Raw genomic sequence first — 115,343 nt, 5'->3', positions numbered from 1 at the left:
GCGCTGTTGTCGCGACAAAGCGAGCTGGTCGCGCGAAAAGCGGCCTACCAAGCTTCACTGGATCGCTTCAAGAGCACACTCGGATTGCCGCCGTATATCTGTGCCCGCATCGAAGACCCGATGTTGGAACGATTCGAGCTGATCGATCGCGATTTGCGTTCTCGCCGAGAGCAGCTGACGCAACTGCGCAGCATCGTCGGCGATCTGAACTTGGCCTTGCTGGGCGAAACCGAAGCCGGCACCGATCCCGACACCGGGCTGCCGATTTCAAGCCTGTCGTGGACCCCGGCCGTTCAGGAAACCGTCGCCCGATTGCAGGCCGAACTGCAACCGCTCGATGCGTTCCTGAACGAATTGCTGGTCGAGGACGCGCCGATGGTCGAAACGGACATCGCCAAGCTGGCCGAAACCATTCCCCAGCGGATCCAACAGAACGATCAACTGCTGGAACTCTACAAGACCGAACGAGAGAGTATCTGCACGTTGTTGCAAGTCGACAGCATCGACGAATCTGTCTTCGATGTCAGCGAACTGTCGACGCTGCAATCGACTTTGGGCGAATCGTTTGAAAGTCTGATCGAACGCCTGCAGTCCTACCGATCGCAATTCGCAACCATCAACGCGTCGCTGAATCAGTTCGTCAGCGATGGCCCCCAAGACGCCACACCGATCGAATTGTCCAAACAGATTCGCGAAGAATTGATTCTGGCGACCCAGGACCTGCTGGCCGAGTTGGGTGATGACGTGTTGACGATGCAGCTGATCCAGGCTCGCGCACGGACCGAAAGTGCGTTGCTGCCGGAGGTCAACATCCAGCCCGCCGAAGCATTCGAGATCGCTCGCCGCAACCGACGCGACTGGGCCAACGCTCGTGCGGCGTTGGTCGACAGCTGGCGGGCGATCGAATTCATCGCCGACGACCTGGAAAGCTCGCTGGACATCCGCGTCAGCGGCGGCGTCGGGACACTCGGCGGAGAAAACAATCCCTTCGCACTGCGTGGCAAATCGAGCACCTTGAGTGTCGGACTGGAATGGGACGCCCCGATCACGCGGCTGCAAGAACGCAACACGTACCGGCAATCGCTGATCGAATTCGAACAAGCCAAACGCGGCTATTACGAGTACGAAGACAGCATTTGGCAATTGCTGCGAGCCCAAATCCGGCAGCTGCAAGTCAACCGCGTGACGTTCGAATACGGTCGCCAATCGGTTCGGATCGCGGCGGCGCAGATCGAGTTGAACACCGACCTTCGTGAACTCCGTGACGCCCGCGGGCTGAGCAGTGGTCCGACCGCCGCTCGCGATACGATTTCTGCTCTCGAAGACCTGCTCAATGCTCAGAACTCCTTGCTGAACATCTTCGTCAACTATGAAGTCATCCGGCGTGGGTTGGACCTGGACCTGGGGACGATGGAGCTGACGCCGGAAGGGCTGTGGATCGATCCCGGCCCGATCGATCCGGAATACCTGCTGACCCTGCCCGGGACGACCGTCGAAGCGGTCCCCGGTGGTGATTGCAGCCGCTGTGGCATTCGGATTAAGAACCAGCCCCAACCGCCGGATTTTCGAGGCGTCTATATCCAAGACCCCGAGTTGCTGGAGATCAACCAGGTCGGGTTTGAAGAAGCACCGTAAGGTGGACAGCGGCGCAACGACGTAGCTACGCTCGCCAGAGCGTGGTAAACGCCAGGGGTCCATCCACCTTCTGGTGAAGGTAGCTACGTCGGGCTGGCATTGGCGTCTCAGCCGTCAAACGCTTCGGCGATCAATCCGGCGGCACGCTCGACTTGCTCGTTGCTGGTCGTCCAGCCAAGGGAGACACGAAGGGTGCGACCGATCTGCGAATCGCTGCGTCCGATCGCGCGCAAGGAACGCGTGAATTCGTCCGGCGGCGAATTCGCTTGAGCGGTGGCCAGGGCCAGCTCCCGAGCCGACTCGTGAACGCGGCGTGCGTCGCCGGGCAGTTCAATGGCGACGGTGTTGGGCAATCGCGGCGAGGCTTCGCACAAGACCACCGGCGGAGAAGAGAGTTGCGCCGCGAGATGCCGGACGAATTGGTCGCGAAGCTCGGCCAGCTGGTCATTGGCCTGGACGCAGTAGCGTTCGGCCAGGCTGGCCGCGGCGCCCAAGCCGATGCAGCCGGGGATGTTCTCCGCCCCCGGACGCAATCCCATCTCGCGGGGTTCGCCAAACGTGATCGGGTCGAGTTGCAATCCGCGGCGGATATAGATCGCACCGGAGCCTTTGGGGCCGTAGAACTTGTGACCGCTGATCGCCACCGTGTCGGCACGCAGGTGTTTGACGTCGACGGGGACCTTGCCGAACATCTGAGTCGCGTCGCAGTGCAGGCAGACGCCGCGGTTGTGGCATCGATCGGCGACCTCGCGGACCGGTTGGATCGTGCCGACGATGGCGTTGGCACCTTGCAGGCACACCAGCCGCGTGTCTTTGCGGAGCATCGCTTCGACTTTCAACGGATCGACAATACCCGACGGCTCGCAGGGAATCGTTTCGATCGTCCAACGTGGATCGCGTGCGGGTAACCCGGAAAGCGGGCCGAGGACGGACTCGTGTTCCATTTGGCTGACCAGGACGTGTCCGGGCTGGGCCGCACCGAGCAGCCCCAGGATCGCCAGATTGTTGGCCTCGGTCCCACCGCTGGTGAACACGATTTCGAACGACTCGCATCCCGCCAACGCCGCGATGTTTTCACGGGCCCCTTCCAGTGCCTCGCCGACCGCGTGGGCGTGGGCGTGCTCCTGGCCCGGCAGCATGTAGTGCGTCGCCCAGTAGGGCTGCATCGCTTCGAGCACCGAAGGGGCCAGCGGGGTGGTACGGTTAAAGTCGAGATAAATCACGGAAACGCGGCAGCAGCGACGCCGATTCGGATCGGCGAAAAACAAGAAAGACGAGAAGCAAGACGCAACACCATAGTCAGCATCGCAGAGTTTTGCAGGTTCGGGCCGGCGTTCCTAGCGGTGCTCCCCCCCGCCGGTGCGCGACGCCGGCCGTGCCATGCCAGCGGGAAGCGTCAGCAAGCGGCCTACGATTGCTGCGCGCAGGCCCCTTGCTCACGCGACGGGCTGGCATTCGCGAGCCTGGCAATTTGCACCCTGTCAGTGGACAAAACTGCCGTCCTTTTGACCAAACCACCCTGAATGGGTAGCGATTTTTCTAGCAATTCAACGGCCGTTGCGTTTGCACTCGCTCCCAAATACGGCGATAATAGGATTCAGTAAATCGTGCGGGAACCGATTACAAACCCATGCCGGCCAGTTCGGAAACATTAAAGGTCTGATTGAATCGGATCGCTGGTCTCTTCTTCTCTTCGTTCGGAACGCGAGCAAATGAAACGTCAAACAAAGGGTTTCACCCTGGTCGAGTTGCTGGTGGTGATCGCCATCATCGGGATTTTGGTCGGTTTGCTGCTGCCCGCGATCGGTGCCGTGCGCGAGCGGATGCGAAACGTGCAGTGCTTGAACAACCTGAAGCAGCTGGGTTTGGCGACGCAGAACTTTCATTCGCAAAAGGGCCGGCTGCCGTATTACACAAATGCCTATGGGGCATTTGCCGGCGGGACCAATGACCCGGCCGTTCCCGGCGGACCGCCGATTGCTGCCCACCTGAAAATTGGCGGCTATGGCGTCGCCTTGTTGCCGTTTCTGGACAACCAGCCGCTATACGAACGCTGGTCGCAGAACAAGTTCCCGGTGATTTCCGAGGATGACGGCAGTGGAGTCGCGGCGTGGAATGAACGATCCGGGGCGACGGTGGACGTGTTCCGATGCCCCAGCAGCACCGTTTCGCGTGGCCGGTTCGGCTACAACAGTTACATCACCAACAACGGCTCGGTCGACTCCGGACCCAACAATGCAAGTCCGCCGGCCTTCGTGTCAAACGTCATCGATAACCCGAGCGTGACCGGAGCGGCGTTCGTCTTCAATCAGTCCGAGAACAGTAAGAACGGACTTTTCCGCAGCGGATACATGGGCGACCCGATTGCACCGGGGTTCTTCGCGGTCTCGAACGGCAAGATGACGCTGGAGGACATCAAAGACGGGCAGAGCAATACGGCGATGTTCAGCGAAAACCTGCAAGCACTCGGATGGTACCAGCCCGGATTCACCGCCGGTGACGACCTGAAACAGGTCAGCGGCACCGGCCAACTGGACTGGGCACAACCGTCGGCAACGAGTGATTCGTCGATTGGACCGCCCACGATCATGCAAGTCTACCTGCGCGCGAAGTTCGCCACCGGCATGGTCTGGCATTTCGAAGACGACGACCCAGCCGTTCCCGCCTATCCCGGTGGCCCGAACAATCCGGTCCAAGCCGTTCACCGCATCAACGGAACCGCCGGCACCTCGGGCGCCCTGCGGAACGATATCTTGGAAATGAATCTTAGCAATTGCCGGGATCTCGCGCGGCCGACGTCCAACCACCCCGACCAAGCCAACATGGTGTTTGCCGATGGATCGACCAAGTCGGTCGCCAACACGATCGGCTATCGGGTGTACCAGGCGATCTTGACGCCCAACGGGGCCAAGAGCGAAGTGCCCCACAAGGATTTCTTGCTGACCGACGAATTGGCGCAGTAAGTCGTTTCCCCATGCCAGCGGGACGCGTCACGGCCTGTTGATCTAATCAGCCGCACGGCACTAGCCGCGGTTCTCGCCGCCGCAAAACCGGGGCTAGCGCCCATCGGCTAATCGTTAGCTGTTTCATCTCGACTAAATCAACAGGCCGGTCAGCGAGCGGCCCCGCGATTGGCGACGCGGAGCCCCTTGCTCACGCAGCGAGCCTGGCAATTGCGGCGGGCTTCTCACTCCGCCCGCAGCACCGTCGACTCGGCGTTGCACGTGATCGAGCACTCCGGCATCGCCGCGGGCAACAACACCGACTGGCCGCGCGACAATTCCATCGACTCGTCGGGCGTGCGGAGCGTCGCCGTGCCGTGCGGGACGGTCAAAATGTGAAACCGTTCGTCTCCGCCGACGGTCCCACTGCCGTTTTCCAGCGACGACAATTCGAACTTGTCACAGGCCACCAATCGCTGCCAACCCTCGACCGCGGGATCACTCTGACGGGCCGCGACGGGGCCGGATTCATAGTCCGAGACCTCCAGCGACTGCTCGACGTGCAGCGGTCGCGGATTCCCGTCGGCGCCGACACGGTTCCAATCGAACAACCGGAACGTGGTATCGCTGGATTGTTGGATTTCGGCGATCACCAACCCGGCGCCCAGGGCGTGGACGGTCCCCGCGGGGATGAACACACAGTCGCCCGGGCTGGGGGAGAAGGAGTGCAGCACGCGGTTGGTCTCGCCGGCCGCCATCGCTTCGGCCAGGGCCGCGCGATCGACGCCGCGTTTGAGCCCCGCATAGATCAAACTGCCCGGCTGGGCATCGACGACGTACCAGGCTTCCGTCTTGCCGCGGTCGGGGACCTCCATCGTCTGGCCGTAGGCGTCATCGGGGTGGACTTGGACCGAGAGGACGCGGTTGCAGTCCAGGTATTTCAGCAGCAGGGGAAACATCGCATCGGTCGTCGAATTGCCGAGCGTCCACGAGGCGTCCGTTCGAATCAGCCCGGCGAGCGATTCGCCGGCCAGGGGGCCGTTCTCGACCACGCTTTGGTCCTGGCCGTGATCGACGATTTCCCAGCTTTCGGCATAATTATTCTCGTCGCCGATCGATTTTCCCAGCAACTGCCCCAGTTTCGAACCACCCCAGAGGGTTTGCTTGATCAGGGGGCGAAATTTCAGCGGATAGGGAGATTCTTTGATCGTCATGGTGGATTGGGCGGTGACAAAAGGCGGCACAATTGGTTCAATTAGATGGATAATGAATCCGCGGTCACGAAGATCTGCCTGAAAGCGCCAAATGTAGCGGACAAGGACAGTCCGACTTTCCGGACGCTTTTGCTAAACTGTTCGGCTATGGACATCGGCCGAACCCCAGGATTCCCCTCTGACGGAATTCTTTCTGGTGGCCCGATCGCCGTCGTCCGTTGATGTCGACTGCGTCGGTCTTTCGCGCTCATTCAACTTTCCCGGAACAGTTAATCAATCGTGGACGCTACGGCTAAACGCAATCCCTCGGCCCACCCGCCTCACATCACGCGGCCGAAAGACGACCTCTTCGAAAACTCGACGATGACCTTCGGCGAGCACCTTGAAGAGCTACGGCATTCTCTCGTCCGAGCCATCATCTGCCTAGGCATCGGATTGGCCTTCGGACTGACCGTCGCCAACCAAGTGGTTCGCTACGTCGCCGAACCGCTGAAAGCCGCGATCGTCGACTTCAACGCCAAGCGTAGCCTAGCCATGCTGGGCTACGAAGACATGGAGGATCCAGATGTTCAGGCGTTGCTGCCGTTGATCACCGAACGGTCGCTGAAGTGGCAGGTGATCTACGAGATCCCCGACGAACTGCAAAACCTGACCCCGGAATCGATCGAGCTGATTCCGGCGACCGGATCATCCGGCGAGGCGAAACAGGCCGCGGAAAAGGGCGAGACAAAACCAGACGCTGCAAAACCAGACGCAACAGAAACCGGCGCCGAGCAACCTGCCGAGGCGGCGATCCAGACCGCCGGGCCGGCTGTCGTGCCGCCGCTGGCGACGGCGACGCCGGGGACGCGTGTCAAACCGCGCGAGATCGCAGACATCTTGCGTGCCCTGCCGGCCGCCTCGGATCTGCGTCCGAAAGTCCAATTCATTCGCGACACCAAAGGCCTGAGCACGTTCAAAGTCGAAGAGTCGTTCATGATCTGGGTCAAGGCGGGATTGATCGTCGGGGCCGTGTTGTCCTCGCCCGGTGTGTTCTATTTTCTGTGGCAGTTCGTCGCCGCGGGGCTGCATCGCCACGAACGCAAGTACGTCTACATCTATTTGCCGGTCAGCGTGACGTTGTTCGTTTCCGGCGTGGTGCTGGCGTTCTTTCTGGTCTTGCACTACGTGTTGAACTTCTTGCTCGCGTTCAACGGCAGCATGGACGTCGAAGTGGAACCGCGGCTGACGTACTACATTAATTTCGTGCTGCTGCTGCCGTTGGGATTCGGCCTGGCGTTTCAGTTGCCCTTGGTGATGTTGTTCCTGCAACGGATCGGGTTGATCGAAACCGAGATGTATGTCGGCAGCTGGCGTGTAGCGATTCTGGTGATCTTTATCTTGTCGATGATTCTGACCCCGGCCGATGTCACCAGCATGGTCGCGTTGGCGGTTCCCTTGATGGTGCTCTATTTCTTAGGCATCGCGATGTGTCACTTCATCCCACGTGGTCCGGGCCTGGGAAGCGGCGCGTATGATCCGGCCTAGGAGGCATCCTTGCCCCAGCCGAATTTTGTCGGAGCGCATCAAACGCTCGTGAAGGAATTGATTCAGGCCAAACGATCGGCCAGCAGTTGCGTCAGCAGGTCTTCGGCCAACGGGGAATCGCCACCGAACACGATGTCATCACCGCTTTCGCCGAAGATCCAATCGTTGCCGGTGCCACCGAAGATGACGTCGTTGTCGGTTTCAACTTCGGCGATGTCAGAGGAATCATCGGTGTTCTCGGCAACCGGGTCGACCGTCTCGTCGTCGCTGTCATCAGAGCCCTCCGCGACAGGCTGCGGGTCGATAATGTCCGACTGAGACTCGGGGGCATCTTCTCCGGTCACTTCGCCGTCGACTTCTCCGGTCACTTCACCGTCGACTTCTCCGGTCACTTCACCGTCGACTTCTCCGGTTACTTCACCGCCGGCTTCTCCGGTCACTTCACCGCCGGCTTCTCCGGTCACTTCACCGTCGACTTCTCCGGTCACTTCACCGTCGACTTCTCCGGTCACTTCACCGTCGGCTTCTCCGGTCACTTCACCGTCGACCTCTCCGGTCACTTCACCGTCGGCTTCTCCGGTCACTTCACCGTCGACTTCTCCGGTCACTTCACCGTCGGCTTCTCCGGTCACTTCACCGTCGGCTTCTCCGGTCACTTCACCGTCGGCTTCTCCGGTCACTTCTCCGGTCACTTCACCGTCGGCTTCTCCGGTCACTTCACCGTCGACTTCTCCGGTCACTTCACCGTCGGCTTCTCCGGTCACTTCACCGTCGGCTTCTCCGGTCACTTCACCGCCGGCTTCTCCGGTCACTTCACCGTCGGCTTCTCCGGTCACTTCACCGTCGGTTTCATCGACCGGGTCGGTGGTCACTTCCCCGGTCGGTTCGACGGCATCGTCAACGGCGTCCCCATCAGCAACATCAACCGGATCGGGTTCGCCGAGAATTCCGACGGTGTCTTCGGAGGTTGTCTCCGCCGTCGCATCGGCGTCATCCTCCGCGACGGGCTCCAGATCGCAGTCTTGTGAATCGGCATCACCGTTGGTCAGCAGATCGCCCAACGGAGTATCGTCGATATCCTGGTCGGCGCCGTCTTCTGCCGAAGGTGCGTCATCAGTGGCTTCATCAACGACCGTGTCTCCTCCCGATTCGGAATCGGTGGACGTATCGCCGGTCGAATCATCGGCGGCTTCATCGGCCGAGTCGATGATCACGTTGTCGCCGGGACCACCCAAGATCACATCGTCGCCGCCGCCACCGAGCACGACGTCGGCACCGGGGCCGGCGACCAGAATGTCTCGGCCGGCGCCGCCCATCAGGACATCGTTTCCGCCTCCGGCTCGCATGATGGAATCCAAAGAGGTTTCGTTGACCAGCAAGTCATCGCCGCCCAAAGCTTCGAAAATGATGCCATCAATTTGTTCGGCGTCAAATGTCTGCTCCATCGACGCGACCTGTCCGTCGGCGCCTTCGGTTTGCAGCTTGACGACGACGGAGTTTTCAACGGTGTAGACTTCTGCAATGTCGTTGCCGCCGGTGCCTTCGATGTGCAGCGTTGAATCCACAACGCCGATATCGGCCGCCAACAGCTTACGGCTTTCCAGAGCCTGTACACTCAAACGTTTCATACCTTTTTATCCTTCGATCAAGGTGTGATGCGTTGAAACACGGCCTGCCCATGCAGTGCGATCGCGTTCCAAACGTGACGCTCGCCGGGAACGGTGTTACGTTCAATAGCCGGCGAGCGTTGAAACGTCGGAAGAAGCATCGACCGGACCAATTGCCGGACCGAAAAAACGTGAAGCCCAAGAATCTGCCGCGATTTGCGGCGTGAAAAACCGATCGCGGTGTTCAAACGATGACCAACAGAACGTCATCACGCGAAGAATGTTTTTCAAACCCGCAGGTAATAATTTCAGGATTGCGGGCGGATTGATTCAAGCATCGCGTGTTTCACGCTTGAGGCCTGGATGGTTGTTGATTGAATCAAAGATCCGAGGTTGATGTAATCATGCCTGTGGCCCGACGCGTTAGCGAGGGGCTAGCATGGGAAGCGTAGGTCTGCATAAACCAACAAGCCGTGAGCCCCCGCCCGCTCACGACAACAGCGCCGTCAACGCTTGCGCCTTGACCAACTCGCGGGGCTGGTTGAGGTGGTTGTAGACGATCGTTTCGGGATGGATTCCGAAGCTGTGGTAGATCGTCGCCAATAACTCGGCGGGGTGCACCGGGTTTTCCAACGGTGCCGAAGCGGTCTTGTCGCTCTTGCCGTGCACGTAGCCGCGTTTGGTTCCCGCACCGGCCATGACGGCGGTGTAGCAATACGGCCAGTGATCGCGTCCGTCGTCGGAATTGTTGTTGCCGCTGGTGCTGACGCCGCGTTGGGGGCTGCGGCCGAATTCGCCCACGGCCACGACCAGCGTGTCTTCCAACATGCCGCGCTCGTCCAAGTCTTCGATCAGCGTCGACAAACCGGCGTCCAACATCGGTGCCGATTGGTCCTTCATCCGCTTGCTCAATCCGCTGTGGTGGTCCCACGAGTGATTGTCACTGTTGGCGACCTTGGGCCAAATGACTTCGACGACGCGCGTGCCCGCATCGACCAGACGTCGCGCGAGCAAACAGCTTTGGCCGAACGTGTTGCGACCGTACTTGTCGCGCAAGTCATCCGGCTCACTGGCCAAATCGAACGCCTCGCGGGCTCGGCCCGAAACGATCAGCGACAGTGCGCGGTCGTAGTACTCGTCCAGTTCGAAGCTTTCGACGGCTTTATTGATTTCCGGCATTTGTGCATTCAGCAAATCCCGCAGTTGGGCGCGTCGCTTCAGCCGAACGCTAAAAACTTCCGGCCGCAGTTTCAGATCATCGATCTTGATGCGGTTCATTTTGTCCATGTCCAAATCATCGCCGTCGGGGTACAGCGTGTAGGGATCATAGGATTTCCCCAAGAACCCGGCCGTTCCGCCTTTGCCGACCACGTTGGATTCTTGCAACGGGCGTGGCAGCATGACGAAGGGCAGCATCGGTTCATCGACCGGCTGCATTTTGACGATGTTGCTGCCGAAGTTGGGAAAGTCTTTCGGCGAGGGCGGTTCCAACTGTCCCGACGGGCTGACTTTGTCGGTCGTGTAACCGGTCATCATCTGATAGATCGCCGCGGTGTGATTGAACAAACCGTTGGGCGTGTACGACATCGACCGAATCATCGTGAACCGGTCGTTCAGTTGACTCAGCTGAGGCAGATTCTCGGTGAACTTGATGCCGGGAATCTTGGTGCTGATCGGGTTGAATTGACTTTTGACGTTATCGGGAACGTTTTCCTTGGGATCCCAAAGATCCAGATGGCTCGGTCCGCCTTGCAGATACACCATGATAATGCTCTTGGCTTTCCCCCAGCCCGGGCCGCCGCCGAGCACTTCGCCGGCGACCGCCGATTCGAGCTGCATCAACGAGGGCAAGGACAACCCTAACATGCCGCACCCGCCGACACGCAAGAAAGTGCGACGCGTCGGAGCCAGATGGGGATCACAAAGATCTTTTGCGGCAAAGCCTTTGAACGAAAGCATGATCGGGGTCTCCGAAAGGGACGGGGTTGGTCGACGGTTTTGATGGAATGTGTGGTGGGGAGCCACCTTCTGGCGAAGGTAGCTACGTTTGACAGGCTGGAAGCCTATCCCACGTTGCGTTTGACAGGCTGGAAGCCTATCCACGTTGCGTTTGACAGGCTGGAAGCCTATCCCACGTTAGTGGTTGAACAAAAACGCGGGGCTGTTGATCAGGGCCCACGTCAGGTCTTCGGCCGCGGTCAATCGCAACCGCTGGACTTGCTGTTTACTTTGCGCGACATCGTTGCGGAGTCGGATGATTCGGGCGTTGTCGGGGGTCGGAACCATCAACGCGTCGCGGCGTTTTTCCAAGCGGACCGTTTCGGCATCGCGTGGAACCGCCTTCCTGGCCTCGGCCAACGCGGCTTCCGCCTTAGTGCGATCTGCGTCCGTTTTGCCGACGTAATCGACCAGTGTCTTCTCTGCCGCTTCGTCGCGATCTTCATCCGGTGTCGCGACGATGCTGCGTAAGGTTTCGGGCAGGTCCAAGGGAATGTCACCTCCGTCGGTCGTCGCACTGATGCGGAACCTGCCCAGCTGGTGATCGGCCGCGTTGTGGAATTGGTGAATCTGGAATTGCAGCACGCAGCCGTCGGCGTTTTCAATCGGCTTCTTCAGCTTGAACGTGGCCCAATGGTCGACACCGGTCGCCCCGGCCACCGCCCATCCGCCTTGGCCTCGTTTGTTGCCGTCAAAGGTGGCTTCGATCGTGAAGCCTTGCTGCAAGTAGTCGGCTTTGCCGCTCGCGATCGTCACATCGGAAAAGGTTTTGGGGTCGGCCTTGGATGCGACTTTGATTTCCAGTTCGGTGATCACAAAGTTTCCGTTGGGTGGCAACCCGGGACCGTTGCTCGGCAGCGCCGGATGGGACAGGGCTTCCAAGCGGAATCCGGTGATGTTCTTCAGCGATGTCGGGAAATGGATCGTGTAAACCGCCTTGCCGGCTTTGCCGCTGGCGGTGATCGATCGATCGGCCGCGGCGACCAATTTGGCCTTGTTGGTCGACGATGCTTTGGAGGGTCTTAGTGGATGCCATTCGACCGCGGCGGCGTGATCGGTTTCCCATTGCTTGACCTTTTCGGCCAGCTTTTGGTTGACCGCTTCGAGTGCCTTGGTAGCTTTCTCGATCCTGGCTTGGCGTTCATTGGCCAGCCGTTCTTGTTCCGGCTTGGCCGCTTCGATTCGTGCAGCCAGCTGTGCTTTGGTCTCGGCGAGTTTGGTTTCGCGGATCTGTTCGAGTTCTTGCTTCTGCTCGGCCCACTCGGACTCCTTGGCCGCCAACTCTTTTTCCAGCAGTTCGTGGTCGATCTTGATCTGCTGTTTGATTTGATCGAACGCGGCCAGTTCGATTTCGGTCGGCGGCCGACCGATCGATCGCAGGAAGATCTCCGTCGCCAACTCGCGGTCATCCGGATTTTCTTGGACGATGCGTTCGAGTTCGTTTTTAGGATCGGCAATCGCCGTTGCCACCGTCGGTCCACCGATCAGGGCCATGATCGGCCCGAGTTGCAGCTCGCTGGAACGTTCACATTCACAAGCACTCTCACGGACCGGGCGTCCCAGGTTTTGCAAGAATCCGTCGTTGAGTTTGACACCGGAGTCGGTGACGGCGGCCGCTCGGGTTCCCTTGGGCATTCCGGGAATATTGCTTTCGGCGCCCGTCAGTGCGTGCACGGCGTCATAGATGACTTCGGCGGGCAATCGCCGCGGAATCGCACGCGCGTAATTCAACGTGTCGTCTTCGTTCAGCGGGTTGGTTGCGACGCTCAACTGATAGGTTCGGCTGTTGCAGATCTGCCGCAACATGCCGCGGACATCAAACCCGGATTCGACGAAGTGTTGCGTCAAATGATCCAGCAATTCGGGATTGGTCGGCGGATTGCCGGCGCGGATGTCGTCGATCGGCTCGATCAATCCGACCCCCAGCAAATAGCCCCACAAGCGGTTGACGAAACTGCGTGCGAAATACGGGTTGTCGGCATCGGTCATCCAGGCGGCCAACTTTTCGCGACGCGTCCCTTGTTCCGGCACGTCACAAGGCACCTCGTAGGGGAAACTCGGCGGTGCGACCTCACCGGTGCGGGCATGGATGACTTCGCCTTCTTGCTTGTCGACCACCTTTTCATACAGCGGTTTGGCACCTTCGACGGCCGTGCCGCCGATCTTTTTGCCGCCCGAAGCGGGGTCGTTTTGCAGATCCACTTGCCCGAAGAACGCTGCCATTTCGTAATATTGGTCTTGGGTCCATCGCTCGAACGGATGGTCATGGCACTTGTTGCAATTGAATCGAATCCCCAAGAACAAGTGGGTCGTGTTCTCCATCGTGTTCTCGGGATCACGCAGCACTTTGAAATAGCTGGCCGCCGGGTTGTCTTTGTTGGATCCCGTCGCGGTCAGAATCTGACGTGCGAACTGGTCGTACGGTCGGTTTTCGACGACGGCGGTTCGAATCCAATCGCGGAACGCCTTGCTGCCTTCGACGCCTAGGAACTTTCGGTTCACTTGCAGCAGGTCGGCCCACTTGTTGGTCCAGTAGTCGACGTAACCTTCGCTGCCGAGCAGTTGGTCGATCACTTGGGCACGTTTCTGTTGCGTCGGCGTGTCGTCGGCCATGAAGTCGCGGACCTGCTCGCTGGTCGGCGGCAATCCGGTCAGGTCCAACGTCACGCGTCGCAGGAATGCGGCGTCGTCGCACAAATCACTGGGTTGAACTTTGACGCGTCGCCATTTCGCGGCGACCAACTCGTCGATCTTTCCCCAGGTTTCGTAGTCTTGTTCCTGGTAGTCCTCGCGATTGCCCATCACAGTCAGCGTGGTGGCGACATAGTTGCCTTCGTACCGTGCCAGGATGGCCGCTTCGCCGCGTCGGACGGACTTCAGCAATCCGCCCTGGCCCGCCGTGGCGACTTCGGTGTTGCCGCTATCGATGAACGCTTCCCGCGTCACGTCACGGACGTGGCCGTCGGCGTAGTGGGCGACCAAGCGAACCTGTTGCTCGGTTCCGATCGCCTGGATCACGGGGTTCTGTGGATAGACCTCCAATTTGGTCACCCGCGGGGTGGTCAAATCCAATTGACTGCCGTCGGCGATCCAGCGCCGCAAGATCGCGTGGTAAGGATCTCCCTGGGTCATCAACACACCGCCTTGGTGCGGAGTTTGACCCAGCGGTTTGCGAAGCATCAGGGATTGCTCGGGCGCGGCCGCGTTGATGCGTCGCGCCGCCAGGTCGTCGGTCAATGCCCGCAGGTCGAAGATCGGATCGTAACCGCGCAGGGAGAGTTTGAATCCGTTCTTGCCTTTTTGGGCCCCGTGGCACGTCCCTTGGTTGCATCCCAATCGGCTGAGGACCGGATTGACGTCGCGGATGAAATCGACGGCGCCGATCGAATCTTGCGGCCCCTGGGAAATCTGTTTCGCGACGACCTTCACGGTGTCACGATGCTTTCCGAGCGAGACGACGACTTCGCCATCGCCGTCATGGGTCCCGCACAGCAATCCGGCGGTGTTCGCGGTAATAAATTCCGGCGTTTCAATGCTGCAGGCCCGCGTGACGTCGATCGTCTCGCCGTCGGTGGTCGTGGCGGTGATGACCAGTTGGACGTAGGCGTAGGGCGATTGGAAATCGGCCGACTGGGGCGACACCTGGATCGATTGAATCGACGGTGGATCGACCTCGTCTTTCGAAGCGACGTCCAACGTGGCCATCCAAGCTTTGGCATCGAAATGACTGGCAATGGCTTGCTCGTCGCCCGTCTCAGCCTGCTCGCTGGCCTGGTACCAATCGATCGTGTCGGCCACAGTTCCATCCTCGGCCAGTCGTTGCAGCGTCCCGTTGCTGGCGGCGATCACCAGCGAGTTGTCCGGAGCGAACGCAATTGAATAGGCCGCGGCATCATCGATGCGGTAGGAGGCGAGTTGTTTGGTTTCGGTTTTGCGATACGCGTCCGCCTTTTTCTTTTCGTCGGCCGACCGATCGTTGATGCGTTTGGCCAGAATCTTTTTCAGCTCGTCGGTCAACGTGCCGGTAAAGTCATAGGCCCAGACACGGACTTCGGATTTTCCATCCAGGGTCGCGACCGCCGCGATCCGTGTCGCATCGTCATTGATCGCGACGTTAAAGATCCGCCCTTTCATCGCCGGCAGCGTGCGGATCAAGTTGGCATCGTCGCCGATCTTGCGAGCGGTTTCGCGGAAGATGCGGTACACCTTGGCCACCCCGTCGGCGCCACCGATCAAGATTTCGTTGCGTGTCGGGTGCATCGCGATGCTGCTCAAACCGCCCGACAGTGCCCCGGGCGTGATCGAGGTGATGTTGTCGATAAAGCGTTCGGTTTCCACTTCGGTCAACTTGCACGACATGTCGCGCGCGACCGAAACCAAGTGTGTCCCATCGGGTGTGAATGCCACGTCGCGAATCCAGTCCTCGTGGGCCCCCTGGAACAGGACCTGCGTTCCGGTGCCGGCGTCGATCGCGCGGACCACGTTGTCGGATGCTCCGAATGCGAGTTTGCTGCCATCGGGTGACCAACCCGCGCCGGACAACGCGTCGTAGGTGAACGGCACGGACAATTCCAATTCGCCGCCGGCGGGGTTCCAGATCTGGACTTCGCCACGCACGCCCGGTGTGCCACCGATCGCCGCCAATCGGCTTCCGTCGGGGCTGTAGCGGACCGAATTGATTCGCGGGCTGATCCCGATCAAGCGGCGATCGATCGCACCGCTGTCGGCATCGATCAGCAGGACTTCGTGAAATCCCGCGATGGCAATTTGGGATCCATCGGGCGAGACATCGATCGATGTGACCGCGGGGGCTTCGTTGTAGCGGGGAGGATTGTCCGCGCTGTAAGGCGTTGTCGGCCCGTCGGTTGAATCGTTCTGCGCCCCTTCGGCGATCCAACGTCGCACCAATTCCACTTCGACGTCGCTGAGTGGTTTGGCGGGCGGTTTCGGCATCTCCGCTGCACCATCGACCGGCGTGATTTGGTCGATCAAATAGCTTTGTTCGGGATGCCCGGGAACGATCGCGGGCTCTCCGGTCTCGCCGCCTTGGACCAGCGACGTGAAATCGGTCATGACGTAGGCGCCCAGTTGCTTGGCGCCCTGGTGGCACCCGTAGCAGTTCTGGCGAAAGATCGGCTCGATTTGTTTCGAGAAACTGACCGGTGTTTCCGCGACCGCTTGCGTTTCCGCCGAACTGGGGGCGTCATCCGCCGACAGCGAACCGACGCAAGTGTGCGAGAGACCAACCGCCACCAACAGCAACGCGGCGGCCCGACCGAAGAAGAAGTGAGTTTTCACAGTGGATACCTGGGGATTGATCCCGTCGGATCCGCAGTGACCGCGCCGGTGACCCGTCGCATGATCGATTCGAAGGACGATGACCATTCGACGCGTCGGAAACGGAAAGTCCTGCGGAACATTTCATTTCTGACGAAGGCCAGTCCGACACGCGCCGGTTCTGATTCGGTTCAGAAAGCTTCGTGTAGGTAGCCCAGGAAGGGGCAGGCGGGGGGCGGAGACCCACGATTATGGTGAGCATCCACTCCTTACAACTCTACTGACCGTCGCCAGGATCGTCAACTTCTTGTTGCCGAGTTTCTGCGCCCCTCGCACCGTCCCGCGATCCGCCGGGGAACGCGAGGGGGGGAATTGGGCAAGAAGATTTCGGAGGTAAGAACATGATGCGATGGCTGCTCCACTCGATTTCGCCAATTTTCCTGCCTCTCCCCCCGGGCAATGTGCCGGCGTGGCATCCAAACGTAGCTACCTTCGCCAGAAGGTGGAGTTGCGGTGTTTTCCACGCTCTGGCGAGCGTAGCTACTTGAAACTCGAGACTCTCGGCGCGTTGCGTTACATCATCGGTCGACGCATCGCACCGTGGGGGGCCTATTCCGGTCGCGGCTGGTTGCTCCAATGGCCGCTGGGGTCGGTGCCTCGCACGTGCACGCCTTTTTCATTCCAACCCAATGCCGCATGCACGTCGGCGCTGCAATACCGCAGTGTCAATCCGCAGCGTCGCCGGTTGGAGTCGTTGGCATCGCTGCCGTGCAGCAACAGGTCGGCGTGAATCGATGCTTGGCCTGCCGTCAACGGGTCATAGACCAAATCGCCGTATTGTTCGGGGTCATCGATCGTCTGGTTCAACACGTTGTGCTCGGCCGAATCGCTGGGGCGGTACGTCATGTGGCCTTTGGTGTGTGACCCGGCGATGAACTTCATGCACGCGTTTTCTTGATCGGCATCATCGATGGCCAACCAGACGGTGACCGCTTTGCTAGGCGACAACGGCCAATAGCTGGCATCTTGGTGCCAGGCCACCGCCTTTCCATCGCCGGGCATCTTGCAAAAGAAGTGCGATCCCCATCCGATCACGTTTTCACCAAACAGATCGGCGACCGGGTCGACAATCCGTGGATCTTTCAGGATGTCATACACGGGCCCGTATTTTAGGTGGGCCGAACTGATCGAATAACTGTCGCCGCCGCTGGCCGTGACCTTGCTCAGCAGATCGTCAAAGTAGTCACGAATCTCCGCGATCTCATCGCCGGAAAAGATGTCCAGCGGGGCGATGTACCCCCGCTCGTTGAAGTGGTCGATCTGTTGGCGGGAAAGGGTCTTGGGGTCCGCGACACCGGCCGGGTGGAACCGCAGGTCACGTTCCAGGGTTTCCAATTCATCGTCGGTCGGAATGATTTTAAAATCTTTCATGGTCGTGCGTTGGTGGGAGGGAGAGGATTGGTTGTCGGCGCTCATTCAAACAGCGGCGTCGCGATGCCTGTCGAATCGACTTGCCAGGGCGTCCACAGGATAAACACGTCCTGTGTTTTTAGATCGCTCTTGCGGGGCGGAATCTCGGTAGTGTCCAATTCAATCTTGTCGATGTCACACGCTTTGGCAAGCTCTTCGATTTCCTGTTCCAGCTCGTCTTCCAGATCTTTGATGTCGCCATGCAGGTCCTTGAGTGCCTGTTCGGCGCGACGCACGTCATCGGCCTGCTGCGACGCACGGCCCACGCCTCGGGCGGCGGTCATCACGCCGCCACGACGTCCGCCCATGAACGCGCCTAGGATCGAATTGCCGACCGACAAGATCGACGACCATTTCGCCTGGCCATACTGCGACTCTTCGCGGGCGACGCGGTCTTCGGCGGTGCGAATTTTTTTCTCGACCGATCGAATCTTGGAAGCGTATTTCTCGCGGAGCTTTTCGGTTTCCAGATCCCGCTGTTCACGCAACCGTTGTTGGAAATAGCGTCTGGCTTGTTCCTTGGTGTTGACGCCCGGTGCGTAGCCGCTGATTCCCGGACATTTATATAACGTGGTGCTCTCGCTGCGGTACAAAAAGTCTTTCAGCTTTGACTTGAATGATCGGTACGGCGATTTTCCGCGCAACGCGTCGGGCAAATCACAGAACTGAAACCCTTCCTCCGGTTCGCTTCGAAACTCGGTTTCCGGTGACAAGGTTTCGCTGCTCTCCCACAGGTCCTCCGGGACACCACCGCCGCAGCGGATCATCCGCACGGTGTCGACCCAATGATCCAAGTCGGCGCTGGCGCGGATGTAATGCAGCGAGGCCTTGCCGCCCAGCGCCGGGCGATACACCATCTTGCAACCTCGCGGGATCGGTTGACAGCGTTCCAGGAATCGTTCTTCGATTCCGGCGGGGACGACCGGGCGCTGGGGCGTTTGCGGTTCCTGGGCGATCGATTCGCTGTGCTGCTGACGACGCGACTCGGCGGCCGCCTTGCGTTCGGCCATCAGCGCCGTGATCTGCCGTCTAGCGAGCGGGCCGGCCAAAAACGACATCGCCCAGCGGGTTTGAAACGTCACCGGGGCGTCTTCGTGGACGTTGTTCATCAAAAAGACTCGGTTGCCCAGCCCGGCGAGAATCTGTTCCATCCGGTTGCGATCAAACGCTTGGCCGGACTGCCCGGCGGCGCCTTCCAGGCCTTCCAAAACGCGCGCCTTGTCACGCTCGGTTTGAAGTCGCCCCAAGAACCAAGTGCCGATGTTGGACAGGCCTTTGTAATCCAGATCGACGGGATTCTGTGTCGCCAACGTGACGCCCAAGCCGAAGGCCCGCGCTTGCTTCAACAAGGTCAACATCGGCGGCTTGCTGGGCGGCTTGGCGACCGGCGGAAAATAGCCGGCAACTTCATCCATGTAAAAGATCGCGCGCAGTGCGCTGGTCCCGGTCTGTCGTCGCATCCAGGCGACCAACTCATTCAACACGATGGTGACGAAGAACATCCGTTCGTTGTCACTCAAATGCGCGATCGAGAGGATCGACAACCGCGGTTTACCATCGTCGGTGTAAAGCAACTTGTCGATCGACAGCCCCTCGCCTTCCAACCAAGACGCAAAGGCCGGCGACGCCAGCAGGTTGTTCAATCGCATCGCCAGTTTCGTTCGCGCCTCGGCGGGCATGAACGAGTCCAGATCCAACACCCCGATCCGCGTGATCGGCGGTGATTGAATCAGGCGGATCAAATCGGGCAGCGGGACGTTGCGTCCCTCGCGCCACTGATCTGTCAGAATCGACGACAACAGGATGTGATCGGGCGACGTCAACGGATCGGCATCAAGGCCCATCAGGGTCAACAGGCCCGAGACCGCACCGGTGACCTTTTCGCCGATCGCCTCGGTGTCGTCCATGGCGTCGGCCGCCGGCGCGTCGAAACTTTTCAGTACCGTCAAGGGAAGCCCGATGTTGCTGCCCGGCGTGTAGACCGCCACATCGACGGCGTCCTTGTATTTCTGAATCCGCTGGGGAGATTGCCCCCAGGATGCCAGCCCCTCGCGCCACATCTGGGCCGTCTTCTCAGCCAGTTCATCCAGCGACATCCCCTTGCGCGTCGCATCGCTTTGTTCCAACCAGGGCTGGAAATCATCCGCTTCTAGATCCGGAAACGCCAGCAACAGATTCGCCAAGTCGCCTTTGGGGTCGATACAAATCGCCGGCACCCCGTCCAAGGCGGCTTCTTCCAACAAGGACAGGCACAGGCCCGTTTTGCCGCTGCCGGTCATCCCCACACACATCGCGTGCGTGCAAAGGTCTTTGGAATCGTACATCAACAGCTGATCCAGTCGCTGCCGGGATGCAAGATCGTACTGGCGGCCAAGGTAGAACGAGGCCAGCTTTTCGAAGTGATTCGGATCGGGAACAGCCATAAAGCAGGCGCGGGTGGACGAGTAAATGACGAGGGAAACAGCGAAACATCGGTCAATGAGTGAAAGTTTAGCGAGTCTTTCCCGGACGATGGCAGCAAGCCGACGGTGCGTTATGATTCTTGCGTCCTGCTCTGTTTCACCAAAAACCATCCCACCCGCAATCGAAATGCTTGATCTGTACGAAAAAATCGAAGACGCCGCCGCGGTTATCCAGAAGGCCTTTGCGGAAACACCGAAAGTCGCGATCGTCCTGGGCACAGGACTGGGTGGATTGGTCGATCAAATCGATGTCAAGGCAGCGATCGAATACGGCGAGATCCCTCATTTCCCCACGTCCACCGCGACCAGTCACCGGGGACGGCTGGTCTGTGGCTACCTGGACGGCGTGCCCGTGATCGCGATGGAAGGTCGCTTTCATATGTACGAAGGCTACCCGCTGAAACAAATCACGCTGCCGATTCGCGTCTTCAAACGGCTCGGCGCCGAATTGTTGCTCGTCAGCAACGCCTGCGGAGGATTGAACCCCTATTACCAATCCGGTGACATCATGGTGATCGATGACCAGATCAACTTGATGGGCGACAATCCGCTGATCGGAATCAACGACGATCGCTTGGGGCCGCGGTTTCCGGACATGTGCGAACCCTATGACCAGCAATGGATCGACCGCACACTGGCGTTGGCCCGACGCGAAGACATCAGTATCCATCGCGGAGTGTTCGTCGCCGTTGCCGGACCAAATCTCGAAACACGGGCCGAATACCGTTTCTTGCGGACGATCGGCGCCGATGTCGTCGGGATGAGCACAGTTCCCGAAACGATCGTGGCGGTGCATTGTGGGTTGAAAACGATCGGGTTGAGTGTGATCACGGACATGTGTCTGCCCGATTCGCTGAAACCGGCCAATGTCGAAGAGATCATCGCGACGGCCAATTCTGCCGCCCCACAGCTGTTGAAGCTTGTGACCGGAATCGTCGCCCAGGCTGGACAAGTGCGAATCGCATGAGCGAAAGCATCAGCGACAAGTCAGTTGATCTGTCACAACCGGTCGAGGCATCGGTGCCGGCCGCGGTCGCGGCGATCCGAGACCAGATCGCGACGGCGTGGGAGTTTGGCGGCGACGGTGACGAATCGACGATCACCGCAGTGGTGCTGGGCAGCGGCCTCGGCTCGTTGGCCGACAGGATCGAATCAGCCGTCGCGGTACCGTTCGGCCAGATTCCTGGGTTCGCCCGATCGACGGCCAGCGGCCATCGCGGGCAACTCGTCTTCGGCACACTCGGTGGCCAGCCGTTGGTCGCCATGGCCGGTCGGTTGCATCGCTACGAAGGTTGGACGCACGACCAAGTGACGTTTCCGATCCGGGTGATGCATGCGATCGGGGCGACGCGATTGATCGCCAGTAACGCGGCCGGGGGCGTCAACCCGCTGCTGGCCGTGGGGGATATTGTCGTCCTGTGTGACCAAATCGACTGGCTGCATCGCCGCCGGCAATGGGGCCCCCCAAGCCCGAGCGACGCCGAATCGCCGGGCTTTCCGGCCAGCCGGCACGGGCCGATTTACGACCCACAGCTGGCTGCGATTGCGCTTGCCGCCGCTCGTTGCGGTGGATTTCATGCGGTCCAAGGCACCTATTTAGCGACTCTGGGCCCCACGTACGAAACCCGCGCCGAATACCGAATGATGCGAAGGATCGGAGTCGATGTGGTGGGGATGAGCACCGCTGGAGAGGCTTTAACGGCGGCGAATCTTGGCATGTCCGTGCTCGCTTTGTCGGTTGTCAGCAATGTGGCGGACCCCGACCGGGCGAATGTGGCCGATCACGCAGAAGTGCTAGAGGCAGGGGGCGCCGCGGCGGCTAAACTAGAGGGGATCGTTCGTCGGGTCATTTCCGGTCCAAACGCCTGATTATTCGTTTCGATGCCACACGTTCCCAAACCATCGCAGCCGGCCCAGCCGCCCACTCCGCCGCAGCACACGGCGGGTGAATCGGCTCAAACCGTCACGCCGGGGGCCGATTCCCGGGCTTCGGACGCATCGCGTGGTCAGGCCGTTCCCCTGGAGGCACTCCCCAGCGAAGCTCTGCCGGACGATGCACCGCAACTCGATTCGACGCATGATTCGACCCACGATTCGATGGCGGCGTTTGACCAGGAGTCGGTCGACACGGCCAGTCTACCGGACATCGAGCACGAGTTTTCGATGCAGGAGTTGTTCGACGCGGAGCTCCGCCAGGCGATTCGCTCGGTGCCGCTAAAAGGCGACGAAGAAAAACTGCCGCGGGTCGAGATTCAGGGGGCCGAAGGGCAACACGCCGCGCTGATGCGGATCGACCACCCGGTCAAGCTGCGGGTTCGCGGTTCACTGGGTGATTATGCGTTCGCCTACAACGCCCAGACAGTCATCAAGGTGTTCGGCAATGTCGGACACGGCGTCGCCGAAGGGATGTGCAGCGGGTCGGTCCGCATCCGCGGTCATGCCGGTCACGGTGCGGGGACGGCGATGACCGGTGGAACGTTGGGCATTTACGGTTCAGCCGGCGATCGAGCCGGGGGCGCGATGCGCGGCGGCGGTCTGTTCGTCCGCGGCAACGTCGGCGACGACGTCGGACTCGGTGCCCTGGCGGGAACCATCGTGATCGGCGGCGACGCGGGCAAGAACCTGGGCAACCCGCTCAGCAACGTCGCCGTGTTCATTCGCGGAAAAGCGGCCAGCTTGACGCCCGGTGTCACCGAAGCACCGCTGCGAAAAAAGCAGGAGGTCCAGTTGGGGTTGTTGCTGATCAGTGCGGGGATCCGTGGCGACGCGACCGACTTTCGCCGAATCGTTCCGATCGCAAAACTGGCGGCAGAAAACGCCGCGCGTGGCGAAGTGGTTCCCAATTGGCGGTAGCATCAAAAAGGATTCCGTGTGACTTCCGATCGACTCGATTCACTGCACTTGTTGCCCCCGCACGCCACTTCCGTCTGGGCAACCCATCCGATGTTTCCGGTGGCCAAGACGCTCACACGCAGCGACGGGGCATCGGTTCGATTCGAATTGCCACTGTTTTGGTACGACCCGCCATGGATTCAATTGCCGTTGGAGGTCGCCGGGCGGCTGGCCGCGTCGGTGGCCAACCTGGACGTCGTGGTTTCGGCATTGCGGCGTGACGTCACGGCCGATGAAGATCCCAGCGAACTGTTTGCGCCGATCCCGGTCGACGAAAGTGCGGCCGGCAATGAAACTGAACCGCAGTTCTTGCCGCGGATGACCCCCTATCGCGCCGAACGTTATGGGTTCTCGCCGGTTGATTTTGACCAAACACGCGTCATCGATGTTCGCTTGTCGGCAACACGCGATCCCTCGGGACGCTTGGCCTATTCCCCCGACCAGATGAACCGTTGGGAAAATGCGGCGGATCATTCTCCGATCGGCGGCGGCGGGTATGTCGCCACCGGTGCCTTCCCCACCGATGTCGTTTCGCTCAAGCAAGCGCAAACCAAACTCGACCAATTGCGTCTGCTGGCGCCTACGGCTGTCGTGTTTGTATCGATCGATTGCTACCGATTGGAAGAGGAGATCGCCGCGGCGCTGATTGCACAACCCGACGGATTGATCGTGCGGATGAATCAGCCCGAAATCGAGGGCCTCCAGCTCGCCGCGCTCGTCACCCGGGCGCGGCAACTGATGGACGAGCACCAATGCGGGGAGAAACCGTTGTGGGTCGTGCCGGGCGAAGTCTCCTCGCGTGACGTCGCCAAACTGATCGCGCTCGGGGCGTCGGCGGTCGCGATCGATGCCTGGTGCACCCCCTTGGTCCAGTTCCTGCTCGAATCGATGCCAACCTCACGCTACGATCGGTCCGCATTCAACCAGATCCCCGCCGTCGCCTCGCAATACCTGTGGGACGACATCGACCGCGTCATCGGGCATCTCTCGACGATCATGCCCCAAGGCACCACCGCCCAGCGGCTGGGAACCTATCATTCTCGCTGGGCCAAAGCGTGTGGAGTTTCCTTGCTGGCTCCCTGACGCCAGCAGAGGGTGCGAGACTTGGCTACACTGACAGGTGTGTTGGTTCCAATTGGGTTTTGGGACGGCGATCGAAAACGGGTCAAGTACAAATCGCACGGGCATCAGTGTTGGTGTCTAGCCTTTAGGCGATTTCCCGTCGCTGCTTCGCAGCGACGATGGCGGCTAAAGCCTGCACACCAACGGTTGCGAATCCCTGCTTCCTTACGCTCGTGGCACTCGGGTCAGGAAAAAAACAACTGGCCCCCAGGGTGCTTCGCACTTTTGGTACCTGCCCCTGTTTCGCAAACCGCCCCATGTTTTTCTCCCTCCCCAACCCCGAGGTTCAGCCATGAAGCTCATCGATCGATCATCCTCAGCCGGACGCACCGCCGGGTTCGTGTTCTGCATGCTTGGTGCCACACTGGTCCCACTGGCCGCCCGCGGCGACGACCAAGAGCCTGAATTCCGCGAACGAGAGCGTGTCCAACGAGACCGCGACGAAGCAGAACCACGCCGCGAACGAGGATTTGAGGAGCGCGAACTCGAGGAGCACGAAATTGAGGAGCGCGAACGACGGGGGCGTGAATTACACGGGCGTGAACCACGCGGACCTGAAATGCGTGAGCGTGAAATGCGTGAGCGTGAACGACGCGAGCGCCCGATGCGTGAGCGCGAGATGGATGACCGTGAACGACGCGAACGCGAAATGCGCGGTCGCGAGATGGATGACCGTGAACGACGCGAACGCGAAATGCGCGGTCGTGAGATGGAGGAGCGAGAACGGCGTGAGCGTGAGATGCACGAGCGTGAGATGCACGAGCGCGAGATGCATGAACTTGAACTTCGCCGTAAACAGCTTGAACTTCGCGCCGCCGAACTGGAACTCGAACAACGGGCTCACGAATCGATTTCCAAAGCGGATGAAGCCGCCTTGGATGCGATCAAAATGGCAGCGGCGTATCTGGAACCCGAAGCGGCCACCGATTTTCTGGCCGACATGGTCGGGCATGCGAAGTCTCCCGTCGTCCAGCATCGATTGCATTTGCAACTGGCCGAATTGCTGTTCCGCTCCGATCGCCCTGACCGTGCGACCGAACACCTGCGCGTCCTGATCGCCCCGCCCCACCGAGGCGGGCATTGAAAGGCCGTGGGAGAGGCGCGCACGATCAAGCATAACCCCTCACGGCTCCGAGCGTATACTCGCTCCGCAACCGTCCCAGGGGGCACTGGTGCCTGCAAAACTTACAATGGCTCCCTTCTCCCCCGGCTTTGCGCACAGAGAAGGGCTGGGGATGAGGGGGCCAGCAGCCTGCCAAACGGCGTTCGCCTACTTCCCCGACAACCGCGTGCGCGCCGCCTTCGCGACATCCTCGATCTCCACGATCCGGCTGACGTTCAACATGTCCGGTGCGTCGCGATTCCGCTCGGGCAACTGCTCCAGATTGAGCTGATCGATTCGGTCAACAAATAGCGACGCGTACAGCCCCCAAACGGCCGCATCGTCTGCGGCGGTGATCGAGACCGGAGCCGATTCCAGTCCCGGTGATTGCCGCAACGCCTCGATCGCTCGGCGCACGTCATAGACCCGCATTCCCGCCAGGGTCTGACCGAGCAGCATGAAACGGCGCCGGAGGTGCGTTTGCGTCCGTTGGTCGTCACTCCAGCGAGTCGGTCCGACACCGCGGGGGACGATGTAGGCGGTGTTGCGATTCGCAGTCGTTTGCCGCAACGATTCGGCAAGCCGCCGGTCGGGTTTCACATCGCCCACGTGACCGGGAAAGAACTCCGCCAGGGCCGGACCCCACTTTGCCCACCCGGCTTCATCCAGGACGACGACGTCGACGTGGGCACCGGCGTCCTTGTGGGGCTGAAAAACATAGACCGGCAAACGAAACGGCGATTGACTGTTGAACTCGATCACGTGCGCATCCGGAATCCCATTTGCCGCGACCGATGTGACGTCCAACGGTTCCGGCGAATCGGGCCATCCCCGAAAGGTGAGTTCCCGCAGTCGCTCGATCAGTGAACGGACCGCCGCGGGGGATTCCCAATCCAGATCGCCCGGTTCTGCTTTGGCGATAAAACTCTCCTGGATCGTCGTCACCCGTTGATCCTGCGGCAGGCTGTCGAACACTTTCAAATCGCGTTTTTCGAACAACGGCTTCGCGGCGGTTTCGATCAACGTTTGATCGTCACGCAAGAAACGGTTCATCCAGCGGAACGCAGCGACGCGCAGTTCTTGGGTGTCCTTGTGGGGGCCTTCGGTGATTTGCAGCCCCAACTTGTCGCGGGCATCGTACAGGTCGTAGATCTTTTGGACTTTGGAATAAACGTCGACCACGCCGTCGAGCGGAAAGATGCGGTCTTTGTCGGAATTGGAAATCAGCAGCGGACGCGGCGCAACCAATGCGGCGACCATCGGGAAATCCCAGCGGTAGGTGTTGACCATGTACATGCAATCGCAATGGCCTTCGACACAGCCGTCAACGACATGGTTTTTCAAATTGGTGATCCCCGCCACCGGAACGGCAACGGTGACCCGTTGGTCGATCGCCGCGATCCACCACGAATACGCCCCGCCGCCACTGCGCCCGGTCACGCCGATTCGGTCTCCGTCCACTTCCCCACGCGACTGCAAGTAGTCCAGTGAGCGAATGCAGTTGAAGGCTTCCACACCCGCCGACGAATAGCCGCGATTGTTCCACCACCACATCTTTTCGCGATACGTTCCGTGGTGAATGCCTTCGATTTCACCCAGCTGGACCGTGTCGATGGTCAAGCACACATAACCGTTTCGCGCGAACCAGGCTCCGTGATGCTGGTAATGGGTCTTGTTGCCCAAGCTCTTGCCGTCGTGCCGCTCGCCGCCGTGGCCACAGACGTAAAGGATTGCCGGAAGTTTTCCCTGTTGCTCTTTCGGCCGGTACAAATTGGCGGTCACGTACAGCCCCGGCATCGATTGAAAATGCAACCGCTCGACGATGACACCGGATGCTTCCAGCGTGCCCGTCACGACGGGTTCCAGCGGTGTCTTGGGCGGCATCGGGTCTAAGCCGAGCATCTCCAACATTTGGCGACGGTACTCCGGGCGTCTGTCCGTCCAATCCTCCAACGTCTCGATATCGGCGAAAGTGCGATCCGCCAACTTCTGCGTCTCGGCGCGAAAGTATTCGGCGATCAATGAATCGCCCGTCGTGGAGGAAGATTCGACGGGCTGGGTGAACCCCGTCTCGGCAAACGCGAACGCAATCAGCAGGGCAGGAACAAGGTATCGCATCAGATTCGTTCTCGATGTGGATTCAAAGCGTGGTGCACCCGCAGAGAATGCGGGCAGGAAGGCAGTTTTTTTTCTTCGTTGGCAAAGCGGTTGGGTAGGACCGCGTCACTATTGTATCTCTTCCTGGCCGGCACGATGTGCCCCGCGGAGACACTCGTTTATTTCGGCACCTACACGCGCGGCGACTCGACCAGCGAGGGGATCTATGTTGCGAAGCTTGACGCGGTAAATGGCGCGTTGCCCCAGCCACGACTGGCGGCCGAAGCTGACAATCCGTCCTATGTCGCGATTGCCCCCGGCGGGAAATTTGTCGTCGTCGCCAACCAAAAGACGGGCAACATCGTGTCGTTGAAGATCGAATCAATGACCGGGGCACTTTCGACAACCGAGAGCGAGATCAATGTCGGCGCACCGGTGAACGTGCGGTTCATAAAACGTTCGCAACACGCGTCCCATCGAAGACCGTGATGCAGAGTCTGAACACGCCGACAGATTTGACGTGCTCGCAATCCCATCGCTACAATTTCGAACCCTAGACCTTCGCTCCCACCTGTCATCGTCATGCTCGGTGCCCTGTCATCGCCATGCTCGGGGCCCTGTCATCGCCACGTGCAGGGCATCGCATGACCAATCGGAGTGATTCTTCTGAATCCACCCAGCAATGAAGCCGATCGCCTCCTCAGACGGTTTCCTATGCGTCCGCCTTGATTAAGTCGATCGACCAATGCTTCCTCCTCCCATCTTTCGCTCGCTGGCGTTCTCTCGATACTTGATCGCTGCGTCCCTGGGGATTCTCGTTTGCGCGCCGGTTTCAGCTCAGGTTTCTTCGCCGCCCCTGTTCAAGGTGCTGCTGAACGATTCCTCCAAGCCCATCATCGGAACGCTGCTCAGCCGAGACGCCGAGAGCGTGACGATCCGAGACATTGACACCAATACCGATGTCCAATTCGATCGAAGCAATGTCAAAGAGGTGATCACCCCCTTCGCTTTCGACGACGCGGTGAAGTCGATCGGGCTGGCCGAGATGCTGAGTTGGAAGATCGGACAGGTCGTGGCACAGAGAAAATCCCCCGGGCGGATCGCCAAAGTGGCATCGCAAGTCGTCTACATCACCCTTGGTACGGACAGCGGTATCCGTGAACAGACGATGTTGACCGTGTTCCGAAATGAGGGAGAAATCAAAGACCCGGTCAGCGGCGAGGTGATGGCGGTTGAACGTCCGAAAATTGCCGAACTTCAGGTCATCGAAGTCCAGAAAAAGTATTGCAAAGCGAAATTGGTCGGGAATCTGGAACCTGAATTACAGGTGGGTGATGAAGTCGAACCCGATCTCGATCTGCGCGTCGCGGTGTGTCCGATCCGAGACCAGAATGGCGAATCCGTCGATGACACGCTCGTGATGGCGGAAGATGTCACCACCAAACTCGTCAACCGAGGCGTTGCCGTCGTCGATCGTGGATCACTGGGGCAAGCGTTGGGGGAATTGCTTCTCCAAAACACACTCCTGTTCGATCCAAAAACGGCTCAAAAGTTAGGCGACTTGACCGGGGCGACCCATGTCCTGGCGGGCAAAATTGTTCCCAATAGCCGCACTCGGGGCATCGCCTACGTCCGTTTGATCGATGTCCAGACCGGCAGAATCATCGTCGCAACCTCCACCACGATCAGTTTGACCCGGACACTCGCCCAAATGACAGGTGACCACGCGGCCGGACGCCCCGGTCTAGCCGGGACGGTCCGAAACGCCGAAGCGTTGGGCAATTCACGAGTCCTGCCGTCGTTTCTGATGACCCGATCGCGCTATCAGAAAGGTGAATCCGGCGGCATTCGGATCCAGGGATACAACGAGTTCACCTATCGCAACCAAGGTGTGATTTTTACCAAAGACATCGGCTGTGGCTTGGATGATTTCACCTTCGAAGTCGTCGTCCAATTTGGACACGATGACATGGTGGCAAACATCGGCATCGGCTATGGCGTCGCGGATCTCCACTACAACGGATTGAAAGACTCGGTGTATTTACGGCTGCATTCACCACACATGCGAAGCGAACCGGGCAAGGTCAAACTCAACCGCTTCAAGATGGGTGATGAGGAGATCGGAGAATTGCCGACGGCGGGTCCTCATCTGGTACGGATTACCCGCGTGCGCGACACCGTGACGTTTCAAGTCGATTCAGGCAATGACGGTCCTTCCGACGATGACTTTGAAACCATCATCGCCGACTTCAAGGAGTTTGCCCCCTTCCTTCATTCGAAGAACTCTCCACTGTTCTTCGCAGGCGGAGGCGAATTCGTCACTGCAACACTCAAAAAATAAGCTGGCGGTTGCCCGATTCCCGCTCACCGCCGTGTGCCAAGCATCAGATAGGCGAACAGATCGACGATCTGTTGGTCGGTCATGTCTTTGAAAACCTGCTCGGGCATCAGCGACGTCTTGATCGCTTTGAATTGCTCCAGATCATCGCGTACCAACACCACCGTCTGATCATCGGCGGTGCGCAGGGTGACCGTTTTGGGGTCTTGGGCGGCCATCATCCCGGTGACGACGCGACCGTCGTCGGTCAACGCCATGTAGGACTGAAACCCTTCGCGGATTTCCAGACTCGGCTCGATGATCGCCGGCAACCAGAACTTCAAACTGCCCCGCTCGTAGCCGTCCAGCGGCGGACCGATCGATTTCCCTTGGCCGAACAGCTTGTGGCAGGTCCCGCACTTGGACGCAAAGAGTGGTTTTCCCTTGTCCGCGTCGCCAGCCCGATGACTCAGCAACTCCGTCAACCGTTCGATCTCCACGATCTTCTCGGCGGACGAAACCGTTACCGCCTTGCCGAAGGCCTGTTCGACTCGAGCGACAAAGGCCGGATCCTCGTACGTCCGCAACCGTTGAATCACATCCTCGGGGACTTCGGGCACACGGACCCGCCACTGGATCACCTCTTCCAACAATCGATCGGCCCAGGAGGCGCGGCTGGCCAAGGTTCGACACGCCGCGGCACGCAGTCCATGCTCGCGCGAAATCTTGCTGTAGAACGCGCCGATCAATCCCGGCGCGATTCGGGCATCGTCAAAGTATGCCAGTGTCGTGATCGCCACTCGCTGGAGCGCCGGCTGGTCGGTTTCACGCCCGGTCGCCAACCGCAACAAGACGTCAACGCTTTGGGGCACACGCAGCTCGCCGAGTGTTTGGGCGATTTCGATCCGCAGCCCCAGGTCGGTCGACCGGTCACGCAACAATTTGATCGCCGCGTCGGCCGCACCGTCTCGGCCGCTGCGCAGGGCCAACACCGCGCCCGACTCGCCGCGTGATTCTTGATAGGTCGACAACGCCTGGTCCAAGCGTCTGGGCAACTCCGGGATCGACCTTCCTTGAAACGCCTTCGTCAGCCCGACCAACAGGATTTCGCGCGTCGTTGCGTTCGGTGCCATCGCGACCAAGGCGTCGCAGCGATCCATGTCGGCGGCCGTTCCCGACGCCGCATAACGCTGCGCCAACCGGCCCAAGATGAATTGCCGAACCAGGGGACGGTCCCAGGACGCATCGCTTGAGAAAAACGTTTCGATCGCGTCCCAATCATCCGCATGGGCTTCGACTGCCCACCAATACAGCAGCGGCAAATGAGGGTCCTTGGCGTCTTCGTCACGTCGCGCCAGTCGATCGATGATCGCCAACCCGGTGTCGCTGTCGACCCGTTTGGCCGTCGATGCGAGCTGGCTGCGGACTTGCAAATCGGTTTCCGTTTCCGCCAAGGCCACCATTTCGTGATGGCCTTCGTGTCGATCGCCCATCAGCCGGACCGCCCAACGCCGGATGTGGGGATTGTCATGACGCATCCAGCCGACAGCCCGCTCGGTTGACAATTCTCCCATCAGATTCAGCGCCCAAAGCGATTCCAACGAACCACCGTTTTCCACACGTTCAACAAGTGCGTCAACCGATTCGGGATCGTCACGCCATCCCAGCACCAGAGCGGCACGACGCCGCACCCATTTATTGGGTGATTCGAACAGGGCAAGCAGGTCCGCACTTGGCAGCGCCGTCAGATCGCCCGATCGGTAGACGGGCTCGGATCCTTTCGGGCGAAGTCGGTAGATCCGTCCGCTGTCTTTGTGCCAATCGTCCACGGGATTCACGTGGGACAATCGGGTGTCGTACCAGTCCGCCAGATAAATCGCACCATCGGGGCCAGCGCCGGCGTACACCGGCCGGAACCAGCGATCGTCGGTTTCAACCAGGTTCTCGACGTCTTCGGTGCGATAGGTCGATCCGTCGCGAATCAGACGGCTGTTCCAAACCAGGTTGTGCAACGAGTTCGGCGCGACGATGGTCCCATCAAAGTCATCCGAGAACAATCCGCCTTCATAAATCATAAACGCTTGAGCGAATCGGCGCGTGTCACCCTGCATCGGCATCCCGGTGAAATAGCCCAGCGCATACGGATTCGTCAACGGCCCGTGCTTGCCCCAGTTTTTGTCGTTGTAGCTTCCTTGCGGATAGTGATAACCGCGTTTGCTACCGCCGTTGGTGCCTGAAAAGACGTGCCCCTTCGAATCGATTTCCAAGCTGAACGTGTTCCCGCCGCCTTCGGCATAGATTTCGAACACTTTCGTTTCGGGATGGTAGCGCCAGATGCATTGCCCTTCGAATGCCACTCCCTTGGTCACTTCTGAGCTGACCGTTCCCGCCGTCGTGCTGCCGTTGGCGCCGTACAGCCAGCCATCGGGTCCCCACAGCAAGCTGTTGGCGACCGAGTGCGTGTCCTGTAGCCCGAACCCCGACAGATGCACTTCCGGGTCACCGTCGGGAATGTCATCGCCGTCGGCATCGGGATAATGCAGCAGGTAAGGAGGGTTTAAAACCCAGATGCCTTGCGGACCGACTTGAACTGAACTGGCGATGTTTAAGCCCGTGATCACGTCCTTGGCGGAATCGTACACACCGTCGCCATCGGTATCGCTGAACACCGTGATTTTGTCGGCTCCACGATCGCCGTGCGGCGGAGGCTCGGGCACCTTGTCATAGACCGCGCGCAAGTATTGATCGAATCGCTCGACCTTCAATCCCGCCGGATACTGGTACTGACGGTATTGCACCGCCCACATGCGGCCGCGGGAATCCCAGGTCAAGAACAAGGGCTGTGAAAGCTCGGGCTCGTGCGCGATCAAGTCGGCTTCGACGTCGCTGCGAAGTCGCAGTCGGTCGATCATCGCCTCGGGCGGCGTCAACTCTGACTCGTCTCGTTGAGCCCCCTTGGCCGAAAACGTCCGAAAAATCTCCGCGACCTTTTCATTCCCAGCCGGGCCGTCCGGTGGCGTCGTTTGCGCATCGAGACTGGGGGTCAATGGAATGACCGCGGCCCACGCACCAACCAAAAGAAACAACAATCGCATCTGATTCCGCCACGAAGAAGTAAGACATCCGGTAGTCGCCAAGTTTAAACGAAACCCTCCCTGCAGAGGTCGCGCGGTTTTTCAAATTAACCCTCCCTGGAAGGGAGGGTTAAGTCGTAAAGTCCTCTAATACCAGAGGTTAAAAACCGCACGCCCTCTGGCAGGGAGGGTGGCTTACTGATTGACGGCTCCACTGCTCGACTTGGTGTATCCAAGGAACTCGAAGTCATCCCTCCGCCTCGCCCGCCCCTGTACCCAACCAGCGCTGCCTTTCCCCTGCGTTGCTATCAATTCTGGCGTGAAACTGCCCTTCCGCTGGCGGGGCGGACTGTCGTATGTTTCACGCGCAATCAACCCGCGTGTGGGCACGTCAGCACCGCTCCTTCGCGTCTCGCGGGTCGAACCCCTTTCCCACGGATGGGACGAATCGATGGATGACCGCCGGCGCAACGACTACACCACTGCCCACAGCCCCACTGCCCACAACACCGCTCCGCATCCTTACGCCATGCCACCGGCTGCCATGGCCTCCGAGTCGTCCCGCGGCCCAGGCGGCTTGTTTCCTGGCGAGATTCACCGCGGTTGGTATGACACCAGCGGCCCCGGTTTCACGGCGATGCCGCATCCTGCGCTGCCCCCCTCTCCTGCGGCGAACACAGTGCCCGACGTCCGTTTGTACCATGCCGAAATCACTCGCCTAAGACACCTGCTGGCATCCGCGCATACCACGTACACCCAACAGGTCACTGCCCTGCGGCAACACAGCGAGCAGGCGTTTGTCCAACAACGGAAACTGCTGTCGGGAAAAATCGAATCGCTGCAACAGAAACTGGCGTCCTTGCAACGTGAAGCGGAACACGATCAACACAATCACGACCAGGAACTCGCCGCGGTCCGAAATCAGCTTTCGCAAGCGCGACGCGGCGTCGAAACGGCGAACCGGCAAATCGCCGATCTGAAACAAGAACTCGCCAACGTGGCCACCGCGGCTTCCGACGAACAACAAGAACTGCAACGCTCCTGCGAATCGATCCTCGCTCGGCACCACGCCACCATCGCCGAGCATTTCGCCACCATCGAGAACCTGCAAAAACAAGTCGATGATCAGGAAAAAATTCTCAAGCACTGGCGTGCCGCACAAGAACAAGCGGTGGCGTTGAGCGAGTGGTACGAATCCGAACACGAACGCGAACGTGCCCGGTTCGCCGAACTCAGCGAGGACTTTGCACAGTTCCGCTGCCGGACCAACGAAGAGCTTGCTGCCTGTGATGAGGAGATCGAGACGCTGGAGGCCACCGCCGGGATCTTGGCAACCGATCACGAAATGGTCGAACTGATCAATGCCGACCTGGATCATTTGAACGACAAACTGGATTTCGAACTCCAATCGTTGCAAGCAGAGCTGGAGTCGGTCGTTGCCCAATCGGCACGCGACCAGCAGGAGACGCAACGTGTCATCGAAATGCTGCGTGGGGATCTGCATGAGACCACCGTGCGTCTGAATGCCGTTTCAGAAGAAAAGAAATCGTTGATCGAAACGGTCGCCAACCTGAAGGAGACGGCGGACGAGTTTGACGCATCGCTGTTTGCCAAGGACCAGGAGATCGATGCCACCAAGCGACTGGCCGCCGAAACGCAACGACAACTGGAACAGCTGCGTCTCGAGAACGCAGGGTTGGCCAGCCAGAATGACACCCTGCGAAAACGAGTCCGCGACGTCACCGACGAAACGGAGCGGTTGCAAGCCGAACTGGACGAAACGCAATGCCGCGTGGAGCAAGCCGAGGCCGCAGCCTCGCAGCGTGACCAGCAACTGCGTGAAATCCAATCCGCCGCCCGAGCCGCAGACGCCAACGCGTTGCTCAGAGCCAACGAAACCGAACAACAATACGCGGTCGAAATCCAGCGGCTAGAAGCCGAACTCGAGCAGTTGGCGGCATCGCAGGACCATCGTTCGAAAAACGAAGCCGACGCCCAGGCTCGAATCGCAGAACTCGAGGAGGCCTTGACCGAAAGCCACCGCGCGGTCGCGGCTTCGTCGGCCGAAAATGACCGTCTGCAGCAAACCGTCGACCAACTCGGCGGCCGAATTGCTGACCTGGAACTGGCGACGGACTCGAAAACCGAACAGATCCACTCGCTCGAGGCCACCGTGACCGACCTGCAGCGTGAGGCTGCCGATGCCCGGCAGCAGATCGCGACGCGGGATGCCGAATGCGCCGAACGAAAGACCCAACTGGCCGAGTTTGCCGATCGGCTCGCTTCCGCACAACACACGATCGCCCAGCAACAACAAACGCTGCTCGAAAAAGAGCTGCAATTGGAACAGCTGCGTCAATCGACGTCGGAGAGTGAAATCGAAACGCAGACGCTTGAAGCTCTCAAGGCAGAGCTGGAATCTGAATTCGAGGCCCGCTGGGCGGCTCAAGTGAAGGAGTCGGAGCAGAATCAATTGACGTTACGCGAACGACATCATCAAAACGAACTGAATCTACAACGCACGATCGAAGATTTGCAGCACCAGGTTCAGGAGCTGGTCGACCAACGGGCGTCCTTCGAATCGCAACAAGCCGAAGCGACCGAGCAAATTCGAGCGTTGCAAACGGAACTTGAGCGTTGGTCCCAGCACAAGCGTCCGATCGACGAGGTCAATCGTTTGAGCGCCGAATTATCCCATCGGATCGGTCAGCACGCGCGCGAGCGTGAAGCGTTGCTCTGGCGAATCGAGCAACTGCAAACCGTCCGGAACCTCGCCCGAGCGGCGTGACCGCGTTTCAAACCACTCACCCCGATGGTTCCCCCCTCAGCCGGCTCGGCTGAGAGGATCGTCATCCGGTGTCCGCTGCGCGGCCACGCGGAACAGCTGGGGACAGCGGTTCTACATTGTAGAACCATTGTCTCAATTGTTCCCCTCAGCCGTCCCGGCTGAGAGGATCGTCATCCGGTGTCCGCTGCGCGGCCACGCGGAACAGCTGGGGACAGCGGTTCTACATTGTAGAACCATTGTCTCAATTGTTCCCCCTCAGCCGGCTCGGCTGAGAGGATCGACATCCGGGTGTCCGCGAAGCGGCCAGTGGAACAGCTGGGGACAGCGGTTCTACATTGTAGAACCATTGTCTCAATTGTTCCCCTCAGCCGTCCCGGCTGAGAGGATCGTCTCCGGGTGTCCGCGAAGCGGCCACCCGGAACAGCTGGCGACAGCGGTTCTACATTGTAGAACCATTGTCTCAATTGTTCCCCCTCAGCCGTCCCGGCTGAGAGGATCGTCTCCGGGTGTCCGCGAAGCGGCCACCCGGAACAGCTGGCGACAGCGGTTCTACAATGCCGCCGCTGAAACAGCCGATCAGATCAGGTCGCCGAAGGCGGCATCGAGGGCATCGATGCGGTCGTCTTCGTCGTCATCTTCGTCGGCCAACAGGTCGATGATGTCGCTGGTGATCACGGGGGCGACCGGATCGGAATCGGCAACGGCAACGACATGCTCTGCTTCGACCATCTCTCCAAGCCCGCCGTTCGCCTGACCACGTGCCAGTTCGTTGATCACCGCCAGCGCATCCGACGGCGAAATCAATTTATCGCCGTTGACGTCGTAGTACGGAGGCCCGGCATCGGTGTCTTCGACGGGAATACTGGCCGAGGACTGTCGGGCCAGGTGGTTGATCACCAACAGCGCGTCGATCGGCGAAATGTTCCCGTCGTCGTTGACGTCGGGCTTCAGATTTGGATTCTGCAAGCGGCTGCCGGTGACCTGCACCTGAACCGTTCCGGGACTGCTGACGCGTCCGGCGAGGTCGGCGATCGTGTAGGTGAAGGAGTCGATCCCCAGGAAGCCTTCGGCCGGGATGTAGCGAATCGTTCCGTCGCCCAGCGGCACCACGTCACCGCTCAGCGGAGAGTCGACGATTTGAATCGAGGTCAGATCCAGTCCGCGGTTGGGGGCTCCCGCCGCCGCATCGGGATCCGCATCGTTGGCGGCCACATTGATCACGATCGTTTCATTGATGAACGTGGACACCTGGTCTCTGCGAGCGATCGGTGCCGCATTGGCCGCGATCGTCACCAACCCCTCGTTGCTATATTCGCCGTTGTCATCGGCGACGCGATAGCGGAACACGTCTTCGAGTGCGAAGCTTTGGAAGGCGGTGTAGGTCACGACACCTTCATCATCGATCGACAGTGATCCGAACGCCGGTTGCAGCGTGACCTGGATCGACGTCGGCACCAGGACGCCATCGGCATCGGTGTCATTCTGCAAAACCTCGATGATCGTCGGCCCGGACGGGTTGAGCGTCGGATTATCGGGACGCGCGACCGGAGCGTCGTTGCGTCCCTCAACCGTCACGGCAACCGACACAATGTTGCTCTGAGCTCCCTGGGAATCAACGATTCGATAGTTGAACGAGTCGACACCAGAGCTGCCTTCGGTCAACGCTTGCAAGGCGATCGAGGTGGAAGGGTCATAAGTGATCACACCGGTCGCTTCGTCGTACAGCACCCGTGCTCCGCTGAGCGAAAAGGACTCGGGGGCCATGATGATCGACAGCGAATCACTGGGGTTGTTGATGTCGGGATCGATGTCGTTGTCCAGAAGTTCGTCCACGCTGATCGACAGCACCGAATCTTCGTTGGTCGATACAGTATCGGCCACGGCCGTCGGTCGATCGTTGACCGCGGTGATCACCAATTGCAAGACTTCTTGAACGCTTGATTCGCCCTGTGAGTCGATCGCGGTGACGGTCAAGTCGACGGTTCCGTTGGCGTTGGCCGCAGGAATGAACCGCAACACCCCGTCGTCGCTAATGGCCGGCAAATGGTCTTGCTGGAACAAGCTTTCCGCATCGACCGGCGTTGAGACTTCAAAGCGGACGGTTTGCGACAACTCGTCAGCCGGTCCGGGGCTGATGTTGGAAGCCCAGGGTTGTGAGTAGGGTCCGCTGTCCTCATTGACGGTGACCGGATTGGCCACGCGGTCAAACGTCGGAGGATCATTCACCGCGTTGATCCGCAGCGTGAAGGTCCGCGGTGCCGTCGATGCAGCAGGGGTTCCATCGGCGGGCACGTCGGTCAGCACGACTTCGAAACTGGCCACGCCGTTGGCGTCACCGGCAGTTTCGAATTGCAGGCTCGCGGTGTCCGAATCGCCATCGACGACCGCGACCGGTGCCGAAGTGAACAAATTGGGATCGCCGGAGATCTGCGTGACGGTGAAGAACACGTCTTGGGTGTTGATTTCATCCAGGGCCGTTCGCGGCCCGGGCAAGACATTGACGGCCCAGTCGTCGATCGTCACCGCACCGGCATCTTCGTCGACAATCACGTTGACCGGACCACTGTATTGTGGCGTGTTGTTGACCGGCGTCACGAGGATCGAAACCGAGTTGGCTGCGATACGCGCGTCCGCCCGTTCGGTGCCCCCCGACCCGATGTCCACCGTCGTGCCGTCGTCGGTCACGGTGTAGATGAAGGAGTCGGTGCCGACAAAGTTTGGTCGCGGCGTGTAACGCAGCCCGATCAAGTTTCCGAAATCGTCGCGGATCTGGGTGATCGATCCGCCGAACGCGGTTTGAACCGGCGTCGGTTCCTGCAATTGCAGCGTTTGATTGCCGCCCGGCGTCAAGTCTTGTCCTTCGTTGTCCGGCCCCACCGCAAACACATCCAATAGGCCTCGATCGTTGCCGACACCGACGTTGAAGATGTCCAGCGATCCGTCCTCGTTGATCGAGAATTCCAGCGGATCGACATCGGTGCGGACCACCGGGGGATCATTTTGCGGCAGGACATCGATCGTGATCGTGACCGGATTCGATTCGTTTAAATCGCCCCGGGCCAAGTCATCGGCTCCGTCGTCGACCAACACGATCTCAAAATCAAAGCTGCCGAACACATCCGGTGCCGGTTGGAACGTCAACACCCCGGTCGGCGTGATTTGTGGGAAGCTGGTGAAGTAGTCGCCCGACAGGCTTGCGTCGAACGACAGCGGCGAAACCGTGAACTGAACGGATTGACCGTTGATCACATCGACTTCGTCAAACGCGGTCGACGGCGGGGCCGGTTCGATGTCGAAGGCGAAGTTGTCAAAGGTGATCGGGTCGCTGTCTTCGACCACTTCGATGCTCCGCAATGGGCTGTTCGGGTCGCCGAAATCCACGGGCAACAGGTTGACCTCGAATTGAGGCCGGTCGTTGACCGGGTTGAGCACGAAGCGGACGAAATTGGCTGACGTTTGCGGATCCGCCGTGACGCCTCCGCCCCCGTGAGTGGTGCCGTCATCGATCACGGTGTAGGAGAACGAGTCGACCGGACCGATGTTCGCGTTGTAATTGACCGGTGGGGTGTAAAAGACTCCGGGGTTGCCGAACCCATCGACGCCCAGGGTCAACGTCCCGCCCAGATCGGTGCGGGTCGGAATTTGGTCCAGCGACAACGTTTGATTGCCGCCTTCGGCATTCGGATCGGCCTCGTTGTCCGGTCCGACCACAAAGACGTCCAGCAAGCCGACGCGGTTGTAACCGCTGGCGTTGGGGTCTCGTCGAAGCGGAATGAAGAACGGCGTTCCGACGTCCCCGTTGGCCTGGGTGTTGTCCTCTTTCAACGTGTACGTGATCGTCCCGTCAATGATTTCGTTGGTGTTCGGATCGATCACCTCGGCGACCGCATACTGGTCGTCGGCACCGTTGTTATCCGACGTGCCGGTGACGTCGGGGTTGAACTGCGGCGGGTCGTTGACCGGGCGAACGTTGACGGTCACGGTGACGTCGGTCGATTTCGCATCCGTCGGGTGGTCGTCGGTGAACGTGAACACATAGATGACTTCGCCGACCGTATTCGCATTCGGGAACACGGTCAGACCGCCGGCGGCGGTGACGATCGGAAGATCGGCCATCACGCCGTCGGGATCGGTCACCTGGATCCCGGTCAGAGGGTCGACCGTCGGACGCCCCTGGTCTTGCAGCTCGTCCTGGGCGGTCAGCGGCCCGGGCAGGACCGTGGTGAACACGTTATTGATCGTCGCCTGTGCCGGACTCGGATCCTCCGGCACGTCGACCGAATCGACATTCTCGATGAACGGGGAATCGTTTGCCGGTTCGACCGTGATCGTGACCGTGGCTTCCTGAACACTCGGTTCTTCTGCCAAGCTTCGCACGGTCTGGGAGATCGGCAAGGTGGTTTGACCGTCGTCGACAACGCCATAGGTGAACTGGTCGAACGGTTGGAACGGTGACAAACGGTTGTAGTCGACCGCCGGCTGATAGGTGCCGTCGGTAAACGCCCCGTCGACGAAGTTCAACGTCAGCAGCCCGCCTTCGGGTGTCGCCAACGTTTCGGTTCCGGTGAAGTCGCTGGCGACCGTCACATTTCCGGCCGGAGTGGTGAACGACACGATGCGAATGGCTTGTTCGCTCTCGTCGTACGGTGATCCCAGGTTGACATCGAAGTCGCCCGGAACATTGGCCAGTTCCGTCACGACAATGGAAGTCGTGTCGACCAGGGTGACCGTCGGTCCCGACGCGACGCCCGTCAGTCCGGCGTTGGCCAGCAGTGTGGCCAGACCGGTCGCCAGATCATCGGCCAGATCCGACGTCGAATAGGTCAACAACAAATCGGTCCCGATCGACGCCGTCGTCGAGGTGCTCAGTTCGACCACGGTCGGTTGACCGTTGATGTCGGTGATGACCAGCGTTTGCCCGTCAACCAACTCGCTTCCATCGACCAGCGTGATCGAATCGGCAGTGGTGGTGATCGGTGAATCCGTGATCGGGCTGACACCGTCCAGCAAATCATCGGCGGTGAAGGTCAGCACGGCCGGACCGGCGGGTTCGACCGCTTCGGTCATTCCCAATGCCCGATCATAGGCGACCGGAGCGTCATTGACCGGTTCGACAAAGATCGTGCTGGTGACCGTACTGGTCCTCGGGACCACGTTGCGGGTTCCGTCGAGTTCCTCGTCGACGCCCATGTCCTGGACTTCATAGGTGAACTCGACCTGGCCGTAGATATTAGCGGCCGGAGTGAACACGACGTCGCCTGTCACCGGATCGATCGCCACGGTGCCGAATTGGGGATCCATCGAAACCGAAATGATCTCGAGCGCTCCGTCGTTTCCATTGACGCCTTGATTTTCATCGGCGGCGGCGGACGCCCCGGCAGCATCATTGCCCAACAGGAACGCGGCGGGGATCGTCAACTCGTTGTCTTCGGTCGGGACCGGAACCTCCAAACTCTGATCCAGATAGAAGTTGTTGTAGCGATCGTTGGCAGTCGAAACCAAGTCCGATGACAACAGCGGATCGCTGTTTCGCGGTGCGACCAGAATGTTCGCTTGGGCATCATCACTCAGCGGCGTTCCGGCGACGGGGTCGCCGTTCTGATCGAGCGAGCGACCGTCATCTTCGATGGTGAAGGAGAACGTGTCCAAAATTCGCGGGTCGCTGTCGGCCCGCAAGTTGTCGCTGTTGAAGTAGTCGGCACCTTGGTAGTAGACCTTGGTGATGAAGGTCTTGACCGGTGAAGTTGCGTCGTTCGGATCAACCGGTTCGGTCACGAAGTCGGCTGAGATCGTTCCGCCCAGCAAGGTCGTCGCGGATTGTCCGTTGTCGGTGAGGGTCACATCGCCCGTCGTGGTTGTCACCGTGATCGAGATCACCTTCAGAATCTGGTTCGATTCGTTCCACGGCGATTGGTCGATCATGATGTCCTGGTCGGCGACCGCATCGGCGAGCAAATCAGATGCGAGGAATTCTTGAGGAAGATTCCCTTCGCCGGGTTGGTATTCGAGCGCGGCCAGATTGATGTCGTCGCTGGCACGAGGCGCGTCGTTGACCGGCGCGACGTCGATGGTGACGGTCACGAAGATTCCCGCCGCGTCGGCTTCGGGTCCATCGTTGCGTTGCTTGCTGACCCGATAGCGGAACGAATCCGGTCCGTGGTAGTCGGAATTCGGCGTGTAGGTGAACAGCCCCAACGAGGCGTCATCCAAGCGGACCTCACCCCAAGTCGTTTCATAGGTGTCTGTCGTCCCGTCCTTGAGCGGCAGGTCGATGACGACCCTTTCGTTCACGAAGTCGTCTCCCGGCAGCGTGTCGTTGGCCAACAGCGTCGGCTGGCTGCCCGCAGTTCCGTCGACCACCAACACTTCGTCTTCGTTGACCGTGTAGGAATCTTTCACCGGCACCGGTTCGGAGATGTCGACGACGTTGACGCGGTAATCTTCGACTTCACCCCCGATCGCCAATCCGAAGGGATCGAAACTGCCTTCGGGAGAGAGGCGGACGCGGGCGTAGGTGAGCCCGGTGGCGGCGTTGGCCGGTGTGAACACGCGGACGTTGTTCACCCCATCGACGACGTCCAGTCCGGAGGCGACTTTTTCACCTTGGTCCAGGAAATCGCCGTCGCGATTGAAGTCGACCCAGATGTCCAGTTTTCCGGTTCCGCTGACGGCGATCGGCAGCACGGCACCGGCGCGGTCGTTACGGTCCAGGAAGGCGATGACGTCTGCGGCGTCCATCGTCGGCGATGGCACACCGTCGGCCAAGAACAAGCCTTCGGTGGTCGTCGTCGTCCCTTGGAACGCACCGACGTACAATCCATCGTCGTCCCCTGCGACGCCTGTCAAATCGTCGCCGTCGGCACCGGCCGATGGGTTTCCGTCATCGTCACCGTCGACGAACGTCCCCAACGCCGGCAATCCGGTTTGGCTGATCACGTGACGCGGGCCGTCGCTCGCCAGCAGCGTTCGGTAGGTGTCCGGCGCGTCACCGAAGTCGATTTCGACGTCGGGGATGATGATCGTGAATCGGGTGTCACCGTTGCGTTGGTTGGACCGCAACAGATTCCCCGCCCGGTCGGCGATCAATTGATTGTTGAAGTTGACGATGTAGACGCTGGACGGTTCCCACAGGGTCGAAAGCGGAGTCAAACGCAGAATGCCGCTCAGCTCGTTGTAGCCCACGATGTAGTCCTCGCCCTGGATGAGCGGCACGCCATCTTGGGTGACCTCGATGGCCTGATCCGAGATCGTGTCGTCATTCGGATCGTCCACGGTCAAGCCGTCGACACCGGTGCCCTCGAAGGGCGAATTCGGATCACGTCCGTCACCGAGGAAGAATGTGAAGTTTTCCAGCAGCGGATCGGTGACCCAGATGACCGTATCACTCGGGTCGCGATCATTGCCTTCGGAATCGTTGTCGATCGGGTTCAGAATCACCGCGTAGGGCGAATCGATATCGGTATCTTCCAGCGCGCCTCGGTCACCGAGGGCCGACGCGTTCGGGTCGACTCGGAGTTGCCCGAACGCGTCTCGCAGCGGTGCGTTGATCGGCGAAGCGGGAATGCCCAATTCGGTTTTGAAGGTCAGGTAGTTCAGACGGTCCTGTTCGGTGTTCTGAGAACTGTCCCGGGCGGTCGACGCGTCGACGAGATAGTAATTCCCGGCGGCCGCATCGACGAACAAGGGTGCCGTGTCCGGGGCGATGATCGACGCCGTTCCCGTGCTGCCGTTGTTGGTGTTGTCTTGGAAGAAGTTGGAGCGGATCACCGTCCCCGTCCCGCCGTTGCTGATGCCGACGTTGAAATCGGTGATCAGATTGTTCATCAACGTGGGACTTGCCAGGCCGACGATCTCGATCCCCGTTCCGGAGCGACCGCCGCCGACCAAGGTGTTATTGATCAATCGGCCGAAAGGAACTGGACGCTGCGGGACGGAATTGTTTTCGCCGGCGAACCGGATCCCCGAGGATCCCGAAATCACATTGTTTTGGATCACCACCCCGGGAACGAGTCGCTCGGTGTTGAGCTGCGGGAAATTGATCGTCGACCCCGGGTGCGGGACGCTTCCTCCGGCCTGGGTCGCGCCGGGCTGGACGTTGATGCCGCGAACAGACGAATCGCTGATGAAGTTCGAATCGAGGATCAGATTGCCCTGGGCTCGTTCGCGGTTGCGATCGGCCAGCAGCCCCGTCCCGCCTTGCAACAGCTGGACGTTGTCGATAAACGCCCGGTTGTCGCCTGCGGCCGGTGCGGTGTCGGTGAAGTCATAGACCCAGGTGAAGGTCGGATTGCCCGAACCGAAAGTGAACTCGGCGGTGACATAACCGGTCACGCCGGAGGCCAGCGTCGGATCGTGATCGTCTTCCTCGCCCGAGTGGTTGACCAGTCGCTGCGGCACGCCGTCGATCAGGAATCGCAAACCGTGTGTATCGAGCGCGGAATTTACGTCGTAGGCGAATCGAATCACACCGCCGGAACTGGTGGTTGATCCGAGTTCGGCACGAGTGACTTCGAAGATCGAAACCCGGTTGGTTCCCAACGGGCCCGATTCCAGACTTTGCGCTCCGATGTCGGGATTGGTCGCGGTGACCGACCAGGGATCGATTTCGGCGGCGGTGAATCCTCCCAAAACGCTGGTGTCTTGCGGCGTCAGGTCGGGAACAAACGTCGCCGGCTCGAACGACAGGAATGCCGTTTCGGTCGCTTCGTCGACATGCCGGTCGTTGGTGTCGAAAATCACTCCGACCACCGGTCCGTCGGGAGTCAGCACGACGTGTTCGTCGGTACGACGAATTTCTAATTGATACGGTCCGTTGAGAACGTCTGGGAACTGTTCCGGGTCGTTGTCGCGAGTCCGTGCGCCCCCGGCAAACAGGTTCGTCAGTCCCGCATCCCCGTTGGTGCCCGTGACCATTTCACCGCGTTCGGCGTAGCCGATGATGAAATCGTCGACGAAGAAGCCCTGGTGCTGGTTGTCCAAGCTGCGGATCGAACGCGGCTCCGAGCCTCTGGCGACGTACTCACCAAACTCGGCCACGTCGGTCGCATTGTTCGGATCGTACTCGGTGTCGATTCGTCCGAGGGTCGAATCGTTGACCGAACCGGCCGAGCTGAAGTCGATCCGCAGCATCAATCCGGTCAACCCGGCGTACTGCGAGAGGTCGACGCGAGCTTGTCGCCACTGTCCGGTGTTGTCGAACAATTCCTGAACCACTTGCTGGCTGTCTGCCCGCGGCGTGCCGCTATTGCGTCCGGCGTCGGAGAGATGCGAAAGGAATCCGGGCAATTCCGCGGTCCCCGGTCCGTCGGTCGGGTCGGCGGCGCTGAGCTGCGAGTTGTTCGAAGCCAGCAAATCCCAGGAGGCTCCTCCGTCGGCCGAAATAAACACTCGGGCGCTGTCGCGGAACGGATCGTCGTCATCGTTATCAAGGTTCGATCCGTCGTCTCCTTCGGTTTCCAGGAAGTAGCTGAAGTACAACGTCGGCCGATCGGCAGGGACCGTTCCGTTCAGGTTGAACGAGCCGGTTTCCAAAGTTCCGTATCCGCCGGCGGGCAGGTTGTAGGAGCCTTGAACGCCGTTGCCGAAGTCGCCGACGATCTCCGGGTTGCTACTCAAGTCGGCGTGGAATTCGGTGGTCAGGATCCCGTACTGGGCGTTCACGCCCGGCAGGTATTGCAAGTAGTGCTGCGAGTTCGAATTCTGGTTGAGCACCCATTGCTCCAGGCCGAACTGGTAACTGACACCGCCTTGGCTTTGGTCGAATTCGCGGAAGCTTCCCGGGGTGTCGTAAAACTCGTCGGCATCGCTCGGCACGCGAGTATCGTCTTCGGCTTCATTGATGCCATGGCCGTCATCGGTCGCACGGAGCGTCGTCGGGTGCCAAAGGTTAAAGTCCAGCGGCGAGAACGCCAAACCGATGGCGTCGGCGCCGTTGGTGTTGAGTCCGGAAACGTCCATGATGAAGCTGCCGGCGACGCCCGAGCCGACGGCGGCCTGCAGGCTGATGTCGGCGGCGGTGGAGGGCAGGTTCAGCGAGTTGTCGATTTCCAGCAGTGACAGATCGACACCGGCGTATTGGCCGACGAAGTTCAACAGCACACCGTTACCCGGGGGATTCAAGACTCCGGCGGCTTTGACGTCGGCCGGGTTAAAGGTCGGCAAACCGATCAGTGCGTCACGGACGCTCAAGATGCCATCGGTGCCGGGGGCGATCGGCACGTCGACGGAGATCCCGGCCCGCGTCTCGACAATCGACGGCGACGGGGCATTGGTCGTCTGAACCGTCGTCACGACGATCGTCGGCGCCGTGCCACCGGTCAACGCGTTGTTGAAAATGAACTGGGCGATATCGGTGCTGGCGTACGTCCCGGTGAATTCGATATTGATCGTGCCGCCGGGCAGGGCGCCGGTTCCGGTGACGATAATGTTGCCGTTGAGTGCGGGAATCCCTTGTTCCAAAGCGGCCTGGACCGCGGCGGCGGGGGCATCCCAGGCGATCGGAGCGGAGACGCCTGTGACGGGACCGGAAGCCAATTCCAGGGTGAAGCTCCCGCCGTTGGGACCGCCGGTCACGTTGAACTGCTGAATCTCATTTTGCAGCAGGTTCTCGGTTGCCGCCGGCACGGTTAGCAGCGACACATTCTGATCCTGAAGATCGCCGGTGAATCGGACGCTCAGCGCTCCCGCAGCGAGCGTCGATCCGGTCACGATCACATTGCCGGGGCCGATCGTCACCAGGTTCTCCAACGCCGTCTGCACATCACTCGCTGATGCGTCCCAGGCCAGCGCCGCGGTCGTCGCGCCGCGGAAGCTGAGAGCGAAATCGCCGGCGTTGACATTCGGGTCGAGTGAGATTTGTTGAATCTCGTCTCCGACCAGTCCGGTTTCATCGGCGGTCAACAGGGGCAAGTCCTTGGCCGCCAGGCTGCCGACAAACTCAATGTTGACCGGGTTGGAAACGGCCAAACCGTTCAACGGACCGCCGCTGACGATGACGTTCCCCAGCCCGCCGACGACGGGAAGTGCCGCAATCGCCGAGCGAATTTGGAAGTTCGGTGCGTTGTAGGGAATCGGCGTGGTCGTGTCGACCCGCGCCACGTCGGAACCGAAGGCGTGAGTCCCCGGCAACGTTCCGTTGGCTCCGCGAATCACGGTGAATTCGGCACCGGCATCACCCGGGTTCGGAACGACACCGGTGACTCGCAAGTCTTCGCCACCGATCCGAATGTTGAACCCACCGGATGAAGGGAACGGTGTCGCATCGAGAACGGTCAACGTTTCCGAGACGATCGTGACGCTCCTGAAGTTGCTGTGGTGCGCCGCCGATGTTCCGTTGTCGCCCCGCTGGTCCACGGTCAGCTCGTTGGCGATCGTGTCGACGAAGTTGACTTGCATCTCCTCGTCTTGGATACGAATCGTAAACGGCACTGCCGGAAACGCACTCGCGTCAAAGACGGGAATCGTCAACGTCGTGTCGTTGATAGCAGCCGACAGGAAGTCACCGTTGGGAAGCGACAGGGAGCTGGTGGTCAACGATGTCACCTTTTCGAACACCGTCGCGGTGTCGGCGTGCGCCGTTGCAAACGTTCCATTGATCCCACGGGTCACCGTCCATGCATTGCCCGTGGCCGAATCGACGCGCATCTGTTCGGTTCCGATCTGGATGTTGAACGGGGTGGCCGGGAAATCGGACGCGTCTTGGACCGTGATCAACGTTTGCGTGGCATCGAGATCAAACGCCGGACTGGTGACGGCACCTTGATCGACGACCATCGACAACGTGAAGGTTCCGCCGCTGCCGGATCCGGTCGTGTTGATGGTCTGTGTTTCGTTCACGCTCAGGTACGACGGGGCGTCGGACGCGATCGGATCGGTCGTTTGCCGCCCGAATACGCCCGCGTCGGTCGTCAAAGTAAAGAAACCACCATCGGGGCCTGCGCCGGTGGTCAGCAACTGAGCCGCGCCGCCGGATTCGAAGGCCACGAATCCGTTTCCGGAAGTGTCAAAGGCGACCAGTTGCCCGCGGGAGGTGACCGCAAACAAAACGTTCTTGTACGCGCCGCCTTCGAGGTTTTGAGGGCCGAGAGTGAGACCTTGGAATTCCAGGTCGGGCTCGCCGATCGCATTGGTCGCGTCGACTCGATTGATCACATCACCGGTGTTGGGATTGATTTCCAGGAACTCACCGGCGTCGGTCACACCGTACAGGTTTCCGGTGCCGAAGAAGTTCGAGAACGACAGACCGGTCACGCGACCGGCCAGAGGCCCGTCGGCGCCGTCGCTGGCGGCGGTCGTCAAGACCGCACTGGTGGTGATCGCCGGCGTTCCGGTCGCACCGTTGCCACGGTTGTCCGCGTTGCCGCTGTAGATCACCGCGGTGACCAGTCGGCTGGCGGCCGGGTCGTTGTTGATCTCATCGACGATGGCTTGGGCCGTCGGCGCTCCGGTGATCGGGGGGCCTCCCGTGCCGCCGAGCGTCAGAATGATCGTATTGCCCGTTACGTTGACAACGGCGTTGGTGTTGTTGGGGCGATTGGGGTTGATCACCAGATCAAATGCACCGGCCAGACCGGCGACCTTGGATTTCAGCCGGATCGTGGTTTGGGGAGTGGCGCCGTTGGCCGGCGGGGTGCCGCGAACGGTCAGACTGTAAGTCTGGTAGTTGACATCGGCCGGCTGAATGTCTCCCTTGACCCCGTAAGTGTTTCGGGCATTCAGGGTCAAGGTCGCGTCACCGCTCTCGGTCGCCAGATACAACTTCGACGACGTGTCCGACTCTCGGACAGCGTAGTAGACGTCATAAATCGGCGTCGGTGCCGCCGCCGGACCGGTCGTGCCGACCCGTCGGAAGGTCAACGCGTCGACTTCATCGGAGGTCGTGAACTGATCGGCACGTCGGGTGCGACTGATATTGTCTTGGATCTGGTTAGAATACGACGATGTATTCGGGGTGGGGGTCTGCCCGTTGATATTGTCGTTGCCGACGGGCGTGATGTTGCCGGTTTCCGGATCGATGCTGACCAATGCACCGACGCTGGACGTATTGTCATTGAGTCGTTGATAGCCGTACATTCGGCCATCGGTTCGAATCACCACGTCTTGAACGTCATTGACACCGCCGTTGATCCCGCCGCCATCGGAGACCCGAGTCAGCCAGCGAGAACTCTGGAATGCATCGACGGTATACAGGTGGTCGCTGTTGCGGTTGCTGTCGTCGTTTTCCCGCTCGTCGGTGGCCACGTACAACGCGACGTCCTGCAGCGTAAACGGTTTGACGTTCATGCCAACGCCGGCCAGCGTGTTGATGTCGAACAGCCCTTGCGGCGTCTCGGGAAAGATCGGGATTCCGCGTGACGAGTAACCCTGGAATCCGAGGTGGTCTTCGACGATCCGCGACACCGAATTGACCGGTTCGAGACGAACCAGGCCGTTGCCGGCGTTGGCCGGGTTGGCTTGGAAGATTCCGGTCAACGCCGTCGGCAGCAAGCGGTCGCTCATCACGGCGACATAGAAATCGCCGCCCGGCGTCAGGTGAATCGGACCGATGTACGCGTCCTTGGTTCCCAACGACCCCCGGCTCAGATCGTCGATGCTGCCGTCGGCCGAGGCGTTGCGGTCGTCTTCGACATTCGACTCACGTCCGATAAACACCAGGTTGCCGTCTTCGTCGAACACCGCGACGGTGGTGTCGGCGCGGACGGCTTTGTCGGAGTAATCCAGGTCCAGCACGACCGCGATCGTTCCGGGACTGTCGTTGACCCCCGCAATGACCTGGACCCCGGTCTGTTCAAGGCTGAAGCGATACCAATCGGCGTCGGTCTCATTGGAAATGTTGCCGGAAATCCCCAACGCGGCGACGTCGGTTTCCAACAGGTTGACCAACTGCTGCGCCTGAGTGAACGTGTTGTTGTTGGCGTTCGTTTCACCGGCTTCACCGATCAACGGGCTGTGTGCGGGCAGACCGCGCACATCGATTCCGGTTTCGGCGAAGCGGATGTCGGCAAACCGAACCGTCGATCCCGCGAACTCTTGCACCTGGTCGAGTCGAAGTTGCAACTGGTATTCGCCACGGCTTTCACCGGCCAGCGCGGTCACGTCACCGAGTGATGCGGGGTTGCTGCGGACGCGAACGAAGTACGTCCCGGTCTGCCCGGGCGTTCCGGGCAGCACGTATCGGAATCCGGGGTCACGGAAGTTTTGCGTGTAGTGGTCCCCGCCCAGCAGCGGGTTCTTGGTCAGCGTATCGTCGTTGAGATTCCCCGGGTCGTTGACTCCGGAGCCGACCGATCGCGCAAGGACGGTGCCGGCCGCGTTGATGACTTCGACGATCGCATCGAGATTGGTGTCGGTGCGATCGATGTCGATCCAAACTTCCGTTCCCGCGGTGCCGTTGAAACTGTAAACGTCGACGTCGTCGGCATCGGTCGGGCTGATGTAGCCTTTGACGACGAAACCGAGTCGGCGATTCTCGTCGCCACTCTTCTGGTCCGGCGCGATCACACCGAGGTTCTGGGCGACGACGTGATTACCGTTGACGTCGTTACCGTTGGTCAGCGGGTTTTCCGCCTCGCGCACGATGGCGACGTTCCGGTCGTTGCTGAATTCGTCGAACAACAACCCGCGCCACTGCCCCGGAGTACCGATCGTGGGATTGGCCGAATTGTTCGTATTGCTGTTCAGATCGCCGTTGGGGGTGAAGCCGGCGCCGACCGTGTCATCCGACAGCGAGGTCAAGACGACCGGGTGACCGGGCGTTCCCAGAATGTGGATGGTACCGCCGATGCGATCAATGATCTCTTGCGGCTTTCCGGTCGCGGTGAACCCGTTCGATCCGTTGGTCGCTTTGACGACCAGACTTTCGGAGTTGCTGCTTTGCAGCGTCAGGCCGCTGTAGGTGTGATGATTGCCGACGACGACTTCACCGGCGATCACATGGACCATGTCGGTGTCGTCCCAGACCGTCTCGGTGGTCAGGACTTCGCCGCGGATCTGCATCCCATTGATCGAGTTGTCGTCCAGTTCATTCAGCCGGACGAGCGGCCCCCGGTTGTCGTCAAAGAGCGAATAGCGATCGATCCGCCCGGTGCTGCGTCCGGAGTCGCGTTGCGTTTCGAAACGCATCGCGTTGGCATTGATGTTGATCGCCGGTCCGTCGTTGTCGACGATCGTGTTGTCGAGAATGATCGGTTGTGCGCCACGGACGTAAATGACCGCATCGGAGTGTCCGCCGCGTCCGTTGCGTTGTCCGCCGCCTCCGCCGCCGGCATTGGATTGCAGCAGGCTGTTCGCGATCCGAACGTCCGCCTGATGAATTTCGATGGCGTTGAACGGCGCCGCACCGCCTTCCAGAGACGTGCTGCCGCCGCCGTAAGCGATCAACGCATTGTCGATGCTGCCCGAAGTCGCTTGGCCGAAGTACAGTCCGCCCCAATCGGCGGGGGCCGGGACCGGGTTGCTGGTCGGGTCCGAGTTGAATGTCCCGCTGCCGCCGTAGCGGTCGTCGGAAATGGAGGTGAAGATCACCGGACGGTCCAGGGTGCCTTCGGCGATCAAGGCGCCGCCGCCACGTTCGACTTCGATCCGTGAGAGGTCCAGTTTGACGATGACCCCCGGATCGACGACGAGGCGGCCCGAGGCACGCGCGAGCAGTTGCCGCGAGGGCGTCAGGATCGGTCCGCCCGCGGCACCGGAGATGATCAGGTTTTCGCTCAGGACGTGGGGGATGTCCGCGTCGTCGAAGCGACCCGAAACGTCCAACTTGTCGATCGTCGATCCCAGCGGAGTCTTGACTCGGATGAACAAGCCGTTGACCGCGTTGTCTTCGAGGTAGTTCCCGGCGACGTCGGGACCGATCCGTCCGTTGGAATCATCGAACGCATCCGGGCTGGCCGAAATCGCGGGACTTTTTGCGTTGGTGATCCGGTTGAAGGAAACCGTCGGACGGGCATCGGTGATGTAGATCGGCGCGAAGGGCAATTCGTTGGCGTCGACAAAGACGTTGCCGCCGCCGTTGTCGATGTCCGCGTGGTTGACGTAGTTCAGATAGCTGCCGAAGGCGTCCAGATCCGAATCACCGCGGAAGACGATTCCACCGAAGTCACCCGGGGAAACGCTGGGGCCGACGCCATCGGAATCGCCGCCGAATGCGTCGTTGTGATAGGACCGGAACAGCACCGAATGTTCCGGCGTCCCCAAGACTTGGATCGATGAATTGCTGCGGCTGATGTTGGCCGAAGACGAACCGGCATCGATGTTGGCGCGGCGCATCTTGAACAACGCGCCGGCCTCGATCATCACGTTCACGCCTTGCGGAACCAAGAATTCCGCGCCGTCGTCGAGCGGGGCTCCGGAGGTGCTCTGACCGACCAAGTAGGGCCGGTTGTCCAACGCCGTCGTAAGATCCCCGTCGTCTCCGCCGTTGGCCAGGATGCGAACCGGGTTGGGCGTCGAAATCAACGTCGGTGAACCGGCGATGTTCAAGGTGTCGATCCCGTCAAACTGAACGATGCGGGTTGAGACGCTGACCGACACCGAAGTGTTCAACCGGCCACCGGCTTTGGCCGCCGCCACGGCGGCTTGAATCGCGGCCGCCACATCGGCCGCCGTGGAGGCACCGCTGATGTCAACCGGATTGGCTCCCAACGTCCCGAACCGGAAGGTCGCGACGTTGGTTCCGTCGTCGATCACAAATTGTTCGCCGTTATTGATCGTCCCGACGGCGTCGAGGGGAACGACGATCCGGCTTCCGGCCTGCTGCAACGCGGTTTCGATACTGTCAAAGGGGCTCGTCAGCCGCCCGTCGCCTTCGGGGCTGGGACCAAAGTCGGATTGTTTGCCGACGAAGATCGTGGTGTCGGGATCGTTCGACTGGAACCAGAACGAGTAAACGCCGCCGGGGGTGCCATCGGCATCACCGTCGAAGGCTGTTCCGTCGGTATCCACAAGCACGCCGTCCTGTTCGGCGTCGAACGAGAGCTTCAGTTCATAGGCACCATCGGTCGTTCCGCCGAATCCGGAATCCGGGACACGGGGGTCATAGTCCGTGTTGCCGGTGCTGCTGATTCCGATCGCATAGTTGCCCGGTTCGAGATGGAGATCCAAGAACGAATCGGCGCCGAAGTATTGGTCGTTACGTGCAATCAGTTCCCAGCCGCCGTCGATTTCCTGATAGAGCGACATCGCGGTGTTCAGCAGGCTGGGCGTCGAAAGTCGCTCCGCGATCGTTTCGGCTTTCAGCCGTCCCGCCTCGGAAAGCGAGAAACGGTACATGTCGATGTCGGTGGAATTGGGCGGCACGATCCGCTGCAGGTGCACGACGTCGTGGTCGCCCGGCAAGACGTCGTTGGGGACGCCGGACCCCATGTTCGACGGGATGTCGTAGGAGTGTCCCAGCCCCAGCGAGTGACCGATTTCGTGGAACATGACGGACGTGAAACCGTCGCCGAAGAATCGATTCGCCTGGTCGTAAATCGCGCCATTGGCCAACGCGAATCCGCTGCTCGCCAGACCCGCGACTCCGTCATTTGGACCGAGCGTCGGGCTGACCGCGCGGAAGTCACCTTTACCGATCATCAGATCGTCGCCGAAGGGGACCGTCACCGACGATTCGCGGAACTCGTATCCGGAGAGTTTCGCGTAGATCTCGAAGATCTCGCGGATGATCTGTTTTTCTTTTTCGGTGATCAGGTTGATGTAGGGATCGCCGTTGGTATCAACGCCCAGCGTGTCGGGGAAGTAGTAGGTCCGGATGCGGGTCGAAGCCGGCAGACTCGGCGTCGTACCGATGGCGCCGATGTGTGCTTCACGTTGGATCACCCGATGCCCCGGCTCGTCTTCGCTGCCGGCCCGCGGCGGAATCGGAATCGGTTGGCGTCGGATGTTCGACGTGATTCTCACTTCCGCCGCCCCGAGCATCCCCAGACCGGTCGCGGTGTCGAACGTTGAGTTGTCATCGTCGGTCGAAAGCGGGCTGCCGGTCACGCCAGCGGCCAACCGATAGGACCCCGTCGAACCGTCGGCGCTGGAGATCTCCAAGAAGTACTCACCGGAGATTCCCACCGGGAAGCTCAGGACGTTGTCCAGGCCCGGTCCGGCGATGTTGCTGTCCAGTGGCGTTTCGTTCGCATCGAGAACGCGAAGATGCGTGTTGAGCCCCGCTGCTTGCGGGGTCACGGTGACGTTGAGCGTCGTCCCGGCATTGAGCTGGACGCGAAACAAATCGACATCGGCTGCGTTGTCGCTGACGCCACCGAAGTCACCCAAGAATCCGTTTTGGGCGAACTGGTTGCTGTCGTTTAGGCTACCAACCTGAATCGCGGTGGCGGTGGTCGAATTGTCGCCACCGGACTGACCGACGTCCAAACGGTAATTGCCTTCGGGGATCGCCGAGGCGAATTTCAACGTCACGCGGTTGGCGGCAGGATCGTAAGTCACCGATTCGGGAAGCGAGGTCGAATCGTCGGCCGGGTTGATCGTGTCGGAGGTGTTGACCAGACGATAGAACGCGGGATCCTCGACTTGCGAAGGATCCAGCGGTTGATCGTCAAAGTACACGACGATTTCGTCGGTCGCCTGCGACAACGGGTTGTAGCTGATCGGCTGCGGTACGACCGCGACGACTTGCGCGCCGCGATCGAGTCGGAAGGTGGTGAATTCGTTGTTTCCGTCGTTGAATGCTTCACCGGCCAGATTGGTCAGAACACTCGAACCGGCCCCATAGACTTGGATCTGGTAGGTGTCGTCGGGAAATGCGTTGGCCGGATCGGTCGCATTGTGCGGGGCCGAACTGGAGGTGCGAAAGACGATTCGTTGCAGATTGGTCGGATCGTTGTCTCCCGGGTTTTCCAATCCGACATATCCCAGTACGACATCGACTTCGTTGCCGTCGCCGAACGTTCCGTCGCCGCCGCTGCGGACCAGCTTGATCGAATCGGTGGTGATCGAAGCTTCATCGATATCCGCACCGGCGCGGAACTGCAGATTGAACTCACTGGGCGCGGAGTTGAGCGTATCGCCGTCGCGAAGCAGAGCACCCGAATCAGGACGGATCGCGATCAGTTCCGGCCCGGCCAGCAAGCGGCGGTCTTCCAATTGCTGGACAAGGTTTCGTCGCGATTGAAAACGCTTGTTCGCACGCTGCCGATCATGGCGTCGCTCGGCGAGGTTCCTGACACGGTTACCAAGGCTTCGAAAGCTCATCGGGGAATCCCAAAAAAACAAAAATGATAAAACAAGTTGTCTCGACCAGTGCAGCGTCGAGTGCCGTCGGCGCCGGGCCGCCGACGAAAAAATCGGATCAAATCCAGCAGGAAATCGTCAATCGCTCGCGCGGGGCCGAGCGCGATCGCAAGGGCCGGGCGCGGCCGAAAGGGACGCGGTGGGGCTCGTTTGCAATGCGATGGGGTCGCATCAGGGAGTGCAAGCGAATCGTCACGAGCGAAGCCTTTGGGGGTGCAGGCGTTTAGTATAATAAGGGGCGAGGGGCCGACAAACCGCCGGCGATTGGGTTGGCGAAAATCACCTTGGTGACTTTCATCGACCGCCGGCGGCCGAACTGGCCGCCGCATCGGCGATCGGCAGTGTGATCATTGGAACGAACCATCCAGCTCGGCCAACAGATCCGCCATGGCGTGATCGATCGTTTCCTCGCTGGGCGTCTCGGTCTGGCTGTCGATCAAAACGGCTTCGGCTTCCTGCGAGGCGACCGGCTGGATGTTGATGCCGGCGGTCAGCAAGGCATCGGTCGAATCGGCGATCGTTGCCGCTTGCGGCTCGCTCTGGATCGGTCGTTCGATGTTGGTCGCCGGCAGGAAGTCCGAGTTGGCGGTTGCAAAGGAAACGGTGCTGGCGGCCGAAAGTTCTCGGCCAACCTGTTCGCCTTCGGCCTGAATTCCGGATTGTCGCAGCGCGAGTGTGTTGATCACCAGCAGCGCATCGGCCGGGTTGACGAAGCCGTTCCCGTCGACGTCGTAGAAGTCCGGCGGCGGCGTGCCGATCTCGGCGACCGGGACTTGTCCGGAAGCCGGTGCACGCCGTGCCAGGAAGTTGATCACCCGCAGGGCGTCGATCGGCGAGACGTTTCCGTCGGCCGTCACATCGGATTCCATGCCCCGGATCGGGTTCTGGTAACTCGACTGCGTGAGCGTGAGTGTCACGGTGCGGAACTCGCTAAACCGCGGCGAACCGCCGGAGGGGGCATCGACCACTCGATAGGTGAAGGTATCGACCGAGCCGACGTCACCGGAGTTGCTGGTGTAGGTGAACGTTCCGTCGGCGTTCAGATCCAACGTTCCCCGCGACGGCGGCGTGACCGTGCTCAGGTCGACCGAAATCGGATCGCCGTCGGCATCGAAGTCGTTTCGCAGCAAGCCGTTGGCCGGATTGAGGATGCGTAGGGTGGATCCGATCGCGACGTTGTAACTGTCCGCGACGGCGACCGGGGCATCCGGCACTGGATTGACCGTGAACGTGAAGCTGTCGCTGACGCGGAACGCGCCGTCGCTGGCTTCGATTTCGATCGCGACCTCGCCGGATTGATCCGCTTTCGGGGTGATGACGATTTGGTCGCCGTCGAAATCAATGGAACTGATCAGTGGGTGGTCGGCGATCTGAGCATCCGTGGGGCGAACGATCGAACCGAGACGCGCCACGACGTAGGTCAGATTGTCATTGTCGGGATCACTGAAAACGTTCGTCAATTCACGACGCGTCGTTTCGTCTTCGTTACCGACCAGCGGGTCGAGCGACCCGATGACCAGTGGGGAATCGTTTTCGTTGATGATCGAAACGGTGACCTCTTGCTCGGTCGTCACGTTGCCGTCGAAGGCCTGGACGGTCAATGCGACCGTGCCGAAGGCGAACGCCGGTCGGGTCAGCGTCAACGTACTGCCTTGCAGATTGACCTGCACGATCGCTGGGTTGCTGCTGGTGACCTGGTAGGACAGCGTGTCGTTTTCCGGGTCGGTGAACCAGGTATCCAGATCGTAAACGGTGGATTCCGCGTTCGGTTTGCTTTCGGGCAACGAGATCACATCGACCGGATTGTTCTGCGGGTCCCTTACGCCGTCGACACCTTGGAAGATCGGGGCGTCGTTTTCGCCACCGACATCGAGCGACACCAACCCGGTCGATTCGGCCCCTTGGTCGTCGACGATGCGATAACGGAAGCCGTCCGGACCGCTGTACAATCCCGGCGGGGTGTAGACCAATTGTGGGGTCGGCCCGTCAACGTACCGGACAATCCCACCTCGATCGGTCGTCAGCGGGAATTGGCCTACGGGCAGACTGATGGTCTGACTTTCCGGCGGATCGATTTCGTTCTGCGGGCCGGGACGGTCATTGTCCAGGATGCCGACGATCAAACCGCTGCCGTTGATGGCGATCGTCAGGTTTTCGTCTTCGACGGCATTGAAGAAATCATCCCCGGCGATCGGCGGATCGTTGACCGCGTTGATCTGGATCGACACGGTGCCGGGCTTGTCGGCCGCCAACGGGATCAAATTGCCGCCCGGGACGTCGGCGACGACGAAGTTGAACACATCCGGAACGCTGCCGTTGTAGTCGGTCGGCGGCGTGTAACGCACGCTGCGTCCGTCGGGCAGGATTTCCAGGATCCCGCCGAGAGCGGAAATCGAATCGCCCAGGTTCTGGCTGCTGACCGATTGGAAGATCAGCTGTTGGTTAAGTTCGTTGTCCGGTCCGGCCGCGTAGAACGGATCGATCAACTCTTCGGCGGTGAAGATCGTGACCTCGTCTTCGTCGATCGTCGCGTCGGTGATCACATCGGTTGCGGTCGCAAAGGGTTTGTCGTTGACCGGCAACACATCGATCGTCACGGTGATCGCCGTATCGTTGACCAGTTGCTCGGCCGGATTCGCTTTGATGTCCGTCACACGCGCCTGGAACGAGATGCTGCCGTTGAAGTTCTCTTCCGGGCGGAATGTGAAGGTCCCGTTGGTGTCGAGATCCAATTCGCCGGCAAACGTGCCGTCTTCGGTGAACAGGTCACGGACGGTGGCGTCTTCGGGCAAGATCGACACGGGATCGCCGTCTCGATCGAACACCCCGACCAACAATCCGTCGTCCGATGGCACCGCCGGGGTCAGATTTCCGTCGATATCCAACGCCTGCAGGACTTGGCCTTCGTCGACGGTGAACCGTCGCGTGGTGGTATTCGCGTTGAGCTGGGGCGGCTCACCGTTGAGCAACAAGACTTGATAGTCTTCGACTTCGCCGCTGAGAGACAATCCGACCGGCGAGAGGTTTCCGGTTCGTGAGAATCGGAATCGCGCGGTGGTGAAGGTCGGAAACAACGGTGCGGGCGCCGAATCGGGGACATAGGTGTCGAAGGTGAACGAACGTGTTCCGTCACCGGTCAGAGCCAACGAGGTTCGCGGCATCGCGGTCTTCGGATCGGCACCGGGGTCGAAGAACGCGATCGCTTCATTCTCGCTCCAGTCGCCGTCGCCGTCGTAGTCGATCCAGCCTTGCAGGATCCCGCTGCCGGTCACCGTGAAGGTGATCGGCGTGACCACGTTGGAGTTGAACACCCCGCTGGGGTTTTGATAGCTGGAGAAGGACACGCCGTCTTCGTCGTCGCCGCTGATCACAATGCTGGTGGCGACCAATTCGATCGACGCCGGCTCCACCGGACTCTCGGCGATCGCGTCGGCGATGGCCTGCAGGATCGAATCGACGGACGTCGGATCGGTGGGCTGGATCGCATAGTGGTCTTCGTCGAAGCGCCCGTTCAGATCGAACTCCAGCGTCGCGGTCCGGACGCCGGTGTTGATCGTGATCGTATCTCCGTCGCGGGTGGTCGGATCGACCGTCGCGATGTTCACGTTGACCGCCGTCGAACCGTTGACCGTGGTCACCGAGAACAGGGTGCCGGTGGTGGAAACACCGGTCAGCGCATCATCCCCGTCGGCTGCGACGGAGGATTGTCCGTCCAGGTCGGCGTCGATGGTCGTGCCCAGGAACAACCCATCGGTCACCACGTGACGCGCCCCGTCGTTGACCAGGCGAGTCGGGTAGCGCCCGGGAATGTTGAGCACGGGATCGGGTGCATCACCGAAATCCAGGCCCACCGTGGGCATCAAGATCGTGAACTGAGTCGTATTGTCGGTCCGGTTGGCTTCCAACGCGTTGCCCTGGATGTCGCGAATGGCCGGCAGGAAGTAGCTCGTCAACGGCCCTTCAATCAGCACACCGTTTTCGACGAACAGGGTCGCGCCGCCGCGGTCCTGTGCCGCCAGACTCGTGACCTCGCCGGCGGGTCCCCGATTGACCGAGTTGACGGCCGAGAGGATCGCCTGCTTGATGTCGAACGGGGTGTCGGCCGGCGAGATGCTGATCGGGATCGCACCACCGGGGACGCCGGTCAGAATCAGTGACGGAGCGGCGGTCACGTCGACGACCGTGCCGGGCAGGTCTTGCAGTGCCACCAACGGCGCCGGCGGGCTGACCGAGGTATCGAATTCCACCGCCGCGCTGAGGTTCAATCCGCCCGGATTGTTGGTGATCGCGGCGGCCAGACTTTGCGAGACCGCCAGTTGGGTCGATCCGGGTTCGAACGGGACCGGCACGTTGCTGCCGCTCACGCCGCCTCCGTTGACCGACGACTCAAATTCATAGGTCACCGACTGGTTGCCCTGGGTGATCGTGATCCGCTCACCATCGCTGACGATCCCTCGCCGACTGGTCAGCGAGGTGTTCGACACGTCGACGCGCGAGGACGGGATCAGTCCCAGCGAGATCGTGCCGCCGCCCAGGTAGGTGGCCGTCAGCCCGACGGTGGAACCGTTGATCGCGGTGACGACCGATCCGGCAATGGTGTCTTGATCATCAAACCGCGAGAACAGAATTCGCACCGCGTTGGGATTGTTCAAGATGTTGTTGGAATCGAATTCGAAACTGACCGGGGTGCCGCCGTTGTCCAAGATGGTGAAGGTGTCACCATCGTTGGGCGCGGTGAACGGAACCGACAGCAACAGCGGTCCGAAAATCTGCAGCGTCGACGGACCGGTCACGTCCGGTGATCCGACGACTTCCAAGCTGGTGCCGGAAACCGCCAACAGCAATCCGGGCTGTCCCCCGATCTTGAGGATTCCGCCGTTGATCGGGTTGACGTCGTTGGCCGACAAACCCGGGATCGAGCGGGCTTGGATTTCGCCGGCCGCGATCGCCGCCAATTCGTTGCCGGTCGTCAAACGGTTGATGTCGATCGGAATGTGGTTCTGATCGGACACCCCGTCGTCAAAGACGTTGCCGTTTGAATCGCGTTCATCGGTGCGATTGATCTCAAAGATCACCGGATCACTGCCGTCGTTGGGCGTGAAGGTGATCAGGTCCCCATCGCCCGGTGTGCGGCTGACTCCGACCGGACGCAGTTGTCCCGACGGAACCGTCGCCGATCCGGTGGTGGGCAGATCCAGGTACACCGTCGTTCCGATGATGGTCGGTGTCAATTCCAGCGCCGAATTCAAGATCGCGTTTTGCACGGCATTGGCGACCTGGGCGGCATTGAGCGGCACCGAAGGCGGCCCGGGGATCGGGTCGATGTTGATGCCGATGAAACCGGGAGCCGGGGTCGGGCTGGTGGCGTCGACGAACTCGAACCCTTGGCTGAAGGAGCCGTCGTTAACGGTGAAGGTTTCTCCCACTTGCACACCGCCGACGTCGGCACCGGCCGACGGGACTTCCAAGCCCAGCGTCCGCGGTGCGTTGTCCAAACCGCTGGTCGCGACATCGATCCGGGTGTTCGGCTCCGAACCGATGAGCACGCGTGGCCCGTCCACGCCCACACTGACGTTCAGGTCGACCAGCGGGTCGGCGAGGACGCCCTGGATCGCGTCGACGATGTTTTGAGCGATCGTGTTACGGAACACATCCAATTCGTCCGGTTCGCTGGGCGTCGGCGTGGTCGGCAAACTGACCGGAATGCTGCTGGGCAACGTCGTGCCGTCCAGATCGAACTCAAACACGGCGACCGGATTGACCCCGTCATTGATCGTGAAGATCCCTCCGTCGATCAAACCGCCCTGGTTGGTTCCTTCCACCGGGACCTCGACCGTCAGCACCTCGGGCATTTGAATCACAAAGCCGGATTCGAACTCGAACACGACTTTGCCACCGTTGCTGTCGGTGATAGCGATCTGGTCGCCGTCGTTGATCTGGTCGGCCGTGGGGGCGATCAAAACGGTGCGGTCCCGATTGTTCATCTCGATTCGGTACGCGCGATCGTCGTTCCAGATCCCGGCCAGCGGTGTCAGCGTGATCGTGTTTTTCGTTTCGTCATAGTTGAAGGTGTAATCGATGCCTTCGGTCAGCAACCGATCGTCTTCAAACAGCGTGATATTCGCACCGCTGGAGCGGACGCCCGGAATTTCCGAGACGACGATCGTGCTGTTGTCGATCCCCGAACCGGTGAACGGATCGGACGAATCGCCGGAGTCACGGAGCTGGATCCGGAACTGTTCATAGACGCCGCTTTCCAGATTGATGAAGCTGATGTTGGGGTCGCTGTCGATGCCTTCGGCATCGTTGTCCCGAGGTGCCTCGGCGATCGCGACGGGACCGACCAGATCGGCCAATTCCACCGAACCGCGGTCACCGAAGATGGACGAACCCTGACCGGTGTTGGGATACAGCGGGTTGTCGGCTCGCTTGATTCCGGTCACGTCACGCAGGGGAGCAAGCACGTTGCTGATCGGCAGCCCGATCGATTCACGCAAACTGGACAACGCGCTGCGTTCACGCAGCGAATCGACGTTGCTGTCGATGACCGACGAGAACGGGGCGGGCAGGAAGTTGTCTCCGCCCGGGTTGACCAACGTCACGGCGGCATCGGGGTTGGTCAAATTGAAATCGTCGGTTCCCCCGTTGACGTTGCTCGGCCCTTTGTTGGCGTCGGTGGTGTGTCCGACGATGACCAACGGTGCATCGGTAAAGACGGGGGCTTCCGGTTCGTCGTACTGGAACACGCTGCCGACGACCACGACCTCCATCGGTTTGGCCTGTTGGTCGAACGCGGTCGAACTGAATCCCTGGCTGTGGGTCTCTTCCACGACCACGCTTTCGTGCAGGTTCAGCAGCACGTTGTTCAAGATCGCGGGGCTGGCACCGGCGGTCACCATGATCCCGGTTTCGTTGATCACCTGATCGATGTCGAATCCGGGTGCCGGATCGAGTCGCAGACCGGCCGCGATCGCTTCGGGACTGAGTTCGATCTTGGCGGCGTTTTCGACGAACACAAAGTTTTCCGTCGTTCCCGCACCGGCCGTCGTCCGGCGGTTGTGACCATAACCGATCGTGTCTTGATTCAAGATCGTCGTGTTGTGGAAGTCGTGATCGTTCAAATTGCCGATACCGTCGCGGTGGGTCATCAGCACGCCGTTTTCGAGTCCGCGGCGGGTCGTGTTGACAATACCTTGGTTGTCGCTTTCATAGCCGCCAAGCGCCGTGGCACGAACGCGTGCGATCGGTCCGGGAACCGCCAGCGTGTCGTTGTTGGGCAACGGATGGCCGTTGGCGCCGTACAGCACACGTGCGTTGCCGACGCGCGGTTCGATCGCGTCGCTGATCGCCCGCATGATGTCCGGCAGGAAATCTTCCGCCTGGTTGGTATCACCGACCTCGATCGGAACATTCCCGGCCTGCGCCGCACCGCCCAACGGGACAAACTCGAATGTCCGCGCGTTGGTGACGCCGCCGACGATGAAGTTGGGCGGCAGATCGGCGACCTGGGTGATCACAAAGGTGGTTCCGATCACGTCCGAGCCGACCATGCCGGTCGCCCGCCCCGTGTCGGCGCTGATCACGTGCGTCCGTGGGGCGTAGGTTTCCAGGTTGATCGTGTACGTGCCCAAATCGGCGGTGTTGCCGCTGCGGCCGGAAATGGCGTTGGGATCGAAGTTCAGATTGCTGTCGGCGCTGACCGCGACGTAGTAGACACCTTTCTTGGGCGCGAAGAAATCGATGAAGGGGTCTCGCGCGTTCACGTCGTCTTGGACCAAACCGCCAGCCAAACCGGTCGATGCCGGATCCAGGTGGTCCGGCGCGGTGGCCGACAGACTGACCAGCGCCTCGTCGCCGTTCTCGTCGTCAAAGGACTGACGTTCGCCCAGTTCGTTGAAGATCTGGACTGCCGTGTTCGCACCGCCCGCGACGGTATCGATGTCGACGACCAGGCGGTCTCCGAGGTCCAAATTGACGCGGTAGAAGTCGACGTCGCCGTCCGGTCCCAGCGGGCCGACGTTGTCGCCCAGGACCGCCGTGCTGGTGTAGACATTGCGGTGGCTGGGGCCGACCTTGGTGTCGATCGCATCGGCCAGGACATCGTTGGATTCAGCATCGGCCTGCGGATTCAAACTTTCCAACCCGTCGGATCCGTAAATCGTGTTGTTGACGATCCGCGCGAACGGTTGCACCGACTCGGCGACCGGCGCCTGGGTGATATCGAACGCGTTTTGGCTGCCGCGGAAGTACACCTGACTGGCACCTTGCAGATAAACCGCCGCGCTGTCAAAGCTCATCGGCGTTTGCTGCAAGAATTCGAACGCGCGGTTGCGACGGAACGGAGACGGCCCGATCGTCGGCGTCACCAACTCGACCAATCCGTTGGTCACCAGAATGCTTCCCTGGATGGACTGCATGATCGACGTGGCCAATTCGATCGACGAATACGAAACACGATCGATCGCGTTGGTGCGGTTGTAACCCGACGCGGTGTCTTCACGGTAGTAAATCGGCACGTGGCCGTCGCGGACACCGTTGCCGCCTTGGGTTCCCGAACCGGTCGGTCCGCCGACGCCATCGATCTCTTCAAATTCAAACGTCACGCGGGTGCCGCCCGCATCGATGGTCAGCAACGCCCCTTCGAGGATGGTCCGGTTGCCCGCTCCGGCGATGTTCGGATCCAGCGCGGCCACTTCGATCATGTCAAAGACGTCCAGCACGAACGGCGCGGTTTCTCCGTCGACCTTGACACCGGAGTAACCCGCCTGGTCAATCGTGTTGTTGGAAACCACGATCCCCGGAGCCAAGCCGCCGAGCACCGAATCGTTCAGGATCGGCAGGTTCCGCGCGTAACCCGGATAGGCATTTCCCACCGGCGGGAACTGCAGGAACGGATGGTTGCCGTCGATCAACGGCAGGAACGTCGGGGTGCCGAAGGAGAAGTCGTTGTCCCGCACGTCTTCGGGATCGATGTCGCGAACGCCCGGTTCGGCCCACACGCCGATCGCCCGGACATCGCTGATCGTGTTTGAATCGATGATCACTTGCCCCTGGGTCCGCACGTAGTTGGAGTCACCAAAACCGTCGTGCAGGATCGCGGGCAACAGCAGATGGCCGTCGGCATCGCGTGTCAGTGCGGTCCCGGCCGGCGGTGCATCGGCGACCGAGTCAATCGCGATGAAACTGCCCCGGGCGCTGCCCGAGAGCGACAATCGGCCGTCGGTCAACGTTTCGTTGTCTTGACCGGCCGACGAAGAGGCCTCGATGTCGATCCCGGTTTGCTGGGTGATCGCGGTTCGGATCGCCTGGGCGATTTGCGCCGGCGAATCGCCCGTGTTGAACAACACCGGTGTGTGTCCGAATTGGACCGTGCCGGGGGTGGTGGTGAATTCAAAGGTTTGAATCGACGCCCCATCGCCCAGGGTGAACGTGTCGCCGTCGGAAAGCTGGCTGCCTTGCGGAGCGACGATTGTGAACGACTGGTTGTGGCGGTCATTGGTGTCGAAGTCCTCGACCAAATCCACGGTTCCGAACCCGACCGAAGCCGCATACGGGGTGGCCGGCCGTGTTTCGAGCTGGTATTCGCCCGCACCACCGGATCCGAAACCGGTGAATTCATCGGTGCCGCCGGGAGTGTTGAAGATTGTTTCACCGCGTTCGGCGAACCCGACAATGAAGTCGTCCAAGAGCAGCCCGTCGTTCTCCACGCTGGCTCCCGCGACCGGCGTGTACGTCACCTCCACGCGGATCCCCGTGTCACCGGCAAAATCGCCGATGTCTTCGCGGAATTGGAACCAGGTGTCGTCGGCCACCAAATTGCCGTTGTTGGCGATCACCCGCCCGGCCTGGTTTTCGTTGCTGAAAATCCGGATCTGGACGCTGTCGGAATTGAACGCCCCATCGACGAACGGATCGAAGCGATAATTGAAGTAGAACGTCGGCATGTCGACGTCGACGTAGCCGCTCAGATCAAACGGTTGACTGGTGATCGTCGACGGATCCGTGGTGGCCAGACGGTCGTATTGCAGGGTTTGGTTGCCAAACAGCCCTTGCGGCAACAGGTGGTCTTCCACCGAAACGTGCAGGCGATAATCAAGCGGCCCGAACAACGGATCGGTGTTGGCGGTCGTGATCGCACCGGTGTTGGTGTCGACCGAAACGTTCACTTGAGACTGTGCGATTGCAACGACGTAGGTGCCGGCCTGCAGGTTGGGCGTTCCGAACGCGGCGCTATCGAAGAACGGGTCCAGCACACTGTTACTGCCGCTGCGTCCGTCCAGAGTCGACGACAGGGTGTTGGAAAAGACCTGGACGTAGCGTCCGGTCACCGGGTCCTGGCGGAACAGGTACATCGTCGTGTCCACGCTGGTCGGATCGGGGACGAAGACGATGTTCTCCGAATCGGGATCCAACTCGTTGACGAAACTGTGACCGTCATCGATATCCAAGATCACACGTGCGTTGTCGGTGTCGACGGTGAACTGATACAGGTCCGAACGATCACCACCCAGGGTGCCGTTGATCGACACGTGTGGGATCGACGTGGAGGTGTTGTCGGAACTGTTGAAGACAAAGTCGCCGCCGATTTCGATGTTGTCATCGAGCGACCAGTTCAGCGCGTCCAGGTCGGCCGGGCCGATCCCTCCGATCGCAAATTCGGCGGCATCACCGCCGGCGACAAAGACCTCGCTGAAGACCGGGTTGAAGTTCTGTGACGGCCCACTGGACCCGTCAAAGTGACCGGGTTTGCCGTGACCGAACATCCCGTCCCCGGCCAATTCGAACTCGCTGGCCGCGATGTCCACGCTGGTGAAGAAGTCGGGAACCACCGGTCCGCCGGCGGTGCTGGGTTCTTCCCCTGCATCAAAGCGTTGCTCGACGATCCGGCGAACCGAGTTGATCGGCTCGCGACGGACAAACTGAGACGACGTCAGCGCGACCGGCTCGACGCCCGCCCCGGTGACTGCCACGTAGTAGGTGCCCTCGGGCAAGGTGACCGGACCGATCAACGGGTCGCCGGTCGAAATCGAACCGCGTGAAAGTTTTTCCGAGCCGTCGTTTTCACCGTTCGGGCTGGTCAGGTCGTCCAAGACGTTGCTATCGGTGCCGAACAGGATCAGCCGCGGTTCGAGCGCTTCGCTGAACTCTCCGTCGGGGTCATAGAAGACACTGATGTTGGTGTCCGGCCGGTTGAATCCGGCGGCGTAATCGATGTCAAAGATCATCGACCGAATCGCGTTATCGATGTCATCGTTCTGCAGATCGATCTGATAAAAGTCGACGTCACCGGAGAACGACAATTCGCCGGCAACACTGATCACGTTGTTGCGATTTTCGACAATGTTGCCCAGATACTGCGCCCGTTGCGACGGGTTCTCCGTGCTGTTGGTCGTCGTGTCGATCAACACCGGCGGGCTGATCTGGTCGTTGTCGGCGTTGAACGGATCGGCCGCCTCGTTTTCGCTCGCTTCACCGAGCAACGGCGAGGTCCCCATCAGGCCCTGGACGTGAACCCCGTGGTTGGCGTAACGGATGTCGGAGTACCGCACCACGCTGCCCGGGAATTCCTGGTCTTCGGTCAATCGCACCTGGAATCGATAGCCGCCGCGGGTCAGCCCCGCGGTCGCGTCATCGGGATTGATCGAAGCGCTCCGCACGCGGAAGAAATACGTGCTCCGCGAATTCGGATTGGTCGGGTTGCCGGTCAGCGTGAAGTGAATCCCGGCATCGCGAGGATTGGTGGTCTCAAAGTCCTCGTACACCCCTTCGACGCCGAACTCGCTGAACTGCGGATCGCGTGCCTGCAGCGACGTGGTGACGCCCTCCAGACGCGGATCAAAGACCTCCACGGTCGATCCGTTGGCGATTTCATCACCGCTGTCATTGCTGCGGGCGAGCACGTTGCCGTTGGCGTCGAGCAATTCGATCACCGAGTCGAGGGTAAAACTGGTCGTGTCGATGTCGACCCAGATCTCCGTCCCCGGGGTTCCCGTGAAGCTGTAGGTGTCGACGTCGTCGGGATTGCTAAGGAACCCTTCGACTTCGAAACCCAGTCGCAGCACTTCATCGCTGGCGGTCAGTGAGCTGGCCAGCTGGCCGAGTACCTGTGCGTTCTGGACGCTGCCGTTCAAACCGGGCGCGACCTCGGTGGGCAGTTCCAATTCGGGAATCACATCGACGTTGCGATCGTTGCTCCACTGATCCAACAAGATACTTCGCCAGTCGTTTGCTTCGGGCCGCGAATTCGACTTGTCGCCGTTGGTGTCGGTGAACTGAGTGCCTTCGGGGGTCAGACCGGCACCGACGGTATCGTCGCGGAAACTGGTCAAAACGACGGGAGAATCCGGCAGACCGAGGATCGAAATCGAGCCGCCGATGCGATCGATGGCGTCGTTGGGGGTCCCCGAGGCGGTCAATCCGGTTCCGATCGTCGCGCTGTTGGGCGTGCCTTGGCCGCTGCTGAGTTCGGTCAGCAGCGGATTGTCCTGGTCGCCGAGTTTGACGACCAGACTTTCGTCGACACGGCTGCGGAGTTTCAGCCCGCCGCCGGAGTGGATGTTGTCCACGATGATCGAATCGAAGACCATGTGAACGATGTCCGTATCGTCCCAAACACTCTCGGTCGTCAACGTCCCGCCGCGGATTTCCAGACCGGTGATCTGGTCCAGTCCCGGAAGGTCATTGTCATCGTAGCGGTTGAAACGAATCATCGGCCCGAAGTTGTCGTCCAGCTCGCTGATCCGATCGATCGAACCGGTTTCGCGTCCGGTGTCGATCACACGCTCGGCGGTCAAGGAGTCGGAATCGATGTCGATGATCGAACCGTCGTTGTCGATGAAGGTGTTGCCGACGATCACCGGCTGGCTGCCGCGGACGAAGATCGTCGAGGGGGCCACCGCCAGACGTCCGAAGCGGCCCAGCGGTCCGGCACCGTCCTGGCCGCTGTCGTTGAATTCGAAGCGGGTGTTGGTGATCCGCCCGTCGGCTTGCTGCAACTGCAACGGGACGAAGCCGATCGTTTCGCCGCCTTCGATCAGACTGATCCCACCGGCGTAGGAGACCACGCCGTTGTCGATGCTGATCGACGAGGTCGGCCCGGCGTAGATCCCGGCCCAATCGCCGTGCTGGGGGGCCTGGAAAACGGGCGATCCGTCGTCGTTGTTGGTGTCAAACGTTCCGCCGGCACCGAATCGGTCGTCGCGGATACTGGTCATCACGATCGGATTGCTGCCGTCGCCTTCGGCCAGCATCACCGAACCGGGTTGAAGTTCGATCCGCGAACCGCTGAGTTTCATCACGATGCCCGGATCCATCACCAGCGATCCGTCCAGACGGCCACGCGTTCCGGTTCGATTCAGATCCAACGTGACCAACCCCGGTGATCCGGCGTCCAAGGCCAAGTCATCGATGAACGACGCCGCGCTGGCGCCCAGATCCGCGACCAGCCGAAACTCCGGATTCGCAGAGGCTTCGGCGCGGTACAGACGACGCGAGACGTAGTCGGTCCCACGATTGATCAGCGGCAATGCGGTCAATTCCACGCTGCTGTCGTCGTCGCTGACGGTAAAACTGAATTCGTCGATGCTGGCCAACGATTCAAACCCGTCTTCATCGACGAATGTCATCTTGTAGACGTAGGTGCCCGCCGCCAGCGATCCGCCGGGCAGCTCGCGGGCCGAAACCAAGGACAGCGACGGTGCGAATCCGTCGGTGATCGATCCACCGGGCTTGCTGGCGATGACCAGGTTTTCCGGCAACACGTGCACCACATCGATGTCGTCAAAGCGGCCCGAGACGGTCATCTCGCGAGGCGTTTGGGTGGCGGTCGTCGGGACTCTGACGAACAGACCGTTGACCGTGTTTTCCACCAACAGGTTGTCATAGATCTCCGGCCCGATCCGATCGTAGTCGGCCGTAAACTCACCGGCTTGTTGGAATCGTGGCGACTGGTAGGACGTTTCTTCGAAACTGTCCGGCGAGGCGCTGATCGCCGAGTCGGCGCTGAAGGTGATTTCGTTGAAGGTGATCGTCGGTCGCAGGTTGATCACCAGGATCGGGTTGACCAGTTGTTGCACCGAGTCGATCAACACGTTGCTGCTGCCGCCGTATCGGATCTCGGCGTGATTGACGCGTTGCAGGAAGATCCCTTCGTCTTCGAGATCGCGGCGACCTTCGAATTGGTCCAGGTCGCGCCGGAAAATCAAACCGCCCCAATCGCCGGCTTGAGCGTCCGGGCTGTCACCGGCCGCGGCCGCATCGGCGCGCAAGTCACGAATGCTGGTAAAGATGACGCTACCGTCGTCGTATCCGTCGACGCCTTCATTGACGTCGCTGGTCAGGGTCGTCGCAATCGGATCGCCTTCCAGGCTCAATTCGACCAACCGGGGCGCCCCGAGCACCTGCAGCGCGCCGCCGCTGCGATCGACCTGCAACGTGCTGCTGCCGACGTTGATGTAGGATCCGCGGAGCTTCAGGATCGCGCCGGCATCGATCATCGTCGTGACGCCACGGGGAACGTCCATCGTGCGGCCGTCCTCGAGCGATCGTCCGCCGACATCGGTCAGACCGATCTGGTAGCTGAAGTTGTCCACTTCGGTTTCCACCAAGCCGTCCAACCCGCCGTTTCCGACGATCCGAACGATGTCACCTTCGATCGCCGAATCAAAGGCATTGGCGACATCGGAATTGGCAATGTTGTTGAACGGGTTTTCCAAGCTGCCGTCGGCGTTCGGCCCGGCGGTCTTGTCGACGAAGATGTTTCGTCCGATCGCGACCGCGGCGCGGAATCCGTTGGACAACGCGACGCTGCGCTCGCCGCTGAACTCCAATCCGGTGCCCACGCGTTGGACCGAGACGCCGGTTTCGTTCTGACGGAAGTTGATCGCCGAAGCGAGCGCCGAGGCCAAGTTGCCGCTGGGGGTCGGGAACCCGCTGGTCCCATCGCTGTAGAAGACCGGAACATTTCCCGGGATCGGTTGGCCGCCGGTGGGGACGAATTCGTAGGTCCGCGCGATGCCGGTCCCGGAAACGATCGTGATCGTTTGCCCGGCCACGACGGCCTCGCCGTCGTCGGTGAAATTGACGATCCGGTTTTCCGGACGCGTTTGGAACCAGAAATTGTTCGCGCCACCGGGGTTGCCGTCACCGTCACCGTCCAGCGGCGTGCCGGGCACACCGTCACGATTGCTATCGCGATCACGGATCACGTCCACTTCGTCGACCAGCGGTTCGAATTTCAGATGCAATTCGTACGCGCCCTGGGTGCGACCGCCGTAACCGCTGCCGGGAATCGTCGGGTCGTATTGATCGTTCCCGCTGGCGGAGACCCCGACGTAGTAAACGCCTTCATCGAGTGAGGCGATGATCCGCGAGTCCTCGCTAAAGTAATCGTCGTTTTGTGCCAGTTTGGTCAGACCACCGCCCTCCAGCCGGACCGGCAAGGGAGCGGCGCTGGCGGAGCTGATGTCCGAAGCCGGATCACCCAGGGTCACCGACGCCCGAATGATCGAACTGGCGAACGGATCGTTGTTGATCGCATCGACGACTTGCTGTGCCGTCACGCTGCTGATGAAAACGCCCTTGCGTGGCAGATCCAGCAAGACCGCATTGGGGATCGGATTGCCCGAGCTATCGAAGACACGATTGACGCGGATTTCGTCGTCACCGAGCCCGCGGTCGGATCGAATGAATCGCACCTCGGTCCCGTTGCCCGCACGCCCGGTGATCAAGGCGTCAAAGGTCACGCCGAGGGTGGAACCAAATCCGAGATCGGAGACCACCGACGCACGGGTCTCTTCGAACAACGACAGCGTCGTGTCCAACAAACTGCTGTCGGGCAACCGCTCGGCGAACGATTCGGCCGTCAACGTTCCGACCTTGTCCTCGTCACCCAGGATGACTTCGAAGCGGTACAGGTCGATGTCCACGCTGTCGGGATTGTGCAGGTACTGACCGTGCTGGACGTCATAATTGCCGGGGAACACGGGCTCCAAATCGACCGACGAGAGCGGCGTGTCGATGTTCTGGTTGAGGAACAGGAAATCCAGCGCCATCGTGGTTTGCGCGGGCAATTCCGAAGCTTGTTCCAGCCCCAGCAGGAAGCCCACACCGGCGGCCGCCTTGCGGGTGAAATCCTCGCCGTAATCCAGGCTCAGGTTCGCTTGGTTGCTGAACACGATCGCCGATTCTGCAAACGTCGGATCGATCCGTAGCGACGCGTTGAGCGCCGAGGTGACCGCCCCCGACCGCACCAGGGTCGTGTTGGCGCGGAACTGCAAATTACTGGTATCTCCAACGGCAAACGTGATTCCTTCGTCAAGGGTCTCGCGGAACTGGACGCCCAGTTCGGCCGCCCACAGGTTCAACACTTCTCGAATCCGAGTCTTTTGCCGCGCGTTGATTTGGTTCAAAAAGTCGGTCGAACCCTGGCTGTCAAAAATCCCTTGAAAGTTGTAGGGAATCTCGGTGATGCCATCGAGCGCATCGGGGCCAAAGTTCGAATTGATGTGACCGCGCAGCCCATCGACGCCGACTTCAAGATCGCGGTGTCCGGGATCATCGTTCCCGCCGGCCAACTCGATCAGGAATGGTTGCGGGTCGATCGATTCGGCGACGACCAGACTGGTGATGGAGTCGTCTTGGCCGAAGATGCCGACATCCAACGAAGTGGTCAGCGTGTCGCCGACGGCGGTCATTTGCAGCGCCGGCGCACCGATCACGCTGCGTGGCAGTTCGAGACCACCGCCGTCGTTCACATCGCCGTTTCGTTCCGATCGAATCGCCAGGACCGCGGCCACCGAAGGCGTGGCCGCCACGGCGGCTTTGAGTTCATCGACCGTCGGCAGCGGATCCACGGCGGGGTCGGCCAGTCCGAAGTTAAACACCACGTTGTTGCTGGCGTCCAAGGAAACCGACAAACCGCCCGACCCGGTGCTGATGAATCGGACCTCGCGCCCGCTGGCCGATTCGCCGATCTGATTCAGGATAAACTCGACCCGCAGCCCCTCGTGCTGGAAATCGGTCACGGCGGTCGGCTGCACGGACAACTGACGCGGCGGCAAAATCAAATCGACGCGGTCGTCGACCGCCGTGCCGATGCGCAGCCGCCACGTGCCGCCCTCGTGCAATTCATCGGCGGCGACGGCCGGTAAATTGTTGATGTCGTCACTGAAAAACAATCGCGCCGTGTGAGTCGCTTCGTCATAGACGACCTCGTCCGGGAAGAACAATTCGTCGTCCGTCGTGCGAACCGTCTCCTTCGTGAACAGCAACTGATAAAAACGTGGATTCTCCGCCGAACGCTGCGTCGGATTGCCGTTGTCGTCGTCTTCGACGAACAACGGATCCTCGTTGAAATAGACGACGATCTCGTTGCGGTTTTGGTGCAGTTGACCATTGGCATCGCGGACCACCGGCTGGGGCACGACCGATTCGACCAGCGCACCGAGGCTGAGCTTGAAATCGATCCGCTCGCTACGTTGTGCCGGATCGCTGGGAACGAACAACTCGCCCGACGCGTTGCGGAGCCCGGTCACGCCCAGACCGATGTCGTCGAACCCGAAGACTTCGATGCGGTAATCGTCATCGGGCAACGACTCGGCAAATCGAACCACCACCTCGTTCTGATTGGGATCGCCCAGGGTGACCAGACCGCGTTCGACCGGCACGTCGTCGGCCGTGCCCAGTTGCCCGTCCTCGCCGGCGCGCGTGATCTGGATGCCGTCAAACGTTGCCGTGTCCAGGACCTGGTCTTCGTCAAACCCGAACGTCAACACTCGTGGCGAGGAATCGCGCACGCTACCGTCGGTGATCAACGCGCCCTCATTGGGCTGAATCCCGATCAACTGGGGACCGGCCAGCAACTGTCGTGACTCCAGCGATTCGAACAACTGACGTCGCCGCAACTCCCGCGGCTTGGATGAACGTCGTTTTTTGCTTCGACCGGAAACAACGGGTGCGGCAGAACGTGACTCAATGATGTTCGACTCGATGACGTCCTGGGGAGCACTGTTGGACGTTGAGTTCTTTCGCTCACGCGAAGTCATAGACCAGACCTTCATGGGGGCGTTGCTGTGTACGTCGAGCGGTTGCTTGACGCCTCAGACCGGCCGGTGGGGGTGGACAATCGTGTTGTGGGTCGGGCGATCTCGGGTTCAAAAAACCGCCCAAAAAACAAGGCAAAATGACAAGTCGCTCCTCGACCTGGAGGACGGGCGAGAAACGAGAGCCGAGTATAGTTCGACCGAAAAAACCCGCAAATAAATGCGTGCTCCGCGGTCATCGCAGCCATTTTTCGGGGGTCGACCCTGCCGATCATGACGGTGCGAACGCTGGAATGAGATAATCCGACGCCCTCCCGTTCAGGTGGCTCCGGCACGAGAAATCCCGGGAAATCGGTACTCTCGCTACACTCCAACGTCGACGTTGGACGACCCAACGCCGCTAAAGTTCCGCAGATTCATCCATCCGGTGGGCGACCGACAATCGATCCCACCTGTTTGGGGCAGCTGCCGCCTGAGGGTTTGCCGACAATCCAGTTTTTTCGGTGCCTATAGATGCGCCACAGATGGCCGTTGGCACGCAACTTCACCGATCGATCGACCTGGTTTCTCGCACCCGGGGCGCACTCGAACCGATTCGCGGCCCCGCGACGGTTGCGCCGCGATTGCCACCTGCATCGACATCCACCCCGCATCCGGGGGCAGTGTCTACCGGAGGCAGTGTCTACCGGGCCGGCGAACACCGGGCACATTTTGTCGCACGGAATCCTTGACCGCGTGGGTGGGAGTCCCTTACCCTAGACAGCGAGTCTTGAACGCCCGACTGCCCAATAGAGATGATTCTCGAGGCCGACATGAGCAACGATTCGCAAAACACTCGTCACGACCAGCCGCTGACGACCAGTCCCATTGAGTCTTTGACCCGTTCGGTCCGCAAGCGACTCTGGCTGGCCTCGGTCGTCCAGGGCGTCACCACGGGCCTGTTGATCGGAATCGCCGCCGCACTCGTGTTTGCCTTGGCACGCGCTATCCTGGCACCGGCCACCCACTGGGGATGGGCCGTTGCGATTTCACTGCTCGGCGGTGCGATCGGCTTGCTGTTGGGCGCTTCGCGAATCCGCAGCGCCCAATCGGCGGCTCGGATGATCGACGAGCACTTCAACCTCAAAGACCGGTCGATCACCACGCTCGAATTTCTCGCCGCTGCCGACAAGTCATCTGCCGACAAGTCATCTGCCGGCAACCAGACCGCCAAGCGGTTGCAAATCGAAGAGGCCAACGCGCACCTGGAAAAAATCGACGCTCACCAGTGCGTTCCGATCCGATCCTGGAAACAACCGCTGCGATGGGCCGCAGGTCTGGCCGCCGGCTTGATCCTGGTCCTCGCACTGACCGGCAGCGGGCTACCCGAAGTCGACGCCAACCCGGTGCTGGCGTTAGCGAGCGAACAATCGATGACGCTGCGTGAAACGATGCTCAGCGAGCTGGAAGAACTGGCCAAAGAGCACGAAGATCCCGAAATCGAGAAATTGCTGGAAGAGCTTCGCGAAAAGGTCGACGAGCTGGAATCCGAAGCGATGGACGAAAGCGACCTGATGGCGTCGCTTTCGGAAATGGAACAGGCCTTGGCCGAAGCCCGCGAGGCGATGCAGTTGGAAATGACCGACGCCACCATGCAAGCCCTCGCCGCAGCGATCAAACCGTCCGACCAACTGCAACAAGCCGCCAAGGCACTCGAATCGCAAGATTACGAAAAAGCCAGCGAAGAACTGGAATCGGTCGACCCGTCCAAAATCGGCGACAAACAACGCCGCGCCGTCGCCGACAACCTGAAAAAGATGGCCGCCAAACTCAGCGTTGGAAAGAACGGCCAACTCAGCGAGTCGATCGGCCAACTTGCCGAAGGACTGAGCAACAAGAACATGAAGGAGTGCAAGAAGTGCCTGTCCAAACTGGCCAGTGAGTGCAAGAAACAAGGCCAGTGCAAGAAGATCGGCCAGTGCATGTCCTGCCAACTCAATCGCCTGGCCCAGTGCAAAGGCCAATGCCGCAGCCAGTGCCAATCGAACATCGCCAAAAAGTCGAACAGCCCCAGCACCAAAGCCGGCATCGCTTCCAGCGGCCAACCGCTCGGTGACAAGGCGACACAGATCGACAGCACCCGCCGCGAAGAACAATTGACGGGGGTTCAAGGCGAAGGGGCCAGCGAGACCGAAATCACGCAAGCCCCCGAAGGCGAACAAGACGCGGTCCGAGCCTATGCCGGAAAGTACAACGATTTCCGCCGCCAAGCCGAAGCCGTCCTCGATTCCGAACCGCTGCCGATGGGCGTCCGCGAAACCGTTCGAACCTACTTCGAAGCCATTCGCCCCAACAGCGAAGAGGCCGCGGTGACCGCCGAAGCAACCAGCTCCCCGTAGCTAGCGGCCAGGACGAACGCGTGGCATCCCGACGCGAATGGTTCGGCTCAACTTGCTAACCATTAAAACGCGGCCGAAATCGATCAAGTCCGCGACCTCCTGAGGATCGCGTGACTCCTGGACGATCCACTCGGTCATCATCGCCCCCTTGGTTTGCACTTCGCACTCGGGGTTTCCGACCTGGGCCAGGAACGTCGTCCGCACCTCACTCAAATCCGTGTTCGGACCGTGCATCAAGATGATTCGAATCTCCGAATCCCTCGGCCCGCCCCTCGCACCACGCCGATACGAATTCATTCGCGATGCCGGGTCTTCCATCCCCGGAGGCGACCAATTCGGGGCTCGCATCTTGGCCAGGGTTTCCTCATGGTGCCGCGCCATCTCCGCATCCCGATACGATTTGACCGATCCACCGATGATCATCAACACGGTCAACAGAGACATCTGCAACAGATAGCCGGCGGCGGCCACGCGGACGATGCCGATCTGTTTCCACAGAAAGACGACCAGGGCGCTGATGCCGATGAAGACGGTCAGTGATCCGATGATCGCGCCGACGCTGGACGGATCGAACCCCGAAAAGTCCAGGTTCTCGTTGCGGTTGACGCGCCGCGCGATCCGCAATCCCGCCTTCGCCCCGACGGCCAAGATCAACAATAAGACGCCACCGGCTCCCAGCCCCGCCATTTGAGCACCGATGCCCTGAGAGACTTTCTGGACCAGATGATATCGCGGAAGAAACGTGGCCCCCGCGATCATCAGCCCCACCGGCAACTCGATGGCACAAAAGACCAGTAGCGGAGGAAAGATGATGCACGAGAGCAAGGCAACAATGTTGATCGCAACGATCGCCGTGACGACCTTGTGATTCCCGATCCAACCCAATAGCGTCGTCGCGACCGACCCGCCCGAAGACGTTCGACGCGATTGCGCGGAAAATCTGGCCGGCGCCGGTCCCGTAGTCGCCGGTCCCGCAGTCGCCGGCCCCGCAGTCGCCGGTCCCGCAGGTGGCGGCACCTCGAGTTGCCCCAGGTCCAGCGGCGGGGCAGCCGACGGACCAGGCGGCAGCGATGCAAAGTCCAACGTCGCCGGCGCCGTCGGCTCGGGCATCCCACTTCGCTCGGGCGCCGACGCGCAACTCACTGCGGCGGGTTGCTTCCGGGCGGGCAACTGGACCTGCGTGTTGCACTTCGGACAGGCGACCCGCGCCGGCCGATCCAACAGCTTGACGGACAGCTTCGCGCGGCAACTGGGGCAGGCGACGACGCACGATTCGGGAGCGGTCGCTTTGCCCGGGCGTGGCGTTGGCGCAAGTTCCACCGCCGGAACAACCGAGTACGACTGGCACTTGGGGCACTGAACCTGTCGTCCAACCGCGACGGAATCGACTGCCAGAGTTTGCGCGCACGTTCCGCAAGGAAACTTGATCCTGCCAGCCACATCCGCACTCCGGCATCAAGGAAAGACGATTGAAAAGAATCGTGACAAGTGAACAGCCCTGTCAGTGTATCGCCTTTGACCGCCCCCGGTGCGGACAAGTTCCGTCAATCGCCCGCCAACAGCACGCATTGACCGAGAAAGAGGACCGCATGGCTCGCGTGGTCCCCCGCCGCTGGATTTTCGAGTAGCGGACGAGGCGACGAGTGCATACGGGATGCCGGCTGCCAGGACTCCTCGCGTCGTCCACTACCATTTACCCGAAGGCCATCGTTTTGCCCCCATCGTTTTGCCCCCATCGTTTTGCCCCCATCGTTTTGCCCCCATCGTTTTGCCCCCATCGTTTTGCCCCCATCGTTTTGCCCCATCATCCTGCCCCAACCGCCATTCCGACCGGCCGCTTCAACTCCAACGCAGGCAGTGCGACATTGACCCACTGGGCGTCATCGGGGTACCAGTCAGCCTCGGTGTTGGTCGCCACGACGTTGACCAGTTCTCGTGCGGCGGCGAGTTTTTTGGCGACGGCCGGCGAGAGCGTGCCGCTGTAGATGGCCATCCCGTCGACCCGGATGCCGCGGGGGCCGAACAGGTCAAAGGCGGGAGAAAACCCGGCCTGCCATGGTTCGCAAGACGCGGTTGCCAAGACGAGCTTGCAATCCAGCGTCGCGCCGGGGATCGCTCCGGCACATTGAAACTCCCTCGAATCCTCCTCCGGCATGCCCGAAAGCGGCGCGATCGCCACGTCCTTCAAGACGCCATCGGTTTCCATCCCCGAGGCCGATACACAGACCGAATGCATCTGAACCGGCGCCCCCCGCAACGCTTCCAGCGCCCAGTCGCGATCCGCCATCGCCTTTCCGATCCCCGCATCCAACGCCGCCACCTCGACGCCGGTCAATCGGGTCAGCGCGTCGATCAAGTGCAACCCCCGCGTCGTTCCGGTAAATCCCGAACCGTACAACAGGATGTCCCCGTCGCGTGCCAAGGACGCACCGATGATGCGCAGCGACGAGGCGTGGTCGAGTGCCAGATCGGCGCGATCGATCGACCGTTCTCCCAATCGCAGTGCACCATCACAACCATCGGAAATCAAAAAGATCGCGTCCAGTTCGGCCTGGTCTGCCAACGCCTCGGCCATCTGCTTGATCCCGTCATGTTTCGGGTCCAAGTAGACGATTTCCAGCGGCTGGCCGTTGGCCACCAGATCCTCGACCCGCGATTCATGTTCCCCAACGCTCAAATCGACGAACGCAAACTGGCGAGGACAAAGCCCGGCGGTGCCGATCGCGTTTTCTTTTTTGCGGCCGTACCAGGAAACGGTCTGCGTTTTGGGGCCCGGTCGGCTGGCCGAATCATGGGCGCCATCCATGGCGAGGTAGTCTGCGACGTCGGCATCGATCAAGACGCGATCTTCGACGGATTCGGAAACGCGACGACGCGGAGGGAAATTGGAGCGTTGGGTGGGAATCATAGCAGTGGCCGGCTCCGCGGCCGGCGACGCCTGGGACGTCATCAGCGCACGAAGACTTGGGGGAGGATGAATCGCACGTCACGTTGCACCCGAAACGCGTACCCGACGCGTAACACGTGACCTTCGTCCCTACCGTTAACGGCCGAGGGCAAACCCTCACCAAAGTCAAACCCGAGGGTTTTCCCTCGGCGAGCGAGAAGCTCTTCCGATCAGGCTGGCGTTAGCGTTTGTAGCGGCGGTGAGGATAAAGGCAACGCCGAGAGAGGACAGAAAGATGGTGGGCAGAAAAATCAATCGCGTCGAACGCAGGCAAGAAAATGGGTGACAGGAAAATGCGCGAGAGCAAAAGCAGAATCATGCTGGATGCTGCTCGGGTCTTGATCTTTCTGCACTGTGTCGTCGTGGCTCTGATTGAGAAGACGCTGCTTATTCGCGCGAACGAACGATGCAACGAACCGTTGCGGTGGCCCAGTCGTCGGCATCGACTGATATCAACTCGGCTTTACGGGAACCGAAGGCGGCATTGGTCAGCATCGCTTGTAGCGGATCCGATCCACGGAGCGATGGCGGCAACTCCAACTTCATGAAACTGACATTGATAGGGTGTCGCGTCGCGATCAACTTTAAATAGTCGCGGGTTTCGCGTCGGCCCTCTGGCAACGTGAATCGAAACGCCCCGGTCCAACTGTTCCCGGCCAGAATCGTTGCCGTCGATCCGTCGGTGGGATAAAGAATGGAGACGTCACCGGTCGTTTCCAGATCAATGACTGCGAAGTACAGATTGGCATCGCTGCGATTATCAACCGTGATCGAGACCCTCTGCCCGGCATCAAAGCTTTGCGAGCGGGAATTTTCCACCTCGGATTCACCGATCCCGGCGGTTTTGCTGTCGGATTGCTTTCCGACACTTAGGCCAACCTTCAACGTTGATGCGGGATGATCCAGAGTGTAGAGATTGAACCATTTGGCCCAGTGCAACACCCACAACACAATCTTTTCCAGCGATTCGGTTGTGGCGGGAAACGACCGGGGTTCTTCGAAAAACGATGCAACCAACGTAAGCACTTCCCCCTGCCGTTGGATTCTGACTTGCGCCAGGGAAGACGAGTCGACGACGGTCAGGTGCGGATATTCGGCGAATCGCTGTTGCAATTCACGTTCAATCTCGGAGTCTCCTGCGAAATAAATGTTGAATGTGAATTCGCCAAAAGCGTGACGGCGTTCGACGGCTCGGGAGGCATAGGAGATTTCGCCGCCACGGATGACTTTTGCCTTGGATGTCAACGACCGCACCTCCGTCAATTCGATTTCTGCCGACGCTCGCGAGTCATCTGTAAAGTCTTTTGTCGTCGGTGGAAAGACGTTGAAAGTGGATCCTTTCGTCATGCCCTGGGCAGCACCGGCAAGCAAGACAGGTGTTCCGTCTGCGAGCAGGGACACTGTGATATAAGGGGCGACCGGCGCGTCCGTTACATCGAACAGCCGTTTGTCGGCGCCACCGCCCTCGAGTTGCGGGTGCTGATCAGGATAAAGACCACTGAGAGCCAATTGAACTCGGTCCAAAACGTCACGGTAGGTCTGCTCGACTCCACCCCGACGCGCTTCGCTGACAAAGAAATGGGTGAGCGCGCCATGAACCACGCCGCGGTGACTATGCTCTCGTGCCAACTCGTTTGCCTGCGCAGCCGCGATCATGGCGTATCCGTAACCATCCTGAAGCCCATTGTCTTCTCGCGAATCTTTTACATCGTGCCCCGCCGCGGTTGTCCGTGAGGAGGATGCGGCCAGGCTTACCGATTCGTCAGGTTGGCGTTGGTCACGCTCGATGCCGCGTACGTTGATCGCTCGAGTGGCGGTGCCGGAATGACAACTGTCCAAAATGACCGTCAAGTTGGTTTTCACATCCAGTTCTTTGAACAGTGCATTCAAGTCATCGTCAGAAATGTCGAGAACGCCTTCGCTGCGGCTGTCATATGCGACGATGGTTTCGTCCCACTGGTCCGACTCGTCACCGGAAACGTCTCTCATCTGTGATCCGTGCCCGCTGAAATGAAAAACGGCGATATCGCCGTCGGCGGTAGGCGCGACCAAATTGTCCCGTACAGCCCGGAGGACCCCCGCACGCGTGGCGGCCGCGTTGGTCAATACACGCACATTTTGCGCTGGAAAACCAAAGGTTCCGACCAGCAGATTCTTCATCGCATGCACGTCATTGACGCACCCTCTCAGATCCGGCACGCCGCCGTGCTGATAGTCGTCGATTCCCACCAGCAGTGCATATTTTTGCGTCGGACGCCCCGATGGAGCTTTATCGGAGGGGGCGGTCAGGGGAGGTTCGGCTTTCGGCACTCGTTGGCCGAGGGTCATGAGTCGTTGTAGACGACTCGTGTAATTGACGATTCGGTGGGCATCAAGATAGTCCTCCCACAATCCGCGTGTAGCTTCACGCTGCAATTCGTCCGCAGCGGCTTGAGCGTCATCTGGATTCGGAAGTCGTGGCTTTTGATAGGCGTACCGGTCGTCCTTCATCATCACGACTTCGGGTGCGAAGTGTTGGTACGGCTGATTGATATTCCCCAGTAGCGATCGTGGCGGGACCTTTGAGACGATATCCTCGAGATTGATGACCCGCAACAGTTTGGATTCGGAAAATCTGGATGCCCCATCGACGTTGGTGACTTTCGGTTGGCCAAACGTCGTCGTCCGGTCGACTATGAATCCACGGTGATCCAGATGCATCATCAGAATCGCCGCGACCGCGCCGCCGAGGGAATGCCCCGTGACGACGATGTTGAAATCACGACGGAGAAAGGGTTCGACGTCACGCAACACTTCGGCAGCGGCATTCTGGAAACCACGGTGCAAATAGACGTCGAGCGTGCCGTCGACCCATTTGCTGTACTGTGCGTCGACGACGGCGTTTCGCAGATTGCTCGTTCCGCGGACGGCCAGCCGGTGGGTCTTCGTCGACTCGTCAGTCAATAAGAAGTATCGGATGTCACTTTCGGGTAGTGCTTCGACACGAACCTTTTGGTCGGAGTACTTGGATGCCAGTTCCTGATCGGAAAGATCATAGACGTCCGCGGACAGGATCAAATCCTCGTAGAGCGTCGCGAACGAGACCTGATCTTCCAATGGATCCACCGGCGGACGCTTGAAGATTCCGACCAAGCCCATGACAAGGCTGATCGCCGACACAGCCACGATAAATGTTACGATTCGCTTCGACATGGCAAGGACGTTGAACGGTTTCCGTTTGGGATCGACGAAAAACAAAACTCAGTATTGGATCATGCACGACTGCCAATCGCCATTGACAATGAACGAAGCCCGAGAGAAGGGCGGCAGCCGCTTTTCCTGACGGGTGTCGTCACGCGTTCGTCGATGCGGGGCTATTGCTCGGCAACGCCGACGTATTCGGATCAAGCCTTTGACGCCGGCAAAGTGGAAAAACTTCCGTCAGAAACACAGGTCGTTGGGTGGCAACGGGGGTCATGGAACTTCAGTTGGTCGAGCGGACTCGGCAACCGTCCAGGAGATAGAGGTGAATTGATGCTTCTCGAACTCATCCATGACTAAACCACGCGTTTCGCCCTGGCGAAACTGTGCACGTCGCAACAAGAGTCCGAGAGGGCTTTCGCCGCCACGTCGCGTCTGGTGGTTTCCGACCTGCTCGATCGTCGATTGTTCAAGAAATGAAAATGCGACCGGTTCGCCGCCGGCCTGGACAGCGATAGCGACGACGTATTCGATCCCCGTCGTCGTCGTATCGACGGGAAATCTTTGCGTGCGACGTGACTTGCCCGGCGACAAACGGTTATCCAGCACCGACCCGCGGGGAAAGAGATTGGTGATGCCGTATCCGCTGTCGACAAACAAAAGCGTGACGTCGGCGGGAGTCGCGCCGAGATTGCTGATCTCAAACGCAACAAGCTCGTCCTCACGGAGCACAATTGGAGCATGCTCCTGCACCGCCTCGCCACGATCATCATTGGAGTCATTGAATTTCAACAAGCTCAATTTCACTCGAACGTCCGAAGCGACTGTCAGCCCCGCCAGCTGTATCAGGTTGCTGGCTTGGCAGAGCCGTCGAAACCGTTCCGCCAGCCAGGGCTGCATTTGATCATCCGTCGGCACGGGGCCGAATCGCGGCGGTTCGGCCTGTCTTTCGAACTCCTTCACCCACCCGCGGGCGTTGGTTATCTCGATCCGTCCCGCTTCGACCTGTAGCACCCATTGGGCGGCTGCCGACGACGTGATTTCGACCATCGCATCGGATTGTTCGGCGAGTGCGGTGATGGTTTCCGCGACGCGTTTTCGCAAGGCATCATCAGTCTGCTGCGACGTCGTCAATGCGGATGACTCCACCACCGGCGGGGCAATCGCTACTTTCAATTTCTGGTCGCCGTAATCAATGTAAACGGGTTTACAGGGGCAACCGTGAGCGGCGTCATCGGGGAGTTTCGGCAGCCCGAGTGCGGACCAAGCGAATGGTTCGACACCGGATTGAAAAAGATCCGATCCGCCGTCCGTAATACGCACCGCGCCGATCGGTTGGTCTGGGTTCTCGCTACCCGGAAGCGGGTAGACGGCAAAGACCGACCCGCTGTGAAAACCGTACAACGTGCCGGCATTGATTCGCAGCCCCTCGGCCTCACTCAACAGGTTCAAACGCGACTGGCTGGCCACGTGCTCGCTCCCGAGAACGGAATCGTTCAGCCGCGATCCCTCGGCGATGGGCGTAGGGTACATTCGCCCCCACGCGCGGTATTGGGATCGGATTCGGCTGACCAGATCATTGTACGAAAGCGGCGTGCTGGCAGAGGTCAGCGTCTTGTACAGCGCGTAGGTCAGCAACCCGTGAACCTTGGTGTCGCCGCCATCCAGGGGTTGCATTTCGGGTGTCGGTTCGCTCGGCAGCGCCGCGTAGAGTGCAGCCAATTGCGGTATATCCTCCGACACTTCTAAGCTGACAGACTCACGTTCAAGTCCGCGGGATGTCAATGAACCGCTCTGGCGATCCGCTTCGACTTGGGGAATGCCGAGCGACTTGGGATCCAGTTTACGAAACGACTCGGAAGTTGCGGCTCGAACCACGGTTCCCGAATGGCAGGCGTCCACGACAACCCAAGGAATGGCGCCGTGATCGACCACCCGTTGGATCCATTGCCCCAGCTCATCATCTCGGATCGCGTTTGGTAATTCACTCTGTTGGTCATCCCAGCGACCTGCGTCCACCGGAAGCAAGGCCTCATCGAAGCCGTCCGGTTCGGGATCCCTGTCGTCGGCCGTCGGCTGATCGGGAACTTGTGTCCCGTGGCCGGCAAAGAAGAACACAAAATGTTCACCCTCTCTACACTGATCGGCGATTGCTTCAAAGGCCCGCTGGATGTTTGCCTTGGTAGGTTGCCGATCGTCCGGCTCGGTCGATGAAAGGACAACGATGTTGGCATCGTCAAACTCGAATTGCGTCGTCAACAGCTGTTTCATCAGCATGACGTCGTTGGCCGGCCCACGTAGCGTCGCTTGCGCCCCCAGATTCGGATAGACGTTGCAACCGATCAGAAGCGCTTTGGGGCCGGGATTCATCGCTGTTGGCGTGGTCGATTGATCCGTACCGGCGGGCGCTTCATCGGCCGCTCGTAAAGCGATGAAGAGGAAACACAACGCGCCACTGAAGAGCACGAAGGTGACGAATACGAGCAGACCTGGAGTGGTTTTCTTCATCAGTTGCTCGGCGGATTGGTGTCAAACTGTGATCGCGGGGGCTCGCTCGTGGGTAGTTTGGCATCAGGATCACCCGCGACCGTAAACGCCGCCCAGAAAAACGGCGCGGAATAGTCGCGTGGGCGTTCGTCGTCCAGCAGACCTACGTCCAAGAGACTCAGTTGAGCCTGCCGCAATGCATCGGCGACGCCGAGTCGGTCACGAGCCATCCGGCGGTAGATCTCCGTCATCAATTGACTTGTCGCATCGTCGCTGACTTTCCAAAGGCTGCCGATCGTCGCGCGGACGCCCGCTTGGAAAAGCGCCCGTTGCATTCCGAACGCACCTTCATTGTCATTGATTTCGCCCAAGCCGGTCTCACAGGCTGAAAGGACGACCAATTCGACGCCACGCAGATCCAGATCGCACATCTCCTCGCCGGTCAGCAAGCCGTCGTCACCGTGGGGCAAACCCTGTTCATCGCTCCCAGGCAATCGGTTGGCACCGGACAACACCAGTCCACAGCGGCTGAGAGGGTTGCGGCCCAACGCCGATGCCAGCAGCGGATCTTGCCAGGAAGCCTGAGCGGATTGGACGAGGTTGCGGTGGTAGAAACCATGGGTCGCAAAGTGGGCAATGCCAACTTGTTGCATTGTCTCGATCACCGCCGTTTCGGTGGCGCGTCCCTCTTCAAGCCGACGAATGTTGTCAGGATCGTGGAGCAACGCGGCGATGTCCCGCATTTCCGCTTTCGTACCCTCCAGTGATTTCCAGGTTGCGGTTTTGATCGCTGATGTCGGGTCTGTCGGAGACCGTCGGGGTTGTCCATAATCGATGTTGCCCAGCAACAGACACCCCCGTCTTGTGGGCGGACGTTCGCCGCGTCCGAAGGGTTCTGATCCCCGTGTGCGCAACACGACCGCAGCCTCCTGGACCAAATAGTCGGACTTCAACCCGGGGAGTGCGTTCCAGGGCACCGCGTGTAAACCACCGTCGGGCACGATGTAAAAACGGTCGACCTTGTCTGCCAAATGGATCCAGTCGGATGTCAGCAGCTTTCCTAGCTTCGTCGTCACTGCGCGATCACCGATGATTTGGTTCTGTTCATCGGTGATCGTCAATCCTCGCACACCTCGTGTTTCGGCGTCGATCAAATACCGCAACCGGCGGACCATTTCGTCGATCTCCTTTGCAGCCCCGAGATCATGCCAATGGACTTGAGGTGCCCCCGCAGCATCTCGGCCGAGGAGAAACAGCTGGTATCTTGATTCGGGCTGAATGTTTTTCGCATCGGCCAGTTGATCTGCGCGCGGCCAATGGTTGACTTTGACAAATTCGATCAGCGCCGCGCCGGCGGGCATCGCCGCGATGACTTCATCGGGCGTCGGGTCTGGGGACATTGTGCCGCGTCCCGCCGCTTCGGCGAGTTGTCGCTGCAGAGCTTCTTTTTCAGCGGTCAATTGCCTGATTCGATTCAGCCGTTCGTCGGGGCCGAACGGAGCGCCCGGGGCCTGACTGATCCGTTCGCGAATCGGCAGATGTGAGATGAATTGTGGCCCCAGCAAGGTCGCCAACTCACGACGGACGGAACGCAGCCGTTCGGATTTCTTTTGATTCGTACCGTCCGCCAGATCGTCAAGGCGGACGCGTCGCCGCTGCATCAATTGAGCGACAATCGCCTTGCGTTTCCAAACGGCCGTCAAAGCTGTCACGGCGTTTCGTTGGCGGTCTTCGGCAAGCGCACTAAGCAGCGGCTCCAGTTCGGTCAACGTGTTGGTGAGTAACAAGGCCTCAGTTTCCGAAAGCGTCGATGCCAGCGAATCGACGAGCTCGCGTTTCATCGCCAGCGCGTCTTCAGCAGCTCGTACGGCAACTTGCTTTCCGAGCAGGTGGGCCGACAACGCGACGCGTCGTGCCGCGTCGGCTTGGCGAATCCCCTTGGCCCCCAAGGAAGCGAGGTATTGCTGATGAGCCAATGAGAACAATTGAAACGCGGTCTGCAGATTGCCTTCCTGCTGCTCCAAAATCGCAAGACTGGTGATCGCGTCGCCGAGGTCCTGCGGGGCACCGGATTGCTTTTGAAGACGGGTGCTGATGGATTTAGTTAATGCCGCGCGCGCCCGTTCCAGTTTTCCTTGTTCTCGATAAACGACACCCAACAAGTGATCGATCTTCGGGTCGTCTTGGGGATACTTGGATTCACGCAGCATTTTTTGCGCGTCGAGCAAGTAGGCTTCGGCGGCATCGAGATCGTTTCGCATCGTGGCGATCGAACTGAGACTCAGTAACACCTCTTTGCGGTACATCGACCGTTCGTCGTTGGCAATCAGTTTTTTGAGCTCAGCCTCGGCTTCAAGATAATCCCCACATTCGGCTTTCAAGACGGCCAAATTGACCCGAATGATGTTCTGGTAAGATTCGGCAGAATAGTCGCGATAATCTTGGTCCTCGGGGACAGGCCAATGCTCGACGGCATGATGGATCAGCCGTCGCGCGACGCCCTGCTTGCCGATCGCGCGGGCGGCGACAGCCAAATCGCTAGTGGACCGCAACGTTTCGAAGTCATCGTCGCCCAACGCCGCGCGTCGGTCGCGCAGCGTTTGCTCGAGGAGCTGGTACGATCGCCTTAGATCATGGCGATAGTACTCAAAAATTCCCAGCGTGTTGCTGATCGCGAGAGATCGGCGATGGCGCGGCCCCAGCCGGTGCGTGAAAGCCTCGGTCGCCTGGACCGCATGTTTCTGGCCGTCATTCATCCTGCCGAGGACGTAATTGGCCAAAGCAAAGTTTTCATGACACCACGCCGATTCGGGATGGTCGGCACCGAAGTACGCGACCGATTCGGCAAGCGTCTCTTCGAGTTGTTGAATGTCGTTTGAACGATATTCATCGAGTTCCTCGACCGGGGAACTCGGGGGCGAAAACTCGATCGGCACCCTCACGCCACGTCGTCTCAGCCAAATCCGCCAGGGATGCTGATCCGGCAGCGCGGCCAATTCGGCCGGTGTCAGGTCTTGGTATCCGAGCCACTGCAAGACCGAGTGCCAGGGGCTTGCCGGAGGTGCCAGGCGTTCGATGCTGCTCCGGGCTCGATCGGCGGTGTCGCTCCAGGGAATCGAGCGATCCAGCGGATCAAACATCTGGTCGACGCGCGCAGCCAAACGCCCCAGGGCAAGGCTGTCGGCATGCGTTGCCAATGGATCAGCGCCGGTGGGCGCCGGTGCCGCGGCGGCCATGAACATGATCAACGATGGATGTTGCAGCGGCTCCTGACGGACCAAAAATGTGTCCAGGGTCGGGTGGCCGATTGGAAGCCAGCCGGCGAATGCCAGTTCACCGGTTTCCCACAGCGTCTGATTTAAGAGGTCGACCGCTTCCCGTCGATTGCCGGCGGCGACTAGCAGCATGCCGAGGGCAAACTGCACCTCGTACGTTTCGGGCGCGTCGCCGCCCAAGCTCCTTCGCATACGCTCGAGTTGCTGCCGCAATCGTTGTTCCGCCCCACCCCAGTCCCCCTGCAGATAGTCGACACAGGCCAAGTTATGTTCGGCAAATATCAATTTGGGATCGGCGGGGGAAAGACTGGCCGTGTAACAGTTTGCGGATAATTCGACGAGCCGGCGGAGCTGGCCGAGATCAAGATCCGACATTAAAATCTTGGCACGGGCCATCAGGTTCGACAGGTCACCGAGTTCTTCGGTCAACCACGAATCGTGCGGCCGCTCCGATTCGTTGATGGCTTTGATTGTCTTGTAACAACCTTCCGCCGCAACGGCCGCAGATTTCACTTTGCCCTGCGCAAAAGCACTTTCGACAGCATCCATTTGCTTCAAAAGAGAGCGGATGTCCCGTTGACGTTCCGGTGCAAACTCGCCAAACACCTTCCATCGCGAACGAAGACGGCGATTCTGGATCGCGACGGTCGACCGATCTCCCCAGTCCAACTCTGCCCAAGTTCGATGCATTCGATCAAGTGCGTCAATCCATTGAGCCATGTTCGTCGGGTCAGGCAATCGACGCTTCAGACGATCGTGTGCCCGACGAACGATGGCCGAACCGGCGATGCGCCAGGGATGGTGGGCATCAAGCTTGCGTAACAACTCGGGCCAAGCTCGCACCATTCGAGAAATCCCGACGTTGACATCCCCGCTGGTAATCTCGGCCAGTGCGGACTCAAGTTGAATGAATGCCACCCAGGGCGTCCGCTCGTCGACCGGCGGAAAGCCGTCGATCGCTTTTTGCCAAAGCACCCTGGCGCGATCGTGATGGTGGTCGGCAGACGCCGAACGCGCCTCGGCCACAAGCGGTTGACGAGCGGTGTAGAAGGCAAGTCGTTGAAGCCTCTGGCCGCTGACGCGAATTCCTGACACGGCTAAGTGAGATATCTTTGCTGGATCGGCTGCTGATCGAACTTCGATGTGATTCGACGTTGCAGAGGGATCCGACGAGATGAACTGTGAAAAAAGTTGCCGCCCACCTTTTTCAACCGAAACGCCACCGTTACAGAACGCCAGTCGCCATCGTCCGCTCGCATCGTTCGGCGACACGCGAATCCGTTTCGACCAAAGCGGCCAATCCTCCTTGGAATTCAGCTGGAGCTCGATCGAGTAATCCGCCCCCTTGCTCACAAAGGGGGAGTAACGAACCGAACAAAGGACGATCCTGTCATCAATATTGAACCCGATCGAAAAATCAAGTTCGGTCCCTTCGCCGACCTCTGCCGGCACAACGATGTCGTATTCCATCGCAACATCGGTCACCGGATCGATTCGGCGAACCAGCCGGACGCCTTGGGAGACCGAAAGTGATGCTTCGGCGACCGAAACGCCCGCTTCGTTGCCTTCGATTCGATAGGCCTGGGGCAACGTTGCTGTAGCAAAGTTGTCGCTGAAGAGACTGTTTCGCCGAACCGAGCCATTTTGATCATCCCCGGACGCGATGCTCGCCAATATCAGGTTGATCACGCCAACCAAAATGCCCCAACGCCTGCACAAGCCTGCTCGACTCATAACGCCTGCCCCCAAAAGGAAGTGATCCGTCTAGGGTTCAATCTAACACCGCCCCGAAAGGGGAGTCAAATCTCCCCTTGAAGGGAAAGTTGAGGGGATGGATCGAATGCTCCCAATTGAATGACACTCCGTTAGGTCGAGTGACCGACGAACGATGGGAAGAGTACCCGGGACCGGACTCGAACCGGTACAGCCGCATTTGGCCGGGGGATTTTAAATCCCCTGTGTCTGCCAATTCCACCACCCGGGCAGGTGCCGTAAATCACGACGATTTCTCGCATTCTCGGCCTTTGTCACTCTGCGCCGGTCTGGCGGATGTGATCTTGATGTGTCCGGCGTGCGATTTAGAGACCTTTATAGACTGGAAGTCGAAAGCTAGCCACTCCCCACAAACGCAACTCCTCAGTCGGACAATGCACGAAGCAGCTCAAGCATGCCTGCCCCAAGACGCCGCCAGGGAGCGCAACGCCCCCCCAAACAAAACGAACGGTGATTTCGTTGGCCAAAACCACGTTCCGGCAGCCAGATTCAATCCAAACATGTGCGGAGCACGTCGTTCGAGACGAACGGCCCCGCACATTGTCAGTACGACCGCAAACGATGGCGGCACGCCTCAGCGCGACGACCGGCCTGAAACGCGCGAGTCGTTTTGAACCGACCCGCTATCTTGAAAAACCCGCGTTACACGCCTTCACGGCGTGCGACGACGACGGCGAACTGTCAGCAGGCCACAGCATGCGTTCACGCCAAACAAAATGAACGACGCGGGCTCGGGAACTGCCTGTAGGTTCGACTGCAGATTGTCCCAGTGAATGTTGTAGTCATTTCCGGCGTTGTAACCTTGTAAGATGACGTTGCTGAATTCAGTCGTCCCACCGACCGTGTTGTCGGTAAAGACGTCGATACCATTGACCGTGTAGATGAAATCTGAACCGACCAGGTCAAATCCAATTTCATACCACTGGCCATAGCCGGAAAAACCACCGACAGATTGGAATCCAGCACCGTCCCAGATTTGGAAGTCACCTGAACCTGCGTTAGTGAACTCAATGATCGGATAAGCTGAGATCGAGTTGCTCGCGTCCACACCGGTCGCCCAGAGCCCTGCAAGTCGATCCTGGTTCAGCCCCTCCCACGTCGAGTCAATGTACATTTCGATGGACAGGCCTGTCGTTCCGCTGCCAAGGTCGAATTTACGACCCTGCGTATTGTAGAACCCAGAGCTGAATGAGCTTGGGCGATTCGCTGCCGAGTCAGCAATGCTGATCCCCTGCAGCAGCGTGCCGGATCGGCCACCGCCTGTTTCAGGGGATTGAAATTGATTTGGCGCGTATCGGTCCGTGTACCAAGCGCCCGGCGTTTGAGTTGCCGCGGTGGTCACGGCGGAGTCGAAATCGCTGAGAACACCTGCGTTCACACGATGGGTTGATAGGGCCGTCAAGCAGAGTGCAACACTCGCAATAACGGACAACTGAAAACGCAACATTTGAAACCTCGGAAAGGGTGGGGGCACTCAGAACCTGTGTCCGTGAGTGCCGATAACGGTTGGGGCAGCACCCGGGAGGCAAAACCGAATCATCTGCGCGATCGAAAGAGCATGGGACCGCTAAAATCGGCTGGGGAAGCCTCTCAGAATGGCTTGCCAGGGCAAGCCAAAAGGGGGGTGCTGGAGGGGTTTACCTATACCCCTTCAGGGAGAAGTGTGATTGCGACGATTACGGGATGCAACCGGGTGTGTACAAAAATCGATTGCTCAAACCGTCACTCCCCTTCGTCTCGCCCCCTAACCTGGTGGAGACTTCGTCTCCGTTGCGAATCCCGAGAGCCGCGGACGGCATCGATCGTTGCATTGGGAATCGGGCGTCTCATCTTGCGTTGCTTTTTGGTTTCAATCCGTTTCGCGTGGCGACCGCGGTGGCCGGGTCGTCGGGCCAGTGGTGCTTGGCGTAGCGGCGTTTGAGTTCTTTGCGGACTTCGATGTACGTCGTCTTCCAAAAACTTTCCAAGTCGTCGGTGATCTGCTGGGGACGGTGATTGGGGCCGAGTAGGTGCAACTGCAACGGGACCGATCCGCCGGCGATCCGCGGCGTCTTGGCCCAGCCATAAATCTCCTGGATCCGCACCGCCAACGTCGGTGGTTTGCCAGGCGGGTAGGCGAGTCGAATCCGGTTGCCGCTGGGCACGACGATCGATTCGGGAGCCTGCTGGTCGAACCATTGCAATTGCTGGTAACTGAGTAGCCCTTTGAGATGATCGATCCAAGGCGCACGTGCCAGTTCGTTAAACGACGTTCGTCCGCGACAGAGCTCTCGCAGCACCGTTTCGAGTGCCTGGTCAATCGTCATCGGCAAGGGAGACGTTTCACATTGCTGGTTCAAAAAACGCCACCGCGCGATGAGACTTTCCAGCGGTTTGTCTTTTTGGGGCAAGATCGAATCCAGGTTCGACTTCGCCTGATGAAACAACAACTCGGTCGTCTGGTCGTCGCTGATGCACGGCGCGGTGGATTCACGGATCAGTAGATCCAGGAAATACGTCCGGTCGCGTGCGACCACCGCCTTTAGACTCGGATGAAAGAAACATTCTCGTTTGGATTCGATCCGATCCGCGGGCAACCAGACTTCGTCGACCGCCGAGGCAACCCGCACCAGCGATTCTTCGCCTTTGCCATCCACGCTGACGCAAACGAACAACTCGGCACTGCGAACCGATGACGAACGATCCAGTTTGACACCGCGGCCGCCGACCATCACCCCGGAATCCGATCCTGGCGCGCGGCGTCTGGCCAATCGGTCGGGAAAGGCGGCCAACAACGCCCGCGAAATCGCCTCTTCGGTCGGCGGCCGATCCTGGGCGGCGGTTTGATCGGGTGTGTCGCCCAGCGACTTGGTCAATGTCGCGGCGACACGCTTGATGTTCTTCGCGCCGCCCGGATGGATACCGGGATCGGGCGCCCCGCCTCGGTGACGCTGCAGCCGCATGACGCGATGGATCAGATCACTTTGCAGCCCTTCGTGTTGCGCATCAAACTCACCAGACCGCTCAAACGGATCCCGCTCGGACAACAGGGCCGCCGCGACCGACGCAGACGCCACACAATCATGTTGTCTTGCCGCCAGCATCAGACGTGACAATCGCGGGTGCAACGGCAAACGATTCATTTCCGCCCCCAGCGACGTGATTGCAAGCGACCGATCGATTGCACCGAGTCGCACAAGCAGATCGACGGCCGCGGCGACGGCATGTTCGGTCGGCGTTGTCACCCAAGGGAACTCAAACACATCCCGCTCACCCCACGATGCCAACATCAACAACGCCGCAGAAAGATCAGCCGTGGAAACCTCCGGCGGTGTGTGGTCCGGCCGACTGCGATGCATCGCCGAGGGCCAGAGGCGAAAACACACGCCGGGTGCGGTCCGGCCGGCACGCCCGGCACGCTGATCGGCGGACGCTTTGGAAATCGGCTGCAGACGCAAACTGGGAAGACCGACCGAGGCGTCGTATTGCATTGCGCGAGCGAGCCCACTGTCGACGACACACGTGATCCCCGGAATCGTGATCGACGTCTCGGCCACGTTGGTCGCCAGCACGACCTTGCGTTGATCCGACGGTGCCAGCACGGCATCCTGGTCGGCCGGTGACAGATCGCCGTACAGCTTGCGAACCTGCACGTCGTGCTGTTGCGCCAGGCCTTCGATCAAGTTCGCCGTGCGATGAATTTCGCCGACGCCGGGCAAAAACACCAACACATCGCCGTCACGACGGTGCAGTGCGGCTGGGATCCGATCGGCGACGGATTGGGCGATGGCACCACGAGTGTTCGAGGGACGCGCGAGGGATTCGTCGTAGCGGATTTCGACGTCGTAGGCGCGGCCATGGCTTTCGACCACCACCGCGTCGGGCATCAAGCGTTCGACCGGTTGGGTGTCCAGGGTCGCACTCATCACCACCAATCGCAATTCGGGCCGCAGCGTGGTGCGGACGCGATGCAACATGCCCAAGGCGAGATCGACTTCCAGCGACCGCTCGTGGAATTCGTCCAAGATGACGCATCCGACGTCTTCCAACAGCGGGTCGCGGGCCAATTGGCGAAGCAGAATCCCGGTCGTCATCGAAACGACTTTGGTCTGCGATGACACCGTGCGGTCGAATCGGACGTGGTAACCGTACGTCGCACCGATCGGCTCTCCGGCCAGTTGGCTCAGGCGGTGCGCGGCGGCACGAGCGGCGATCCGCCGCGGTTGCAAGAGAATCATCTGCCCCGCGGGCAAACACTTACCGTCAACAAGCGCCGGGGGAACGCCCGTGGTTTTCCCCGCTCCCGGTGGGGCTCGCAAAATCACGGGGCGTTCCGCGCCGACGGCCGCAATCACTGCTTCAAGACAATCCTCAATCGGCAATCGGTCAGGCATCATTTTCCCACGCAGAACAAGACGGACGCATGGATGATACGCGAAGTGGAGCCTTTGGGTCGATCCGCCCCGATCACGATGCAGGGGAGAGGATTTGGTCAAAAAATTTACTGGTCAAAAAATGAAGAGCTGCTCAAGCGAGCACGGTCCAAGATTTTTTGACCACCTCATCTTTTGACCAGCCGCCCGATTCACTTTTGCCCACTCGCCCGGCGTTGTTCCAACAGCATCTGCTCAAGCGACGACACCGGACGCAACGGCGTGTCGTCTTGATCGTCCAGCAAGGGCGCGACGGTACCTTGGTTGCCGGCTTGTAGCGCGATGCGAACGACGTCCAACGTTCCGCCGGTGAATTGGTCACCAGGCGGGATCTCGAATCGGCCCAAGCCGCGGCCTTGAAAGTTACTGTCTTCGATCACGTTGGGACTTTTTCCGGTCCGATCGATGGCAACCGATTGCAGCCGCCATTCGTGGACGGTCAATTCGTAACGTGGTGACGGGGCGATCGACGTGGAGACTTCGCGGGTGATCTGCGATCCGTCGGGGGCGTAGGTCAGAACGTGCCGAACCAGATCAGCCCCGGCGTCACGCTGAACCACCAGCGGTTCGCTTGCCCCCGGCGCGATCCGGATTCGTTTTGATTGATCGGCCGCGACTCGATCGATCACCGTCACGCGAACCTCACGCCGAGCGGAATTGAGCAGCGTTGCGGTGACCGGTGGCAGCGGTTTTCGCGGGATGACGTTCGAATCGATGACGATCGATTGCAATGGAGGTTGGTAGAACCGACGTCGCCCCACGGGCCCGCCCCATCCCCAGGGTGCGACGCCAACCCAGGGTCCGACATGAAGCGTGGTGCCAAAACTTTGCCAGCCATAGCCGAACGTCGGATAGCCGTAAGGGTTCAGAAAATACGGTGGCACGAAGGCCAGACCATGTCGGTGGTGGTGGTGGTGTGGGTGGCGGTGCCCGGGGAGGCGCCCGACCGGGCGCACGCTGCGTCGCGAGAAAACATAGCGGGGAAGCACATCGTCCAAATCGGCGACTTGCATCAGCCCCCGTCCAGAACGCGGAAAACGGACGACGCGGTTGACCGGTGGTAACCAATAACCGGCATACCCGCCGTCGATCGAATCGAAGGACCGATCACGCTGAAACAGGTATTGCCGTCCATTGGCATCGTTGACCACCATCTGTCCGGGACGCAGGTAGACATCCCCGGTGATCACGCCCGTGGGCTCGACGAGTTGATAGTCCTGCGCCCGGCTAGGAGACACAGCCCAAGTAACGACAACACCAATCATCAAAAGCAACCAACGCATGGTAGACCTCCCCGGATGAGTCTCGCTTTAGTCTAACGCCTTTTTCGCAACCGCACCGAAGAGATGGCCGACACCTTTTTCTCCGCCTCGCTTTTCTGCGACTGAAGGACTTGCTCGCCAAAAACTTCCACCAGTGCGTCAGCCACGAACGTCGCGATCACCCCGCTGCCTCGGGGATTGCTGTGAATCCCATCATCGCTGAGCTGGGCGTCCTTGAGCCACATCCCCGGTGGCGCAGCCGGGCTCATCAAGACGATGTGCCGCAGCCAGCGATCATCGACGAGCTGCAGATCAAACTCGTAGGCAAGCTCCCGCTCCAAACTGGCGTAGGGATCGATCATAAACCCGCGCGGGATCTCCATCAAAATGGGTTCGCAATCGTTGGCACGGCAGAGCGTGATCATTTTCACCAGATTGGCCTTCGTGCTCTTCCGGCGATGCCACTTCAGGAAATCGTGTCCGCCGAGTTCGATGATGACTACTTGTGGACGGTGCTCCATCGCACGCTCCAGGACCCCGATCGCCGGTCCGGTCGCGATCCCGGACACGCCGAGATTCATGACCGTCGGACGCACCATGGTCGCGAGTTGTCCCGGATACCCTCGATCGGGAATCATCCCTTGAGTCAAACTATCGCCGATGCAAACGATCGGCCGCTCCGGGTCGAATGCCACCTCATGATTGCAGGTTGCCGAACGGCGATACTCAACGAACATCAGTCCCCACAGGATTGCCAAGATGACCGGGGAGAGACAGCGAGAGCGACACGTGATCTCGGGCTGTGAGCGGCACCGAAATCGCCAGACTGCAATCACCACCATCGACGCCACCAGCAACATCATCGCGGGAGTTCGCGGGACCAGCCGGATTGCGAGGATCAACGTGCAAGCGAACAGTGGCCAGTAACCGGGCGATTCCTTCATGACAGCAATCGTGTGCCAGAGGATCCAGCCAGCGATCATCCACGGCAACCAGTGCGGAAAACAAAGCAGACTGGCGACAAACGCCAGGCAAATCCCCAATGTTCGAAAGATTCGGCGAAAGACGCCGGATGTTGCCTGTGATGTCGCGCCGTCGGGCATAAAATGGTGGTTCCAGTCATAGGTTGAGTTACCGCGCGTCGGTGCATTGTAACCTGCCCCCCGACCTCACCCTCCCTCTCTTCGGCCCCCGGCCGGCCCCGCCCCATGCTTCGATTTCAGATCACCGCGCTGACTCTGCTGGTCGCCCACGTGTTCCTTTTCCCGCTCGGTGGCACCGCCGCCGACCGACCGATTCGATTCAACCGCGATGTCCGCGCGATTCTGAGCGATAAATGTTTCGCCTGTCACGGTCCCGACGCCCAGACCGTCGAGGGGGGGTTGCGACTGGACCTGCCCGATGAGGCGACCGATCCGTCGATGGGTGCGATCGTTCCGGGTTCCCCGGAGGAGAGCGAAGTGGTGCGGCGGATTTTTTCGACCGAGGATGACGAAGTGATGCCGCCGGCTTCGTCCCACAAGAGCCTGACCGAAGCTGAACGCGAGGTCCTGGTTCGCTGGATCGCCGCAGGTGCCCCGTATGAAGCCCATTGGGCGTACGAACCGATGCGTGAAATCGAAGGCGGCGATGCGGACGTTGGTCACAGTGCGACGAAAACGATCGACCGAGTGATTTCGGCGCGGTTGGACGACGAAGGCATCCGGCCGACCGAACGCGCCGATCGGATCACCTTGATTCGACGCCTGTCGTTCGATTTGACAGGCATCCCACCGACGGCCGATGAAGTCCAGGCGTTTCTCGATGACGAATCCACTGACGCCTACGCCAACCTGGTCGACCGACTGCTCAATTCGCCCCGCTTCGGCGAACGGATGGCGATCTATTGGCTGGACCTGGTGCGGTACGCCGACACCGTCGGGTACCACGGCGACCAAAACGTTTCTCAATCGCCCTACCGCGATTACGTGATCAATGCGTTCAACGACAACATGCCGTACGATCGGTTTGTCCGCGAACAGATCGCCGGCGACTTGCTGCCCGACGCGACACTCGATCAACAGGTCGCATCGGGTTACAACCGGCTGAACCAAACGACCGAAGAAGGCGGTTCGCAGGCCAAAGAATACTTGGCGATCTACTTTGCCGACCGCGTTCGCAACGTCTCGCAAGTCTTCATGGGCGCGACGATGGGATGCGCCCAGTGTCACGATCACAAGTACGACCCGTACACGACGCGCGACTTCTATTCACTCGGCGCGTTCTTTGCCGATCTGGATGAACGCGGTGTCTACGGCGCACGCAGTCGCCCGCCGATGATCCGCGTGCCCGGCGAAAAGTTGCAAGCCGAGTTGGAGGCGATGGACCGCGAAATCGAGACGATGAAAGCGGGCATCGAGCCGCTGCGTCAGTCGTTGATTGCGGACCAGGACCGGTGGGAAGCCGACGTGATCGACCGCCTGGACGATCACCAAGAAGTCGAAACGGATTGGATCGACGAGGACTTGTCACTGGACGCCCGAAAGAGCGGGGATTGGAATTTTGTCACCAAGGATACCGATCCCGTTCACCGCGGCAATCGTTCCCGCAAACAACAAAGCGACGGTCTGACACAACACCTGTTCGACGGCGCGAAACAACCTTTCATCGCAGCCAAGGACTCACGCTTTTTCTGCTGGGTCTATCTGGATCCCCAGAATCCCCCTTCGGCCGTCATGTTGCAGTTCAACGATGGCAACTGGAACCACCGCAAGGTCTGGGGCAGCGATGACATTCCGTACGGCAGGAAGCAACAAAGCGATGCGGCCTACCGACGCGGCGGCGACTTGCCCGCGACCGGCCGGTGGGTGCGTTTAGAAGCGACGGCCGCGGAAGTCGGGCTGGCCGAAGGCGCGAAGGTGGGCGGAATGGCGTTCACACAATTCGGCGGGCTAGTCCACTGGGACGACGCCGGCGTGATCACCGCCGCCGGCATTCCACCCCAAGTGGCCGCAGCGTTGCAAACCGAAAAAGACCAACGCAGCGAGCAACAACAACGGGCAATCAGCGACTACTACATCGCCGAATCCGAGCCGATGAAGACGCACATGGAGCAAATCCGCCGGCGGGAATCCGAGCGCAAGGCGAAGTATGAAACGGCACCGGAGACCGTCGTCTCGCGCAGCGTCACGCCGCGAACGATTCGCGTCTTGCCCCGTGGCAACTGGATGGACGATTCCGGCGACGTGGTGACTCCGGCGATCCCCGCGTTTCTGGGCGAACTTGAGACTGGCGACGCGCGAGCGACGCGGCTGGATTTGGCGAACTGGTTGTGCCGCGAGGACAACCCGCTGACCGCGCGGACGATGGTCAACCGTTTGTGGAGTTTGCTATTCGGTCGCGGCATCTGCGCCAGCGTGGATGATTTCGGCGGCCAAGGAACCTATCCGTCCTATCCCGATTTGTTGGACGCGTTGTCGATCGAGTTTGTCCGGTCGGGCTGGGACATCAAACACCTGATGCGGTCGATCGTCATGAGCCAGACGTACCAGCGGTCGTCGACGCCGACCGACGTGCTGCGAAAACACGACCCGTACAACGATCTGTTTGCCCGGCAAGGCCGCTTCACCGTCGATGCGGAAGTCGTCCGCGACGGCGCGCTTGCGATCAGCGGGCTGTTGGTCGAAAGTATCGGCGGGCCGAGCGTCCATCCCTACCAACCGGCCGGCTACTACGCCCAATTGAACTTTCCGCGACGCAAGTATGCCGCCGACGAAGGGGCGAACCAATACCGACGCGGGCTTTACACGCACTGGCAACGCACCTTCCTGCACCCGATGTTAAAAGCCTTTGACGCCCCCAGCCGCGAAGAATGCACGGCCCAGCGGGCCCGTTCAAACACGCCGCTGCAAGCGTTGGTGCTGTTGAACGACCCGACCTTTGTCGAAGCGGCGCGGGTGTTTGCCGAGCGGATCATCCGTGAAGGGGGCTCCGACGTCGACCAGCGTCTGGATTGGGCATACCAGAGTGCCGTGTCGCGACCGGCGGAACCTCGCATCGCCGAACAATTGGCGGCTGTTTTTGAAAGCCACCTGGCACACTATCGATCCAACCGCGACCAAGCGGAACAACTGGTCGCCCACGGCGATGCGGCGGTCACCGGCGACCTGGATGCGGCCGAACTGGCCGCTTGGACCAGCGTCGCCCGTGTGATTTTGAATCTCCATGAAACCATTACGCGCTACTGAATTCGCGATGAATCTTGAACACGATCTACTGGGGCGTCGACTCGCCCGCCGCACCTTCCTGCGCCGCACCGGGCTGGGATCGATCGCTTTGACGTCGATGCTGAAGTCGGATTTCGCCGGGGCTGCCACTGCCGCCGCCTCCAGCGCTGTTTCGACCGGCCCGACCGCTGCGAGTGCGATCGGCGGCGTTCTCGGCTCCACGCACCATCGGCCTCGCATCAAGCGGGTGATCCATTTGTGCATGGCCGGCGGCCCCAGCCATTTGGAGACGTTCGACTACAAACCGGTGCTGGCGGAGATGGACGGCAAACCGATGCCGGATTCGATCACCGCCGGCCAACCGATCGCCCAGTTGCAGGGAAAAGAGCTGAAGGTGATGGGGCCACAGCACAAGTTCGCCGCTTGTGGTGACAGCGGCCAGATGATCTCCGAGGTCTTTCCACACATCCGCTCCTTGGCGGATGAAATGTGCATCGTCAAATCGATGCACACCGAGCAAATCAATCACGATCCGGCACACACGTTCTTCAACACCGGAACGGCGATCAGCGGTCGGCCTTCGATGGGGTCATGGGTGCTGTACGGTTTGGGCAGCGAAACGCAAGACTTGCCGGGTTTCATCGTGTTGACCAGCGAAGGCGGGGGGCAAAGTCAACCGATCAGTTCGCGACAATGGCACTCGGGGTTTCTGCCCAGTCGTTACCAAGGTGTCCAGATGCACGCCAGCGGAAATCCGGTGCATTATGTCGGCAACCCCGGCGGCGTCGGCCGCGATCAACAGCGCCAGATTGTCGACGCGGTGACGCAGATCAATCAGATCCGCAACGAGGAATTGAACGATCCCGAGATCGCGACGCGATTGGCGGCGTACGAAATGGCGTTTCGGATGCAGGCCTCGGTGCCCGAATTGACCGACATGTCGGGGGAACCGCAACACATCATCGACAGCTACGGGTGCACGCCCGGGGACGGTTCATTCGCCAGCAACTGTCTGCTCGCCCGCCGACTGGCCGAGCGCGGCGTGCGGTTCATCCAACTGTACCACCGCGGCTGGGATCACCACGGTGGCGTCAAAGCGGGCGTGGCCAAGACGGCAGGATTGGTCGATCGGGGAACCGCGGCGCTGGTGCAGGATTTAAAACAACGCGGCATGCTGGACGAAACCCTGATCGTCTGGGGCGGCGAATTCGGACGCACGCCGATGGCCCAGGGCAGCGGACGTGACCACCACATCAAAGGGTTCTCGATGTGGATGGCCGGCGGGGGAATCCGCGGCGGAACCAGTTACGGGGCGACCGACGAATTCGGATACAACGCGGTGGAGAACAAGGTCCACGTGCGAGACTTCCATGCGACGATGCTGCACCTGTTGGGCATCGATCACATGCGATTGACGTTCAAGTTCCAGGGGCTGGATTTTCGCTTGACGGGTGTGGAAGAAGCGGAAGTCGTGCACGAATTGTTGGCTGGATATGGAGCCCAAGACGCTTGATGAGCGGAACGGGCAGATTGGTCAAAAAATTTGGTGGTCAAAAAATCGGGGGCCCAAAGGAGTCGGGTGAAGGTCGATTCGGGTCAGACGCCGACGCTCACAAAACGTCCATATTGCTACCAGAGCGCCCGGTACCTGGTCGGTACACCACATTTTTTGACCAAACCATTTTTTGACCAACACATTCACCACCTCCCCGCACTGGCGCTCGCACGAACGTCCAAAATCGATAGACACGCACAATGGGATCCGGTCGACGAATGAACGGTCAGCTCAGCGCCCGCGTGTAGCTCAACAGGAACAGGCCCATGTGCAGGGGCAAGGTCCCCAGCGCGGCGTAGCGGAAGCGGCGTTTAGAAAACAACCCGACGATCGACAGGATCGCGCCGAGGACGGCGACCAAGGCGCCGCCCGGGGGAAACCACCAGGCGCCCAGGCCCGCGAACACCAGCACGACGACCGCGGCGGCCGAAGCCCCCATGGCGGTGTACAGGAACGGCCCAAACTCCCCGTAGGCCGCTTCGCCCGAGAGCGTCAACACCGGGGTCGCGGCCGATGGCGTCTGCACGTCCGGCGGATCGACGCGGAACGGAGAACCGGTTCGGACCGGCATTGCTGAATCAATTGGCACCGCTGAATCAACCGGCGCTGCGGATTCATCGCTTACCGGCGAATCGGTCGGCGATGCGGACGCGGCTTTGGTTTCCGGATCGACAAGCTTCGCAACGAAGGGGGGGGCCTCGGTTGCCGGCCGATCCTCATTCGGCGCTGGTGTTGGGTCGTCGTCGATTCGATTCATGGACGGTGGTGTGATGGTGCCGGCGTTGGAGTTTCCCGAACCGATGTTGCCGTGAAGCGACTATTCTAATGGATCTTCCCGGCGGGCAGGTAGCCACTTAGTTGACGTACTGGATGATGCGCCGATATTAGATCTGTCGTGCTTCTTCCGCCACCGATTTGTTTTCAGCCGTACCACTGTTTATGAATGTTCCGCGATGCAGTTTGTTGTTGTCTCCCCAGACAGCTCGAAGCGGCCATGGCCGAAGGTGTTTGATTCGATCGTTGGGCGGGATGCTGGCCTTGCTGATCGGTTGGTCGGGGGTGGACGTCGGGGCGGCCGATGTGTCCTCGTCCCAAGCCCTGCCGCCGGAAATCGCCCAGGCATCCGGGGAGGCGGCCGAGGCAATGGCGGCGATCCGCATTCCCGACGACTGGACGATCAGTCTGTGGGCGGCCGAACCCGATCTGGCCAACGTCGTCGCCTTTGACATCGATCGCCAAGGCCACGTCTATGCGTGCGAGACCTTTCGCCAGAACCGCGGCGTAACGGACAATCGTGGGCACGACCAACAGTGGCTGATGGCCGATCTGGCATCCAAGACGGTGCAAGACCGAATCGACTACCACAAGCGTCTGCTCGGTGAAGCGGCGGTCACGTACACCCAGCACGACGACCGCATCCGGCGGTTGTCGGACACCGACGGCGACGGGCGGGCGGACAAAAGCGTCGTGCTGGCCAGCGGATTCAATCAACTCGAAGAAGGCACCGGGGCCGGTGTGCTGGCGATCGACGGTGACGTCTACTACACCTGCATCCCCAAGCTGTGGAAACTGGTCGATCAGGACGGCGACGGCCGGGCCGATGAACGTGTCGTGCTGTCAGACGGCTACGGCGTCCGCGTCGCCTTTCGCGGCCATGACCTGCACGGGCTGATCCGCGGCTACGACGGACGGCTGTACTTTACGATCGGCGACCGCGGTTATCACCTGCGCACGGCCGAGGGCGAGATGTTGAGTGATCCGGCCAGCGGCGCCGTGTTCCGCTGCGAACTGGACGGGACCGGGTTGGAAGTGTTCGCGCGGGGATTGCGAAATCCGCAAGAGATCGCGTTCAACGATCGCGGGGACTGGTTCACCGTCGATAACAACAGCGACAGCGGCGACCAGGCCCGGATCGTGCACGTCTTGCAGGACGGCGATACCGGTTGGCGGATGTATTACCAATACCTCAGCGACCGCGGCCCCTTCAATCGGGAAAAGATCTGGGAGCCGCACAATGCCGACCAGCCGGCTTCGATCGTTCCCCCGGTTGCCAATTTCACCGACGGGCCGAGCGGTCTGGCGTATTACCCCGGCACCGGATTCGGCAACGAGCTGGACGACACCTTTTTGATCTGCGATTTCCGCGGCGGCCCCAGCAACAGTGGAATCCGTTCGTTCCAGGTCCAGCCGGCCGGGGCGAGTTACAAATTGGTCGCCGACGATCAACCGATTTGGACCTGTTTGGCGACCGATGTCGCGTTCGGCCCCGACGGTGCGCTCTACGTCAGCGACTGGGTCGACGGTTGGGAAGGACTGGGCAAGGCGCGTTTGTATCGCATTCGCCATCGGGAACACGCCGGCGATCCCATCGTCGCAGAGGTCCAGAAACGGCTGGCGAGCGACTGGCGGGCGATGACGACCGAAACACTGGTCGACTTGCTCGGTCACGTCGACCGGCGACTTCGGCTGGAAAGCCAATGGGAACTCGCCCGACGCGGCCAAGCCGACGCGCTCGGCACGGTCGCCGGAGATGCCGATGCGGCGGCCAAAGCACGCTTGCACGCGGCATGGGGACTGGGCCAAATCGCCCGCGACAAAGCCGCGGCGAACGATGCAAAATCCAAGGCCAAATCGGTTTTGACAAAGCTGATCGCCGACGCGGACGACGATCTGTGCGCCGCGACACTGGCGATCGTCGGCCAACAGGGCTGGGCCGAGGCATCCACGGTGGCCCGAACCGCGCTGGAGCGAGAAAACGCTCGGGTGCGTTATGCCGCCATCGACGCGCTCGGACGTCTGAAAGACGATTCGGCTCTTGACGCCGTGTTGGCCAAGGCAGCCGGTGCCGACGCCACCGACCCAGCCATCCGCCACGCCGCTGCAATGTACTTGTCGCGGGCCGTCAAAGCCGACCGGATCGCAGCCCTGGCCAAACACCCCAGCCCCTCGGCACGTCTGTTGGGCGTGATCGCCCTGCGGCGACTGTCCAGCGGTTCGGTCGCCGGTTTTCTGAACGATGCCGACCCCCGTGTCGTTGTCGAGGCCGCGCGGGCGATTCACGACCATCCGATCCAGTTCGGAACCGCGGCGCTTGCCGAATTGATCCATCGACCGCTGGAATCGGAGGCCTTGGCACGACGCGTGTTGAACGCCAATTTTCGGATCGGGACTGCCGAGGCGGCCATCGCGATCGCCAAATACGCGACTCGGTCCGAGGCCAGCGAAGCGATGCGGATCGAAGCGATCGAGATGCTCGGCCAATGGGGCGCCCCCGAGCCGTTGGATCGCGTGATCGGCGACTATCGACCGCTGGAGAAGCGCGACGCCGCCCTGGCCACGGCTGCCCTGGAACCACAGATCGATCTGTTGATGGCCGCACCGGAGAACGTTCGCTTGCGAGCGATCGAAGTGGCCGCGACGTTGGGAATTAAAAAGATCGCCGGCGCGTTGGTCGATCAGGTCGCCGATTCCACTCGCAGTTCCGATGCTCGTGCCCGGGCGCTGATCGCACTGGCGCGACTGGACGCCGCCAACGCGATCCGGCTGGCCGAGTCGATTCCGCCGGCCGAAGCGCGAGGCCCGCTGGGACTGGCCGGTTTGTCTGTGTTGGCCGATCACACGGCAGAAAAATCGATCGATCGGTTCGTCGCGGCCACCTCCAATGCCGACACCCGGATGCGACAAAAGGCCTGGGACATCTTGGCCGACCTAAACCACCCCAAGGCCGATGCCGCTATCGGTCAGGCGATCGACCAGTACATCGACGAATCGCTCGATCCACGGGTGCAGCTGAACGTGATCGAAGCGGCGGAGGGGCGTCTGGATGAATCCCGGCAAAAAAGGCTGGCCGAACATCGCGCCAAACGGGCCGAATCGGAACCGCTTGGCAAATGGTTGGACTCGCTTTCCGGCGGCGACCCGGACCGCGGAGCGCAGTTGTTCTTTGGCAAAACCGAGCTGTCCTGTGTCCGCTGTCACAAGGTCGATCGAGCCGGCGGCGAAGTCGGGCCGAATTTGACGGTGATCGGCAAAGAGCGAGACGCCCGCTATCTGCTCGAAGCGATCTGCTTGCCCGATGCGAAGATCGCCAAAGGTTTTGAAACGGCGGTGATCATCGACCTGGACGGGCGGGTTCACAGCGGCATCGTCAAAAGCGAAACCGACGACGTGGTCGAATTGATCCTCGCCGACGGCAGCCAACAACGCATCCTGCAAGATGACATCGAAATCCGGCGGAAAGGAAACTCGTCGATGCCGGCCGATTTGGTCAAACAGATGACGCCGCGCGAACTGCGTGACCTGGTCGCCTACCTGGGCAGTTTGCAAGTCGACCCCAGGAGCGCGAGCGACGTGGAGTGAGCGGCGGACGGGGCACAAAGCACACTTAGGCGAAAACAAAACGCTCGCTGGAAGAGGTCGAGCGGTGTTTAATTCGTTGATCCTAAAGGGTTTTCGCAGGTTTTCTCTGGCCGATCTGAACCGTAGGGAGGTCGATTGCCCACGGATGGCAGCGCGAACCCACGGATCCCAGGCCGCATCACATCCGTGGGTTCGCGCTGCCATCGGTGGGCTTGTTTTGATTCCTCCAAACTTCCTGTTCGGACGCACCACCTCGAGGAGAGATTTCTGCCAAGGGGAGTGAAACGCATCAACGCCTTATCTCTCCAAGGTTAAAAGCCGCACGACCGCTTGCAGGGAGGGGCGCGGAACGCAAGCGATTGATCTTTCGGAGGCTGAAAACCGGGCGAGCTTCTTTATCCGGCATTCCCATCGTCCGGTTCCGAATCCGGTTCTGACTCCGGCCCCGGCTCTGATTCCAGCAGCCGAATGACTTCGATCCGAGAGTTAGCTTCGGCGACCATCAAGAAGCGATCATCGGGACTGAATTCGACCGACACCACGCGTTCTTTCCGCGGTTGCAACTCGATCAACTCCAATCCGCTTCGGGTGTCCCAGACTCGAATCACGCGATCGGATCCGGCGGTCACGATCCGGTCGCCTCCGACCGAGGCGGTCACGCGCGTCACCGGGCTGCTGCTGACCAACAACCGCTGGGCCAATTGGACGCCTGCGGAACTTGGCATCAGGTCATCGGCTGGGAATGCCAGCGACGGCGGGGTCTGGTCGGCAACCGGATCGATCGGTCTGCCCGAGACATCGGTTCCGGGTGGGTTCCAGATCGCACAGCTGCCGTCATCGCCGACGGTGGCCAATTGATTCCGCTCGCCCAGCCAGACCAAATCATTGACCGCGTTTGAATGTGCCTTCCAAACCTGCACCGGCGTCTCGGTCCAGCGGTATTGGCCGGCGTCGGATCGCTGCAGTGACGCATAAAAAACGCGTCCGCTCCGGGTGCAACCGAACACCCGATCGCCTGAAGGGGCCAACGTCAGTCGCGAGATTGCCCCCAATCGTGGCAGTATCAATTTCGTCGGCGGCGCATCGCTGTGCAGATCGTACAGCAACAAACTCTCCTGGCGAATGGTCGCATTGCCATCAGGTTCCCCTTTGCCGTCTTCTCGGGGAACGTTGGCGTCCTGCACCATGCTGGCGATCAGGTGTCGTGAATCGACCAGGGTGACCGCGGTCAGCACGGAACGTTTTTGTGTGCCGATCGATCGACTGGCCACCGCCTCGCCCATCCCAGCTTCAAACACAAAGAAGTTGTTTCGGGAATACATGGCAACGCGGGGTGGTTGTGTCGCCGGGGTCGGTCGTCGCCGGGCGGCAGACGCCTTTCCGATTCCGCGGCCGACCCGAATGCGTCGCATCTCGACATCCAGCCCGTGCTTGGCCAGCGAGTGCATTTTGTAGAACAGGTTGCGCTGACGTCGTCCGCCGGAGATAGCCACGGCGATTTGTCGAGGCGAGATCCAAGTGGCGTCCAGCAGCAATCGCTCGGAAACGTTCAGCGCCGCGATCGCGTCGTGGCCGTCGTTGGACCACCACAGCACCTTGCCGTCATCGCTGGCGGTGACCAGAAACGGTTCACACAAACGCACCTTCAGCTGGCCCGGTCGCAGTTTGCCGGGCAGGTTGCGACAGGGAGCCAGATACAGACAATCGCCCACCCTATTTTCGTGCCCGCGGTAATCGCGGACATGGCGGATGGCCAGTGGCAGCGATGGTTCCGCGACCGTCTCGTTGTCGGGGGCCGCCGGTTCGCTGGCGACGTCCTCCTGTTGGGTCGCACCGCTGGCCGGTTTGTTGGCTTCGGGCGATTCGATCAAGGACCAACGTGAAACGTTGCCGTCGCGGCCGGTCACCACCAACTCCTTCCCTGCCGGCGAAAACCGCACCTGTGACGCCGGCCGATGACTGGCCTGGAACTGATACGGCGGATGTCCGATCGGCAATCGCAGGTCTTTGACATACGTCATCCCGACATCATCGCACCAAGCGATCCGCTGGGACGGGGCATGAAAGTCCAGGCCACGCATCCCCAGCCCACGCCAAATCACTCTCTCGGCACGCAACGATTCGGGGCCGCACTGCCACAATTCAACCAACCCCATCGTCCCCATCGAATCTTCGAAACGACCTCGCGTGATCACAAACCGCGATTCATCGATGAAGCGGAGTGAAGTGACTGCGGGGCGATCGCCCCAGTGACGTTCATCGGTGTTGTTAAAAATCCCCGACTCGCCCAGCTGCAGCCGAGCCAACCAACTGCGCTCGTCGATGTCGCGTTCCCCGTTGGCGGCCGACCCGCCTCCGACCACCAGTTGTGTGGAATCGGGTGAAAACGCCAGGGCGTGGCCACGCCGCAGCTTCGGCAGACGGATTTGTTGGTCCCGTTCGTTTTCCTCCAGATTCCAGACCGTCACGTCGCTCTCGCGATCGATCCAGCACAACCATTTCTCATCGGGACTGACCACCATCGCGTGCACCGCGCCGGAGGCTTGCACCAACACCTCCGCCGGGCCGACCCCGCGTCGCTTTTGTTTGTCGGTATTGAAAAACTCGCGATCGGTCGGCAACCGCCATTGCAAGATCGTCCCGTCGCTGCAGGCGGCAAATATTCGCCGGTGTTGACGAGAGACCGCCAGGGCGTTGACCGGCGAAGTCGACGTGACACCGGGGACATCGGCGTTCAACTGGATCGATGGCGAGTGGGAAATCAGATCCAGCAACCGCCATTCCCACTGCCGCATCGATTCGGGAATGCTGCGCAGCAGTTCCAACCCGCGGGTCCGGTCGCCTTCGGCCAACTCGTGTGACGCCCGCGACAGTTCCACCATGTGCCGGTGCAAGAGCAACGCCTCGCGCTGAGCCTCGCTTTGTTGATTTCGCCGGACCAACCATCGCGCACGATCACTCAGCTGGTTGTGCCGGATCTGAAAGCCCAGGATCCCCAACAGCAAGACCAGGACGATGGGAATGCCCGCCGCCAGAAGTGCGTAGGCGGGATGCAGCCGCGCCCACACCCAAACGTTCTCCGGCCATGACACCTTGCGAGCCAGGATCGGTTCGCGTCGGCGGAACCGTTGCAGATCATCGCGCAAGTCGGCCGCCGAGCGGTATCGCGACGCGGGTGATTTCGCCAGGCAACGCAGCGTGATCGTTTCCAGGTCGCGTGGAATCGCCGCGCGTCGGCTGCGTGGGGGCGTCGGGATCGCCGTCTTGGTCGCCTGCAGCACTTCGCGGGCTTTGCCGACAAAGGGCGGCGTCCCGACCAGCATTTCATACAACAGCGTTCCCAAGGCATAGATGTCCGTGGCCGGCCGGTTCGCGTTTTCGGCCCCCTCGGCCTGTTCGGGACTCATGTAGGCCGGCGTCCCCAACACCGTGCCTTCGGTGGTCAACCCGGATGACGCTTGCGGGTAACTGGCCAATCCGAAATCCAGCACCATCGGACGGTTCTGGTTCAGCATCACGTTGGCGGGTTTCAGATCCCGGTGCACGATGCCTTGTTCGTGGGCACAGGCGACCGCGTCGGCAATCTGCGCCATCCAGTCGGCCGCCTGGTCAAAGTCCAACGGCCCATGATCTTTCAAGTACTTGGCCAGCGAAGGTCCATCGATCCACTGTTGGATCAAGATCGGCAAACCGTCCTCGATCAACACTTCGTGGACCTGGACCACGTTGGGATGCGTGATGGCAGCCGCGGCGCGGGCTTCGGTTTGAAACCGGGCAGCGCTGGTTTCGCTGGTCACCCGCGACGCGTGCGGCACTTTCAACGCCACCCAACGCGCCAATCGGGCGTCTCGGGCGCACCACACGCTGCCGGTCGCCCCGGTGCCCAGCCGTTTGCGGATTTCAAACCGACCCAGCCAGACCTTGTCGCGGTCCAACGTGGCCAGCTCGGCCAGGCGACTGTTTGTCGGCAAACGCCGACTATGCAGTTCGTTGGCGGGAACCTTGACCGTCTGGTCACAGGTTTCTTCGGCATCGCGGTAGGCCGCGTCGATGGCATCCAGTTCGTGGGTCAGCTGAACCCGCCAGTCCTTCGGCACACCGGCCAGGAACGGCGCCCGCTCCACCTCTCCCTGTTGAAGCGACGCCTCGTAAGCATCACACAAACGATCAATCGTGATCCATTTCTCGCGCGAATCCTCGGCCGAGCCGCCCGGCGGATCAGGGTTGTCGGTGTTCATCGGAGTTCTCCAGAATCGGACTCCACAACCGACGGATCAGATTCAGTTTTCGCTCGACCGTTCGAGTCGCACAGCCGAGTTTTTCGGCGATTTCTTCATTGGTAAAACCGTGCAGTTTCATCGACACGATTCCACGCAGCGTGGCTTCGGAAAGCTGTTCCAAAAAACGCTCGACCGCTTCGTTGGACGCGGCCAGCTCTTCGCCCGAGCGTTGGTTGGCGTCGCGGACCGCGTCGAGCGGAAAATCTTCGCGCTTACCGCTGGTCCGCTGTGAGGCGAATTCGATCCGCGACGAATTCGGTGAAACCCCGTCGCCGATCGGCAATCGGTTCCGCGCCCCCACGGGTCCGCCCGTCACCGAGCCATTTGCGTGCTTGCCCCCGGGTTGATTGGCGCCGGGTTGATTGGCGCCGGGCTGATTGGCGCCGGGTTGATTGGTCAGCAGATTCACACGGGACGATTTCATCGCGTCGCCGGCCAGCGATTCCGATGCCCGGCGGCCGCCTTCGCCGCCGCGGCACAGTGCGTTGTCATAGCGGACCGAATCGATCGCCTTGTTGCGGGTTAGCCGGGCCAAAATTGCCCAGGCCTGCCCGCCGGTGACCAACGCGTCCAACTGGCCGGTTTCGATGCGATCAAAGAAGCTTCGAAAGGCACTTTGGGCCACGTCTTCCTCGTCGGCCAACCCGCCACCGGGCGTCAGCCGTCCTCGTGCGACGCGTTCCACCTGGCGACGATAGCATCGATACAGCTTGGCCGCGGCCAGCTGCCTCTCCTCTTCGGTCCCCGCCTGACGAAGCTGATTCAGGATCAGAGTGATTGAACTTTCAGACATATGCGTGAAGGCGGAGGGTGAAAAGCAACGTCTCGAAACGTCGAGCCGCCTGTCCTTTGGGTGTGAATAGTCTGACATATTTTGACACAACTTGTCAAAGTTGCTTCCGCGGCCACGGAGCGATTCTAATCCCCCCCGAGGAGAGTTTCAAACGGCTGCCAGTCGACCGCCACCGCTGAAATCGACGTGTCGGCACCGACGGCGGCCGAGGCGACAAACCCCTCCCGTGGCGAGCAGCACACAAAACTCCACGCTTTTCCCTGGTCCAACCCCGGCGCGAGAAATCGGATGGTGGGGCGATCCGAGTCGATCTGCTCGAACGCAAAATCCGACAACGGCGTGTACAGCCCGGTGCCGATGGCTTTGATAAAGGCTTCTTTGAGCGTCCAAATCCGCAGAAAAAAATATTGCTGCCGATCGATCGGCTGACGCTGCAAAAACTGCACTTCCGGGGCGGCGAAGTACCGCTGAGCCAATTCGGTCGACGTCCGGCGATGGATCGATTCCACATCCACCCCGACCAGATCCACCGGCGGGTCGGCCACGCCGCACAAGACCAAGCCGTCGGTGTGGGCGATATTGAAGGGCGCCATCGCTTCGACAGGCGTCTCGACTTGCGGTTTCCCGTGTCGACCGACTCCGAATCGAATCTGTTGGGGCGCGACGCGGCGGTCGCCGAGCAGCCGACGCGCCATCGCCCGCCCGACGACGTGTTGATTCCGCGTGGTGGTGCGCCGAAATCGATCGGCGCCGATCCGCTCTTGACGATCAAGCAACTGCTCGCAACGGCGTTCGAATTCGCCGCACTCCTCGGTCGACGTCGCCGCATGCCAGACTCGCAAATGGTACCGATGCGACGCGTCCGATGGGGGCTCAATTGGCATGACGGTCACGACGCCCGATGTTCCGCGGGGGCCCGATGTGTCGCGGGGACTGGCGGGGCACAGGTTTCCGCCTGCAGCAATCCGGGCATCGCCATCAACTCGGGCCGCAATTCTCCGGCCAAGAAAAACGAGCCACAAATCACGAGCGTTCCCCCGGGTGCTGCGGCTGAAATCCCCTCGCGAAGCGCTTGCCGGGGATCCGCGACACAGCGAACCCGCAGACCTTGCCGTTGCTCACAGTGCGGGGCCAACGCGGCGGCCAGGTGATCGGCCGTCGCCGAACGCGGGTTGGTGGTGTACCGCGTGCAAATCACCTCATCGGCGATCTTGGCAAGCTCCGCCGCCATCACCCCCACGTCTTTGTCGCGGCTGGTCCCAAACACGAGGACGATGGGCCGACGGAAATGTCCCGACGAATCTGCCTCGACCCGCGCGGTGTCAGCGGGAGGGAGTTCGGCGGGTGACGTCGCAACGGAGGTCCGATCAGAGCTGGGGGCAGGCAATGGACCGCTCCCGATCACGCGGCGGCCGATCGTTTGGCACAACGCCAGGATCGAATCCTGATTGTGCGCGGTGTCCAAGACGACTTGGACCGCTGCGGGGGCGGGGAGCGAAAACCGTTCGAATCGGCCGGTGCAACGAACCGTTCGCAGTGCAGCGGCGATCTGCTGGCCACTGACCGACAGCGGTCGCCCAAGGTGATCATTGCCCCGCAGGTGATCATTGCCCAGCAGGCGGACGATCGAAATCGCGATCGCCGCGTTGTGCACTTGGTGGGCCCCATCAAGCGCCAAGAACAGGGGCAGCGACGCGTCCGTGGGCTGAGATCCCGACTCGCGGGATGCCAATTCGTCGCAGCCGGCCCGGTAGACGAATTCGCTGCCGACGGCCAACGCGGGTCCGCAATCGACGTCGAACGCGTCGCCTTTCTCAAACACCCGGCTTCCCGAGCGTTCGGCGGCGCGGCGGATGGCCTGACGCGCCTCGGGTTGCACCGCACCGGAAACGACCGGCACGCCGGCCTTGATGATGCCGGCTTTTTCGGCCGCGATCTGGCCGATCGTGTCCCCCAGGATGCGTTGGTGGTCCAAACCGATCGATGTGATCGCGGCGATCGTGCTGGCGCAGACGTTGGTGCTGTCCAGGCGGCCGCCGAGACCGACCTCCAGCACGACCACGTCGCAATCGTTCTGGTCGAAATGCAACACGGCCATCGCCGTGGTCAATTCAAAAAACGAAACCGGATGACCGGAGGCATCGAAACGGTCGACCACGGGGGCGACGCAATCCACCAGTTCGACCAACTCCTGGCGGCTGCAGGGAACGCCATCGATTCGAAAGCGTTCTTCCAAATCGGTCAGGTGCGGTGAGGTGTATAGTCCGACGCGATAGCCCGCCGCGATCAGGATCTGGCTGACCATCGTCGCGGTGGACCCCTTGCCTTTGGTCCCGGCGATATGAATCAGTGGGACCTTGGGACGGGAACCGCTGGGGTCGGACGGTCGATGCAGATAATCGCCCAGCGAGAGTTGCTGGAACAACGCCTCGGTGCGTTCGAGCCGAAACAGGTGGTCATCGCGGCTGCCGGCGGTCCGTTCATAGTCGATGCGGTCGTACAGATACGCAACGGCTTGATGGAAATCGGACCGGCGACTGGACGGCTGGACGTGGCGCGGATCTAGCACAAAGCGGACTGCGGCAAAAGGAAACTGGAAAGGGGCGTTTCAATCGGGGGAGCATCGGTCAGCGGCGAAGGTCGCGGTATTGTGCCAAGCCGGGTGCCGGCTTGGCAACGACGCATCGCGGCGTCGGCTGACAAAAAAGCGTCGTGGCCGGCTGAGAAGAAGAGTCTGTGGGAAAATGTCCGAACCGCCGGGATTGATCTCGCGTAGCGTATCCAACCCTCGGTTTTCCGGCTGAATTTTCAGACAGCCCGACTGTTTCTGCCCGCTCAGCCCCCCCTTTTTTGCCCTTTTCTACGGAAGCCTTTGTTCGTGGATACCGATTCAACCGCCGTCGCGGACTCCGCCGACGAAAACACGCCCGCCGGTGCCGCCACGGCCGCCGCCAGTTCGAGTGCGACCAGCAGCGATGTCGTCATCGAAACCCGCAACCTGAGCAAGATTTACAAGGATTTCTGGGGCCGAAAGAAAGTCCACGCGTTGAAATCCTTGGACATCGAAGTCCGCAAGGGCGAAATCTTCGGCCTGCTCGGCCCCAACGGGAGCGGTAAGTCGACCACCATCAAGCTGATTCTGGGGTTGCTGTTTCCCACCAGCGGGCGCGTGTTGGTGTTTGACAAAGACGCCACCGAAACCAAAAAGAACGAACAGATCGGCTACCTGCCCGAAGAATCCTACCTGTACCAGTTCCTCAACGCCGAAGAAACGCTGGACTTCTACGGGCGGTTGTTCGACATGTCGGGTCGCCAGCGGAAACAACGCGTCGAAGAATTGCTGACCCTGGTCGGGCTGCAAGGGGCCCGGCACCGACAACTGCGTGAATACAGTAAGGGGATGCGTCGCCGGGTCGGTTTGGCCCAGGCGTTGATCAATGACCCCGATTTGATCCTGTTGGACGAACCGACCACCGGCCTGGACCCGATCGGGATCCGCGAGATGAAGGATTTGATCCTGGCCCTCCGCGACCAGGGCAAGACCGTTCTGCTGTGCAGCCACCAACTCGGTGACGTGCAAGACGTCTGCGACCGCGTCGCGATTCTGCACCAGGGCGAACTGAAGGAACTCGGCCGCGTGACCGACCTGCTGAAGGTCCAAGACGTGACCGAAGTCCACGCCAGCGGTTTGAGCGAGGATGCCAAGAACGAAATCCGCGACGTCATCGCGCGTCACGGCGGCGACCTGAAAGCGATGGACAACCCGACCGCGACGATGGAGGACTTGTTCCTGAACATCGTCCGCGAAAGCGAGGCCCGCCCGGGAGCACGCCGCGTCTCGGCCCCCGCCCCTGATGGGGCATCCGACCAATCGGCCGATTCGCAGGCCGATCAGGGATCGCAATCGGGGAGTGACCAGTCATGAATTTGCAACCAGATGATTTCTGGACCTTCTCCGAATGGCTGTTCCGGCCCGGAGCGTTCTTAGAAAGCGCGTTCCTGCAGGGCGTGGTGCTGATCGTGCTGTCGATCGTGCTGGGGTTGCTGGTCGGCTACGTGATCTCCGCGGCTCGCTATGGCCCCGGCGAGGGCTTCTACGCGGTCGCGCGTGCCATCCGTGACCTGCTGCGAACCGACCTGCCCGGCACCAGCCCCAGCCGGATCGTGGCGCTGGCGCGACTGGCGTTCAAGGAAGCGATCCGCCGCCGCGTGCTGTTCGTCGTCGGCCTGTTTGTGGTCATCTTGCTGTTGGCCGGTTGGTTCTTGAACCCCGAAAGCGACGACCCGGCGCGGCTGTACATCAGCTTTGTGCTGACCGCGACCAACTACCTGGTGCTCGCGTTGGCGTTGTTCATCAGCGCATTCTCGTTGCCTCAAGACATCGAAAACCGCACGATCTTCACCATCGTGACCAAACCGGTCCGGGCGACCGAGATCGTGCTCGGACGGATGCTGGGGTTTGTCGCCGTCGGCACGGTGATGCTGGTCCCGATGGGATTGGCCAGTTACATCTTCGTCGACCGCGGACTGGACCACACGCATTACGAGGTCGTCCAGGCGGACGAGATCGACGGCCGCATCGTCGGCAAGACCGACCGCGTGCGGCGACACTCGCACACCTTCACCATCGAACCCGGCGAGACCCAGGGCCTGACCAATTTCGTCCGCGGCCACCGGCACGTCGTGACCCGCAACGAAGACGGCAGCTTTACGATCGGACCGCCGACCGGGCAACTGCGGGCCCGCATCCCCGCCTACGGTGAAATCCAGTTTTATGACCGCAACGGTGATCCCAAAGAAACAGGGATCGACGTCGGAGCCGAACGGCTTGCCGGCGGCTACGGATCGGCGGGGATCTCGCGGCTGATCGGTGTCGCCAAAGGCAACCGCAAACTCGAACACTCCTACGTCGAAGGCGGGACGCTGGGGATGGCGGAGTTCACGTTCGACAACGTGACGCGGCAACGCTTTCCGGACAAGATTCCTTTTGACCTGTCGATCCGTGCTTATCGGTCGTTCAAAGGGGACATCGAATCGGGCATCCGCGGATCGTTGACCTTCAAGAACCCCGACACCGGTTTCTCACTGACTCCCAAACAGTTCACGGTCGAAGAGTACCAGATCGATGAACGCGAATTGCCGCTGACGTTTGAATGGCTCAACAAGGAAACCGGCGAAGTCGAAACACGCAACATCTTTGACCATGTGGTGACCGAAGACGGTCGCATGCAGGTGTTGCTGAAGTGCCTGGACAGCAGCCAGTACCTGGGGGTGACCAAAAGCGGTTTGTACCTTCGTCCGGCCGAGTCCAGCTTTGCCTGGAACTTGACCAAAGCTTACGCGTCGATCTGGTTGCAGATGACGATGATCATCGCGTTCGGCGTGATGTTCAGCACGTTCCTGAGCGGACCGGTCGCGATGGTGGCAACCGCCGTTTGTGTGCTGCTCGGTTTTTCTGCCGAAAGCATCTACGACACGCGGCACTTTATCGATTCCAACATCGAACGCGGCGGCGGACCGATCGAGTCGCTGGTGCGTCTGGTCAAACAGGACGCGATGACCACGCAGTTGGACGTCGAAGGCGTCGCCAACACGTTGATCAAATCGGCCGACGCGGTGATCGTCTACACGATGGA

42 protein-coding genes and 1 tRNA gene (2 of these 43 cut by a window edge) are annotated in these 115,343 nt (G+C 60.5%); 16 read left to right on the top strand and 27 right to left on the bottom strand.

What is annotated here, in order from left to right; translation table 11 throughout:
* Positions 1–1,635, top strand: partial view of a hypothetical protein gene (locus H1B37_RS11190; protein WP_286177629.1) — the 3' portion only. 1,158 nt of this gene lie to the left of the window's left edge; only the last 1,635 of its 2,793 coding nucleotides appear in the window; its start codon lies beyond the left edge, outside the window; it ends in the stop codon at positions 1,633–1,635.
* A 107-nt stretch (positions 1,636–1,742) separates the two neighbouring features.
* Here H1B37_RS11190 and H1B37_RS11185 read toward each other — a convergent pair whose 3' ends face one another.
* The gene (locus H1B37_RS11185; RefSeq protein WP_182866737.1) at positions 1,743–2,858 is read right to left on the bottom strand and encodes a cysteine desulfurase family protein; all 1,116 of its coding nucleotides are present in this window, start codon (positions 2,856–2,858) and stop codon (positions 1,743–1,745) included.
* A 489-nt stretch (positions 2,859–3,347) separates the two neighbouring features.
* On the opposite strand from H1B37_RS11185, the gene H1B37_RS11180 reads away from it, so the two are divergent.
* Complete coding sequence (locus tag H1B37_RS11180) at positions 3,348–4,598, top strand: DUF1559 family PulG-like putative transporter (protein WP_182866759.1); 1,251 nt, start codon at positions 3,348–3,350, stop codon at positions 4,596–4,598.
* 224 nt (positions 4,599–4,822) lie between these two features.
* On the opposite strand, the gene H1B37_RS11175 is transcribed toward H1B37_RS11180, so the two are convergent.
* Entirely contained in the window at positions 4,823–5,791 is a 969-nt protein-coding gene (locus H1B37_RS11175) for a type I phosphomannose isomerase catalytic subunit (protein WP_182866736.1), read from the bottom strand.
* A 363-nt stretch (positions 5,792–6,154) separates the two neighbouring features.
* Between H1B37_RS11175 and tatC the strand changes: the two genes are divergently transcribed.
* A complete protein-coding gene (tatC, locus tag H1B37_RS11170) occupies positions 6,155–7,318 on the top strand; it encodes a twin-arginine translocase subunit TatC (RefSeq protein ID WP_182866735.1) in 1,164 nt (387 codons plus the stop codon).
* A gap of 62 nt (positions 7,319–7,380) precedes the next feature.
* Here tatC and H1B37_RS11165 read toward each other — a convergent pair whose 3' ends face one another.
* The 5 genes from H1B37_RS11165 to H1B37_RS11145 all read right to left on the bottom strand — a co-directional run bounded on the left by H1B37_RS11165 (position 7,381) and on the right by H1B37_RS11145 (position 20,093).
* On the bottom strand, positions 7,381–8,946 hold the full coding sequence (locus tag H1B37_RS11165) for a hypothetical protein (RefSeq protein ID WP_182866734.1): 1,566 nt from the start codon (positions 8,944–8,946) through the stop codon (positions 7,381–7,383).
* A gap of 468 nt (positions 8,947–9,414) precedes the next feature.
* Positions 9,415–10,884: a DUF1501 domain-containing protein gene (locus H1B37_RS11160; protein ID WP_182866733.1), complete on the bottom strand. Its 1,470-nt coding sequence runs from the start codon at positions 10,882–10,884 to the stop codon at positions 9,415–9,417.
* Between the two features lie 177 nt (positions 10,885–11,061).
* On the bottom strand, positions 11,062–16,308 hold the full coding sequence (locus tag H1B37_RS11155) for a DUF1549 domain-containing protein (RefSeq protein WP_182866732.1): 5,247 nt from the start codon (positions 16,306–16,308) through the stop codon (positions 11,062–11,064).
* 501 nt (positions 16,309–16,809) lie between these two features.
* Entirely contained in the window at positions 16,810–17,631 is an 822-nt protein-coding gene (locus H1B37_RS11150) for a phytanoyl-CoA dioxygenase family protein (RefSeq protein ID WP_182866731.1), read from the bottom strand.
* Positions 17,632–17,672: 41 nt separating this feature from the next.
* Positions 17,673–20,093 carry an ATP-binding protein gene (locus tag H1B37_RS11145; RefSeq protein WP_182866730.1) on the bottom strand — a complete coding sequence of 807 codons (2,421 nt, stop codon included), beginning with the start codon at positions 20,091–20,093 and terminating at the stop codon, positions 17,673–17,675.
* Between the two features lie 166 nt (positions 20,094–20,259).
* Between H1B37_RS11145 and H1B37_RS11140 the strand changes: the two genes are divergently transcribed.
* The 4 genes from H1B37_RS11140 to H1B37_RS11125 are packed head-to-tail and all read left to right on the top strand — an operon-like array spanning position 20,260 to position 24,107.
* Positions 20,260–21,099 carry a purine-nucleoside phosphorylase gene (locus tag H1B37_RS11140; RefSeq protein ID WP_182866729.1) on the top strand — a complete coding sequence of 280 codons (840 nt, stop codon included), beginning with the start codon at positions 20,260–20,262 and terminating at the stop codon, positions 21,097–21,099.
* Positions 21,096–22,001 carry a purine-nucleoside phosphorylase gene (locus H1B37_RS11135; protein ID WP_182866728.1) on the top strand — a complete coding sequence of 302 codons (906 nt, stop codon included), beginning with the start codon at positions 21,096–21,098 and terminating at the stop codon, positions 21,999–22,001. The genes H1B37_RS11140 and H1B37_RS11135 overlap by 4 nt, the downstream gene beginning before the upstream one ends.
* A 12-nt stretch (positions 22,002–22,013) precedes the next feature.
* Complete coding sequence (locus H1B37_RS11130; protein WP_286177627.1) at positions 22,014–22,985, top strand: tributyrin esterase; 972 nt, start codon at positions 22,014–22,016, stop codon at positions 22,983–22,985.
* Between the two features lie 18 nt (positions 22,986–23,003).
* On the top strand, positions 23,004–24,107 hold the full coding sequence (locus tag H1B37_RS11125) for a beta/alpha barrel domain-containing protein (RefSeq protein ID WP_182866727.1): 1,104 nt from the start codon (positions 23,004–23,006) through the stop codon (positions 24,105–24,107).
* Positions 24,108–24,675: 568 nt separating this feature from the next.
* On the opposite strand, the gene H1B37_RS11120 is transcribed toward H1B37_RS11125, so the two are convergent.
* Positions 24,676–25,263: a hypothetical protein gene (locus H1B37_RS11120; RefSeq protein ID WP_182866726.1), complete on the bottom strand. Its 588-nt coding sequence runs from the start codon at positions 25,261–25,263 to the stop codon at positions 24,676–24,678.
* Positions 25,264–25,416: 153 nt separating this feature from the next.
* Complete coding sequence (locus H1B37_RS11115; protein WP_182866725.1) at positions 25,417–27,366, bottom strand: alpha/beta hydrolase family protein; 1,950 nt, start codon at positions 27,364–27,366, stop codon at positions 25,417–25,419.
* A gap of 111 nt (positions 27,367–27,477) precedes the next feature.
* On the opposite strand from H1B37_RS11115, the gene H1B37_RS11110 reads away from it, so the two are divergent.
* A complete protein-coding gene (locus H1B37_RS11110; protein ID WP_182866724.1) occupies positions 27,478–27,834 on the top strand; it encodes a beta-propeller fold lactonase family protein in 357 nt (118 codons plus the stop codon).
* 256 nt (positions 27,835–28,090) lie between these two features.
* The gene (locus H1B37_RS11105; RefSeq protein WP_182866723.1) at positions 28,091–29,686 is read left to right on the top strand and encodes an LpoB-related protein; all 1,596 of its coding nucleotides are present in this window, start codon (positions 28,091–28,093) and stop codon (positions 29,684–29,686) included.
* A 23-nt stretch (positions 29,687–29,709) separates the two neighbouring features.
* Here H1B37_RS11105 and H1B37_RS11100 read toward each other — a convergent pair whose 3' ends face one another.
* Positions 29,710–32,757, bottom strand: a complete 3,048-nt coding sequence (locus tag H1B37_RS11100) for a PVC-type heme-binding CxxCH protein (protein WP_182866722.1) — start codon at positions 32,755–32,757, stop codon at positions 29,710–29,712.
* A 298-nt stretch (positions 32,758–33,055) separates the two neighbouring features.
* On the opposite strand from H1B37_RS11100, the gene H1B37_RS11095 reads away from it, so the two are divergent.
* Entirely contained in the window at positions 33,056–35,524 is a 2,469-nt protein-coding gene (locus H1B37_RS11095) for a coiled-coil domain-containing protein (RefSeq protein ID WP_182866721.1), read from the top strand.
* Between the two features lie 576 nt (positions 35,525–36,100).
* Here the strand turns inward: H1B37_RS11095 and H1B37_RS11090 are convergent.
* Both H1B37_RS11090 and H1B37_RS11085 read right to left on the bottom strand, forming a co-directional pair.
* Positions 36,101–54,721: a tandem-95 repeat protein gene (locus H1B37_RS11090; protein ID WP_182866720.1), complete on the bottom strand. Its 18,621-nt coding sequence runs from the start codon at positions 54,719–54,721 to the stop codon at positions 36,101–36,103.
* A gap of 386 nt (positions 54,722–55,107) precedes the next feature.
* On the bottom strand, positions 55,108–72,819 hold the full coding sequence (locus tag H1B37_RS11085; protein ID WP_286177626.1) for a tandem-95 repeat protein: 17,712 nt from the start codon (positions 72,817–72,819) through the stop codon (positions 55,108–55,110).
* Between the two features lie 794 nt (positions 72,820–73,613).
* Between H1B37_RS11085 and H1B37_RS11080 the strand changes: the two genes are divergently transcribed.
* Positions 73,614–75,179 carry a DUF8809 domain-containing protein gene (locus H1B37_RS11080; protein ID WP_286177625.1) on the top strand — a complete coding sequence of 522 codons (1,566 nt, stop codon included), beginning with the start codon at positions 73,614–73,616 and terminating at the stop codon, positions 75,177–75,179.
* On the opposite strand, the gene H1B37_RS11075 is transcribed toward H1B37_RS11080, so the two are convergent.
* The 10 genes from H1B37_RS11075 to H1B37_RS11030 all read right to left on the bottom strand — a co-directional run bounded on the left by H1B37_RS11075 (position 75,180) and on the right by H1B37_RS11030 (position 95,618).
* Entirely contained in the window at positions 75,180–76,499 is a 1,320-nt protein-coding gene (locus tag H1B37_RS11075; RefSeq protein WP_182866719.1) for a hypothetical protein, read from the bottom strand.
* Between the two features lie 484 nt (positions 76,500–76,983).
* Complete coding sequence (locus tag H1B37_RS11070; protein WP_182866718.1) at positions 76,984–78,087, bottom strand: DUF4347 domain-containing protein; 1,104 nt, start codon at positions 78,085–78,087, stop codon at positions 76,984–76,986.
* A gap of 426 nt (positions 78,088–78,513) precedes the next feature.
* Entirely contained in the window at positions 78,514–81,318 is a 2,805-nt protein-coding gene (locus H1B37_RS11065) for a caspase family protein (protein WP_182866717.1), read from the bottom strand.
* Positions 81,319–81,579: 261 nt separating this feature from the next.
* A complete protein-coding gene (locus tag H1B37_RS11060; RefSeq protein ID WP_182866716.1) occupies positions 81,580–83,814 on the bottom strand; it encodes a caspase family protein in 2,235 nt (744 codons plus the stop codon).
* Complete coding sequence (locus tag H1B37_RS11055) at positions 83,814–88,757, bottom strand: CHAT domain-containing tetratricopeptide repeat protein (RefSeq protein WP_182866715.1); 4,944 nt, start codon at positions 88,755–88,757, stop codon at positions 83,814–83,816. The genes H1B37_RS11060 and H1B37_RS11055 overlap by 1 nt, the downstream gene beginning before the upstream one ends.
* 209 nt (positions 88,758–88,966) lie before the next feature.
* A tRNA-Leu gene (locus tag H1B37_RS11050) sits at positions 88,967–89,052 on the bottom strand.
* A gap of 441 nt (positions 89,053–89,493) precedes the next feature.
* Positions 89,494–90,288, bottom strand: a complete 795-nt coding sequence (locus H1B37_RS11045) for a PEP-CTERM sorting domain-containing protein (RefSeq protein ID WP_182866714.1) — start codon at positions 90,286–90,288, stop codon at positions 89,494–89,496.
* Between the two features lie 379 nt (positions 90,289–90,667).
* On the bottom strand, positions 90,668–93,214 hold the full coding sequence (gene hrpB, locus H1B37_RS11040) for an ATP-dependent helicase HrpB (RefSeq protein WP_286177634.1): 2,547 nt from the start codon (positions 93,212–93,214) through the stop codon (positions 90,668–90,670).
* A 191-nt stretch (positions 93,215–93,405) separates the two neighbouring features.
* Positions 93,406–94,536, bottom strand: a complete 1,131-nt coding sequence (locus H1B37_RS11035; protein ID WP_182866712.1) for a hypothetical protein — start codon at positions 94,534–94,536, stop codon at positions 93,406–93,408.
* A gap of 32 nt (positions 94,537–94,568) precedes the next feature.
* Positions 94,569–95,618 (bottom strand): GDSL-type esterase/lipase family protein, encoded by a 1,050-nt coding sequence (locus tag H1B37_RS11030; RefSeq protein WP_182866711.1) that lies wholly within the window; start codon positions 95,616–95,618, stop codon positions 94,569–94,571.
* Between the two features lie 105 nt (positions 95,619–95,723).
* On the opposite strand from H1B37_RS11030, the gene H1B37_RS11025 reads away from it, so the two are divergent.
* Positions 95,724–98,741: a PSD1 and planctomycete cytochrome C domain-containing protein gene (locus H1B37_RS11025; protein ID WP_182866710.1), complete on the top strand. Its 3,018-nt coding sequence runs from the start codon at positions 95,724–95,726 to the stop codon at positions 98,739–98,741.
* Positions 98,742–98,748: 7 nt separating this feature from the next.
* Positions 98,749–100,233, top strand: coding sequence for a DUF1501 domain-containing protein (locus H1B37_RS11020; protein WP_182866709.1), 1,485 nt, complete (start codon positions 98,749–98,751; stop codon positions 100,231–100,233).
* Between the two features lie 268 nt (positions 100,234–100,501).
* On the opposite strand, the gene H1B37_RS11015 is transcribed toward H1B37_RS11020, so the two are convergent.
* Positions 100,502–101,032 (bottom strand): hypothetical protein, encoded by a 531-nt coding sequence (locus H1B37_RS11015; protein WP_182866708.1) that lies wholly within the window; start codon positions 101,030–101,032, stop codon positions 100,502–100,504.
* 251 nt (positions 101,033–101,283) lie between these two features.
* On the opposite strand from H1B37_RS11015, the gene H1B37_RS11010 reads away from it, so the two are divergent.
* Positions 101,284–104,634 carry a PVC-type heme-binding CxxCH protein gene (locus H1B37_RS11010; RefSeq protein WP_182866707.1) on the top strand — a complete coding sequence of 1,117 codons (3,351 nt, stop codon included), beginning with the start codon at positions 101,284–101,286 and terminating at the stop codon, positions 104,632–104,634.
* 395 nt (positions 104,635–105,029) lie between these two features.
* On the opposite strand, the gene H1B37_RS11005 is transcribed toward H1B37_RS11010, so the two are convergent.
* The 4 genes from H1B37_RS11005 to H1B37_RS10990 all read right to left on the bottom strand — a co-directional run bounded on the left by H1B37_RS11005 (position 105,030) and on the right by H1B37_RS10990 (position 112,276).
* Positions 105,030–108,872, bottom strand: a complete 3,843-nt coding sequence (locus tag H1B37_RS11005) for a WD40 repeat domain-containing serine/threonine protein kinase (RefSeq protein WP_182866706.1) — start codon at positions 108,870–108,872, stop codon at positions 105,030–105,032.
* Complete coding sequence (locus tag H1B37_RS11000; protein ID WP_182866705.1) at positions 108,853–109,707, bottom strand: sigma-70 family RNA polymerase sigma factor; 855 nt, start codon at positions 109,705–109,707, stop codon at positions 108,853–108,855. The genes H1B37_RS11005 and H1B37_RS11000 overlap by 20 nt, the downstream gene beginning before the upstream one ends.
* Positions 109,708–109,832: 125 nt before the next feature.
* The gene (locus H1B37_RS10995) at positions 109,833–110,591 is read right to left on the bottom strand and encodes a 4'-phosphopantetheinyl transferase family protein (RefSeq protein WP_182866704.1); all 759 of its coding nucleotides are present in this window, start codon (positions 110,589–110,591) and stop codon (positions 109,833–109,835) included.
* 5 nt (positions 110,592–110,596) lie between these two features.
* Positions 110,597–112,276, bottom strand: coding sequence for a bifunctional folylpolyglutamate synthase/dihydrofolate synthase (locus H1B37_RS10990; RefSeq protein ID WP_182866703.1), 1,680 nt, complete (start codon positions 112,274–112,276; stop codon positions 110,597–110,599).
* Positions 112,277–112,585: 309 nt separating this feature from the next.
* Between H1B37_RS10990 and H1B37_RS10985 the strand changes: the two genes are divergently transcribed.
* Both H1B37_RS10985 and H1B37_RS10980 read left to right on the top strand, forming a co-directional pair.
* Entirely contained in the window at positions 112,586–113,632 is a 1,047-nt protein-coding gene (locus H1B37_RS10985; protein WP_182866702.1) for an ABC transporter ATP-binding protein, read from the top strand.
* A protein-coding gene (locus tag H1B37_RS10980) for an ABC transporter permease (RefSeq protein WP_182866701.1) crosses the window boundary here: on the top strand, positions 113,629–115,343 show its 5' portion. Its footprint extends 181 nt past the window's final position; 1,715 of the gene's 1,896 nt are visible here — the first part of the coding sequence; the start codon lies at positions 113,629–113,631; its stop codon lies off the right edge, out of view. The genes H1B37_RS10985 and H1B37_RS10980 overlap by 4 nt, the downstream gene beginning before the upstream one ends.

Source organism: Stieleria mannarensis, assembly GCF_014154935.1.
In the GTDB taxonomy this organism is placed as follows: Bacteria; Planctomycetota; Planctomycetia; order Pirellulales; family Pirellulaceae; genus Stieleria; species Stieleria mannarensis.
Note: the sequence above shows the minus strand (reverse complement) of the source record. Positions and strands in the feature narration are given on the sequence as shown.

Excerpts from the sequence above, each read along its gene's own strand:
- H1B37_RS11100 (WP_182866722.1), bottom strand. The coding sequence starts at position 32,757 with ATGCGATTGTTGTTTCTTTTGGTTGGTGCGTGGGCCGCGGTCATTCCA.
- H1B37_RS11000 (WP_182866705.1), bottom strand. The coding sequence starts at position 109,707 with ATGTCTGAAAGTTCAATCACTCTGATCCTGAATCAGCTTCGTCAGGCG.
- H1B37_RS11065 (WP_182866717.1), bottom strand. The coding sequence starts at position 81,318 with ATGTCGAAGCGAATCGTAACATTTATCGTGGCTGTGTCGGCGATCAGC.
- H1B37_RS11085 (WP_286177626.1), bottom strand. The coding sequence starts at position 72,819 with ATGAAGGTCTGGTCTATGACTTCGCGTGAGCGAAAGAACTCAACGTCC.
- H1B37_RS11165 (WP_182866734.1), bottom strand. The coding sequence starts at position 8,946 with ATGAAACGTTTGAGTGTACAGGCTCTGGAAAGCCGTAAGCTGTTGGCG.
- H1B37_RS11145 (WP_182866730.1), bottom strand. The coding sequence starts at position 20,093 with ATGGCTGTTCCCGATCCGAATCACTTCGAAAAGCTGGCCTCGTTCTAC.
- H1B37_RS11135 (WP_182866728.1), top strand. The coding sequence starts at position 21,096 with ATGAGCGAAAGCATCAGCGACAAGTCAGTTGATCTGTCACAACCGGTC.
- H1B37_RS11035 (WP_182866712.1), bottom strand. The coding sequence starts at position 94,536 with ATGCGTTGGTTGCTTTTGATGATTGGTGTTGTCGTTACTTGGGCTGTG.
- H1B37_RS11020 (WP_182866709.1), top strand. The coding sequence starts at position 98,749 with ATGAATCTTGAACACGATCTACTGGGGCGTCGACTCGCCCGCCGCACC.
- H1B37_RS11130 (WP_286177627.1), top strand. The coding sequence starts at position 22,014 with ATGCCACACGTTCCCAAACCATCGCAGCCGGCCCAGCCGCCCACTCCG.
- H1B37_RS11025 (WP_182866710.1), top strand. The coding sequence starts at position 95,724 with ATGCTTCGATTTCAGATCACCGCGCTGACTCTGCTGGTCGCCCACGTG.
- H1B37_RS11140 (WP_182866729.1), top strand. The coding sequence starts at position 20,260 with ATGCTTGATCTGTACGAAAAAATCGAAGACGCCGCCGCGGTTATCCAG.
- H1B37_RS11015 (WP_182866708.1), bottom strand. The coding sequence starts at position 101,032 with ATGAATCGAATCGACGACGACCCAACACCAGCGCCGAATGAGGATCGG.
- H1B37_RS11090 (WP_182866720.1), bottom strand. The coding sequence starts at position 54,721 with ATGAGCTTTCGAAGCCTTGGTAACCGTGTCAGGAACCTCGCCGAGCGA.
- H1B37_RS11060 (WP_182866716.1), bottom strand. The coding sequence starts at position 83,814 with ATGAAGAAAACCACTCCAGGTCTGCTCGTATTCGTCACCTTCGTGCTC.
- hrpB (WP_286177634.1), bottom strand. The coding sequence starts at position 93,214 with ATGCCTGACCGATTGCCGATTGAGGATTGTCTTGAAGCAGTGATTGCG.
- H1B37_RS11175 (WP_182866736.1), bottom strand. The coding sequence starts at position 5,791 with ATGACGATCAAAGAATCTCCCTATCCGCTGAAATTTCGCCCCCTGATC.
- H1B37_RS11155 (WP_182866732.1), bottom strand. The coding sequence starts at position 16,308 with ATGGTCATCGTCCTTCGAATCGATCATGCGACGGGTCACCGGCGCGGT.
- H1B37_RS11030 (WP_182866711.1), bottom strand. The coding sequence starts at position 95,618 with ATGCCCGACGGCGCGACATCACAGGCAACATCCGGCGTCTTTCGCCGA.
- H1B37_RS11160 (WP_182866733.1), bottom strand. The coding sequence starts at position 10,884 with ATGCTTTCGTTCAAAGGCTTTGCCGCAAAAGATCTTTGTGATCCCCAT.
- H1B37_RS11070 (WP_182866718.1), bottom strand. The coding sequence starts at position 78,087 with ATGATTCCCACCCAACGCTCCAATTTCCCTCCGCGTCGTCGCGTTTCC.
- H1B37_RS11120 (WP_182866726.1), bottom strand. The coding sequence starts at position 25,263 with ATGCTTGATCGTGCGCGCCTCTCCCACGGCCTTTCAATGCCCGCCTCG.
- H1B37_RS11180 (WP_182866759.1), top strand. The coding sequence starts at position 3,348 with ATGAAACGTCAAACAAAGGGTTTCACCCTGGTCGAGTTGCTGGTGGTG.
- H1B37_RS11080 (WP_286177625.1), top strand. The coding sequence starts at position 73,614 with ATGAGCAACGATTCGCAAAACACTCGTCACGACCAGCCGCTGACGACC.
- H1B37_RS11045 (WP_182866714.1), bottom strand. The coding sequence starts at position 90,288 with ATGTTGCGTTTTCAGTTGTCCGTTATTGCGAGTGTTGCACTCTGCTTG.
- H1B37_RS11105 (WP_182866723.1), top strand. The coding sequence starts at position 28,091 with ATGCTTCCTCCTCCCATCTTTCGCTCGCTGGCGTTCTCTCGATACTTG.
- H1B37_RS11150 (WP_182866731.1), bottom strand. The coding sequence starts at position 17,631 with ATGAAAGATTTTAAAATCATTCCGACCGACGATGAATTGGAAACCCTG.
- H1B37_RS10995 (WP_182866704.1), bottom strand. The coding sequence starts at position 110,591 with ATGCCAATTGAGCCCCCATCGGACGCGTCGCATCGGTACCATTTGCGA.
- H1B37_RS11115 (WP_182866725.1), bottom strand. The coding sequence starts at position 27,366 with ATGCGATACCTTGTTCCTGCCCTGCTGATTGCGTTCGCGTTTGCCGAG.
- H1B37_RS11005 (WP_182866706.1), bottom strand. The coding sequence starts at position 108,872 with ATGAACACCGACAACCCTGATCCGCCGGGCGGCTCGGCCGAGGATTCG.
- tatC (WP_182866735.1), top strand. The coding sequence starts at position 6,155 with ATGACCTTCGGCGAGCACCTTGAAGAGCTACGGCATTCTCTCGTCCGA.